At 45.1% G+C, this 115,343-nt stretch carries 82 protein-coding genes, 2 pseudogenes and 2 CRISPR repeat arrays; of the genes and pseudogenes, 23 read left to right on the top strand and 61 right to left on the bottom strand.

From position 1 onward, the window contains the following. Positions 1–557 precede the first annotated feature (557 nt). The 6 genes from cruF to QUA58_RS10565 all read right to left on the bottom strand — a co-directional run bounded on the left by cruF (position 558) and on the right by QUA58_RS10565 (position 14,103). Positions 558–1,499 carry a gamma-carotene 1'-hydroxylase CruF gene (gene cruF, locus QUA58_RS10540; RefSeq protein WP_333249876.1) on the bottom strand — a complete coding sequence of 314 codons (942 nt, stop codon included), beginning with the start codon at positions 1,497–1,499 and terminating at the stop codon, positions 558–560. A gap of 135 nt (positions 1,500–1,634) precedes the next feature. Then, complete coding sequence (locus QUA58_RS10545; RefSeq protein ID WP_333393971.1) at positions 1,635–4,250, bottom strand: CHAT domain-containing protein; 2,616 nt, start codon at positions 4,248–4,250, stop codon at positions 1,635–1,637. Between the two features lie 239 nt (positions 4,251–4,489). Further along, positions 4,490–7,399, bottom strand: coding sequence for an S-layer family protein (locus QUA58_RS10550; protein WP_333393972.1), 2,910 nt, complete (start codon positions 7,397–7,399; stop codon positions 4,490–4,492). Positions 7,400–7,464: 65 nt separating this feature from the next. Then, a complete protein-coding gene (locus QUA58_RS10555) occupies positions 7,465–10,356 on the bottom strand; it encodes a two-partner secretion domain-containing protein (RefSeq protein WP_333393974.1) in 2,892 nt (963 codons plus the stop codon). A 65-nt stretch (positions 10,357–10,421) separates the two neighbouring features. After that, entirely contained in the window at positions 10,422–13,379 is a 2,958-nt protein-coding gene (locus QUA58_RS10560) for an S-layer family protein (RefSeq protein ID WP_333393975.1), read from the bottom strand. Between the two features lie 106 nt (positions 13,380–13,485). After that, positions 13,486–14,103, bottom strand: coding sequence for a Uma2 family endonuclease (locus QUA58_RS10565; RefSeq protein WP_333393977.1), 618 nt, complete (start codon positions 14,101–14,103; stop codon positions 13,486–13,488). Positions 14,104–14,341: 238 nt separating this feature from the next. Here QUA58_RS10565 and QUA58_RS10570 point away from each other — a divergent pair, with 238 nt between their 5' ends. Then, positions 14,342–14,572: a DUF433 domain-containing protein gene (locus tag QUA58_RS10570; protein WP_333393978.1), complete on the top strand. Its 231-nt coding sequence runs from the start codon at positions 14,342–14,344 to the stop codon at positions 14,570–14,572. Positions 14,573–14,611: 39 nt separating this feature from the next. Beyond that, the gene (locus tag QUA58_RS10575; protein WP_333393979.1) at positions 14,612–14,827 is read left to right on the top strand and encodes a hypothetical protein; all 216 of its coding nucleotides are present in this window, start codon (positions 14,612–14,614) and stop codon (positions 14,825–14,827) included. A gap of 266 nt (positions 14,828–15,093) precedes the next feature. Here QUA58_RS10575 and QUA58_RS10580 read toward each other — a convergent pair whose 3' ends face one another. The 16 genes from QUA58_RS10580 to cas3 form a co-directional block, all read right to left on the bottom strand. After that, positions 15,094–15,228, bottom strand: a complete 135-nt coding sequence (locus QUA58_RS10580; RefSeq protein WP_333393981.1) for a hypothetical protein — start codon at positions 15,226–15,228, stop codon at positions 15,094–15,096. A 23-nt stretch (positions 15,229–15,251) separates the two neighbouring features. Then, positions 15,252–15,851 carry a class I SAM-dependent methyltransferase gene (locus tag QUA58_RS10585; RefSeq protein WP_333393984.1) on the bottom strand — a complete coding sequence of 200 codons (600 nt, stop codon included), beginning with the start codon at positions 15,849–15,851 and terminating at the stop codon, positions 15,252–15,254. Between the two features lie 147 nt (positions 15,852–15,998). Continuing rightward, positions 15,999–16,145 (bottom strand): hypothetical protein, encoded by a 147-nt coding sequence (locus QUA58_RS10590; protein WP_333393985.1) that lies wholly within the window; start codon positions 16,143–16,145, stop codon positions 15,999–16,001. A gap of 17 nt (positions 16,146–16,162) precedes the next feature. Beyond that, positions 16,163–18,247: a ShlB/FhaC/HecB family hemolysin secretion/activation protein gene (locus QUA58_RS10595; RefSeq protein WP_333393987.1), complete on the bottom strand. Its 2,085-nt coding sequence runs from the start codon at positions 18,245–18,247 to the stop codon at positions 16,163–16,165. A 589-nt stretch (positions 18,248–18,836) separates the two neighbouring features. Next, on the bottom strand, positions 18,837–19,844 hold the full coding sequence (locus QUA58_RS10600) for a protochlorophyllide reductase (RefSeq protein ID WP_333393989.1): 1,008 nt from the start codon (positions 19,842–19,844) through the stop codon (positions 18,837–18,839). A 521-nt stretch (positions 19,845–20,365) separates the two neighbouring features. Next, positions 20,366–21,484, bottom strand: a complete 1,119-nt coding sequence (locus QUA58_RS10605) for an alkene reductase (RefSeq protein ID WP_333393992.1) — start codon at positions 21,482–21,484, stop codon at positions 20,366–20,368. A 124-nt stretch (positions 21,485–21,608) separates the two neighbouring features. Next, positions 21,609–21,761, bottom strand: coding sequence for a transposase (locus tag QUA58_RS10610; protein WP_445301402.1), 153 nt, complete (start codon positions 21,759–21,761; stop codon positions 21,609–21,611). 117 nt (positions 21,762–21,878) lie between these two features. Then, a CRISPR array of direct repeats spans positions 21,879–30,744; the repeat unit is 37 nt; unit sequence GTTTCAATCCCTAATAGGGTTTTAGTTTGATTGCGGC. A 106-nt stretch (positions 30,745–30,850) separates the two neighbouring features. Next, positions 30,851–31,678: a CRISPR direct-repeat array (repeat unit 37 nt; unit sequence GTTTCAATCCCTAATAGGGTTTTAGTTTGATTGCGGC). 254 nt (positions 31,679–31,932) lie between these two features. Next, on the bottom strand, positions 31,933–32,205 hold the full coding sequence (cas2, locus tag QUA58_RS10615) for a CRISPR-associated endonuclease Cas2 (RefSeq protein WP_265239885.1): 273 nt from the start codon (positions 32,203–32,205) through the stop codon (positions 31,933–31,935). A gap of 15 nt (positions 32,206–32,220) precedes the next feature. Then, positions 32,221–33,225 (bottom strand): type I-D CRISPR-associated endonuclease Cas1d, encoded by a 1,005-nt coding sequence (gene cas1d, locus QUA58_RS10620; RefSeq protein ID WP_333393994.1) that lies wholly within the window; start codon positions 33,223–33,225, stop codon positions 32,221–32,223. 22 nt (positions 33,226–33,247) lie between these two features. After that, on the bottom strand, positions 33,248–33,841 hold the full coding sequence (cas4, locus tag QUA58_RS10625; RefSeq protein WP_333393995.1) for a CRISPR-associated protein Cas4: 594 nt from the start codon (positions 33,839–33,841) through the stop codon (positions 33,248–33,250). Positions 33,842–34,006: 165 nt separating this feature from the next. Beyond that, on the bottom strand, positions 34,007–34,840 hold the full coding sequence (gene cas6 / locus QUA58_RS10630; RefSeq protein ID WP_333393998.1) for a CRISPR-associated endoribonuclease Cas6: 834 nt from the start codon (positions 34,838–34,840) through the stop codon (positions 34,007–34,009). Between the two features lie 204 nt (positions 34,841–35,044). Further along, positions 35,045–35,749: a type I-D CRISPR-associated protein Cas5/Csc1 gene (cas5d, locus tag QUA58_RS10635; RefSeq protein ID WP_333394001.1), complete on the bottom strand. Its 705-nt coding sequence runs from the start codon at positions 35,747–35,749 to the stop codon at positions 35,045–35,047. A 5-nt stretch (positions 35,750–35,754) separates the two neighbouring features. Beyond that, entirely contained in the window at positions 35,755–36,768 is a 1,014-nt protein-coding gene (cas7d, locus tag QUA58_RS10640; protein ID WP_333394002.1) for a type I-D CRISPR-associated protein Cas7/Csc2, read from the bottom strand. A gap of 69 nt (positions 36,769–36,837) precedes the next feature. Next, positions 36,838–40,206 carry a type I-D CRISPR-associated protein Cas10d/Csc3 gene (cas10d, locus tag QUA58_RS10645; protein WP_333394005.1) on the bottom strand — a complete coding sequence of 1,123 codons (3,369 nt, stop codon included), beginning with the start codon at positions 40,204–40,206 and terminating at the stop codon, positions 36,838–36,840. A gap of 137 nt (positions 40,207–40,343) precedes the next feature. Then, the gene (locus tag QUA58_RS10650) at positions 40,344–40,595 is read right to left on the bottom strand and encodes a hypothetical protein (protein WP_333394007.1); all 252 of its coding nucleotides are present in this window, start codon (positions 40,593–40,595) and stop codon (positions 40,344–40,346) included. A gap of 404 nt (positions 40,596–40,999) precedes the next feature. Further along, entirely contained in the window at positions 41,000–43,180 is a 2,181-nt protein-coding gene (gene cas3 / locus QUA58_RS10655; protein WP_333394009.1) for a type I-D CRISPR-associated helicase Cas3', read from the bottom strand. Between the two features lie 97 nt (positions 43,181–43,277). Between cas3 and QUA58_RS10660 the strand changes: the two genes are divergently transcribed. After that, on the top strand, positions 43,278–44,144 hold the full coding sequence (locus QUA58_RS10660; RefSeq protein WP_333394010.1) for a WYL domain-containing protein: 867 nt from the start codon (positions 43,278–43,280) through the stop codon (positions 44,142–44,144). 255 nt (positions 44,145–44,399) lie between these two features. On the opposite strand, the gene QUA58_RS10665 is transcribed toward QUA58_RS10660, so the two are convergent. Continuing rightward, positions 44,400–44,615, bottom strand: coding sequence for a hypothetical protein (locus QUA58_RS10665; protein WP_194012571.1), 216 nt, complete (start codon positions 44,613–44,615; stop codon positions 44,400–44,402). Positions 44,616–44,875: 260 nt separating this feature from the next. Here QUA58_RS10665 and grxC point away from each other — a divergent pair, with 260 nt between their 5' ends. Continuing rightward, positions 44,876–45,190, top strand: coding sequence for a glutaredoxin 3 (gene grxC / locus QUA58_RS10670; protein WP_333394011.1), 315 nt, complete (start codon positions 44,876–44,878; stop codon positions 45,188–45,190). Between the two features lie 71 nt (positions 45,191–45,261). Here the strand turns inward: grxC and menD are convergent, their stop codons facing one another. Continuing rightward, positions 45,262–47,067: a 2-succinyl-5-enolpyruvyl-6-hydroxy-3-cyclohexene-1-carboxylic-acid synthase gene (gene menD, locus QUA58_RS10675; RefSeq protein WP_333394012.1), complete on the bottom strand. Its 1,806-nt coding sequence runs from the start codon at positions 47,065–47,067 to the stop codon at positions 45,262–45,264. Positions 47,068–47,140: 73 nt separating this feature from the next. Between menD and QUA58_RS10680 the strand changes: the two genes are divergently transcribed. Continuing rightward, complete coding sequence (locus QUA58_RS10680; protein ID WP_333249926.1) at positions 47,141–47,440, top strand: antibiotic biosynthesis monooxygenase; 300 nt, start codon at positions 47,141–47,143, stop codon at positions 47,438–47,440. A 52-nt stretch (positions 47,441–47,492) separates the two neighbouring features. On the opposite strand, the gene QUA58_RS10685 is transcribed toward QUA58_RS10680, so the two are convergent. Further along, positions 47,493–48,926, bottom strand: a complete 1,434-nt coding sequence (locus QUA58_RS10685; RefSeq protein ID WP_333249928.1) for an isochorismate synthase — start codon at positions 48,924–48,926, stop codon at positions 47,493–47,495. A 405-nt stretch (positions 48,927–49,331) separates the two neighbouring features. Between QUA58_RS10685 and menA the strand changes: the two genes are divergently transcribed. The 6 genes from menA to QUA58_RS10715 all read left to right on the top strand — a co-directional run bounded on the left by menA (position 49,332) and on the right by QUA58_RS10715 (position 54,684). Continuing rightward, complete coding sequence (menA, locus tag QUA58_RS10690; protein WP_333249930.1) at positions 49,332–50,228, top strand: 2-carboxy-1,4-naphthoquinone phytyltransferase; 897 nt, start codon at positions 49,332–49,334, stop codon at positions 50,226–50,228. Positions 50,229–50,445: 217 nt separating this feature from the next. Further along, on the top strand, positions 50,446–50,691 hold the full coding sequence (locus tag QUA58_RS10695; protein WP_333249931.1) for a hypothetical protein: 246 nt from the start codon (positions 50,446–50,448) through the stop codon (positions 50,689–50,691). A gap of 61 nt (positions 50,692–50,752) precedes the next feature. Further along, positions 50,753–51,103 carry a retropepsin-like aspartic protease gene (locus tag QUA58_RS10700; protein ID WP_333394014.1) on the top strand — a complete coding sequence of 117 codons (351 nt, stop codon included), beginning with the start codon at positions 50,753–50,755 and terminating at the stop codon, positions 51,101–51,103. Between the two features lie 2 nt (positions 51,104–51,105). Then, positions 51,106–51,906, top strand: a complete 801-nt coding sequence (gene menH, locus QUA58_RS10705; protein WP_333249935.1) for a 2-succinyl-6-hydroxy-2,4-cyclohexadiene-1-carboxylate synthase — start codon at positions 51,106–51,108, stop codon at positions 51,904–51,906. Between the two features lie 102 nt (positions 51,907–52,008). After that, a complete protein-coding gene (locus tag QUA58_RS10710) occupies positions 52,009–53,124 on the top strand; it encodes an o-succinylbenzoate synthase (RefSeq protein WP_333249937.1) in 1,116 nt (371 codons plus the stop codon). A 141-nt stretch (positions 53,125–53,265) separates the two neighbouring features. Continuing rightward, positions 53,266–54,684 carry a 2-succinylbenzoate--CoA ligase gene (locus QUA58_RS10715; RefSeq protein ID WP_333394015.1) on the top strand — a complete coding sequence of 473 codons (1,419 nt, stop codon included), beginning with the start codon at positions 53,266–53,268 and terminating at the stop codon, positions 54,682–54,684. Between the two features lie 115 nt (positions 54,685–54,799). Here QUA58_RS10715 and QUA58_RS10720 read toward each other — a convergent pair whose 3' ends face one another. The 4 genes from QUA58_RS10720 to QUA58_RS10735 all read right to left on the bottom strand — a co-directional run bounded on the left by QUA58_RS10720 (position 54,800) and on the right by QUA58_RS10735 (position 58,557). Next, positions 54,800–55,771: a putative 2-dehydropantoate 2-reductase gene (locus tag QUA58_RS10720; RefSeq protein ID WP_333249941.1), complete on the bottom strand. Its 972-nt coding sequence runs from the start codon at positions 55,769–55,771 to the stop codon at positions 54,800–54,802. Positions 55,772–55,848: 77 nt separating this feature from the next. After that, on the bottom strand, positions 55,849–56,274 hold the full coding sequence (locus QUA58_RS10725; protein ID WP_333249943.1) for a thioesterase family protein: 426 nt from the start codon (positions 56,272–56,274) through the stop codon (positions 55,849–55,851). 293 nt (positions 56,275–56,567) lie between these two features. After that, a complete protein-coding gene (locus QUA58_RS10730) occupies positions 56,568–57,014 on the bottom strand; it encodes a tellurite resistance TerB family protein (RefSeq protein ID WP_333249944.1) in 447 nt (148 codons plus the stop codon). A gap of 238 nt (positions 57,015–57,252) precedes the next feature. After that, positions 57,253–58,557 carry an ATP-binding protein gene (locus tag QUA58_RS10735; protein ID WP_333249946.1) on the bottom strand — a complete coding sequence of 435 codons (1,305 nt, stop codon included), beginning with the start codon at positions 58,555–58,557 and terminating at the stop codon, positions 57,253–57,255. A 126-nt stretch (positions 58,558–58,683) separates the two neighbouring features. Here QUA58_RS10735 and QUA58_RS10740 point away from each other — a divergent pair, with 126 nt between their 5' ends. Next, a complete protein-coding gene (locus QUA58_RS10740) occupies positions 58,684–59,007 on the top strand; it encodes a TMEM14 family protein (protein ID WP_190735279.1) in 324 nt (107 codons plus the stop codon). Between the two features lie 202 nt (positions 59,008–59,209). Here QUA58_RS10740 and QUA58_RS10745 read toward each other — a convergent pair whose 3' ends face one another. Next, positions 59,210–60,235 carry a hypothetical protein gene (locus QUA58_RS10745; protein WP_333249948.1) on the bottom strand — a complete coding sequence of 342 codons (1,026 nt, stop codon included), beginning with the start codon at positions 60,233–60,235 and terminating at the stop codon, positions 59,210–59,212. Between the two features lie 77 nt (positions 60,236–60,312). Between QUA58_RS10745 and QUA58_RS10750 the strand changes: the two genes are divergently transcribed. After that, a complete protein-coding gene (locus QUA58_RS10750; protein WP_333394017.1) occupies positions 60,313–61,725 on the top strand; it encodes a hypothetical protein in 1,413 nt (470 codons plus the stop codon). 395 nt (positions 61,726–62,120) lie between these two features. Here the strand turns inward: QUA58_RS10750 and QUA58_RS10755 are convergent, their stop codons facing one another. Together QUA58_RS10755 and QUA58_RS10760 are read right to left on the bottom strand one after the other, a co-directional pair. After that, a complete protein-coding gene (locus QUA58_RS10755) occupies positions 62,121–64,664 on the bottom strand; it encodes a protein kinase domain-containing protein (protein ID WP_333394018.1) in 2,544 nt (847 codons plus the stop codon). After that, on the bottom strand, positions 64,658–65,080 hold the full coding sequence (locus QUA58_RS10760) for a hypothetical protein (protein WP_333394019.1): 423 nt from the start codon (positions 65,078–65,080) through the stop codon (positions 64,658–64,660). Before QUA58_RS10760 ends, QUA58_RS10755 begins: the two co-directional genes overlap by 7 nt. A 331-nt stretch (positions 65,081–65,411) precedes the next feature. Between QUA58_RS10760 and QUA58_RS10765 the strand changes: the two genes are divergently transcribed. After that, positions 65,412–66,632, top strand: coding sequence for a glycosyltransferase family 2 protein (locus QUA58_RS10765; protein WP_333249955.1), 1,221 nt, complete (start codon positions 65,412–65,414; stop codon positions 66,630–66,632). Between the two features lie 91 nt (positions 66,633–66,723). On the opposite strand, the pseudogene QUA58_RS10770 reads toward QUA58_RS10765, so the two are convergent. From QUA58_RS10770 to QUA58_RS10820, 11 genes and pseudogenes are all read right to left on the bottom strand, one after another. Beyond that, positions 66,724–67,383 (bottom strand): annotated as a pseudogene (locus QUA58_RS10770) (Uma2 family endonuclease). Between the two features lie 234 nt (positions 67,384–67,617). Further along, on the bottom strand, positions 67,618–69,891 hold the full coding sequence (locus tag QUA58_RS10775) for an FdhF/YdeP family oxidoreductase (RefSeq protein WP_333394021.1): 2,274 nt from the start codon (positions 69,889–69,891) through the stop codon (positions 67,618–67,620). Between the two features lie 358 nt (positions 69,892–70,249). Next, positions 70,250–75,457: an nSTAND1 domain-containing NTPase gene (locus QUA58_RS10780; RefSeq protein ID WP_333249959.1), complete on the bottom strand. Its 5,208-nt coding sequence runs from the start codon at positions 75,455–75,457 to the stop codon at positions 70,250–70,252. A gap of 566 nt (positions 75,458–76,023) precedes the next feature. Further along, entirely contained in the window at positions 76,024–76,383 is a 360-nt protein-coding gene (locus tag QUA58_RS10785; RefSeq protein ID WP_333249961.1) for a hypothetical protein, read from the bottom strand. Between the two features lie 754 nt (positions 76,384–77,137). Further along, the gene (locus QUA58_RS10790; RefSeq protein WP_333249963.1) at positions 77,138–77,830 is read right to left on the bottom strand and encodes a response regulator transcription factor; all 693 of its coding nucleotides are present in this window, start codon (positions 77,828–77,830) and stop codon (positions 77,138–77,140) included. Between the two features lie 346 nt (positions 77,831–78,176). Beyond that, complete coding sequence (map, locus tag QUA58_RS10795) at positions 78,177–79,004, bottom strand: type I methionyl aminopeptidase (RefSeq protein WP_333250077.1); 828 nt, start codon at positions 79,002–79,004, stop codon at positions 78,177–78,179. A 139-nt stretch (positions 79,005–79,143) separates the two neighbouring features. Next, positions 79,144–81,213, bottom strand: a complete 2,070-nt coding sequence (locus QUA58_RS10800) for a response regulator (RefSeq protein ID WP_333394023.1) — start codon at positions 81,211–81,213, stop codon at positions 79,144–79,146. 7 nt (positions 81,214–81,220) lie between these two features. Continuing rightward, positions 81,221–81,946 (bottom strand): chemotaxis protein CheB, encoded by a 726-nt coding sequence (locus QUA58_RS10805; protein WP_333249967.1) that lies wholly within the window; start codon positions 81,944–81,946, stop codon positions 81,221–81,223. Beyond that, positions 81,900–82,727 (bottom strand): protein-glutamate O-methyltransferase CheR, encoded by an 828-nt coding sequence (locus QUA58_RS10810; protein WP_333249969.1) that lies wholly within the window; start codon positions 82,725–82,727, stop codon positions 81,900–81,902. Before QUA58_RS10810 ends, QUA58_RS10805 begins: the two co-directional genes overlap by 47 nt. 138 nt (positions 82,728–82,865) lie before the next feature. Continuing rightward, positions 82,866–88,682 carry a HAMP domain-containing protein gene (locus QUA58_RS10815; protein ID WP_333249971.1) on the bottom strand — a complete coding sequence of 1,939 codons (5,817 nt, stop codon included), beginning with the start codon at positions 88,680–88,682 and terminating at the stop codon, positions 82,866–82,868. A gap of 282 nt (positions 88,683–88,964) precedes the next feature. Next, positions 88,965–91,064 (bottom strand): FAD-dependent oxidoreductase, encoded by a 2,100-nt coding sequence (locus tag QUA58_RS10820; protein ID WP_445301871.1) that lies wholly within the window; start codon positions 91,062–91,064, stop codon positions 88,965–88,967. A 134-nt stretch (positions 91,065–91,198) separates the two neighbouring features. Between QUA58_RS10820 and QUA58_RS10825 the strand changes: the two genes are divergently transcribed. Further along, positions 91,199–91,711, top strand: coding sequence for a hypothetical protein (locus tag QUA58_RS10825; protein ID WP_333249974.1), 513 nt, complete (start codon positions 91,199–91,201; stop codon positions 91,709–91,711). A gap of 69 nt (positions 91,712–91,780) precedes the next feature. On the opposite strand, the gene QUA58_RS10830 is transcribed toward QUA58_RS10825, so the two are convergent. Beyond that, on the bottom strand, positions 91,781–91,906 hold the full coding sequence (locus tag QUA58_RS10830) for a hypothetical protein (RefSeq protein ID WP_333249975.1): 126 nt from the start codon (positions 91,904–91,906) through the stop codon (positions 91,781–91,783). Between the two features lie 79 nt (positions 91,907–91,985). On the opposite strand from QUA58_RS10830, the gene QUA58_RS10835 reads away from it, so the two are divergent. Both QUA58_RS10835 and QUA58_RS10840 read left to right on the top strand, forming a co-directional pair. After that, positions 91,986–92,747 carry an aldolase/citrate lyase family protein gene (locus QUA58_RS10835; RefSeq protein ID WP_333249977.1) on the top strand — a complete coding sequence of 254 codons (762 nt, stop codon included), beginning with the start codon at positions 91,986–91,988 and terminating at the stop codon, positions 92,745–92,747. 253 nt (positions 92,748–93,000) lie between these two features. Continuing rightward, positions 93,001–93,669 (top strand): 2OG-Fe dioxygenase family protein, encoded by a 669-nt coding sequence (locus QUA58_RS10840; protein ID WP_333249979.1) that lies wholly within the window; start codon positions 93,001–93,003, stop codon positions 93,667–93,669. 153 nt (positions 93,670–93,822) lie between these two features. Here QUA58_RS10840 and QUA58_RS10845 read toward each other — a convergent pair whose 3' ends face one another. The 12 genes and pseudogenes from QUA58_RS10845 to patD all read right to left on the bottom strand — a co-directional run bounded on the left by QUA58_RS10845 (position 93,823) and on the right by patD (position 104,411). Beyond that, positions 93,823–94,236 (bottom strand): nuclear transport factor 2 family protein, encoded by a 414-nt coding sequence (locus QUA58_RS10845; protein WP_332978470.1) that lies wholly within the window; start codon positions 94,234–94,236, stop codon positions 93,823–93,825. A 75-nt stretch (positions 94,237–94,311) separates the two neighbouring features. Then, a pseudogene (locus QUA58_RS10850) lies at positions 94,312–94,731 on the bottom strand (Uma2 family endonuclease); the annotation flags it as partial. Between the two features lie 2 nt (positions 94,732–94,733). Continuing rightward, positions 94,734–95,867, bottom strand: a complete 1,134-nt coding sequence (locus QUA58_RS10855) for a pentapeptide repeat-containing protein (protein ID WP_333394025.1) — start codon at positions 95,865–95,867, stop codon at positions 94,734–94,736. A gap of 71 nt (positions 95,868–95,938) precedes the next feature. Further along, positions 95,939–96,889 (bottom strand): hypothetical protein, encoded by a 951-nt coding sequence (locus QUA58_RS10860; RefSeq protein WP_333394026.1) that lies wholly within the window; start codon positions 96,887–96,889, stop codon positions 95,939–95,941. A 28-nt stretch (positions 96,890–96,917) separates the two neighbouring features. Then, positions 96,918–97,292 carry a DUF433 domain-containing protein gene (locus tag QUA58_RS10865; protein WP_333394028.1) on the bottom strand — a complete coding sequence of 125 codons (375 nt, stop codon included), beginning with the start codon at positions 97,290–97,292 and terminating at the stop codon, positions 96,918–96,920. 197 nt (positions 97,293–97,489) lie between these two features. Beyond that, positions 97,490–98,485 (bottom strand): AEC family transporter, encoded by a 996-nt coding sequence (locus tag QUA58_RS10870; RefSeq protein ID WP_333394029.1) that lies wholly within the window; start codon positions 98,483–98,485, stop codon positions 97,490–97,492. 242 nt (positions 98,486–98,727) lie between these two features. Further along, complete coding sequence (locus QUA58_RS10875) at positions 98,728–98,934, bottom strand: glycogen debranching protein (RefSeq protein WP_333249988.1); 207 nt, start codon at positions 98,932–98,934, stop codon at positions 98,728–98,730. Positions 98,935–99,134: 200 nt separating this feature from the next. After that, positions 99,135–99,620 carry a GNAT family N-acetyltransferase gene (locus tag QUA58_RS10880; RefSeq protein WP_333249990.1) on the bottom strand — a complete coding sequence of 162 codons (486 nt, stop codon included), beginning with the start codon at positions 99,618–99,620 and terminating at the stop codon, positions 99,135–99,137. A gap of 275 nt (positions 99,621–99,895) precedes the next feature. Then, a complete protein-coding gene (locus tag QUA58_RS10885; protein WP_333249992.1) occupies positions 99,896–100,969 on the bottom strand; it encodes an RNA polymerase sigma factor, RpoD/SigA family in 1,074 nt (357 codons plus the stop codon). Positions 100,970–101,095: 126 nt separating this feature from the next. Beyond that, a complete protein-coding gene (locus QUA58_RS10890; RefSeq protein WP_333394030.1) occupies positions 101,096–102,769 on the bottom strand; it encodes an ABC transporter ATP-binding protein in 1,674 nt (557 codons plus the stop codon). 613 nt (positions 102,770–103,382) lie between these two features. Beyond that, positions 103,383–103,967 (bottom strand): zf-TFIIB domain-containing protein, encoded by a 585-nt coding sequence (locus QUA58_RS10895; RefSeq protein ID WP_333097139.1) that lies wholly within the window; start codon positions 103,965–103,967, stop codon positions 103,383–103,385. A 45-nt stretch (positions 103,968–104,012) separates the two neighbouring features. Beyond that, complete coding sequence (patD, locus tag QUA58_RS10900) at positions 104,013–104,411, bottom strand: heterocyst frequency control protein PatD (RefSeq protein WP_333249996.1); 399 nt, start codon at positions 104,409–104,411, stop codon at positions 104,013–104,015. Between the two features lie 462 nt (positions 104,412–104,873). Here patD and QUA58_RS10905 point away from each other — a divergent pair, with 462 nt between their 5' ends. Both QUA58_RS10905 and QUA58_RS10910 read left to right on the top strand, forming a co-directional pair. Beyond that, entirely contained in the window at positions 104,874–107,147 is a 2,274-nt protein-coding gene (locus tag QUA58_RS10905; RefSeq protein WP_333394031.1) for a bifunctional (p)ppGpp synthetase/guanosine-3',5'-bis(diphosphate) 3'-pyrophosphohydrolase, read from the top strand. Between the two features lie 69 nt (positions 107,148–107,216). Beyond that, positions 107,217–107,444, top strand: coding sequence for a DUF4926 domain-containing protein (locus tag QUA58_RS10910; RefSeq protein WP_333249998.1), 228 nt, complete (start codon positions 107,217–107,219; stop codon positions 107,442–107,444). Positions 107,445–107,472: 28 nt separating this feature from the next. Here the strand turns inward: QUA58_RS10910 and QUA58_RS10915 are convergent, their stop codons facing one another. After that, the gene (locus QUA58_RS10915; RefSeq protein ID WP_333394033.1) at positions 107,473–108,393 is read right to left on the bottom strand and encodes a glycine betaine ABC transporter substrate-binding protein; all 921 of its coding nucleotides are present in this window, start codon (positions 108,391–108,393) and stop codon (positions 107,473–107,475) included. A 304-nt stretch (positions 108,394–108,697) separates the two neighbouring features. Here QUA58_RS10915 and QUA58_RS10920 point away from each other — a divergent pair, with 304 nt between their 5' ends. Next, positions 108,698–110,065, top strand: coding sequence for an aldehyde dehydrogenase (locus QUA58_RS10920; RefSeq protein WP_333250002.1), 1,368 nt, complete (start codon positions 108,698–108,700; stop codon positions 110,063–110,065). 267 nt (positions 110,066–110,332) lie between these two features. Then, the gene (locus QUA58_RS10925) at positions 110,333–110,683 is read left to right on the top strand and encodes a 4a-hydroxytetrahydrobiopterin dehydratase (protein WP_333250004.1); all 351 of its coding nucleotides are present in this window, start codon (positions 110,333–110,335) and stop codon (positions 110,681–110,683) included. 26 nt (positions 110,684–110,709) lie between these two features. Here the strand turns inward: QUA58_RS10925 and QUA58_RS10930 are convergent, their stop codons facing one another. Further along, positions 110,710–111,444, bottom strand: coding sequence for a response regulator transcription factor (locus tag QUA58_RS10930; RefSeq protein WP_333179760.1), 735 nt, complete (start codon positions 111,442–111,444; stop codon positions 110,710–110,712). Between the two features lie 595 nt (positions 111,445–112,039). Here QUA58_RS10930 and QUA58_RS10935 point away from each other — a divergent pair. Next, positions 112,040–112,294 (top strand): DUF6761 family protein, encoded by a 255-nt coding sequence (locus QUA58_RS10935; protein WP_333101986.1) that lies wholly within the window; start codon positions 112,040–112,042, stop codon positions 112,292–112,294. A gap of 293 nt (positions 112,295–112,587) precedes the next feature. On the opposite strand, the gene grxD is transcribed toward QUA58_RS10935, so the two are convergent. The 3 genes from grxD to QUA58_RS10950 form a co-directional block, all read right to left on the bottom strand. Then, complete coding sequence (grxD, locus tag QUA58_RS10940; RefSeq protein ID WP_172192602.1) at positions 112,588–112,911, bottom strand: Grx4 family monothiol glutaredoxin; 324 nt, start codon at positions 112,909–112,911, stop codon at positions 112,588–112,590. Positions 112,912–113,112: 201 nt separating this feature from the next. Further along, positions 113,113–113,373, bottom strand: a complete 261-nt coding sequence (locus QUA58_RS10945) for a BolA family protein (RefSeq protein ID WP_006634035.1) — start codon at positions 113,371–113,373, stop codon at positions 113,113–113,115. 42 nt (positions 113,374–113,415) lie between these two features. Then, positions 113,416–114,039, bottom strand: a complete 624-nt coding sequence (locus tag QUA58_RS10950; RefSeq protein ID WP_333250006.1) for a hypothetical protein — start codon at positions 114,037–114,039, stop codon at positions 113,416–113,418. 326 nt (positions 114,040–114,365) lie between these two features. Here QUA58_RS10950 and QUA58_RS10955 point away from each other — a divergent pair, with 326 nt between their 5' ends. After that, positions 114,366–114,764, top strand: a complete 399-nt coding sequence (locus QUA58_RS10955; RefSeq protein WP_333394034.1) for a transcriptional regulator — start codon at positions 114,366–114,368, stop codon at positions 114,762–114,764. Positions 114,765–115,343 lie beyond the last annotated feature (579 nt).

The raw sequence follows: 115,343 nt of genomic DNA on the forward strand, positions 1-115,343 counted from the left end.
GGATGGGATTTTCCATGATTTATTTTGTTTCTAACTTCTCAAACCCAGTCTAGCTGGACTTGTGTGTACACGGTAGCGGATGAGAAGGGGGACGCAAGAGTAAGTTCTTGTCCCCCCCTTAGTAGGCAGGGCTGTTTCATTATCCGTAGGGGCCGTGCCCCCGTGCCGGCCCTCTTGGTCTGACCTGCCGATCGAATCGTCTAGGTCGGGGGTAGGCACGGGGGCACTACCCCTACAAAATTCATGTTTTTGGTGAGAATGAAACAGCCCTGCCTTAGTAGGGGCGGTGCCCCCGTGCCCGCCCTTGGTTAGGGGGGATCGAGCTTAACCCAACCGTATTGGGATATGGGTTGGGAGCTTATTGACAGTTCATTTTTTTGGTAACTGATATCAATTTAAAAAATTCAATAAAATTTTGACCTCAAACATATTACAGGAATTGGGCCTGAAAAAATCGCCACTGAAAAACCCGGTTTCTTGTAGAAACCGGGTTTTTAAACTAGCTCAAAATTTAGTGTAAATTTTTGCTAAATCAGCCGGGGTTGCTCACTAGCAACTCACTTACGCAAAACGCCCACGGGCTGAGGTGGAATTTCAGCCGTGATCACAGATGTATCCAAAGACGGCATTGTTTCGGTTACGTCACCTGTTGCGGGTTTAGCGATCCAGCTTAACGCGATCGCCGGAACTACACCCAGAAGCACCGCTAGCGATGTCGGGAACCAGAACCGAGAATCCAACGAAGTTACAGTGATAATTGCTCCGAAAGCAAAGTTTACCAAATAAACAATTAAGGGCAAACCCAATTCCGATCGCTCTAATTTAATCGGTGTTTTTCTCCACAAGAAAGCTGCTACAGACATAAATAGCGCCCCCGTACCCATCCATCCAGCCAAATTGCGGTAAGGCATCCCAAAGAAAGCGCCAAGTTCCTCAAACTCCCAAAAAGGCACAGAAGTTTGACTCATCGCCGGATCTAGTACAAAATCCCAAGCTGTTAGCAGCAAAGCACCAAGGGCGATCGCCCCTATTTGGCGCACCCAGTTGAGTTCACCTTTACCAACCGCTACTCCAGCGCGAGCAATTACATAGGAAACCAGTCCCAGATAAAACCACGACAGAGGAATTGTAAACGGAACCAGCCCTGCAATTTTGTAGCCCAAACCGCTCAAATAATGGTAGTTGCCGAAAGGAAAACCCGTACTCGTTCCCAACAACTCGCTACTCAAGGACAAAAACACAGAAGGCACTAAAAAACCCAGAGTTGCACCCCAACCCAACGTCCGCAAGGCATAGAGAGCAACCGCTGCAGCACCAAAGATGATATAAACTACTCCACCCCCAGCCATCCCCCACTGGAATAGCGTTTGCCCTGCTGGTGGCAAACTCATCACCAATTCGGGACGGGGTAAAATCAGCAGCAACCCTGCCAATCCAAAAGCCATTGACAAGACGTGGGCAATTAGGCAAAAGCGCTCAGCAATCAAAAGTTGCTTCATGGGACTCCTCGAAAAAATATTAGATGCAGAAAGCACTCGTTAACAGTTTACAATCTTTAACAAAAAACCAACACGAATAGAGCATCAGTCTTTCCCAATCTAAAATCCACAATCTCAAATCCCAAATCGCCTGCCTTATTGCCAATTCCCCACTAGCACGAAAGGTGCCCAGAAATACGGATTCTGATACTCTGGGTTTTGCAACAGAGTTAATTGAGCGTTGCGGAGGGCTTCAGCTTTGCTGGTTTTAGAAGAAGCCAGTTGCTTGTAAAACTCAGTCATAAAGATAGCTGTAGATTCGTCGTTGACTTGCCAAAGGGTGGCGGCGGTGCTGCGGGCACCCGATCGAATTGCGGCCCCGGCCAAACCCAAAGCCGCCCGGTTATCGCCCGAAGCAGTTTCGCAAGCACTCAAAACCAAAAGTTCGATCGGCTGTTGTTTCTCCCCAGTGCGGGCTCGCAGCAGTCGATCGAACTCCTTAACATTCACCCGCTCGTCCCAAGTCACAATAAAAGTATCCGCCGCATTCGAGCTAAACTGACCGTGAGTTGCCAAATGGACGATCGGGTAAGACAAAGCTTTAATTCGATCGTGCAACCGCCCGCTGACAAAATCTTCATTCAGCAGCGAACTCGCCGGCATCTCGGCTGCAATTTGTTGAACTTCCTGCCTCACCCCCGGCAAAGCCGAGAAGCCTTGACGCGCTTCCGAGAGGGCAGCGGTGAGCACTTTTAACTTGACTTGGCTCAGCGGTTTCGGTGCCAGCAGTTGCAGTCCCGGCGCTAAAGCAATACTGTATTTTTCTACCAAAAACTTTTCACCGTCGTGCAGCACAGCCATCGGCAGATTTCGCAAATAACCGTCGAGCACAAATACCAGAGTTTTAATCCCGCTAGCCGTCAAATCCGCTTCCGCAGGGCGGATTAACCAGTCGTAAACCTGTTGAACCGGGGGCAACCTGTCGCGGGGAAAAGCAGAAGGCCTGATGACATTTTTGGCTTGTCTGAAGGCAGTTTCCAACTCAGCTTGAGACTTCTTCGTAGCGTAGCGGCGCAGGGGTTTGCCGGGAATTGACAAAATTACCTCCAAACGATCGCTCAAAATAATCGGATAAATCACCGCCGCTGTCGGATCAATTTCCTCGATCGACTTTGGTTTAGCATCAGCGCAAGCATCCCGAAAAAAGTTGTCCAATTCCGCCAACTGCAAAGATTCCACCGTTTGGCGCGCCAGTTTCAATTTAGCTTGACTGGGAGATTCGTCTTGCAAAAGCAGCCCGACTAATTCCCGATAAACCGGTTCGGCACTTTCCCGAAACGAAAACTGCACTTCGGGATTGACTGTCACCAAATCGCCCCGCAAAGAAGACAGTACATTCACAGCTTGAGTATATTGAGCGATCGCCCCTTCTGTATTCCCCTGAGCTTTCCGAATCCGTCCCAGTTGCCAAAATAATTGGTAAGCAATATCAGGAGATTGAAACGCTGGTGCTAAACTCAAAGCCTGAATTGTGATATTTTCCGCAGTCTGATACTGCTGTTGGATTTCCGATAGTTTGCCTTTAGCTGCCAGAATATAAGCTTGTATTCGTTTGTCGCCCAAACTGTTTGCTGGTTCGACAGAGCGATCGAGCATTGTGTCAATCTCGCTTAAACTCAAAGTTTTCGCAGGCGACTGAGCTAATTTCATCAAGCTTTGAGCTAGATTAATTTGAGCGTAAAGTCCAGCGCGGTTCGACCCAAATTGAGCGGTTTGAGGCTCGATAGAACGCCACAAAGCCTCTGCTTCAGACCAATCTTGGCGATCGACCAACAAACTCAATTGGTTTAACTTTGCTTGAATTTGTAGGAGCGATCGATCCGGGGTCGCCTGGATCGATCGACCATAATACTCTAGGGCAAAGCGTTCCCAATCAGCCCGCTGTTCTGGTGTCAAACCCGGTTTATTGCTTTTAGCCCGTACCGTATTGCCCAGATTGAGATAAATTGCAGCCTCCTCTGGCCGGGAACCTAATTTTTGGGCTGCTTCAAGTCCAGCCGAAAGCACATCCTGCGATCGTTCCAGTTGTCCCAAAACCCGCAATACCCGCCCTAAAGCATGAATTGCCCGGACTTGTTCGAGAGAAACAGGCTGATTTTTCAAAGTTTCCAAACCCGCTGCCGAAACTTCGCAAGTTGGGTTTTCCAACTTGAAAGAAGCTAAAAGAATTTTGCAAGCTCTGGGGTAAAGTCCGAGAATTTCCCAAGCCCGACTTTGATTAATTTGAACTTGAAAAAGTTGGTTTTTTCTATCAATTTGCTCGAATATTTTAGCAGCTTGCGTCCAAACCTCGATCGCATCTTGAGTCTGCCCCCGTTCGAGTTGCAACTGTCCTTGAATGTTGAGAGTTTCAGCCAAAATCCGCTGCTGTTCGGGAGTTTTTGCCTGTGTTCGCACAGCCGACAAACTTGAATTTACAGCTTTTTCTGCTTGTTCCCAAAGCCCCAACTGCCCATAGGTTGCAGCTAAATTGCTCAAAGCTGTGGCGCGATCGAGATTTTCGCCTTTTGCCTCAAACTGGGTCGCCGCTTGCTGCAACAAGGGTACGGCTTCCGAAAAACGTTCCTCTCGGTACAGAGTTCGAGCTTGTCGGACAAGCTGCACCGCTTGTGGTGGATTAATCTGAGCAACTCCCGGAGGAATCGCAACGGATAGCAGACAGGAAATCACAAATAACAGAATTACTTGCCGGAGCGATCGGGTAAACTTCATATTTAGAAAATAAAATTACAACCGCAGACACAGATACCAATTAACCCAAATACATCTTATTCTTTATCTGCGTTAATCCGCCTAAATCTGCGGTTAAACTGAGATGTTGCACCCTTCTCAATTACTTGCTTAGGAACAGGCAATATGCCTGTTCCACAAGAAAATTCATCTCTTGTGGAATGGGCATCTTGCCCGTTCTTGAGAATGGTGCAAGATGTGAGGTCAAAAAAAACCTAATTTCAACGCGGCACACAAACAGAACTCGGTCGAGGATTGCGAGAGTCAGCAGCATTACCCGGATTATATCCAACAAGCATAACTTCTCCTTTCGCATTCACCACCCAACCTTGCGCCGGAACAACTTCCCGATCGAGGATTGCCCCTTCTTCCTTCTTCCCTCGATCGGTTAAATCCTCTACATTGCTAGTTGCCGAACTTCCTGCCTCTTCCACCCACGGCAACGGCGATAGAGGGCTGCTGAGGGCATCATTAGGACTTGGAGGCACTCCTCCTTTCCCAGTAGCTGTAAACTCGCTCTCGGCCTCTTGCGTGCAGGGATTTGCCGCAATTAAAGCAGCCGAATCGACCACATTTTGTGGCAGTTCCACTAAACCTTGAGCCGGATTCACTCCAGAAGAGCTAAATGTTACAGTACCTTGCAACGCCGGGCCGCTACTTTGGGAAATCGCCGCAATATCGCTGGTAGGAATTAGAGAAGTAGGACTTACTTGCAACGCTGCAAATTGAGCATCAGTAAGTCCTAAACTACTTCTAGCTTGGTCGCGGTTAAGGCTTGTAAAGCCAAAGATATTTGGTACATTGACCGTAACTTGTCCGCCCCTAGCTGTGCGAGCATTAGCTGTAATATCACTATTCTCTCGGGGTAAAGCTACCAAAATATCGCTATTAATTCTGATATTACCGCCCTCAGAAATACCTGCATCCGTGGTGATTCTACTGCCGCGCCGTAACTGAATATCTTGCGCTTGCAGGTTAATATTTGCCCCTGTTCCCGAGACAGTCGTGCCATCAATTATGCTTTTATTATCCAGGGAAATTGAGTTAGCTACAACGTTAATATTGCCAGCCCTACCTGTTCCTGAAGATTGAACATTAACAACTGCACTATCCCGAAGAATCAATTGATTAGCATTCAAATTCAACGAGCCTGCATTTCCGCTAGCAGTGGGATTTACAGCATTAAACGCCCTACCAACCGAGGCCTCAATTCCACTCCTCAACCCACTGTTACTCCCAATACCTTGCACTTGTAAGCGATCGGCATTAATTGTAATATCTCCTGCATCTGCTATACCCAAAGAAGCCGCAGAAATAACCCCGCCATTCTGCACAGTTAGTTTAGGTGTTGAGAGGCGGATATCTCCACCCCTACCAGAACTTGCAGTTTGAGTAACAAAAGAACTTGCTACATAGCCCGCATTCCCCAAAAATCTTGACTCGCCGCTCACTTCTATAGACTCGGAGGCTCTCACACTTAAATTTCCTCCCGTCCCCCCACTTGTAGAAAACACGACTTCGCCAAAAATCGCACCAGTCGTTAAACTAATTGTGGCTCCATTAGAAACACTCAACCGCTTAGTGTCGATCGTAATATCCCCACCTTTTCCATTCCCATCAAAAGTATTCGTGCCGAGCCGAGTTTGCCCTAGACCTCCAGGAAGACTACCCGATAATTCCACCGATTCACTCGCTTTAATCGCGATATTCCCCGATGCTCCATCACTAAGGCTGAAGCTCGCAAACGCACCGCCATCGCGCAGCATTAACCGTTGCGCTTCAACAGAGATGTTTCCGCCTTGACCAGTGCTTTCGTTCGTTGTTCCGTTATAGAGCGTTGAACTCACGAGTTCGACGGTGTTGGCGCGGATAGTCAGATTTCCGCCATTCCCAGCACCAAAGGTGGGGGCACCGCCCACTACCCCATTGCTCATCAACAGCCGTCCGGCTTCAATGTTAATATCTCCGGCTGCTCCACTGCCAATAGCGCTAGTGAACAGAACGATTTGCGAAATAAAGGGGTTGCCTGTTCCAGATGTCTGAAAATTTTCTGTAAGCTGCTGATAGCCCTCAATTCCCAACCCGATCATTTCTACTGAGTCAGTAGCGCGGATGTTGATATCGCTTCCTCTCCCCTCTCCCAGTGTGGAGGCGAAAATTTGCGACCCCCCCTCTACTCGTAAGTTTTGGGAATTGATGTCAATGCCTCTACCATTTATATTTCCGAGTGTCAGTCCATAAATTCCTGAACCGTTAAGATTAATATTTCCACCTCGAATATCGACTTTTCCACCTCCTAATCCGCTGGTATTTATAAATGCACCGTTCATTTCAATATTTCCAAAGTTCTGAATATTGTCATAGTTTAAATTCAGACCTAAAGCTGTTGGTTCAAATTGCACTAAACCTGGACTGTTGACACTACCGAGAAGAATTTGTCCGGTATAAGCAGTTAGATTTCCTGCTTGCAGTTGAATGTCGCCACCAATTAATGCTAAAGTTTGACCTGGGTCTACTGCTAAACCGAGTTTTTCAAAAGCAGGAATTTCTATGGGTAGTGGGGGTAAGGCTGATGTAGGAGCCAGTGTTTGGGAAGAATTGACAATTGTACCGGGATTGTCTCTAAATTTTAAACCCACAGGAATATTGATCGCTAACAATGGCACTGAATTAGAATTAGCTGCACTAAATTCAAAGCCATTATCAAAAAGAATTCCGCTACCAGTTGAACCGATAAATGAGCCACGCAAATCTAACCGAGCATTGGGCCCGAAGACAATCCCTTTTGGGTTAATTAAAAATAAGTTACTGTTTCCCAAAACTCCCAGAGTTCCTAAAATATTAGAAGGGTTGCCACCAGTAACGCGGGTGAAGATGTTGGCAATTCCGCTGGGATTGGCAAAATATGCTCCCCGCCCTTCACGGATGTTAAATTCGCGTAAACTGTGAAATAGGTTAACGCCGCGAGTTGCACCGCCTTCTATTCTGTCCGAGGGTAAGTTATTAATCGTGTCGCCAACTGTGCGCGAACTTTCTGCGCCCAAGCTGCTGTCGGGGATGATTTGGGCGATCGCAGGGAAAGGCAACAGCAGTAAAAATGCAAAAAATAGGGCGGAAGATTGGCGGGGCATCTTTTAAGTCTGGTTAATTTAATATTAGGAAAATAACGATCGGGTAACTAAAACCTGAAGAGTACCTATTGAGGTACGCAAACACCCGTCGATTTCGGACTGCGAAGAGATGCACCACCATGTGAATTATACGCTACCAGCGTCACTTGTCCTCGATCGTCCATTACCCAACCTTGAGCGGGAATAATTTCTGTGGGTCGAATTTCGAGGGATGGTCTTTGGCCTTCTATTTGCTGACTTCCACCTACCGCTGGTTCAACCCAAGGCAACGGCGATAGAGGGCTGCTAAGAACATCATTAGGACTGAGTGGCACTCCTCCTTTCCCAGTAGCGGTAAACTCGCTCTCGGCTCCTTGGATGCAGGGATTTGCAGCAATTAACGCAGCCGGATTCACCACATTTTGTGGCAGTTCCACTAAACCTTGAGCGGGATTTACCCCAGAAGAACTAAATGTAACAGTACCTTGCAAAGCCGGGCCGCTACTTTGAGAAATCGCCGCGATGTCGCTGGTAGGAATTAAAGATGTAGGACTTACTTGCAACGCTGCAAATTCAGCATCTGTTAATCCCAAACTCGCTCGCACCTGTTCGCGAGTGACTGATGTAAACCCAAAAACATTGGGGACATTAATATTAACGCGACCACCTTGAGCCGATCGCGCATTAGCAGTAATATCGCTATTTTCTTGCGGCAGGGCGACCAGAATATCGCTTTTAATGTTGATATTGCCACCATCAGAAATACTTGCATCAGTTGTAATTCTGCTCCCTCGGCGCAACTGGACATCTCGTGCTTCGAGGTTAATATTTGCTCCGGGACCGGATGCCGTTCTACCGTCAATGCTGCTTTGGTTGTCAAGGGAAATTGAATCTGCTTTGACGTTAATGTTACCAGCCTGTCCCGAACCCAAAGCTTGCAGATTGAGTGTTCCCCCATTGCGAAGAATCAATTCCCCGACATTTAGATTCAACGAACCTCCGTTAGCCGTCGCATTAGGATCGATAAGCTCAGATGCAATCCCAACGGAAGTCTGAATTTGACTGTTAAATTCACCTTGACCCCCATTCCCAATAACTTCTACACGACCTGCATCGATCGTAATGCTTCCGGCATCTCCTTGGCCTAAAGATGCAGTGCTAATAACTCCTCCACCCCGGAGAGTCAGTACAGGTGTAGAAATGTTGATACTCCCTCCCCGATTAGCAGTATTGGCATCAGCGCAGATGAAACTGGGATTCCGACTCCCATTCGCCAAAACTCCAGAAAAACCCTCGACTGTTACTGACTCAGTGGCCCTAACTGTCAAATTACCTCCGGGCCCCCCAGTTGTATTCAACAGTTGGTTGCCCACAACTGTTCCGCTAGATAAACTAATTCCGCCTCCTTCAGAGATAATCAACCGCTTCGTGTCGATATTAATGTCCCCGGCTTGCCCATTCACACCGCTCGCAGTTGACCCAATTAAACTTGCTACGGGACTTCCAGTGGGAGTCCGCAGCACTTCTACTGATTCATTCGCTTTAATGTTGATATTCCCCGCTCCTCCTTCACCGCGGGCGAGGCTGATCAGAGCAGCACCATCGCTCACGCTTAAACGTTCTCCCTCAAAGGTGATATTTCCTCCCCTACCCGTACTCGCCAAAAGTGGACCACTGTGGATTGCAGAAGCGACCATATCTAAAACCCCGGCACGGATGGTAATATTTCCGGCGTTGCCAGCACCTAACGTGGTGGTAGTCAATGCGCTTCCATTGTCCATCAACAGTTTTCCCGTATCAATCGTGAGGTTTCCGGCGGCTCCCATGCTATTAGTGCCAGTTATCAGCACAAGTTGTGGGTCAAAAGGGTCGAAAGAGCCAGATAGCGTATACTGACCACCAAACACTCTATAGTTATCTAATCCAATTCCGAGCATTTCTACTGAGTCGGTAGCGCGAATGTCGATCGCGCCTCCGGCACCACTTCCTACTGTCATTGTGGAGATTTGCGTTCCACCTTGGGCTAGAAAATTTTGAGCGTTAATGCCGATCGCCCTGCCATCAATATTTCCCAAAGTCAGGGCATAAATTCGCCCATTATTGAGGTTGACATTTCCACCTCGAATCTCGACTTTGCCACCACCAAGTCCACTGGTATTGATCAGTGAGCCGTTGGTCATTTCAATATTACCAAAGTTGGCAATTTTGTCATAGTTTAAACTTAATCCAAATGGCGTTACCCCCAATCCAACCATCCCCGGACTAGCGACGCTACCCAGCAAAATTTGTCCGGTTGATGCAGTGAGTGTTCCCTGATTTAATTCAATATCTCCGCCCACTATGGCAAGAGTTTGTCCGGGAGCAACTGCTAAGCCCATGTTATTGAAAATCGGCGGGATTCCCGGAGGTAATTGTGGTAAATTCAAGGCTGGTGCTGCTGAATTGTTAATGATTTTACCAGAATTTTCTCGAAAATTTAAACCGATAGGTATATTGACATTTAACAGCGGTACTGATTGCGAATTGCTACTGCTAAATTGATAGCCATTATTGAAAAATACGCTATCAGCAGAACTTGCTAAAAAGGAACCACGCAAATCTAACCTCGCATTAGAACCAAAGACAATTCCTTTGGGATTAAGTAAAAATAAGTTGGCATTTCCTTGGACTCCTAACACACCTAAAATATTAGAAGGATTGCCCCCAGTAACGCGGGTAAAAATATTGGCAATCCCGTTAGGATTGGCAAAATATGCTCCTCTGCCTTCACCCACGTTAAATTCTCGTAAGCTGTGAAATAAATTTACTCCGCGAGTTGCACCGCCTTCTATTCTGTCCGATGGTAAGTTATTAATCGTATCGGGAACTGTGCGCGAACTTTCTGCACCCAAGCTATTATCGGGGATGATTTGGGCGATCGCACGGACAGGAAACAGCAGTAAGAATGCAAAAAAGAGGGCGGAAGATTGGCAGCGCATCTTTGAAGTTTTGTTAATTTAATATGAGAAAAATAGCGAGGGATTAGCTAAAACCTGAAGAGTACCTATTGAGGTACGCAAACACCGGTCGATTTCGGACTGCGAATAGATGCACCACCACCAGAATTATAGGCTAACAGCGTTACTTGTCCTCGATCGTCCATTACCCAACCTTGAGCGGGAATAATTTCTGTTGGCCGAAGTTCTATGGATGCTATGAGGCCTTCTACTTGCTGACTTGCACCTACCGCTGGTTCCACCCAATTAAACTGGCTAGAATTACTGGTGAGGGCATCGTGAGGACTCGGTGGCAATCCCCCCCGTCCAGTCACAGTAAACTCATTCTCAGCCCCTCGGATGCAGGGATTTGCAGCAATTAACGCAGCCGGATTGACCACATTTTGTGGCAGTTCCACTAAACCTTGAGCCGGATTCACTCCAACAGAACTAAATGTTACTGCCCCTTGCAAAGCCGGGCCGCCACTTTGGGAAATCGCGGCGATGTCGCTGCTGGGAAGCAGAGATGTAGGACTTACTTGCAACGCTGCAAATTCGCCGTCACTGAGCCCCAACCTGCTTCTGACTTGTTCGCGACTCGCTGCTGTAAAACCGAAGACATTGGGGACATCGATATTGACGCGGCCGCCGCCTGCTGTGCGGGCGTTGGCTGTGATGTCGCTGTTTTCTTGCGGGAGGGCGACAAGAATGTCGCTGTTGATGTTGATATTGCCGCCGTCCGAACTGCCTGCATCGGTTGTAATTTGGCTGTTGTGGCGTAATTGGATGTCTCGCGCTTGCAGGTTAATATTTGCTCCTGTACCGGATACAGTCGTACCGTCAATCCTCGCTTTGTTGTCAAGAGCGATCGAGTTTGCGACAATATTGATATTACCAGCGCGTCCTGTTCCCGTAGCCTGCACTGTCACTGTAGCTCCATCTCGGACAATTAGTCGATCGGCATTCAGATTCAACGAACCCGCATTTGCCGTCGCCTGGGGATTAGTACCAAATATTTTGCCCACCGAAGCATCAATTGTACTGACAAACAGACCGTTATTTCCGCTGCCGCTGACCTCAATGCGATCGGCATTAACAGTAATATTCCCCACATCTCCCACCCCCAAAGAACTCGTAGAAATTACCCCCCCATCCCGCACGGTTAGGCTTGGCGTATCAATGCGAATATCCCCGCCCGGACTAGAGCTCAAAGTTCCAGAACTCAGCGCACTAGCACTCTGAATTCCGCTGGTCAGAAGTTGAGAAATACCTGAAATTTCTACTGATTCAGTAGCCGTAACTGTTAAATTTCCAGCAGGCCCCCCATCCCTAGAAAACAAAAACCTGCCAATTAACACACCCGATCCTACTGTAAACGCAGAACCCCCAGAGAGAGTCAACCGCTTGGTATCGACGTTAATATTCCCCGCCCTTCCGTTTGAGCCGATACTCAGCGTGCTAATTCCGGTTGACACAACTGTTGTCGGGCCGCTGTTAGACAATTCTACTGATTCAGCAGCTTTAATGTTGATATTCCCTGACGGGCCGCTGCTGTAGCTCGTCGTACCGAGAATAGAACCATCGCGCATAATTAATCTCGCGACATCAACACTAATGCTTCCTCCCGCACCGGTACTTTCTTTAGCTGTCCCGTTGTTAATTCCAGAACCCACCATCTCAAAAGTATTGGCGCGAATGATTAAATTTCCGCCATTTCCACCGCCAAAAGCGATGCCGCTACCTACTACCCCATTGTTGAAGAGCAGGCGGCCGGTGTCGATCGTAATATCCCCCCCCGAACCAGCGCCTGCACTAGCATTAAACAGCACAAATAGTGGGTCAAACGGGTCTGTAGTTCCCGATACCAAATATTTAATTGAAAGCTGTTGATAGCCCTCAACTCCCAGCCCGATCATTTCTACTGAATCAGCAGCGCGGATGTTGATATTGCCTCCTGCACCATCTCCTAGAGTCAGGGTAGAAAATTGCGTTCCGTTTTCCACTCGCAACTTTTGGGCGCTGATCTCGATACCTCTACCATCAATATTTCCCAGTGTCAGCGCATAAATTCGCGCACCGCTGAGGGCGACATTTCCACCTTTTAACTCTACTCGGCCGCCACCAATTCCGCTGGTGTTGATGAGTGTGCCATCGGCTATTTGAATATTGCCGAAGTTCTGAATCTTGTCATAATTAACAGTTAAATTACCCTGCAAAGTAACAGCAGGATTCAGTGCGAAATTAACTAAACCGGGACTGGCTGCGCTACCGAGTAAAATTTGTCCGCTGCTGGCGGTTAAATTGCCGCCTGGGAGTTGGATATCGCCGCCAATTAAGGCTAAAGTTTGACCTGGATCTACGGCTAAACCAACTCGATCGCTAATCGGGATTGCCACAGCAGAGGCTGGCAGGTTTACCTTTCCTATAGCCGTCGATTGATTGACAATTGCACCGGGATTGTCTCTAAATCTTAAACCAACCGGAATATTAACGGTTAATAGCGGGGATGTTTGCGGGTTTGTGCTGCTAAATTCAACGCCGTTATTAAACACAATACTGTCAGCGGTTGAACCGATAAAGGAACCGCGCAAATCTAACCGCGCATTCGGCCCGAATATAATTCCTTTCGGATTAATTAAAAATAAGTTACCGTTGCCTAAAACTCCCAGAGTTCCTAAAATATTTGAAGGGTTTGGGCCCGTAACGCGGGTGAAAATATTAGCGACACCGCTGGGATTTTCAAAATAAGCTCCCCGCCCTTCTTTGATGTTGAATTCGCGCCAACTGTGAAAAAGGTTAACGCCGCGAGTTGCGCCGCCAGTGATTCTATCTGAGGGTAAGTTGTTGATAGTATCGGGAACAGTCCGCGAATTTTCCGGGCCTAGGGAATTATCGGGGATAATTTGGGCGATCGCGGAAGTGGGAAATAGCAACAGGAAAGCAAACAGTAGGGAGTAACTTATGGGCAGCCAAAATGCCCAACCCCTACTCCCCACAATAAAATCTACTCTTTGTGGAACAGGCATCTTGCCTGTTCTTGAGAAGGGTGCAAATAGTAACGAGTAATGGAAGGGAGGCATAAAAACACTCTTTCCAGGATAAAGTTTATTAGTGTAAGCTCATCTCGTTGCTCTAAAGGTTTTGAATTTGGCTGCTGAGTACAAGTTGCTCGACAGTGATTTCTAGTTCGGGAAAAGTTTTAGAGATAATGCGCTCATTACCTCTAAAACTTTGAACTAAATAACTGCCATTTTCCAAAGAGTAAACGAAAACTGTGGGAATTTTGGGATTTCCTAGATAAGCCCTAGAAGCGATCGCTAAATAGTCCACAATCCAATACTCACAAATGCCGAGCCTTTGATACTCATCTAGTTTATCCACATAGTCGTCTTCCCAGTTAGTTGAGGTAACTTCTACTGCTAATTGGATAGGTTCGGTAAGGGCTCCGTAGCCACGTACATTGCTGTTCCATACTGATGCCTTAACCACGCCAACATCAGGATTTCTGCCTTGTTCTTGTCCTGAAGCTGTTACAGTTCTCAAAACTATATCTTTGTCAACGATATAGTCAAGCCCCAAGCGATCGCTTTCTCTGTCGAAAGACTTAACAAGAAATCGTGCCACATTTTTATGAGCTCTGGTTGCTTCCACTTTGACAATCTCTCCATTTACAAGTTCGTAGATGCCCGATCCGTCGGGGTACTTTTCGAGAAAATCTGCAAATGTTAGTTTAGTTTTTGTCTGAACCATAAGACAAGCCCTCTTGTGTTAACTAGGTTAGGATTTATATCGTTTCCGGTTCCATCATAATTATATATTTGGATCGTATCAGTGCGAGCGTCCCCGCTCGCGACCGAAGTAGCGATCGAGACCGCCACTTAATAAAATTTGACCGTCAGCGCTAAAAATAACTGACAACCTTGCCAGATCCGCAGCCATAGGCTAAGATTTTGCAAAGGTCGAGAACACAATCTTACCAAGCTTTTTTATGAACTACCGCAACCACATCACGATCGAAGCAAATAAACGCGGTGGTAAGCCTTGTGTGCGCGGCTTGCGAATTACGGTTTATGAAGTGCTTGAGTACCTGGCTTCTGAGATGACCGAAGCAGAAATTCTCGATGATTTTCCCGATCTGACGCGAGAAGATTTAAAAGCCTGCATTGCTTATGCTGCTGACCGCGAGCGTCGGTTTATGACCGCGACCTTATCCCCATGAAATACTTTAGGATAGGAAGGATTAATTAGGGAAACTCAAATGGCAATTAACACTTCTTTAGAGGGACGGCTTGCAGCAGTGGAAGCAGCAATCGCCCAGTTCCAGAAGCAAATTGTGGCTTCTCAACCGACGAATTGGTTGGAACAAATTATAGGGTCTTTCAAAGATGAACCTGCCTTTGAGGAGCTACTTGCATTAGGACGAGCGATTCGCCAAGGGGATGAGTTTCTCCTCGAAACTGAAGATGAGCTATGAAATATTTACTGGATACAGATAGTATTAATCGTGCTCGTAACTCGGATGACGTAGTGAAAGGGTATACAATGATGGCGCGGCTCGTTAGTGACTTCAAAGTGTTGCCCCTTGTCTAATTTGATGCAGGTGCGGCTACAACATTTGATCGATTACAGTCACAACGGATTCAACTGGCAAAGATGGATGCTCGGATCGCGGCAATTGCAATGTTTTGCGGGTTGATTTTGTTAACCCGCAATCATAGAGATTTTGGTAAAGTAACAGGGTTATCGATCGAAGATTGGACAGTTTAAAGCGTCAGTAGAAATAGTCGTCAATCCCGTTGCCTCTCGAATATTGATGCCTTCATACATCGATCGCCCATCAATGTTTTGATACAGTGTCCTGTCGCGCTCTCCCACAGTTTTATTGTGCGAATGATAGATTAGGTCTTTTGGGCAATGATATAAACATGATTTTCAGGATACTGGTCATATTCTAGATGACGGCAGGTGCAATGATGCTCCGCCAGAATTCGCAGGAAAGTATCTACTCCCAAAGTGCTGTACTCAAAGTCCTGACCCTGAAATGCCCCCGAAATCTCGCTGCTTGTATGTCCGCCGCCACAGGTGAACAGGAGGATTCCATCGGGTTCAAGCGCATCGCATAGCTTTTTCATCATAGGCGCTTGCTTGTTAAGTGGCAGATGAAAAGTGCTGTCCCACGCTGCAATCAGGCTGTAAAGTTTCGGCGGCTGCCAATCACAAATGTCTGCCCGGTAAAACGTGATTTCTGGATGTAGGCGCTGGGCTAAATCGATCATTTCCCTAGAAATATCAAGTCCTTCAGGCTGAAATCCATGCTTGAATAAGCTGTTAATAAAACGCCCGCTACTTCCACACCCGACATCAAGTGCTGCGTGCTGCTTGGAACTAAATTCGATCGCCCGTTCTAATTGGGCAATCCCGTAGGTTGAATCTTGATGTTTAGCTTGCCACCATTGGGCTATTCGGTCGTATCGGGCAGATGTATCATTTGGCTCCATAAAGTGACCCCATAGGTGTCGATCGAAATTTTCAAGACCATTATAATTTTCCCCCACACCACACGCAAGCTACACCAACGATCCTAACGCTTTCAGTGTCGTTTTTTGAGCATTCGTCAATCCCGTTGCACCTTGAATATTCATGCCTTAATACAGCCGATCGCCCATCAACATCCTAATACAACATCCGGTTGCGAAATCCCACAGCTTAATCGTGCGATCGATACCGCCACTTAATAAAATTTGACCGTCAGCGCTAAAGATGAAAGTGTTGGGCGAAGCGTTCGATCGCACTCAACCCAACCTACAATTTAAAACGGAAAATAATTGATTCTAAAGTAGATGCCTTTTTCCTGTAAAGTTCGATCGCCCGATCGAGCATTAATCAAAGGAATACCGTAGTCGAGACGCACATTCAACCGATCGCCCATCTGCCAAACTAGGCCCAAACCCGCACCCAGCAGTTTATCCGACTCAGGATTCGCCTTTTCCTCCGACTGGTTCCACCCTAGCCCAAAATCGATAAACGGAGCGACTTGCAACAATCCTTGGACTTCCGGGACACGCCAAACCGGGATTCGCACTTCAGCCGATGCGATCGCACCGCTATCAGTTAACAGCAAATCTTGGCGGTATCCGCGCACACTTTGAACGCCGCCGATCCCGATTTGTTCGAGAGAAAGCAGGGGGCGATCGGCTAATTGAATGTCTGAACGCACTATCAGCAAGGTTTCCGGCGCTAACAGCCGCACGTACTGCGCTTGTCCGCGCCACGCCAGAAAGCGGCTGTCAGGGCCGCTATCGTTCGCAGTCGCGCCGAACAGATTAGTACCGACGGAGAATTGCGATCGCGCCGCAAACACTTGGCTGGAACTCCGCTGCACGTATTCTTGAAAAAACCGCACAGCCGAAACCCGCGTTTCGCCGCGATCGTTTGCTCCCGCCGAAAGCGCAAATCGTTCGCCTGACAGGAATGTATCGCTTTCTTGCCGCGAAAAACTCAGTCCCAAAGCCAAAGTGCGATCGGGCTTTTCGACAATCGGCTGGCGGTAAGTTAATTCGTAAGTCCGCGATTTCCCCTCAATTTCAGCAGCATCAAACGGTTCCTCAATGATATTGGTGCTAGCAGCACTCGCAGCGAACCCAATCGTGCCGTTGCGCGCGTTGACGGGGACTGTGTAGCTGCCGTTGAATTCGTTGCTGCCGTCGGTGTTAGCATAAGATACCTCTAATCCGTCGCCCAAACCGAGCAAATTTGCTTGATTTATGCGAACACCGCGCCGAAAACTGCCGACGCTGGGCGATCGATTGTTGTCTGCAAACACTTCAGCGCTAAAGTTGTCTGCTTCTTTGACGCGCACTTCTAAGCGGCTGTTTTCCGGGCGGCTTCCGGCTTGCAATTCGGCGGAAATATTAGCAATTAAGGGGTCTAGTTGCAGCAGTTGCAAGGCTTCCAGCAACCGATCTCGGTTGAGGGGGCGTCTGGTAGCGCGTTCTAGGCGCGATCGCACGTAATTTGAATTTAAGCGCCTGTTTCCAGTAATCACAATTTCATCTAATCCGCCTTCTACAATCCGAATTTTCACCACACCTCCTTCTCTCGGAAAGGTTTGGTTAGCGGGAATTACAGCCCCGGAATTGATGTATCCTGCTGCTACATATTTTTGAGTGACGGCTGCTTCGGCTGCGATCAGTTCGGCAAAGGTGATTTCGCGGCCGGCAAACTGTTGCGTAACTTCTGCGAGTTCGCGATCGCTAAAAGCCGTGTTGCCCTCAAATTCAAAGCCAGCGACCTTAATTGTACCCAGAATGCCTGGTCTAATTTCGCTTTCAACGGGTGTTGGTTGGGTGGGTTGGAGGGGAGACGGCGCAGGGAGTTCTGGTGGCTCAGGAGCTGGTGATTCGGGTTCTCGCGGCAAAATTGGGTTCGGCAGTTGGCTTAGTTGTAAAGGTCGATCGATACCCAAATCGGTTTTTTTTGGGTCAATTTTTTCTTCTAGTTTTTGATCTGAGTTAAAAATCTCGGTTTCTTGAGTTTTTGTGCTGAATGTGCGATCCTCTCCGAGGGCTTCGCTAACGGCTGAATTTGCCGCTTCCGACTCTAAGTCGGCAGTTTCTGCAGGTGCGGATAAGGGTAGAGTTGTCGCCAAAGCCGATCGTTCTGATTCAGCGGGTAACTGCGTTTCCTCGTCTTTTACAGGCAAGTCTTCGCGTTTGTCAAAAGTGGTATCGTTGGGGGCTAAAGCTCGATCGGCTCCGCTGCTGACTGCTGCCAAATCCTCAACATTTGAGGTCAAAATTTCAACGTTGCTCGCGGATGTTTTCGCTGGTTTTCCCAGCCAAACTAACCCAAAAATTCCTGCGAGTAAAAATAGTTTTTGCGATCGACAAGCCATAGGATATAATTATTATTTCGCTTATGTGGGGGAAAATATTTTCAGGAAGTGAGCACCCTCAAGTAAAAATCAATCTTAACAGCACAAAAGGGAACAGCCGTCGCAGCCCACTGTTTCGGCGACGCTACAAACCAAAAGGTCGATCGACGGCTGTTCATTTCCCAAGACTTACGCACCAACCGGGTTCTTATCCGAAAAAATATCGTGTAAGTCGATCGTAAACCGTAAAAAAAACCCGGTATTTTGGGTTGCAAAACCTACGCTTTCATGCTAGTGCCGCGACCAGAATAGCCCTGCACGCCAGGGTAAACCAGAAACCGGGTTGTGTCCGAAAAGACTCGCTACAACTGAGCTCTGGCACCATTCTCAATAATCTTTTTATGAACAGGCATCTTGCCTGTTCTTAATAGTGCAAGATGTGAGTTACAACCTGCAGAGCCACTCAAAAACCCGGTTTCTTTGATTTTGGTGCATCATACCAAATCCGACTTTAATACCCCCTTGATTATTGAGTCCGCGTCTACCCACATCCTGTGCGTAGACGCCATTTCAACCGCCAAGCCTGATCAAGGGGATTTGTAACTTTGAATTATGCAGAGCGGCCCGCACCAGCCGCAGCACCCATTTGAGCCCCGTCAGTCAATCCCACCAACTTAGCACTCAACTCCCACATTCGCTCGCCTTTTTCATCATCGCGGGCCTGGGGAGAAACCTTTTGCACAAAAGACTTACCATCTTTTTTCTGGCGGTTCCCCCAACTCCAATAAGCCCCAGATTGCTTGTATTCTGGATCAGCAACCACCATCGCCAGCCTTTCGCCCGACAACTCCTGCGAAACATAACCCCCGGTGATATTCTTCTGAAACAGCGGGAACAGCTTCTGAAACAAAGGATAGTGATTGCGGAAGAGCGGCGTATCCGCAACGCATCCCGGATACAGCGAAGTGAAAGTAATCCCCGTGGATTCGTGAAAGCGGCGGTGCAATTCCCGCATAGTCAACACGTTGCAAACTTTGCTATCTTTGTAAGCCTTGACCGGTTCAAACTTCTTGCCATCAACCATCGAAATCGGGTCTTTGAAACCCGCTTCAAAACCCTCAAACTTGCCCAAATCCGGGCGCGGCGGAATCTTCCCGCCCAACTCGTCTGGATTGTGAGTCACAGTTCCCAAAATCACGATTCTCGCATCGTTATAGTAGGAAGGCTTCATATTTTCCATCATCAGGTTGCACAGCAGGAAATGACCCAGGTGATTGGTAGTCATCGTCAACTCATAACCCTCCGGGCTCCGCAGCGGTTCCTTAATCAAAGGCATATAAATGGCCGCGTTGCACACCAAAGCGTCCAGAGGCCTGCCGCTGGCTTTAAATGCCCGAGCAAACCGGCGCACGCTCTCCAAATCGCCCAAGTCAATCTCCATGATGGAGAAACTGCCTTCAGGTATACCCAACTCTCGGGCGGCGTCTCCGGCTTTCCGCACGTCCCGACAGGCCATGACTACGTGCCATCCTTTGTCTGCGAGAGCTTTCGCGCCGTACAAACCGACGCCGGAGGAAGCGCCGGTAATGATAACCGTTGATTTGTGATTTTGTGCCATCTTGTTAAAAGCGCTTCCGCTATTGATTTTTTTCAGGCACTCAAACGCTGAGCTAGCAGCTTGGATGTTTTGAAGTACCCTATGGTTATTAGGATATGGGGAAACGTTCTCGATCTCAACCGGGATGCTCTCACTTTTGCGGCCAAGCTAGAAATTGGAGGCAGGAGACGGGAGGCAGGGGGCAGGAGGCAGGAGACGGGAGGCAGGAGCCAGAAGAAGTGTTTTTACAAATAATAAATACTCGTTTTCAACGGGCGATGAAAATTAAATATGAGTCCAACTTCGATTCTTATGTGGAGAAATTAACCATACATCTTTTAGGGGGCGGGTTGACAATTATCTATGATGCACATACTCGGTATTTATATCAAATCCGTTAGCATCGGAATAGTAAATTCGAGTTGACTGTTGACGGTTGACTGTTCACGGCGTCAACCGTCAACAGTCAACAGTCAACAGTCAACATCATTCCGGTGTTACCGGAAATGATATTATTGATCAACCCGCCCCAACCAACTCAACTAAGAAATAGCTGCCGGTTCCTGATAGGTAGGGAAATCGATATAACCTTCAGGGCCAAAAGAATACCAGACGCCCATTTCAGCAGGCGGATTGAGCGGCCAACCATTAGTAAAACGCTCTACCAAGTCAGGATTGCTGATAAAATTCCGACCAAAAGCAATTAAATCCGCAACTTTGCTGCTCAGGGCAGTTTCAGCCTGCTCTTGAGTATATCCGCAGTTGCCAACGAGCGGCCCTGTAAACACATCGCGAAACTCACCTATCATCATCGGCGTTCCCAATTCATGAAAGCCAAATGCTAGACCGTCCACCAAGTGAAGGTAAGCTAAATCATAGGCATTTAACTGCCGCGCGAAATACAGAAAATCTTCTCGATAAGTGGGAGAACCCATATCATTGTAAACACCATTGGGAGAAAGTCTAACTCCCACTCTGTTTGCCGGAAATACTGTGATAATCGCCTCGACAATTTCCTTAAGAAAACGGTAACGGTTTTCAACTGTGCCGCCATAGGAATCATTGCGGTGATTGGTTTTGGTTTGCAGGAATGTGTCAATGAGATAGCCGTTTGCCGCGTGAATTTCTACACCATCAAAACCTGCCATTTTTGCCCGTTGGGCCGCCTTGCGATAATCTTCTACAACCAGGGAGATTTCATCGGTTTCTAGAGCGCGGGGGGTTTCGTAGGGTTGTTTGCCTAGAGGGGTATGAATGCCTTCTCCGTTTATTTTGATAGCAGATGCTGCAACTGGCAATTGATTGTTTTGATGAAAACTGCTGTGGGAAGCTCGTCCGCAGTGCCAAAGCTGCATGAAAATCGGTGTTTCGTGGGCATGAACCGCAGTCACAATTTGTTTCCAAGCTTCGCCTTGTTCGTCTGAATAAATACCGGGGGTATTGAGCCAACCATTAGCTTGAGTAGAAACCACTGTGGCTTCTGTAATGATTAAACCAGCGGAGGCTCGCTGAGTGTAATACTCTGCCATCAAGGCGTTGGGCATCCGCGCTTCACCGGCTCTGGCTCTCGTCAGGGGTGCCATGACTACTCGGTTTTTTAAGGATAAATCTCCGATTTTGAAGGTGCCCAGTAGGAGTGGAGAAGTTGTTTGAGTGGTCATAATTTGGGTATTTTTTCAACTGAATAATCTGGGAAATCACATATAGCAACGGCCCGTGTTAGGATGCAAGGCGCCAGACATCCAAGGGTCGCCAAAATGTAAGCAATCAAACTCATCAAGCTGTTTACGAATTTGACTTTTTAGCCAAGACTCTTCTTTGTTCAATTTTGTTAAACTCTGGAGAGTATGGGGGTAAATATAATAGTCTACACCATGTTGTTTGAATCAATTCCTGAATCCGACCACTTTTATCAAATGTGAGATTATCCATCACCACTACCTGTGCTGTGACAAGTGTTGGAAGTAAACTTGTTTCCGGCGAAGAAGGAGTCAGGAGTCAGGAGAAGAATACGCTCTTTCCTCCTGTCTCCTCCTCTGGTGAATACTTCCGAAAGTTTCAATCCCTGATAGGGTTTTAGGTTGATTGCAATCGGGAAGATGATCGTCTTCTGACGTATAAACATCAGTTTCAATCCCTGATAGGGGTTTAGCTTTATTGCGGCTTGATACTGCTACGCCGATCGCACCCGCTCAGCCTGAGTTTCAATCCCTAATAGGGTTTTAGTTTGATTGCGGCTTGACGCCCTGGGCGATCGCTACTCCAAGCAGTTGTGCGTTTCAATCCCTAATAGGGTTTTAGTTTGATTGCGGCTCTAGAAAAGGAGTGCAAGCGCGTTATCTGCCAGAGTTTCAATCCCTAATAGGGTTTTAGTTTGATTGCGGCTTTCAGATCGGGCATGAAGAACCCATGAGAGCACAAGTTTCAATCCCTAATAGGGTTTTAGTTTGATTGCGGCGGGAATCTGCTGTGGGCAAAACAACAGGGCGAATTGTTTCAATCCCTAATAGGGTTTTAGTTTGATTGCGGCTTGTTCCTCCTGAAGTCCAAGCAGTCGTCACCAACACGTTTCAATCCCTAATAGGGTTTTAGTTTGATTGCGGCTTGGTTTTGTGCCAATGTCGCTTATCGGTAGCCAATTTGTTTCAATCCCTAATAGGGTTTTAGTTTGATTGCGGCACAAAAAGATTGCGGAGAATGCCAGCTACTTAAGTTTCAATCCCTAATAGGGTTTTAGTTTGATTGCGGCACAAGCAATCTGAAATCAATCGGCTCCGGTGTCGCTTGTTTCAATCCCTAATAGGGTTTTAGTTTGATTGCGGCAACCTTATAGAGTATGAGGTTGTGAAGAATTCTGGTTTCAATCCCTAATAGGGTTTTAGTTTGATTGCGGCGGAGTGCGTGTAATTTCTTAGCTAAGCCAGCATTTGTTTCAATCCCTAATAGGGTTTTAGTTTGATTGCGGCGATGCTGTGGAACAACAAAACCCGATTTTTTAAAGTTTCAATCCCTAATAGGGTTTTAGTTTGATTGCGGCCTTTTAAGCATTCTGCTGCTGCTGTAGCTACGTCGTAGTTGTTTCAATCCCTAATAGGGTTTTAGTTTGATTGCGGCGCGGATTTCAATTTTGTCGAAGCTCAGGACTTTGTTTCAATCCCTAATAGGGTTTTAGTTTGATTGCGGCTTTATTGCCTCTAGGTATTATCCTTAAGCATTTGTGTTTCAATCCCTAATAGGGTTTTAGTTTGATTGCGGCCGGGGTAATTACACCAGCCCCGGTCTGTGCCAAGTTTCAATCCCTAATAGGGTTTTAGTTTGATTGCGGCTCGCTTTTATCTCAGCTTGATGCTGATTGGACTTATGTTTCAATCCCTAATAGGGTTTTAGTTTGATTGCGGCTTGGCGGCATGAATCGCGATCGGGCCCCGGTAATTGGTAGTTTCAATCCCTAATAGGGTTTTAGTTTGATTGCGGCCCTTGCAGACCGAAAGGCCTTTTATGGTGGATGAGCTGCAGTTTCAATCCCTAATAGGGTTTTAGTTTGATTGCGGCAAAACAGCTAGCTAAAAACGAGGTGGAACCGGAACCGGGTTTCAATCCCTAATAGGGTTTTAGTTTGATTGCGGCTCTAGAGCCGACTCTGACTGTTCCAGCACTTCACACGGGTTTCAATCCCTAATAGGGTTTTAGTTTGATTGCGGCATTAGCAATTTGATTTAAGATTGATTCACTTGGGTTTCAATCCCTAATAGGGTTTTAGTTTGATTGCGGCTCTTGGGTTTTCAGGAAAACTAGCTTTTTCAACTATATTGTTTCAATCCCTAATAGGGTTTTAGTTTGATTGCGGCCTCATCCTGAATGGTTCCCTTCAGTACCAATCTTCCGTTTCAATCCCTAATAGGGTTTTAGTTTGATTGCGGCGCGACCTGTCAAGTGCTACTAATTGCTGTTGGTACGTTTCAATCCCTAATAGGGTTTTAGTTTGATTGCGGCATTGGCGACAAAGACTATGGCAGTAAATGTTCAATGTTTCAATCCCTAATAGGGTTTTAGTTTGATTGCGGCTCGACAATCTTGTATTGACAATCAAGCAATAATTGTTTCAATCCCTAATAGGGTTTTAGTTTGATTGCGGCTGGTGTGATGAATGCTTTGTTAATACGCCGCCGATAGGTTTCAATCCCTAATAGGGTTTTAGTTTGATTGCGGCGGTTGAAAGATAATAAACAACGAATGAGCGGCATTGCGTTTCAATCCCTAATAGGGTTTTAGTTTGATTGCGGCTAGCCTTGCAGAATTCGTCAATCTTCGCTTGATTCTGTTTCAATCCCTAATAGGGTTTTAGTTTGATTGCGGCTCGTAAGCTGAACATCGCGAAGACAATAATCAATGTTTCAATCCCTAATAGGGTTTTAGTTTGATTGCGGCTATCTAAATCTTATATATCAGCTAATTTATCGGCTAGTTTCAATCCCTAATAGGGTTTTAGTTTGATTGCGGCTCAGCCTTGAAATACTGACAGCAACTCAGACACTGGTTTCAATCCCTAATAGGGTTTTAGTTTGATTGCGGCATTACTAATCTCGCAACCTGACGGCCCGTGCTTTCAGTTTCAATCCCTAATAGGGTTTTAGTTTGATTGCGGCTCACGGTCGGGTCGTCAAGGCTTTCGGATCTGATGTTTCAATCCCTAATAGGGTTTTAGTTTGATTGCGGCGATCGGTGAATTGTCAGAACTACCACTCTATATTGACGTTTCAATCCCTAATAGGGTTTTAGTTTGATTGCGGCGCGGATTGTTAGAGCTGCCGCCTCCTAATTGTGGAGGATGTTTCAATCCCTAATAGGGTTTTAGTTTGATTGCGGCTGCGTCCACAAATTACGTGGAGGTATTGCCAAGGTTTCAATCCCTAATAGGGTTTTAGTTTGATTGCGGCGTTAGAGCGGTTTTCGATAAGACTAAGTGCCTCGTTTCAATCCCTAATAGGGTTTTAGTTTAATTGCGGCACTGCCCGGGGTGATGGTTGTCGAGTTCACAGTTTCAATCCCTAATAGGGTTTTAGTTTGATTGCGGCGCGACCCGTCAAAGTCGATCGCCATAATGCCACCAGTTTCAATCCCTAATAGGGTTTTAGTTTGATTGCGGCGATCGCGGGTTATGCCGGTAGCAAGTCTGAGATCTCGTTTCAATCCCTAATAGGGTTTTAGTTTGATTGCGGCGTGAGAAAGCTTGGCGCAACGATGCTAGTAAAAGTTTCAATCCCTAATAGGGTTTTAGTTTGATTGCGGCACTCGGCCGCCACGCTAATTTGTGGCGGTAAGCTTCGGCGATCGACTTGGCGTTTCAATCCCTAATAGGGTTTTAGTTTGATTGCGGCTTTTAGAAGAGTTGCGGAAAGGTGAAGTATTAAGCAAAGTTTCAATCCCTAATAGGGTTTTAGTTTGATTGCGGCTTTGTTGTCGTTCGTATCTACAGGTATTGAATCTCTGTTTCAATCCCTAATAGGGTTTTAGTTTGATTGCGGCATTGCAATGTGCTTATTAAATTTGGGAATTAAAGGCGTTTCAATCCCTAATAGGGTTTTAGTTTGATTGCGGCATTACCTACATCCGCTAATTAAATTTTTCTTCTTGTTTCAATCCCTAATAGGGTTTTAGTTTGATTGCGGCGCGGCTTTACTGGTGGCGGTGAAGTCAAGCGAAAAGGCAGTTTCAATCCCTAATAGGGTTTTAGTTTGATTGCGGCCTAGGCGAATCGGCGGCTATGTTCCCCGCCCTAAGTTTCAATCCCTAATAGGGTTTTAGTTTGATTGCGGCATGGGATTTGCACCCGAGATGAATGGGGCAAACCTTGTTTCAATCCCTAATAGGGTTTTAGTTTGATTGCGGCAAGAATGCTATCAACTGTGTCGCAAACTTTATCCGTTTCAATCCCTAATAGGGTTTTAGTTTGATTGCGGCTTGCGATCGCCTATCTCTGCCGCCAACAAAGATGTAGAAAAGTTTCAATCCCTAATAGGGTTTTAGTTTGATTGCGGCACATCCAACAGCCTTTGTATTGTCCCCAGTCTTCAGTTTCAATCCCTAATAGGGTTTTAGTTTGATTGCGGCGAGGTAGAATCGGGTAGCTAAAGTTTACGGCTTTCCAGTTTCAATCCCTAATAGGGTTTTATTTTGATTGCGGCGCAACTTGAAGATTACTTGACGCGCTTCTGCTTAGTTTCAATCCCTAATAGGGTTTTAGTTTGATTGCGGCTTAACTTCTATGAGAGTGGTTCAAATTATGTCAAGTTTCAATCCCTAATAGGGTTTTAGTTTGATTGCGGCGTCATTGACCAGTGTCAGCGCCAACAATATAGTATGTTTCAATCCCTAATAGGGTTTTAGTTTGATTGCGGCGGAATTGTGCGTCAGCTTGCGGCTGATGGGGCGATCGTTTCAATCCCTAATAGGGTTTTAGTTTGATTGCGGCATTGCTATGAAAAATGTAAAAAAATCTCATATTGAGCTTGTTTCAATCCCTAATAGGGTTTTAGTTTGATTGCGGCTGTGTTGCACCCTCGCTGCACTTTCACTTTAAAGTTTCAATCCCTAATAGGGTTTTAGTTTGATTGCGGCATGAACGTGGAATCTGGCTTGAGCCATTTATTTGCCAGTTTCAATCCCTAATAGGGTTTTAGTTTGATTGCGGCAAAAGTCTTTCAAGCCCTTGTAACTTCCGTATTTTGTTTCAATCCCTAATAGGGTTTTAGTTTGATTGCGGCTGTCACGTAGGTTTTTTATATTTATAATATTCCTACGTGTTTCAATCCCTAATAGGGTTTTAGTTTGATTGCGGCAAAACAATACTACGTCGCGGATGGCACTAGGAAAGTTTCAATCCCTAATAGGGTTTTAGTTTGATTGCGGCCTTAGCTAAGAATGCAATTTGTTCATCGCTAAAATTAGTTTCAATCCCTAATAGGGTTTTAGTTTGATTGCGGCGGCAGCAGCATCAACGCCGGCCGCACAACCGACAAAGTTTCAATCCCTAATAGGGTTTTAGTTTGATTGCGGCGAAGAGGCTGTGGCTGAACTGGTAGATTTGGCGATCGAGTTTCAATCCCTAATAGGGTTTTAGTTTGATTGCGGCTGATACCTTTCCACAAGAAGCCAGCGATTACAGTAGTTTCAATCCCTAATAGGGTTTTAGTTTGATTGCGGCAAATTTCTTCCGAAGTTCCGTCCAAGTAACCTGTTTCAATCCCTAATAGGGTTTTAGTTTGATTGCGGCTTTACTACCGTCTCCGATAGAGGCACTGTTTCCACCACTCGGTTTCAATCCCTAATAGGGTTTTAGTTTGATTGCGGCAGCGATTGGACCCGCTAGCCAAGTCACGACTTCCCCAGTTTCAATCCCTAATAGGGTTTTAGTTTGATTGCGGCGGTCGAGTCCCCTCTCTTTTGTGGGAGGGGGGATTCGTTTCAATCCCTAATAGGGTTTTAGTTTGATTGCGGCGCTTTCGATTCGTCTTTAGTTAAGTATAAGCCTGCCAAGTTTCAATCCCTAATAGGGTTTTAGTTTGATTGCGGCGCTCATAATATGCAAGCTCTTGAGGCAAGTCCAAGAGCGTGTTTCAATCCCTAATAGGGTTTTAGTTTGATTGCGGCGCGGTTGGTGCGGGATTACCATTAAATGAGGCTTTAGTTTCAATCCCTAATAGGGTTTTAGTTTGATTGCGGCAAGGGCGCGCTGCCAGTATCGGCATATTTTGGATCGTTTCAATCCCTAATAGGGTTTTAGTTTGATTGCGGCTCGGCAAACACAAAGACAAATATTTTGGAAAAGACGTTTCAATCCCTAATAGGGTTTTAGTTTGATTGCGGCTAGTGAAAAAAAATCATGACAATAACCATCGGCAGTTTCAATCCCTAATAGGGTTTTAGTTTGATTGCGGCTCCAAAAGCCGAAGGATGCGATATTTTTTCTGCCCTCGGTTTCAATCCCTAATAGGGTTTTAGTTTGATTGCGGCGGTGGAGTCGGGGTTGTAGTAATCGTCCCGGTAAAGTTTCAATCCCTAATAGGGTTTTAGTTTGATTGCGGCTTAGGTGATGGTAACGTAGGAATCAAAATAAAGAGTTTCAATCCCTAATAGGGTTTTAGTTTGATTGCGGCTGTAACCTCTCCGTGTTTCATTGATTCCAATTTGGCGGTTTCAATCCCTAATAGGGTTTTAGTTTGATTGCGGCATTCACGCCTCCCGGTAGTTATAAAGGTTCCCTGTTTCAATCCCTAATAGGGTTTTAGTTTGATTGCGGCATAGTTTGCATTTTTCTTTTCAGCTAACTTGTTGTTTCAATCCCTAATAGGGTTTTAGTTTGATTGCGGCTTTATCCAAGGCTTCAGAAAACTTCATAAATTGTGTTTCAATCCCTAATAGGGTTTTAGTTTGATTGCGGCCGTCAGCGGTTGAGGATGCGTTTGCAGGATTCTTTGTTTCAATCCCTAATAGGGTTTTAGTTTGATTGCGGCGTGCGGGCTTGCCCGAAGGCAGTTGCGAATTAGTTGTTTCAATCCCTAATAGGGTTTTAGTTTGATTGCGGCTCGTTTGTATCATAACTTGATACAAAAATATTTGGTGTTTCAATCCCTAATAGGGTTTTAGTTTGATTGCGGCGCGAGTTTCTTCTGAAATTACATTGGAGGGTATGTTTCAATCCCTAATAGGGTTTTAGTTTGATTGCGGCGGCCAAGTTCCACCAATCCAAAGCTCTTTCCATGGTTTCAATCCCTAATAGGGTTTTAGTTTGATTGCGGCAATGGGGCGATCGGATAGCCAACAATTTGAAGCTAACAGGTTTCAATCCCTAATAGGGTTTTAGTTTGATTGCGGCAGCAAACATGGCTGAAACTCAGTCGGTAGTTGACGTTTCAATCCCTAATAGGGTTTTAGTTTGATTGCGGCTATTTTTAAAGAGCCAAGAAGAAAATACTTAAGCTGGTTTCAATCCCTAATAGGGTTTTAGTTTGATTGCGGCTTCCGGCAGCCAATAGGGTACTTCGAGAAGTCCGTAATACCAGTTTCAATCCCTAATAGGGTTTTAGTTTGATTGCGGCTTTTTTGCTATCATTTAGATATAACTTCATAGAGTTTCAATCCCTAATAGGGTTTTAGTTTGATTGCGGCCCGCAGGCTGTAATTAATGCGTTGATTGAGTGGAGTTTCAATCCCTAATAGGGTTTTAGTTTGATTGCGGCCTTGCTTTCTTACAGGTATCTCTGAGTTTTTCAGCGTTTCAATCCCTAATAGGGTTTTAGTTTGATTGCGGCTCTACCAAAGATCGTAAAGCCGTCGCAGGTCATGATGTTTCAATCCCTAATAGGGTTTTAGTTTGATTGCGGCTTTCTAAGGAAGGGAGTCTGTCGCTGGTTAAGCGAAGTTTCAATCCCTAATAGGGTTTTAGTTTGATTGCGGCATAATCATTAGTTTTATGCGATCGGCGGAGCAATCTTGTTTCAATCCCTAATAGGGTTTTAGTTTGATTGCGGCTTTAAGAGGTGTTTTATGATTTCTGAGATTGAAATTAGGTTTCAATCCCTAATAGGGTTTTAGTTTGATTGCGGCCCCTGTACGCTTTGGTATATTTTCGGTTGGATAGCCAGGTTTCAATCCCTAATAGGGTTTTAGTTTGATTGCGGCTTCTCAGCCTTATCGATGCCAAGTCCGAGGCGGGCATGTTTCAATCCCTAATAGGGTTTTAGTTTGATTGCGGTCCAAAATTCGAGCAAGTCTTCATCATCGGAACCTTGTTTCAATCCCTAATAGGGTTTTAGTTTGATTGCGGCATTGAAAATCAGAGGAAGGCATTAGCTCAAGCTGGTTTCAATCCCTAATAGGGTTTTAGTTTGATTGCGGCTTTTTGTTTTGGATTAAGTAACTTTTAGTGCCACCCTGTTTCAATCCCTAATAGGGTTTTAGTTTGATTGCGGCCGGACGCAATGTTCGTAACCTGCCCATACCTGAAAGGGTTTCAATCCCTAATAGGGTTTTAGTTTGATTGCGGCTAGGAGTTATTTGCAATGTAGGCTTTTATACCGCGTTTCAATCCCTAATAGGGTTTTAGTTTGATTGCGGCGTTTCAATACGGGCATTTTTTAAAATTTGTTCAGTTTCAATCCCTAATAGGGTTTTAGTTTGATTGCGGCTAGGAGTTATTTGCAATGTAGGCTTTTATACCGCGTTTCAATCCCTAATAGGGTTTTAGTTTGATTGCGGCTCGTCAATGCCCCATGTGTCAATTTGCTCGTGCTTCTAGTTTCAATCCCTAATAGGGTTTTAGTTTGATTGCGGCATTTTAAGCGCTCTCTACCTCCCAAGGCATCCGTAGTTTCAATCCCTAATAGGGTTTTAGTTTGATTGCGGCTATCCACTGACCTCTGCAAGCCTCTACGCCAACTTTAAGTTTCAATCCCTAATAGGGTTTTAGTTTGATTGCGGCTTTTACAATGCTAAGAATTCCATCAAGATATTTGGGTTTCAATCCCTAATAGGGTTTTAGTTTGATTGCGGCATGTCGGCGGTAGCGAACCGCCTAAACGCTGCTGTTTCAATCCCTAATAGGGTTTTAGTTTGATTGCGGCTCATATGTTGAATACTACTACTGTTGGCTATGCTGGTGTTTCAATCCCTAATAGGGTTTTAGTTTGATTGCGGCGATTTGGAGGGTGCAGAGGTTGTTGTCATCGTTCCCGTTTCAATCCCTAATAGGGTTTTAGTTTGATTGCGGCTCCCTCCAGTGCCAAGCAAACTATTAGCTGGCGTTTCAATCCCTAATAGGGTTTTAGTTTGATTGCGGCGTTCTGTAAAAACGATTGAATCTTCGGCTGCTGAGCCGCAATCAAGTTTCAATCCCTAATAGGGTTTTAGTTTGATTGCGGCCTGGTGTACTTACTAATGCAACTGGATTACCTTTAGTTTCAATCTTGACCCAATTGCTTGACAAACACTGCAACGGATTGCTTACTAATGCAACTGGATTACCTTTAGTTTCAATCCCTAATAGGGTTTTAGTTTGATTGCGGCGTGGCGCGGGGGGATTGATTGCGTCATTATTTACGTTTCAATCCCTAATAGGGTTTTAGTTTGATTGCGGCTAGCTAGGGAGTTTCTCACTCATTTCCTGGGATGGGTTTCAATCCCTAATAGGGTTTTAGTTTGATTGCGGCTATAAACTTATTAATTCAGTGTATTTAGTCGCTAGTTTCAATCCCTAATAGGGTTTTAGTTTGATTGCGGCTAGCAGTATTTTGGAGCTCGCCGTTCTCGTAATACTTGTTTCAATCCCTAATAGGGTTTTAGTTTGATTGCGGCATTTCAGAAGAAACTCGCAATTTCAAATCACAAGGTTTCAATCCCTAATAGGGTTTTAGTTTGATTGCGGCTAGGATTTTAGCTTTCTGCGACATAGATTTGAAGTTTCAATCCCTAATAGGGTTTTAGTTTGATTGCGGCCCTTCATAGTTATAATCTCCCATTCCGAGTCTGATGTTTCAATCCCTAATAGGGTTTTAGTTTGATTGCGGCTCCCCGCAGTCCTTGCCGCCATCTACAAATTGCGTTTCAATCCCTAATAGGGTTTTAGTTTGATTGCGGCTCTTGTTTCTGGCGTTTGATGCGATGGGCATGAGTTTCAATCCCTAATAGGGTTTTAGTTTGATTGCGGCTTTCGATCGAAGCTATATCCCAAGCCATCGCCCTAAGTCCGTTTCAATCCCTAATAGGGTTTTAGTTTGATTGCGGCTTCAAAAAAAAGAATTCGATCGAGTCCGTTGACAAAGTTTCAATCCCTAATAGGGTTTTAGTTTGATTGCGGCCGCCGCTGTCTGGGAGGCTTGAAATATAAGGTTTTCAAGGTTCAGTTGCGTCTGAATGAAATCAATATACCATTTCACCGATCGCCCTGTCAAGGGGGCAAAATTCAAATAGACCTCAAACTCTCTCCCAGTAAAGTTTTCAGCATTTGCGTCTGATCCGCATGAGGTACAAACCACCGCAAACCCAGTCCTAGTAAAGCTCTCAGCCATTAAAATTCACCCCCTCCGTTCAACACCCATAGCCAGACGCAAAATCACACCATAAAGATCGTAGTATCCAGCGGTGCCCGGCCGCCAATCCGCTCAATCTTGCCCTGACAGCAAGCGCACAAAAAATGAAACAGAATACTATCCTCATCAGACTTAATCACCCGGCCCAGACGTTGGCGCATCCGGGCATACTGAGTATCCGTCACATCGCAATGAAACACCGAATACTGCTTCCATTCCCCATAAGACTTGAGAATCTTGTGAATCTTAGTGCGACGGTTGTCCTCAGATATATCGTAGCAAACCAGAACAAACATAACTTCATTGTCTCCCTATTTCAAAAACAAAGGTGGATATTTGTCAATTTCACCCATCAAATACTTAGCCATCAGCCGCCCTTGAATTTCAAAAGCTTCTTGATAGGTGCACAGCTTTCCCATAACTGGATGCTTGAACTTTGACTGTTTCTTTTGCTCGTAAAGCCGCAAAAAATTGTGCAACCCTTCTCTTGTCAAAGAAACCGCGCCACTCAAAGGTTCAGCCGTAAAATCACTAGGAGAAATTTTCTGCAAATTGATCGCTGCTAACACCACAGCATCAACTACCAAAGGTCTAAATTCTTCCATCAAGTCCAGCGCTAAAGAAGGACGCCCGTAGCGCTCAAAATGCAAATATCCCAAATACGGATCGAACCCGATAATATTCACCGCACTTTGAACATCGTGTCGCAACAGAGAATATCCCAAACTCAACAGAGAATTTACCGGATCGGTAGGGGGACGGCGGCGGCGAACTTCAAAGCTAAATTCCGGCACCCGAATCAGCCGATTAAAACAGCCAAAATAAGTCGCACTACCCGCCCCCTCTAATCCTCGCAGCGAATTAATATTTGAAGTTTTATCAACGGATGCAATTACTTCTTTCAATTGTGCGATCGGTTTTTCAAAATCTGGTTGAGAATATTTGCGTTGGCACTCTAACAACGTAGTCCGGTAATTCTTGAGCTTTCCCCGTACAAACCCCCTGACCAAATGCACCGCTTGTTCCGATTCACCGGCAGCTTTCCACTGAGCTTTTCGCACAAAAATATTTTTAGTCATTTCCGGTTCCAGCCTCCCTAAATAGCGTCCGTTTGCCGTCAGAAAGCTTAAAGGAATGTGACGTTCCAACAATTCCATAACAACAGCCGGAGAAACCGTAGCGCGTCCCAATACAACAACACCGTCAATTCTAATTAATGGCACGTCAATGAGAGTTTTTTTGTCAGCTTTAACGGTAAGGCGTTCGTCTAATTTGCCGATAAAAGCATCTTCTGGCGTGATGTAAACAGTTCCCATTGTGAATTCTCCTAATTGCAGGTTAACTTGCTTCTTGATAGCGGTTGACTTTGCTAGCAGCTTGGGGCAGGCATTGGGAAGAAAGACTACATCCCGAACACCGAGCGCTGTAAACTGGTAACGGGATATTTCCCGATCGCCAAAGAGCACCGACTTTTTCAATAGTTGCGATCGCCTCCTGTCTCAAACCCTCAGAAATCTCCACCTTTTGCCGCTGGTGCGACTGCGCGTAATACACATATCCAGTCGCAATACTTTTCCCCGTCATCTCCTCCAAACACAAAGCTTGAGCGCACACCTGCAACTCATCATTATCCCATTCCCCTTTCTTACCGCGCTTGTACTCAACCGGATACAACTCACCATTCTCCGATTCAATCAAATCCGACTTACCAATCAGTTTGTAGCGCTCCGACTTCAGCCAAATCGCGCGAACCTGCCAAGTTTCATCGCGGTTGATCTCGCCCATAGTGTGAACGCGATCGTGCAAAGTCGTCCCTTCTATGGTATACTGGTTGTCCGCAAATTCTCCCGCGCAAGACATTCGCCAGCAGCGGTGGGGACAGTAGGAGTATTGGTTCAGAAGTGCGATCGAAATGTAATCAAAATCGTTCATAATTTTGATGGTTTGTAGGAGATTAGTAATTGGAATTAGCAACAGGCAAGATGCCTGTTCCACAAGAGTTTATTGTTATTGTGGGGTGGGCATCTTGCCCGCCCTGGGATTCTGGCATCTTGCCCGCCCTGGAATTCCGGCATCTGGCCCGCCCTCAAAATCCGTTTAACTCTTATTAACAACAATTCGTCGAGTCATTCCCATTCCCATCGGAGTTTTCCTCCCCACTCCGCAGTAAACAGCAAAATCAGCCAAAGCGTTAATTTGCTTAATCACTAAAGGCTCCACATCTCCCAAAATCCGATAACTAACCTCCCCAACCATGCCTACAAAATCGCTTTGATAGTTAGTCAATTTTTCACTTCGGATATTGACAAATGTCGAATAAAGTGCATCGAATGACAGGTCGGGAATTGCGATCGGGCTGTACTTGTTCCACCGACTGAGGAGACTGTTAAAAACGCAGTCTCTAGTAGGAATCACTGAATCAAATTTTCCCTGTCGAAAGGTAGTAGGAGTCGCAAAACTGAAGGCAATTAAGCGATTAGTGTCAGAAGCTCGATCGTACAATTGAGAGTAATCGCAAGCATTAGCCCAAGGCTGATCTACTTGGGGCGTTCCCAAAATCTTAGTAATCATCAAATCCGCCGGGCCCAAATGCCACGGCTTCGAGGGATTGAGATTCAGCCAAAGATTAGTTAATTTGCCGAATAGAGTGTCATCCAGCAGACTAATTCGCCACCAACACAGCGTGTGTTCTGGAATCGGTTCTGTGTGTTCCCATTGCAGGAAATGGTGTTTTTTGAAAGGGCATTTTTTAGTTTGCAAAGGGCTGAGGGTGAAGGATTTTTGGGCGGTGGCATCGTGGAGGCGATCGCCGAGTTCTTTGTCAACGGAGCTCACGAGGGTGAGAAAGAGGGCGTGCAGGTGTCTTCCCGTTAGGTATCCGGGGGGAATCGGGGAGAGGGGGAGGAGGTTGAGGATGAGGCTGTGCGGCATAGTTTGCTAGCTCGTTTGTTGCTGTGGAAAGAATAAAATTCACAGGATTTATGCGCCAAGACCAAAGAAACCGGGTTTTTTACCTAATCTGCGGGTAACAACGAAGGATTTTCGTAAAAACCCGGTTTCTTCCCCCCTGCGTAAGTCCTAATTCAGTAAGTTTGTAGTGCAGGCTTCAGTCCTCACTGCGAACCTTTTTGAAATTTAACTAGCCCGAAAGCGATATTCCATACAAGCTGGAATTCTGAGGTTTTCAAACTGGTAATGTTGACCGCGAATTTTGATATTTTGAATCAAACTTACTGGCGGCATATTCACCACGTCGTAGCTGAGGACTTGATGGGAAAACATCACATCTAAGGGATTGAGCAAATAAGGGAAAATAAAGTCGCCATTTTTGCGATTATCGCCATTGCCCATTTCTTCAGTCGTTAACTCAGCTTTGCTCATCCACTTTCCCAGACGAATCCATTTCGCCAGTTTCAGAGACTTTTCTGAGACTATGAAAAACTCAAATTTGCTTTCCGGTGCAATTTCTTTAGTTCTGCCAAAACTGGGGATATTTTTCTGGGTTTTCTCCATCTCAACGTGATAGTTGTTGTTGGCGTATTTCCATGTATTGAGAGTGGATGCGTGAGAGATCGATCGCGCCGGAGTTACATAAATCCCCTGTTGGTTGAGCGCCGTTAAATGCTGCTCGTATTTAGGAATTTGTTCGGGACAAAAATAGCGATAGGAATCTTCTTCAGCCACGGTGGTAGAATAGATGGCGCTATCCACCAAACCGAGGGCGTAACAAAGCGCGTAATTGTGAATTACTGGCTCTGTTTCGTAAAGTCTCCCTATCTCGCGAGTTGCAAAATACAAACTATCGTGCAACTCGATTTGACAGCGGTAAATCCAAGTCATTGTTTTTACTCCGTTGCTGCTGTAGATCCTGCCTTACTTTTAATATGCTTCTTCGCGTAAGCTTTAGCTTCATCATCAGCTTTTTTCAACATCTTTTTGAGTTCATATTCATTGCCAATAATAGCTTTAACTTCTGTAATTAATGGCGTAAACTTATCCCCAATAAAGTCTTGATGCACGATGAATTCCTCAGACATTAATGTTTCGATAGCAGCGCTAGCAGCGGCAATTACATCATCTTCATTGAGAGGGTTGTTGGAATTAAGTTTATCTTCAACCTGCAATTTGTCGTAAATTGCTTGCGTCCAGCGGAGGTTACTGGTAATTTCGCCGTCGGCAAATACGACACCAATTAACTCATTTCTGACTCTACCTGTGCGGGTGGTTTGAGCGCCATAGTGCCGCGTTCTGAGGATGTTGTTGAAAACATACAAAAAACTAGCTTCCGTAGGGTCTTTTAGGGTGACAATGCTCGGAAAGAAAATCTGGGGTTTGATGTGGTCTTGCTGATTGATGCGACTGGTAACTTCCCCCGGCTTGGTACCTGCTTCGCCCTTAGATGCCATTGTGCCATTCTCAAAGGGAGCGTTGAGGGTAAAAGTCTCGTGAGATTCGTCAAAAGCTGTAATTGAAAATGCTGTGTCAACTACGACTTTTGATTTCTCTGAACCAGAGTCACCGATCGCAAATCCGTAGATAATGCAATCAGGGTTATTCATGGCAAACTTGACATTGTATTCGCAATCTTCAGCGGTCATAAAACCGTAGTTACGCAGCAACTCGCGACCGACTAAACGTTCTGGTGTAGATTGCTTGCGCTTAAACATGGTCAGGCGGCTGATTGGTTTTTGGTCTTGAATTCCTGACCTCACCCGCGCTTTATTCAGTTCTCCATCGGTCTGAAATAGGGGATAAGATTCTGTGACTCGCACAGTCAGAAAATGTACATATTTTCCCATTGGTTTGTAAGGGATGTTAGTGTGGAAAAATTTAGAGTCAACTGTTTTCAAGAAAGGCATGATTTGTGTCCTATGTAAAAATGTTAGTTTTGTTGTTTGCGTGTAGCCGATAGAACAATAACTTCAGCTTTAATCCTCACCTTCTTCCTGAGATACGTCAGGAGATTTGTCATCTCGCGCGCGATTTTCCTTGTCATTCTCTAAACGGTAAAGAAATTCGCAGGTATCTCGGATTAGGTTGATTTGGCGACCAGCTAAACGGGCCCGATCGCCTGCAAACGATTTCTCAAATACCTCCTCAACAAAATAGCGAGCAAACTCTAAAATTGCCTCTCGTTCTTCCTCCCGCTTGCTGAAAATCCAGCGTCCTTCAGCAGTAGAAGAGTGAACGCGATCCATGAGTTTTGAAACTTCAGCAGCAACAGCCAACACTAAAGATTCATTTTGAAAACAGCGATCGGCTTCCAGGATAGTTTTAGAGGTAATATCAATCGGTTTCAGTACAGCATTTGCCTTGGGATTGTATCGCTTATTTGCACGGTAGAATCTGCGATACAAATCCGTGAGTTTTTGGGGGTGGTTTAAGCTTGATGCGGTTGTCACAGTCAATCTATCCTCTTCATGATTATACTTGGCATAGGAGTCAAAACAAGGGTAAAAATGATAAGCATAAAGCTTAATCTTTTGAATTGATGCCGTTTCATTTTTCTGTTTCCGAACCCACTTATTTAGGTAGCTAAACACATAAAGCGGGCTGGTTTCAAAATCAGTGGCAAGTTCAGTTAATTTTCCCCAGTTGGAGTCATAACCGGACTTCCCTTGTTTTGCATTAACATCAAGATGAATAGCATAAGCAGCAGTTAAAACATTCAAAGGTGCAGGATAAGATTTGCCGTTTTCTTCCCAACCTTCTAGGATATAGTCGAGGCGAAAGCGATCTCGCTTCGTCAAAACCCGAAAAGCTTGGGGTACACTGTCAAGAAATACGCTTTCTTCAAATTCCGCACCGTCGTTAAAAGGCGGAATGGGCGACTCGGAAACCACAGTTTTGACATCCAGAATCATCGGGAAGGCAAAAGCTAACCAAGTTGGCATTACCCAGGATTCGGTATCAGTTGCATCTCTACCGGGAGGAAGCGCCATGAAGTAAAATGTTAGGGGTTGGTCTTCGGGATAGGAAAGTTTGAAGGTGCGGTCTTTTCCTGGTTCGATGTTTTCATCTATGAGGAAACTATCGATGCTTTGATAGCGTTCGCGTCCAAAATCGGCTTGCAAATCCTTGCTGATAAAATGATTGCGAATGCTGGTATCAAAGCGGGTTTGAAAAATGCTAGTGTAGGCTTTTTGCAGAAATTTATTTGTCTCTGGGGTGAAGTAATATGTGGGATAAAAATAGAGATAGCGATATTTGCCATCTTCAAATTTTTTGCCCACAGCTTGAGTTTGATTCATTAAAATTTGCCTCAGCATCATTTCCAAACCTGCAATACTAGAAATATTGCGTTTGGCGTTAGAACCTCCCAACATTTGTTTGTTTGTGTAAACTTGAGGGGTGAACAAAACGGCTGATTCCATTTGTTCTGTCACCGTGTAAGCTGAATGGGAAATCGAACAGATTAACTGTCTTCCTCTACCCTGTTTTTTAGCGAGTTGGTAGCGTTCCAATTCATCTAAAAATACGTCACTGGATGCTGTGTCCAATGGTGTATTTCCGGGTAACATGACAACCCGCGTTACCCACAGTCGCAAATCGTCCCAACCGTCGGGCAATTTGTAATGTGAAATAATGGGTTTAATCATTTGGGAAATGTGGGCGATCGCCTGTTCGCAAACTTGCCGCACATCCTCAATTCCTGGGTAATGTTCTAGGTACTTTGCTGCTAAATAGTACCATTCGTAAGGAACGCCGCCTGTATTACCTTTTAGTTTAAGTTCTTTGAGGCGTTCATTAATCCGTTGAATTTCTCTCAGGGCTGGCAGATATTCGGACAGGTTCCAAAACTTAGCAATTTCATCGACAATATCTAGATGAGGTAGGGCGGGTATTTTTTTGTCTTTCTTGCGTGCAGCTTCGATGGTATTAACCTGTTCTCCCCAAATTTTACGGCTCACTAAGTCGCCAAGTTCAGCAATTTGGTCAATCCTCAGATCGTCGTCAAAATTGAAGTTGTAATCGACCGACAAAACATCCTGCTTTTGAAATTTTATCAGATTATCGCTGCGACTTTTGGCAACAGAGTTTTTTCCGATTTTAAGAATGCGTAAAGTAGCCTTAATTGCAACTAACATTAACTCGGATGTATCAAAAAACAGGTTATAATACTCCGCATATTTCATGCCTTTACCATCTCTGCCAAAACCAGTTTGTCGCCGTTGCAGTTGTCCGGCGCAGAGTTGTTTAATCTTGCTAACTACTCGTTTGGGTAAATCTGCAATTGAAATAGCAGGAGCATCCGCTCGTGCTAGGTAAATTACACCTGTTGGTAGGTAAAGCAATGGTTCGTAGTAGGTGCGATCGTCGGTGTTCAGCGCCGTATGCACTTCCATTAAAGCGTTATTGACGACGTTGGTAAGTACGCCTCTGTTTTCAGCGATGCTGTGATAAGTGAATTTTAATTTCCCGTCGCTGAGGCTGTGGATTAACTCGTTTAGTCTCGTATTTTCTGCATCTTGGGGATGTTTGATAATAGATGCTAGGGAATCTGCTAAACAGGTTAAGTCTGAGAGACTGCGGAGTGTGCGATCGCGCAACACTGGATTTAACCCAAATTCGGAAAAATTCCAGTTAGTATCCCAACGTCGCTGAGCGTTGTAAGCAAGGCAGAGCAAATCGTCAATGTATTCTCGATAAGCATCTGGATCGTCGGGATTGATGAAACTATCTATTCCTAACTGTCGCACTTTTTCATCAATAATTTGACGGTGCTGTTCTAGCGGTAACTTGCGACAATCGTTGGGGACATCGGGAAATTTTTCAAAGTCGTGGAGAATAAATCCAGCAATTACTAATCGCCTTTCTTTTTCTCCCACCGATCGCCGCACGGTGGTGTCGAGTTTTTCTAACCGCTGTTCAATTAAATTAGCAGGAAATAATCCATTTAGCAGGTGAGTATTTAGGGACTGATCGCCTGCATTGTCTCGTCTAACGTTCTCTTTGCCTTTTTGCCGATCGAGTTCGTCAAAAAATTTGCCGCCTTTGGCTGTGACGCCAATGGCAACTCGCAGCAGATTTGGCAAGACATATTCTGCGAAGTCTGCCATGACGCGATCGCCTGGATTTTGACTCTGAATGGCTTCTCGTAAGAGCTTGAGGGTTAGTAAGTCGCGAGTTTGAGGTTCGATTGTGCGATCGGACGTTTGAAAGTTTGACCCTAATTCTTCATCTTGCAACCAGTCATCATCTGCATCATCCGATCGCTCTGAGATCAAATTAACTGGAATATCAAATAATGAGAGTTGTTGATACTCTTCATCTGGTTTTTGACGTTTTTTAGCCATTTTATGCCTCTAGGGAGTCTATGAAAGAATTCACTTATCTTTGATAGAGATTTTGGACAAAAAAGCTCTACAGGCTCTGATGTAGTTACACTAATCCTGTAGAGCCTAACTATTTAAAATTCGTAAAGTGCTACTATCTAGCGACTTTGGGATACCTTTTTAGATCCTCGGAGGATTACTAAAAATTGAGAGACTGCTGCTTTGACCTCTTCTGACTCAAACTCATTTCTGTCGAGTCCAATCTCCAATAGGCTCTGAGCTTTTTCCAGTAACTCAAAGGGTTGGCGATTTTTCCCCCGAACTTTCTTTTTGTTTTCCAAAAAAGGTTTCTGGCAATAGGGAATAAATAACAAAGGCTCTCCCTCACCAGAGCGTTTTGGCTTTGGCATTTTTAATGTCTCCTTTTGAGTTTTTACAGAGTGGAAAGACTCACGGCTGCTGGCTGCTAACAGCAGCAGCAGGGGGGCGTTATACCCCCACCCAAATAAAGTGACGCTAAAAACCGTTCTGTTTAAAGAACAAGAAGGGCTGCGATTACATATCTGTGTTCCTACTCGCGATCGTTGCTCACAGAGCCGCGAAGCTTTCCATTGTCTAAGTGTAAGCGATCTAAACATAGTTGTCATCCTTGCTATACTTGTGTACTATGGTGTGGACAGGTAGAAAAAGCTTATTAATTTTTATTGAGAGCTTAACACCCTATTAGGGATTGAAAAAATTCGCTGCGCTCCTAATGGCGTTCGTTCCTCTATCTTTCTACCTGACTTAACCCCCCCTATTAGGGCTTGAACTTCTACGCAATCCATATTTCATCCCCCTTGCTCTTGAGCCAGTGGGCCAGCGTGTCTACCAACAGCGCCGACTGCCCAAAGGCGATCGAATAAGGTGCAGTCGCATCGTGGATACTGTAGCGATCGCAAATCGGATAAATCTGAAAGTGTACCGGCAATTGCAGGCGCGATCGCACTTCAGCCACCGGATAGCGCAGCACATAACAAACCAATGCTTGCTTCTTCAAACGCTTGTTAATTTCCCCGATCCAATAATTCTCAGGTTGCAAAACCTCAATCCCCGTTAAAACCTGAACCTTCCAAGCAGCAGCATTTTCCTCTAAATTTCCCGAATAAGTAAATTTCCAATTCAGTCTTTCCTCCCGATAACTATGCAACTTCAAAAAAGCAAGACAATGTTTAAATCGACCTTTGGCAATTGGTTGCCCAAGACGTTCCGATGTCTCGTTCAACATTCGCATAAATGCAAATTCCGTCATCGGTTCAATTTCCAAGTTGCTCAAAATTCCTGGTAAATCGTAAGTTTTAAATTTGTCTGCCTCATGGGAATCGGTTAAATCGCAGATGCCGCATTGCAGGGGACTAGAACCTCGAAAACTGCTAGCATCTTCAACTATCGGATTTCCTGTCTTATTTCCCGATCGCTCTTGCCACTCTTTGCCCCAGTGTTTAATATTACCTGCCACTTTCCCCAAGCTAGTTTTAAATACTTTTTGAGCAGCTTCCTGAAAAGCTTTCTGACTTGATGCGTACTGCTGTTTAATTGTCCTGTGCCCTAATTCCCAACAAATTTGAACTGACTGCACCGCACCCCACCGCGAATAATATCCCTCAAAATTGTTGATTTGGCGGTACTTTTCGCGAATTAGTTGATAGAAAAAAGGACGATCGTAAATTCCGTTAGACTCTAGAGTGGCAGTCTCACCCGAAAACAAGCGTTCGACTAAGAAATTAGGGGTGAGTGCGATGGCTGTGAAATTTTTAAACTGAATAAACTCTCCATTGCGATCGCACCCATCGTGTCGCCCCAACCTTCCCAATCTTTGGATGAAGTTGCCGGCATCGGCAGATTCAAAAATCAGCAAATTGATTTTGAAGTCTACCCCCACATCAATTGTGCTAGTACCGAGAACTAAGTCTGACGAGAGAGATCGCTCTTTTTCCGTCTTTCCCGATAACCCGGTATTTTCGCCAACAACTAAACCGTGAGGCGCGAACAATTCCCGAAAAAATGGTGTCAGCCGCTTGACGGCAGCAATTGAATTCAGGATAATCGCTCCTTTACTGCCGGGATTGTGTTTAAAGTGAGTCAGGATGAGATTTGCGCTGTCCTTCAGCCAATTTTCAGAAGCTTTTGAAGTTGGTTCTAGGGAAACAAAAGTCAGCGTACTTTCCCTTAATATCTGCCGCCAGCAGTCTGTTTTCAACTGTTCGATTTCCGCAGGGCGATCGGGAAACTGATATTTGCCTGCTTTTAAAGGGTCGATAGTTTGACAGCGAAAACCTGCTGTTTCTAGTCTCTTAATTAATTGCTCGTCAGGAGTTGCTGACAGAAATACAAACTTTTTCCGGCGGTTTGTATTGCGAATTAATAACATGGTATTGATGACGCTGGCAATCTGGGGAGCCGCAAAAACATGAAATTCATCAAAAATGAATAGGTTAAAATCTTTGTCGATGCGACCCCACAGTTTATCGGGGCTATCTTCAGAGCTTAAATACGCTCCTCGGTGCAGATAGTGCAAGATATCAGGGTTAGTTAATAAAATCTCTGATTGACCTGTGCGAGATGCGATCGCGGCTGCTTTTCTCAATCCTTCATTTTCTGCATAGATTTCTAATTCCGAGCCGCTGAGTCGGACAACGCGGGGTTGATGAGCGGGTTGAAATTGTTCGATATAGCGCTGAATTTGAGTCTCCTGATCTCGCGCCAGTTCATTCGTCGGATATAGCGCCACTACACAACAATCTGTCTGCAATGTTTCTAAAAAAGCAGCTAAACTTTTGCCATCGCTAGTGATAGCAAAGTTGAAAATGACATCAATATTCGGATCGCGAATTGCCTTTAAAGTTTCGAGTTGATGCCAAGAAAGTGTCCAACCTTCCGGTAATTTGACTCCCTGGGGAATCTCCGCAGCGGGACAGGAATAAACGGATTTGAGGGTAATTTGGTAGTCGGACATATGCTGAAACTGTGTCCGTAGAAAGTGGATATTCCCCATATTGACACCGACAATAGAGATAATCAACCCTGTACCAAGATAAAGTGTCCGTACATTTATGAGTCGCAAAGGTCAATCGATCACCCTATCGGTTTCTGAACGAGATAAAACTGAGTTGGAAGCCTTGGCCCAAGAATTCGGGAAGACGTGGGGCGATCGCCCGAACATATCGAAACTGATAGAAGCGATCGCCCGCCGCCAACTGACGATCGCCCCGAACCACGACTGGCCGCAAACCCGCATCCAAGCCCTAGACATCGCCCGACAGCAATTGCTTGACTTGGGCAAAATTGATGAAGCGCTGGCAATTGCCGAATTGTTGAGTTCTCGCAGCGAACTAACTCTCCCTTTCCGGGCTGAAATCGATCAATTTTTGAGCAACCCCTTACCTGTTTGGCGGCAAAAAATCGACCATTTTATTCACAGACAGCAACCTTTTCGCCTGTCTTACCGGGATGCAAGCGATCGCCTTTGGCATTACACCATCTTGCACGCTCGGATTGTCCCCATTGAAAAGCGACAATATTTAATGTGTCGCTGCGAAGAATCTGAGGGAAATCAAGACGTACCCGGACTCGAACACAACTGGACGCTACTCCTGCATCGCATTGAAGATGCTGCGGTGATTTCGGTCGATCGACCTTGGCTGCCAGATTTAGCCAGGATTCCCGTAGAATTTCATCTATCCGGCAGACTTGCCTTTAATTACAGACGCAAGCAGGAAGATGAGGAAGTCGGCGAAGCAGAAGGCGATCCGCCTATCAGGCGAGTGATTCGGAATATCTCAAATACTTTCTGGTTTTTTCGCGAAATCTCTCCTTATTGGGAAGATTGCGTCATTGTCTCGCCGGATAACGTGCGCGATCGCTTCCAACAAAAACTGATCGCCCTCTGCCGCCAGTACGACATCAAAATCGGCGATTAGAGGACTTGGAAGTACCGAAAAACGCACAGGGACTTAAGAAACCGGGTTTTTTCCGAAAAACCCGGTTTCTGATAACCCGCCCACCTGTCCAAAAAAAAGCAGCCCGTTATAGGCTGCACATCGAAAAAACCGTTGTTTTGTTAGAGGAGAAAACTTTAAATCGAATTCAAGTCGCCGTTATATCAAGTCTCAGGGACTCCGGCGGGCGATCGGCTGCCAACCAATTTCGCCATCTTTATCTACCGCTGACTCACCTTACATTGCTGCTGAAAGTTCATTCACCATTCTTACCCTGCCTCTGAGCACTGCCCGCAGCAGGCGGTTGACACAGCCTCTATCTTCGTCATTGAGGGACTCGTCCAAGGTAGCGGCCATCAAACCGTAGCGATCGGCTAAAGTTAAAACGCCCGTGTCGCTGACAGAAGCGATGATTTCAGAGATAGCGCCGGGGAGGAGTTGTAAGCAGTTCATGGCAGTGCGGTTGAATTCGATATATTAATCATGCTCTGGTTTCCTCAAAAGATCAGTGATATTAATTAGGTTCCGAAGGTGATTATTTGGGGTGTACGTAAGTGATCCGAGTTTAGTCAATGTGTGACGCGAATCACAGCGCCAAAGATGCTGCGGGCAATTCCATAGCAGGCTAACCTTTGGTAGGACGCGGGACTGATGGCGTTTCGCTAAAATGATTTAATCTGTCAATCAGTTTAATTTTTACCCCAGTACCGAAAATGCTTGATTTTCTCAATCCCATTTTGGGCCGATCGCCCGATCGCATCAAAGCCAATGTAGAAATTTACACTTGGCAAACCTGTCCCTACTGCATCCGGGCAAAAACTTTGCTGTGGTGGAAAGGCGTAAATTACACCGAATACAAAATAGACGGCGACGAAGCAGCCAGAAATGCAATGGCCCAACGCGCTAACGGAAAGCGCAGCGTCCCCCAAATCTTTGTTAACAACCAACACCTCGGCGGCTGCGATGACATTCACAAACTTGATAGAGATGGAGAATTAGATCCGCTGCTAGCTCAACCAGCAGTTTAAATAGTGTTCATAATAGGTTCGTAGTGAGAACTTTAGTCCTTAAATGCTTAAATAAAGGACTAAAGTCCTCACTACGAACCTTTGCTAAATTTACCGAGATTGTCTTGCCGCCATTTAGCATCTGTACGCCTGTTTGTGAGCAATTCTAAGACCCGAATCCCGTTATTTGGCAGCGCCAACAATTTTTCTTTTAACTGCTCCCACTCGTCGATTATCTCGTGTTCCACGCCGTAAGTTGCACACAACTGAGCAAAATTGATATCCTGCGGCGTGGCAAAAAACTCTTCAAAGGGCGGGTCAAATTTGGCAACGGGCAACATTTCAAAAATTCCGCCGCCGTTGTTATTAATTAAAACAATTGTCAGATGACCGACAAATTTATTTTTAATTAAAAAACCGTTTGTATCGTGCAAAAGTGCTAAATCGCCTGTTAGCAATATACTGCTTTGATTGCGGTGGGCTACTCCTAAAGCTGTTGACAGTGTGCCGTCGATGCCGTTAGCGCCGCGATTGACAAAAGGTTTTATTTCTAAGTTGTTCGGCTTCCAGAAAAATTCGACATCTCGCACCGGCATACTGTTAGCAATAAATATCGGTGTTCCAAGCGGCAAAATTTGGGAAAGCAGCCAGGAAACTTTGGGTTCGATTATGTTGTTAATTTCTGATATTTTTTGGTCTATTGTTTGTCTGACTTGGATTTCGGTGTTGCGCCAAAGTTGGAGGTATTCGTTTGATGGCAAGGTTTGAACCCCCCCTAACCCCCCCTTGGTAAGGGGGGGGACTTGAGGAGGGATATTAGTTGCGAGATTTTCTACGGAGGTTCGCAGGTGAATTGTTTGGCCGTGTAGGGGATCGAAGTTGTGGTGGGCTGGGTCGATTATGTAGCGTTTGGGTTGGGTTTTGTCTAGCCAGTTTCGCAGTTCTTTACTTGTGGGTAAGTCTCCGATTTGAATGGCGATTTCTGGTCTTAATTTTTCTGCTAGTTCGCGGTTTCGCAGGATTGTATCGTAGGTGGAAATTAGATGAGGGTTGAGTTGGGCGCGGTTTCTTAAGGGCGATAATCCTTCTGCTAAAACTGGCCAGTTTAATAATTGGGAAATTCGGGCGATCGCACTACAATACTTTTCTGCATCTTGAGGCTGGGCTACCCCTGCAATAATTATCCCTTTCTCAGATTCCTGCCATTGTCTGAATGCACTTCTTTCTCCCCCCCTTAGCAAGGGGGGGCTGGGGGGGGTAGAAGTTTCTGCTACAACAATCGGTTCTAATCCTGCAAAGAAATCTTCTGAATTAAATTCGGTTTCTAAAGCTTCTACCGCCGGATCTGGAACGGGTACCAGCGGATCGCGCAGGGGGATGTTGAGGTGGACGGGGCCGGGAGTTGGAAATTGCGATCGCTCCCAAGCATACATTACCGTCTGGCGCAGATAGTCTAGCATTCCTCTGGACGCAGAAGGTATTGCTAATTCGGCTTGCCAGTTGGGATAATTGCCGTATATTTTTACTTGGTCGATCGCTTGTCCGGCGTGACAGTCCCGCAATTCTGGAGGTCGATCGGCGGTGAATATTAACAGCGGAATGCGACTTTCTCTGGCTTCTATTATCGCAGGATAAAAGTTTGCAGCGGCGGTTCCTGATGTGCAAATTAGTGCGGTTGGAAAATATGATTTTTTGGCAATTCCTAATGCAAAAAAACTGGCTGAACGTTCGTCAAGTATGGGAATAGTTTCTATTTTTTTGTTTTGAGCAAAGGCTATTGTTAGCGGTGCCGATCGCGAACCGGGACAAATCACGGCTGTAGTTAAGCCCAGTCGCTGCAATGTTTCTGCTAATACGGAAGCCCAGACGGTATTTGTGTTGCGAAAATCTATTGGCATTGCTAAATCTGAGTAGCTCAACTCTGTATTGTGCTACGATATTATACCCAAATAATTGTCAGGATACATTTTTATGATTCTTGAGGCAGTTGTGCTTAATGTCAAATCTGGCTGTGAGGGGGATTTTGAGATAGCTTTTAGAGAAGCCTCCAGTCTGATATCGTCTATAGATGGATATTTATCTCACGAACTTCATCGCTGCACAGAAGTTCAAGGAAAATATCTATTATTGGTGAGATGGGAAAATTTAGAATCTCATACAATTAGATTTAGGAATTCCGCTGAATATCAAGAGTGGAAAAGAATGCTTCACCATTTTTACGATCCTTTTCCCATAGTAGAACATTTTGAGGAGGTAAAAATTAAACATTAACACAGACTCAATCAATTAGCGAGACAACTCTACATTCTGCAAATTAGTTGAATTAAACTAAAGCATTTAAAAGTGCCTGCAATTTGAGCTGAATTTCTGCTAGTTCTTTTTCGGGTTCGGAACCCGCCACAATACCAGCACCAGCATAAAGTATAGCCCGATCGCCATCGATTAATGCCGATCTAATTCCCACGGCAAATTCGCCGTTGCCGGTGCGATCTATCCAGCCGAGGGGTGCTGCATACAGAGAGCGATCGCAGCTTTCGCAGCCGCGAATTTGCTGTAGGGCAATATCTCTCGGTACGCCCGCCACCGCTGGCGTTGGATGCAGTTGAGATAAAATATTTAATAAATGAATATCACGGGGAATTCTAGCCCTTATGGGTGTCCACAAATGCTGAATGTTTGACAGTTGCAGCAGCCTGGGAACCGGGGAAAAGTCGGGATTGATACCGAGACTCGACAGGCGATCGACAATAAAATCAATCACAACTTGATGTTCTCGAAGATCCTTTTCGCTGTTGAGCAAACCTTTGCCTAAATTCGCATCTTCTACTTCAGTTTTCCCCCTCGGTGCGGAACCTGCTAAAGCATCTGTTACTAACTGATTGTTGTGAATGCAGATTAAGCGTTCTGGACTGGCTCCGATAAAATTTTGACCTTTGCCGTTACTGGTCGAAAAGACGTAGCAGCCTGGATAAGTGAGGCGCAAGTTATTTAAGGAATCTATTAAACTAAAAGGGGTTTGGGAAATGACATTTATTGCTTGAGACAAAACAATTTTACTGAAATATTGAGACTCAATCAATTTTAAAGCAGACTTGACTGATGTTTTAAATTGAGCGGAATCATTCACCGGTATTTGTTTTAAAGATATCGAACTGTTGCTATTTGTCGTAATTTTTGGGTATTTTTGAGACTCAAATTTATCAAAGCTTTGCCAAATATTTTCGGTAAGAATTTTAACATTTATATCTTTGTTTATGATGGCATTAGCGACAATCGTACAGCTATCTTTCAGGCGAGTAATCTGCCATTTTGGTAAAAATACGGTGCCAGGGGGAAAGTAAGAATTGGTGGCGACATTCTCATCGAAAAAAGCAAAGCTACAAAAAAAGTGCGGCCCGCTGAAGGGCAAGCGTTCTGTACCGATGGTAATTGTTCGGGCCAGACAAGATTGAATAAAATTTTGAGCGAGGGTAAATCGATCGCTTCCGGCTACTGTTAGATGGATAGTCGAATCTAGGGCGGCGATGGCAAAACTATTGCCTGAAATCGGGTCTCTTTTTTCAAAGTAAAAGTGCCGCTGGCAAGGTTCGGAAATCTCTTGAAGTACAACTAGCGGATCGACTGGGGCAATCTCCTGAGAAATACTAACTATCTTTGTTTGATCTTTTTCGGTTAAAGACTGCTGGCAATCTAACAGAAACTGATGCAGTTGATTGCGGTCTTGTAAAAGATTAGCGCGGTGCGGTATTACTGTCATGAAAGCGAGAATAGCAGATTTGTCAGAAAGAGTGCGGTTTTGTCCCGCTAGAACCCCTATTTCGATCTAAGCACGGGAGGGCGATCGCAAAACATGACCTTTCGAGTTTCCCGGAAAGTTTGGGCTCGCTTGGGGCAAAAAACAGACGATCCTCTTGGCGGGCTTCGCCAACGCGCGATCAATCGAAACATTTAGACATAAAACTTTAAGATTGAGCGACTCAATCTCGACTCTCATGCTCACGACCCCGCAGAGGTTTGCAGATGGGCTACTTCAAGCCTTTGAGCACCTTCACAGCCTCTCAACGGATGCCCCGCACGCACTCAACCTTATACAGAGTAAACATTATTCACCAATAACATTGTAAAATCACTAAGCTGCTATCAATTGCATCAAGTTTGTGTAATGACAACAAAGTTAATTGAACGTCCAAATAGTAAATTGTGGCTGGCGGCAATCAAGCCGCCCATGTACAGCGTTGCGGTGATTCCTATTTCAGTAGGAACTGCCGTTGCTTTTGCCGAAACTCAAACGATTAATTCGTCAATTTTTTCGACATTTTTAATGTCAGCCATTCTGATTATAGCATGGCTGAATCTCAGCAATGATGTATTTGACTCTGAAACAGGCATCGATAAAAACAAAGCGCATTCTCTAGTTAACTTAACCGGAAATAAAACTTTGATTTTCGGGCTAGCCAATCTGTTTTTAGCAGTTGGAGTGTCGGGAATTTGCGCCATAAGCTGGTGGCAAAAAGACCCAACAGTAATTTTGCTAGTAGTTTTATGCTGTGCTCTCGGCTACACTTATCAAGGGCCTCCGTTTCGTCTTGGCTATCAGGGTTTGGGAGAAATTATTTGCTTTTTCACCTTCGGGCCGCTAGCCTTTGCCGCTGCTTATTACAGTCAGACTCAAACTTGGTCGGCAACTAATTTTGCGGCTTCGACACTCGTGGGAATTACTACGAGTATCATCTTATTTTGTTCTCACTTTCACCAAGTTGAGGACGATGTGGCGGCCTGCAAAAAATCGCCTATTGTTCGACTCGGTACGAAAAAAGGTGCTCAGTTATTGCAGTGGTTGTGCGGCAGCGTTTATGCTTTGACTGTGCTATTTGTGGCTTTGGGAATGTTCCCAATTTGGACGCTGTTGATTTTTGGGAGTTTGCCATTTGCGATCGACCTTTGCCGCCATGTCACAGACTATCACGACCAACCGGGAAAGGTTAGCAACTCTAAGTTTATCGCAGTTACGCTGCATTTTTCGAGCGGATTGCTGCTGGCGTTGGGCTTTGCTTTGTAGATCGGGCGATCGAGAATAATAGATATCTCCAATAATTAATGTGGAACAGGCCGGAGAGCCTGTTTAAGAATAGCTTGTTTGGAGATGTATAATGGTAAAATAAAGGTACGGTTCGTAGTGAGGACTTTAGTCCTGTTTCTAATATTTTAGTCAATCAGGACTAAAGTCCTTACTACAAAAAGTTTGATCTTGAATCACCAACATGGAGAAGCAAATCATGAGCACGCCAGTAGAAATTAGCCCAACCCTGACTCTAGAAGAAATTTTTAGTCTGTATCCTGATGAGTGGGTACTCATCGTCAATCCTGAATTAGATGAAGAATTAAGTGTGATTCGAGGTGAAGTTTTAGCCCATGCAACAGAACGCGATGAAATTTATAGTAAGCTTTCATTAAGGAATGGAAAATCTGTAGCCATAGAATATACTGGACTGATACCAGACAACCTAGCAGTGATGTTATGACGAAAATGCCAAATTATCAGAAAGCCTACCGTTTGTTGCGTTATGGGCAAATTTGCTTGCCGTGCAAGCAACTATTGGCAGTATAGAAGGGGGCAATTTTCTGCGGGTGCGTTTATTGGTAGATACGGGATCTAGCTTCACAATATTGCCAGTTCAAGTGTTACAAAATTTGGGTTACGATACTGGCAATCCTTTACGCAGACAAGAATTAGTTACAGGTCAAGGAATAATTTATGCTCCTGTGATTAATGTATCTTGGTTTAATTGTGTGGGTCAACTAATAGAAGATTTTGAGATAGTTGCCCATAATCTACCACCAAATATTCGTATAAATGGTCTTATTGGTATGGATTTTCTCACTCGTTTTCAAGCAGTCATATCTGTTGGCGATGCGGAAATTAAATTTCAGTAAATATGGAAAAATCTAAAAATTATCAATTTCACTATACTTTAACTGACAACAAAAATCAGCCACTAATTTTATTACTCCACGGATTTACGGGCAACAATCAAGATTTTAGCAGCGTCATTTCCTTACTATCTAAAAGTTATTGCTGTCTAGCAGTTGACCTTCCCGGTCATGGAGAAACCAGAGTAATCGGCGACGAAAGTTGCTACAATATGCCAAATACAGCCCAAGCATTGATCCAGTTATTAAATGATTTACAAATAGACAAATGTTTGTTGTTGGGCTATTCAATGGGCGGGCGATTGGCACTTTACATGACATTACATTTTCCAGAAAGATTCGAGAAAGTAGTGTTAGAGTCAGCTTCGCCAGGATTGAAGACAGAAAAAGAGCGATCGCACAGACTGCAATCCGATTTACAACTAGCACAAAAGCTGGAAAATAGCAACATTAAAGATTTTATATTAAACTGGTACGAGCGCCCTTTATTCAAATCTTTAAAAAACTCTCCCAACTTCGACAAGCTTATAGAATCCCGCTTAACAAACAATCCCTTAGAATTAGCCAAATCACTCCGCAACATGGGAACAGGCAACCAGCCCTCTCTCTGGGAAAAACTCGCACAAAATCAAATTCCCATCCTCTTGCTAGCGGGAGAATATGATGATAAATTTACAACTATAAATACCGAAATTGCCAGCTTGTGTCCAGCCGCCCGTCTGGAAATTGTACCAAAAGCTGGCCACAATATCCATTTTGAAAATTTTGATAAGTTTGGATCAGTTGTGAGACAATTTTATGATTAACGGGTAGCAAGAAACCGGGTTTTTTACGATTATCCTTCGTCATAACCGACAAATTAAGTAAAAACCCGGTTTCTTAGGTTTGAGTGATTAACTAAAAAACAAATGCTGTATCAATTCGAGTTTCGCACTTATCAGCGAAAATTTAAGCTTCCACTGCAAACAAGTCACGGCATTTGGGATATTCGCGAAGGAATTATCCTGCGACTTATTGGCGCAAATAATCAAATTGGCTGGGGAGAAATTGCCCCTTTGAGTTGGTTTGCTTCGGAAAGTTTTGAGCAAGCTTTAGATTTTTGTCACCAGTTGCCAGGTAATATTTCATCGGAGACGATTTACTCTATTTCCGCTGAATTGCCTGCTTGTCAATTTGGCTTTGAGTCAGCACTATCAAACTCTAGATCCCCCCTAACCCCCCTTAATAAGGGGGGGACAAGAAATATTCTCAAAGGCCCCCTTATTAAGGGGGATTTAGGGGGATCTAGACTTCGCCTAAAATCGACATTGATTGCGGGTTCAGTCTTAAGCAGTCACCAATGGAGAGAGGTTGGGAATGAGGAAGAAAAAAATCGGTTCAGCGGTTTATTGCCAGCAGGTGAAACAGCTTTGCAGGCTTTGCAAGTGCTTTGGTTAGAGGGATATCGCACGTTTAAATGGAAAATTGGTGTTGCTGCAATTGAGGAAGAATTAAAGATTTTTCAGCAGCTAATTAAGGCAATGCACAATTTGTGCGATCGCGAAAAAGCATTTTTGCGCTTAGATGCCAACGGGGGACTCAGTTACTCGCAGGCTAAAACATGGCTGGAAGCTTGCGACGAGGTAAAAGCAACGCCCGATTTTTCCGCAGACATTGAATTTTTGGAACAGCCGCTGCCCGTAACACAGTTTCAGGAAATGGTAGAATTGAATGCTATTTATGCAACTCCGATCGCCCTTGATGAATCTGCCGCCAACCTCGATCGCATCCAAGAGTGCTACAGCCAAGGCTGGCGGGGCATTTTCGTCATTAAACCTGCGATATGCGGTTCTCCATCCCAACTGCGAAAATTTTGTCAAACTCACAATATAGATGCTGTTTTCTCATCAGTATTTGAAACCCAAATCGGCAGACAAGCAGCCTTAAATTTAGCAACACAATTGTCTTTAAATAAGAGAGCACTCGGCTTTGGCACCGATTGCTGGTTCGATGACAATCATTCGATTTTAGATTTTAGATTTTAGATTACTCCTGGGGGCTCAGAAACCGGGTTTTTTACGAAAAGACGCGTTGCAGCCGACAAATTCGGTAAAAAACCCGGTTTCTTTGTCGGAGTGCGTAACTCCTGTAATTGTTTTGAATAGAGAAACTTGGTGAAAGCATCTATGGCAACAAATCTCACAGTAAATATCCTGGATATCGCCTCTGGCTTGCCCGATAATTGGCTTATCGGTTGTGACAGTCGCGAATTTGCCCGAATTGTCGATCGGCTATTTCAAGAAATCACCCAAAATCCCGCACAAAAAACACCCCAAAAAATTTGCCTCGCAGAACCAGAACCCGTGCAATTTCTGGCCAGTTTCATCGCCGCCCGCGCCGCCAAATGCCCGATTTTTCTCTGCAATCCCAACTGGGTAAAACAAGAATGGCAGCAAGTCTTTGATTTAATCGAACCAGACATATTTTTAGGACAATACCCGCTTCCCAAAAATCCCCATATCCCAGTCCGCGAAGGCGGACTTTATTTGTCTAGCCGCGAATTGCATTCGCCGACTAAAAGCGGTTTTGATACGATTATGATTCCCACCGGCGGTTCTTCAGGAAAAATCCGTTTTGCCATCCACACTTGGGAAACACTAACTGCATCAGTACAAGGTTTTCAACAATATTTTCAAGTTGACAAAATCAACTCGTTATGCGTTTTGCCATTATACCACGTCAGCGGTTTAATGCAATTCATGCGTTCCTTTACTACCGGAGGAAAACTGGCTATTCAGCAATTTAAAGAATTAGAAAATGGTAAAAAATGCGACATCCAACCCGAAGAATTTTTCATTTCTTTAGTTCCAACTCAACTGCAACGGCTGCTGCAAAACCAAGATACAGCTAATTGGCTGGGACGGTTTCGTGCTGTACTTTTGGGCGGTGCTCCCGCTTGGCCGGAACTTTTAGAAACAGCTAGAAACTATCAAATCAAATTAGCACCCAGTTACGGCATGACAGAAACCGCCTCGCAAATTGCTACATTAAAACCCCAAGATTTTCTCGCGGGCAATAACAGTTCCGGTCAAACTTTACCGCACGCTAAAATAACTATTCGCAGTGCTAATGGCGAGATTTTGTGCAATAATCAAATCGGAAATATTGCGGTAAATGCTAAATCTTTGGCGTTGGGTTATTATCCTGAAAATTTTGGAGATCGCGAATATTTACACTTAGACGATGTGGGATTTTTTGATGAAAATAACTGCTTAAATATCGTCGGTCGCAGCAGCGACAAAATTATCACAGGCGGAGAAAATGTATTTCCGGCGGAAGTCGAAGCTGTTGTGCGATCGACTAATTTAGTTGCGGATGTTGCTGTAATTGGCTTGCCAGACAAAGATTGGGGTCAAGTCGTTACGGCTATCTATGTTCCCGCTAATTCCGAAGTTACTGTCAAAAATCTGCAAGTGGCAATAGAAGATAAGTTGAGCAAGTTTAAGCGGCCGAAATATTGGGTAATCGTCGAAAAATTGCCGCGCAATTCTCAAGGCAAAGTTAATCGAGAACAATTGCAAAAAATTGCGATCGAATATCAATAATTATTAGACGATCGCAATCAACGCAGAAGGCAGAATTTCTCATGCTTATTTCCGACTCCTGACAACTGTCAACTGTCAACAGTTAACTGTTCACTGTTGACAGTCAACTGACTAATTACTGCAAACCTAACAGCCTTCTCATCCTCTCTGCTTCTTGCCTTTGAACGTCCATAAACTTCAACATTCGGTAAAGTACCTCTATTTGGGGCAACTTAATACCTGCTTGCTGCGCCACCCGTATCGGATTACCAAAAATCGCCTCAACTTCCAGGGGTCGCGATTCATCATAATCGATTTTCATGCTGGTGCGGTAAGGCTTCATTTTCTGAGTGTATTCGAGCATCTGTGGGATAAAGTCATCGGGAATAATGCGATCGCAACTTTTGGCTCCCGCTACCACTTCCCCCATGATTTCCTCCACTAAAATCAGAGTATCAGGATTAGCCATCAGTTCGTCAGTTCTCGCATCCAACACTACAGACAGCCCGTTATAAGGAATATTCCAAACCAGCTTTTTCCACCTTGACAATAGCAAATCATCGCTCATTTTTATGGGAATATGAGCACGTTTAAAGTCCGCAGCAATTTGGTGCAATCTATTAGTAATACCGATTGCTTTGTAGTCTTGGGAATATTCTGCCAGCGTGATAGTGCCGTAATCTAGGTGGCAGATATGACCGGGCCCAACTTTATAAGAACAGAGAAAACACAGCCCGCCAACCACTCGTTCTGCACCGACAATTTTAGCGACTTCCGGTTCCGTATTTAATCCGTTTTGCAATACTAAAACCGCGCCGTTATCCTTTAATAAAGGAGGCAAAATTTTGGGCAACAAGTGATTTTGAGTTGTTTTCAGCGCTAGAATTACTACGTCGCACTGAGGCATTTTGTGTGCGTCATGGTAGGCGCGGACGTGGGGGAGGGTGAAGTCGCCTTCGGGAGACTCGACAATCAAACCGTGTTTTTTGACCTGATGGTAATCGCTGCGTAGCAAAAAATTGACTTCTAAACCTGCTTGTTGCAGTCTAGCACCGTAGAATCCGCCTAAAGCTCCCGTGCCGACAATGGCATAATTGCGATTTGACATACTATCAAAAATTCCGAAAAAATTCTCAACCTAAAAGAAATTTGACTGTCATACCCTGCTATTATTTAAAAATAGAACTAATCTGAAATCTCAATTTCAAATTTCCTCATCCACTGCATCAAGTCTTCAGATAGCTGTTTTCTAGTTCGGCTAAGTGCATCGATGCAGACGTGCTTAGTAAGACCTTTTGCTGCGCTTCTTCCTGCAACTTCGCCAGAAAATACTTGATAGACAATTTCAAATTCATCGCCACCAACTTGTTTGGGCGTCAATTGAATCGTCAGCCGATCGCCCGCAAACATTGGGCGATAAAAATCTACACTAGCATGAATTATGGGAAAAGCAACCTCGGGATTGCTGAAAAATGCTTTGAGATTGATTCCCGATGCGGCTAGAGATGCCTCGTAAGCTTCGTGGCACATCGCCAAAACGTTAGCAAAGTAAACGACTCCAGCAGCATCGGTATCTTGAAAGTGAACAGTGCGGGTGTAAGTGAAAGGCATTTGAGGTAGTAACGGGCGATCGCAAATTCGATCGCAATTTCACTAACCATCATATCGGTAAATCCGCACTTTGGGAGAAGTTATCAGCTAAGTAAGTAGGCGCTAATTTTTTTTATTTAGGACTAAGGCAAACTCTCACAAATAGGGGTTGAATTTTAGCTATGTAGTTGCGATAGACTAGCTCTTAGCTTAGGAAAGAGCGCCCAAGTGCAACTACATACCTTTGTTTAATGTACCAGTTGCCTAAGTCCTAATATTGTAAAAATGGCCTTCCTCACTGCTTCCCCTTCTTCTTAACCTTTGTTCTTAATCAACATCACGTCTATAATCTTGAGGGCAATATCTTCGGAAAGCCCCAATGCACTGTAAAGATCGTTCAAAAGTTGTTCTTCTTCTTCTGAAACCTCGCCATCGGCTAAAGCGATATCAGTTGTCACAGCAAAAACAGTTTCTTTAAGTTCGTCGGGAAGCATTGCCAAAGCTGCATTAAACAGTACCTCAACTCCTTGCCGTTGCAGAATCATCAGCAGACGATCAAGCATTTTTCTCATCACGTCATCAGGATAACTGCGGAACAGTTGCATCCGAGATAGCGTCATGCTAATCGCTTTACTTTCGCTGTCATTGATGTAACCGTCGGCTGCTACGGCAATTAGCGCGATCGCCGCAAATGATTCGGCAGGTCCTAATGTTACGTCCGTTTCTTGGCGAGTCTGCGATACTTTATCAAATAAACCCATGATATTTTCCTCATTATTTAGTGGTAGATCTATGGAGTCAGGATGGGTTCTGGCTCTGGAGGTTTCTTTGGGGATTTTGATAATTATATCAAATGTTGTTAGTTATTTATTATCAATAAAATTAGGAAAAACTTAAGAATTTTTATTTCGCCCTTCGGCGCTGCAATGGCGGGTTTATTTAGATCCTGAATTGTCTTCTGATATCTGGGGTAAAACCCGCCCTCCCAGCGCAGACTATCTACTTGCCAAAAAGGGCTAAATCTGCTTTCAGGAAATCAACAAACTGCCGCGCAGTCCGGCCCGATCGCCCATTGCGACGAGTTGCCCATTCTTTAGCGCGGTGTTCCAAATCATCGGGAGCGAGTTTGATTCCAGCAAGTTCTGCCAGATGTCGGACAATTGTTAAATAAGTGTTTTGATCGGCAGGTTCAAAAGTTAAAGTCAAGCCAAACCGATCGCTAAATGAAAGTTTTTCCTGCACGGTATCCCAAGCGTGAACTTCATCTCCGTCGCGGGGGCGAGGCCTGTCGTCAAAAAACTCTCGAATTAAATGCCTGCGGTTAGATGTAGCGTAAACTGCCACATTTTGAGATCGAGCAGTTACATTCCCCTCCAAGACAACTTTCAGAGCTTTAAAAGCATCGTCATCTTCCTCAAAGGAAAGGTCATCCACAAAAATAATAAACTTTTGAGGAACTCCCCGCAACTTTTCGACAATTAGCGGCAAATCTTGCAAGTCAGATTTAGATACTTCAATCAAGCGCAAATTGCGAGATCCAAATTCATTTAACAGCGACTTCACCAAAGACGACTTACCCGAACCGCGGCTGCCATACAGCAAGACGTGCAAAGCCGGATAACCCGCCAGCAAAAACTCCGTATTTTTCACCAGAGCATCCCGCTGCCAATCGCAGCAAACCAACTCTTTTAAAGTTATGCCATCGGGATGCGAAATATTTGCCAACTCCCCTCCCCGCCACCTAAAAGCGCGATATTCGGCAAACAAACCCGTGCCAAACTGTCGGTAATAAACCGCCAAAGATTCCGCCGCACTCGACCATTTTTCCAGTTTTTCGTGCAGCGGCAAATCTCCCTGTTTTGCTACAGTTTCTGAATGCCAAATCGGAGGCACTGCGTCAAGTTGACCCGCTACCCGTACCCACTTGCTCAACTGTTCGCTGCTGCATTCGTAAATATTTTGCAGCACTTCTAAATCATGTTGCGCTGCTTCCACCAACGCGGGGGGCAAACTTGCAAAATCTGTTTGCTGTGCTCGGCGAGAAAAGGGGTTTTCGTCTTTGAGAATTTCGGCAATCAGAGAATCTTTCCAGCTTAAATTTTTAGCAGCCTGAACTTTGAACCAGTTCCCGTAAGCTACTTGACATTCCAAACCGCTGACTTCGCTGTGGTGGAGGGCTTGCAGCAAATCGAGAAAAGCTTGACCTGCGGGGCTTTTGAGAACTGATTGATACAGCAGCAGGGATGCTGCGAGGCGCTGGAGGTAACGGATTTGGGCGATCGCACCAGAAGTTAGGGCTGACATAATGGCAATTGTATAACAGTTAGATATCCTGACTGGGTTTAATAAATTTTCTAACAATTTGTGACACTAATTGCAGCCCGCGCTGTATAAATTTAGATGCAAAGAGTGAAATCGGGAGGATTAAAAATGAATTTAGGTACAGCAGCGGCGATCGGCTACGGCATTTTAACACTGGTTGGCGGCATCATGGGTTATATCAAGGCCAAAAGCCAAGCCTCGCTCATTTCGGGCTTGATTAGCGGTTCGCTGCTAATTTTTGCCGGCACCGCCCAGCTTATGGGACAAAGTTGGGGTTTAACATTAGCAGCAGCCATCTCCGCTGTTTTAGTAATAGTCTTTATTGTGCGCCTTGTTAAAACTCAAAAATTCATGCCGGCCGGAATGCTAATTTTAGCTAGCTTAGCGTCTTTGGGCGCGATCGTTTACGAAATCAGCGGTCAATATCAATAATCTGTTGACTGTTGACTGTTGACTGTTGACTGTTGACTGTTTTTAGTGGTCAGTGGTTATTTGTTAATTGTTAGTTGTTCGTTCTAATAACCAATAACCAATAACTACTAACCAATAACCAATAACCAGTGACCACTAAGTAATGACAAATAAGTAATGACTAATGACTAATGACTAATAACTAATAACTAATAACTAACCACTAATGATTGATGACTGCATCAATATACTGCTGAACTTCCCTAAGTTGCTGCCGCTGGCATTCGATCCACTCTTTTTCCGCCGATCGCTGTTCCGGCGTCTCTTTCTGATACCGCGCCTGCTTTTCTAAAAAATTATTGTAGAATTTAATCGCTTTTTCAACTGTTTTAATGGCCAGTTTCATGCGCTCCTCAAAAACTGCTACGATCGCATTATCTAGGATTAATCCAATCACTTTACAGGATTCTTCAAAATCGACCAAAGTGACTCCCAGATTGCTTTTATGAACTAGAGTTTCTACAGGTTCTTTCAACGTTTCTTTAAAACTTTTTATATAAGAATCAGGCAAATATTTCAGGGGCTCCGTAAACTTCGATACAATCTCTCCGCCTATTGATTGTAGCCGCTCTCTAAAATTAGATTGACTGTTTAGGTCGAAGCATTCAATACAAACTTCAATTTTTTCTATATCAATAGATTGTAATTCTTTAAAAATTAAACTCAGTTCATTCTCCATAATTAAACTCACTCGCTCTGCCTGGGAATCAACTTCATTTCGCAACTCTTTGTGCAAATTATCTTTTTCAAAAAAACCAATAGTATCTCTTTGAAAGACTTGAGGGTTTTTATCCCACAAAAACCACTGATTTTTTAACTTGGTCGCCTTGTCGCTCCAAGATTTGCGAACTTTAGCAACAGCATCATATTTGCCCTGTTTTCCTAAACTGCGAATTCTCACATCGCATCCGCTTAGTTCGCCAATTTGCTCCCAGACATCAACAGGAGATGCTCCAGCAATTCTCGGCTTGCTATTCCAGACATCCTCAGCCTGAGATACATCTTTGAAACATACCTGAAGTAACCCCTTGAGTCTGATGGCAGATTGCTTAATTTCGTCAATACAAGGTTCCACATCTAAGCTGAGTTGGGTAGCTGACTGTTTAATCTCCACGGATTGATATTCGTCTGCCAACAATCGATCGCTAAACTGGGTAATAGCCTGGAATGCCTTGAGATACTCATTCATTTCCTTTCATCCCTCGTTTCCCTAAACAGCATACAATACAGAACATCTGCCTTTTTGAATGGAAACTGAGTCACAACATGGATTATATATTCACCCCTGCAACTCAGGCGCGACTCAATAGTGGCAAACTGGTACAGCCTGCTGTCAAAACAGGAAAATTGCTCCCGGCAGCTAGAGAGCCGGTGACAGGGGAGTTTGTGGAGCTTGCAAAAATCTTTTATCAATCAAGAAGTGAAACTCTATCCTCGCGCGGAGTTATAGGATTGCTCGCACAGTTAGCCGGAGGTGGCCCCATACAGCCGCTGGTAGCTCCCGTGTACGTGACACTGGCGCCGTTGCAGGTTGCTCAAACTCATCAGGGGTTTCAAAAAATATACAGAATGCTTAACTGTCTGAAAATTAATTTGGCAGTGATGCAAGCGACTGCTGCTGTCATTGGTATTGGCACTGTATCGAGCACAGTTTTGTCAGCAGTAAACCTGAACCAAGTATTAAAAATCCGAGAAGAGGCAAAGCACCAGAAGCTAAAAATTAAAGACGGATTTATTGATCTCAGACACATCCTCAAAGATAGGGGAGTAGAGGTGATCCAGCAGATTTTCAAGGTGGCTCACGACTCTAGTTTTGAAATGCACCGCCAGAAACTGTTTAACGGTTACGAGATTTTTTCTAAAGCTATCAAACGCTGTCAGTCAGCCCTGACAGTGCCCGATCTTAAACTTCGGAATTCCGAAATTAATACCGGGCGGGATATGCTGTTTGAGGCTTTAAAAATTTATGATAATCCCAGTTTGCTAGAGGGGCTGTGTTCTGCCGGACAGCTCAGGCAAATGGAATGTGTTTGGGCGATCGAGCAGGCGATCGGCATCACGTTTCACTTGCAGCGGGCCTACGATATGGTGAGCGATCGCCTGCTGGAACTCCAATCAAAAATTCGTCAAAATATTCTAACTGTTGTTAAAGGATGTCAATCGGAAGCCGAACTAGATTTTTTATTTCCTGAAGTTACTAGGATTCTCGGTCATGATTTAAGTGTAATAGAATTTTGGCAAAATGAGGTTGATTGGATGCAAACTTTGTCTCCAAAAGAGCAGCACCAGTTAGCGAGTTTAGATAAACTCACCGGCGAGAGTTTAAAAAGCAGCGTGTACACTACCTTCGCGGTATTAGCTGCGGAACCTTCACTTTATGAAAGTTTAAAGCAAAAGTCTCACTTTCTATCCTTGCGCGACCAGCTAACCTTCGCTGTGTCGCCGGAAATCCGCCGGAGATACGAATTTTATGTCAGCCAGCAGGCGATCGCGACTGGCTATCAAGCTTTAGCTGCCTCGAATTGGCAAGAAATATCCGATTTAACTGTGGCTAACCTCTACTACTTTTTTAAAATCCGAGAGGACTCAACTGAAAGTTCTCCAACTGAGGACGAGTTAGAAACACCTTATTGGTACTTTCCCCAAACCTTAAAAAACGAGCTGAATTATAGCAATTAAATGACCAATGACTAATTATATCATGTTCGATCGAGCGATTAAAAGATTAAAAGGGCGGGTTTTTGAGATTGTCAATTATTGGCAGATATTTTTCGTGAACCCGCCCCTACCGTATTAGGGATAATCGACTGGACATGATATTACACCAGTTCATCAAAAGGATGCAACTCTAGGGAAGTTCCCAACCATTATGCAGTAAGTCATTCGATTTTAGATTTTAGATTTTAGATTTTGGATTGACCCCACGGATAAATTCGGGGGCTTGAGGATTTTAGATTTTAGATTTTGGATTGATTCCACGGATAAATCCGGGGGCTTGTACCATCAAGAAATTCTTGGTCATTCCCATCTAAGATCTAAAATCTAAAATCTAAAATCTAAAATCTAAAATGGTATTACCTTAACCACAACTTAATAGTATTGTCTTTAGAACCGCTAGCAATAGTTTTGCCATCGGGACTAAAAGTAACCACATAAACCTCATCCATATGTCCTGTCAAAGTATTCAGCAATTCTCCGGTAGCAAAATCCCAAATTTTAATAGTTTTATCCTTGCTCCCGCTCGCAATAAACTTCCCGTCCGGGCTGATAGCAACCGAGACAATATCGTCAGAATGTCCCTTGATCGAGCGAATTAAATCTCCGGTTTCGATATTCCAGATTTTAATACTTTCATCGTAGGAACCGCTAACAATTGTTTGGCCGTCCGGGCTAACAGCAACCGACCTCACCGCGTCGCCGTGTCCCTCAAGAGTTTTGAGCAACGCCCCTGTTGCTACATCAACAACTGTAATTTTTTTATCCTTAGAAGCGCTAACCAAACTTTTTCCATCGGGAGTGAAAGCAACAGAATAAACAAAATCTGTATGGTCTGGAAAACTCTGAATCAAACGACCAGTTGCTGCATCCGAAATCTTTGTGGTTTTGTCTCCGCTGCCACTAGCCACAAGCTGTCCGTCGGGGCTAAGAGCGACAGACCAAACAGAAGCAGTGTGGTCGAGACTGCGAATCACTTGCCCTGTTTTCAAATCCCACAGCATGACTCGCCAAAAACCGGTTCCAGTCGCCAGTTTCGTACCGTTTGAGTCAAAAGCAACCGACCAAATAGTGGAGGAATCTCCTGGAAAAGTGCGGATCGACTTGCCTGTAGCTAAATCCCAAATTTGGATGGTTTTGTCTTTTGAACCGCTGGCTAACATTAAGCCGTCTGGACTGAAAGCAACAGACCCAACCGCATCTGAATGCTGAGCGAAATTTTTGACTTTGGCGTTCTTCCACAGCAAGCCTGCTTGGCACTGTTCCTGCAAGTCCTGAGCGGACGCATAGCTGCTGTTCGTGTTGGCAATTGTTGGGATTTGGCTGATGCAGTCTTCATAATTGCTGGCTTTATAAAGAGCTTCAATTTGATTGAGCTGTTGGGATTCTTGCTGGGCTCGCTGCTGCCATTCTTGCCACTTGAGATATCCGTAAATTCCGCCGATCGCAGCTAAGAGAGCCGCAATCGTTGCCCCGGCTAGATAAGGATTGAATTTGCGAGTTTCTTTGGGGACAAGTGCTGCTGGGCTGGCGATCCTCTCCGTTGGCGTAGCCCCCGTAGGGGCGGGCTGCGCTAACGACAAATCGGTTTTTCCGTTCTGATTTACCTGCGGGGATACCATCGGACTTGCCTGCAATTCGAGCTGAGGGGCGCTGCTCGCTGGTGGCGGATTGGGGTTGCGGTGTCCCTCCAAAACTGTGGAGATCGCCTTGTACAATTTAGCGAATAAAGATTTAGGAATGACTAATTCTTCGATTTTCGCGGCATCTTCGTCGGTAAGCCCTAAAACTTGCTGCAAGCGTTTTAATTCGTCGCGAGTTTCCAGAGAAAAGGGATATTCTTGCTGCATTGCTTCTTGCAGTGATTGTTCGTAGCGTTCGCCTTTTTCCCTGTATTTCCGGTAAGGGTTCAATACCTCATCTTCGATCGCCTCTGCTTCTTCTGGCAGCAATTCCAAACTGACGCGCAGTTCATCTAATATTCTACGACCGACGACTGTAATATCACCGCGGCTGCTGCTGCGCCGATCGACTTCTTCGCGATATATTGTTAGCTTGGGAATCCGCGCCCGCGAGCGATCGCCAATTTTCCTCAAATCGGCTAAAGCTTCCGCCGCCGACTGGTACCTCTCCCGAAAATCGTAGCGCACCATATTGTCCAAAACATCGGCCAGCGCTTGGGAACACGCAGCTAAATGCCGCCAAACAATTTCGCCTTTATTAGAATTTTTCAAATCCCGCAGTTTCGGCAAATCGTAAGCGGGCAAACCCGTCATTGCTTGGATGCCAATCATTCCCAAAGCGTAGATATCGCTGTTGAGTTGCGGGTTGTATTGAAATTGTTCGATCGGCATATATTCCAGCGTGCCAATCCGCACAGTTACCGGCGCTTGTCTTTGAGCGATGTGAATTTCTTTCACCGAGCCAAAGTCGATTAAAACTAACTTGTTGTCTGAATAGCGGCGGATTAAATTCCCTGGTTTAATATCTCGGTGAATTACTCCCTGTCCGTGTACAAACACTAAAATTTCTAACAGTTCCTTCAGCAAAGCAATCATTTTTTCTTCTGTTAGAGGCTTGCCCGGTACAATCTCGGTTGATAGCGAGTGACCGGCAACAAAGGATTCAACTAAGAAAAATTCTTCATTTTCTTCAAAATAAGCGAATAACTGAGGAATTTGGTCGTGTTGACCGAGCTTTTCTAGAACTTCTGCTTCTTTTTGAAAAAGACGGCGCGTAGTATTAATTAATTTCGGTTCGGTGGTACCAGGACGCAGGTGCTTGACAAAGCACTGCGGTTCTCCCGGACGGCGAATATCTTTGGCAAGATATGTTTGTCCAAATTCTCCTGTTTCTATGACTTCAATGATTTGATAGCGTCCATCTAAAAGTTGGCTCACCATGATAATAACGCAGCCTTTTTTTGGTTGATTTTCGCAAGAAACAGTTGCACTGTTGAGTCAGTTGTATAGCCTTTTTCAGGTAAATTAAGTGTTCCTGGGCATTGGCCAAACAGGGCATTGGGCATTGGCCAAACAGGGCATTGGGTATTCGGAATAGTTGTTTCTTTCCTGCTTCTTTCTTTCCTGCTTCTTTCTTTCCTTCTTCCGACTTCCATCGGACGACTTCCCTCTTCCTTTTTTCCTTCTGACTTCTTTCCTTCTGACTTCTGACTTCTGACTTCTGACATCGATATTGCACCATTCTCAATTACTTGTTTAGGAACAGGCAAGATGCCTGTTCCACAAGAAAACTCATTCTTTGTGGAACGGGCATCTTGCCCGTTCTTGACAATGGTGCAACATCTCAGTTCTGGCATACTTTATTTTTTCAACATCTGCAAAGCTTGATATCCCAAAAAGAAAAAACCCAAAGCGCCGAGTACCGCTATCGTGTTCGCAAACACATCGACTGTAAAAAATTCGCCCATTGCAATCTCCTCTGACAACTGATATCTATCCTCGGCTTTTCGGTCGCTGTCTGGGTGAGGGGTCTTGCCCCTCGCTGCGGGCGAGCCGAAAGATGCTCACAAATTATAGCAAAGGAGGCGGCCGAAATAACTTTTCGGGCGATCGACTAGCTTTTTGTTTTAATATTTTTTAATATTTAGGGAGACAAATCGTGTACCGAAATTTTGAGGTCAGTTGGCTTTGATATTGTTAACCCTGCTAATTTTTTCTCTCATTGTAAGTACAGCCTACACTAAGAATTTGCGCCGATCTGTCAAAAATGCGCCTCGCACCGACAGCAGTAGGGATCAGCAGTTATTTCCATCGGCGGGGGACTTCCCCAAAGTTTCGGTAATCGTACCAGCATACAACGAAGCTGAGAATATTCGGGATTGCGCGATCGCCATTTTGGAGAGTACACCGCTGTCTGTGGACAACCTAGAGGTTTTGATTGTAGACGATCGATCGACAGACGACACCAAGGCGATCGGGCAAACCCTGCAACAGCATCTCAACGACCCCCGACTTAAAATATTAGCAGGTCAGCCGCGACCAACCAACCAATATTGGGCGGGCAAAAACTGGGCCTGCGCCCAAGCTGTTCAAATAGCAACCGGAGACTTCTTATTATTTATAGATGCCGACGTGCGACTCAAACCAGGGGCGATCGAAACCGCTATCGCCACAGCCCAAACCGAGAAAATAGACTTGTTAACCTGTATGCCAGCGCTGGTTTGTGAGTGTTTTGCCGAGTGGTTAGTGCAGCCGATAATGTTCAATCACCTAGCAGTTTGCTACGACTTTACCGCCGTCAACGATCCGACAACAGACAGTGCTTTTGCGGGCGGGCCGTTCATGTTATTTAGGCGATCGGCTTACGAAAAAATCGGCGGACACGAAGCAGTTGCCGGCGAAATTGTTGAAGATGTGGAATTAGCTAGACGCATCAAACGTGCAGGTTTAAAGCTCGCACTTTATTCGGGTTCAAATTTGGCATCCGTGCGGATGTATCGGTCTTGGAGCGCATTGTGGGAAGGCTGGACAAAGAATCTGTATCTCGGCGCTAAGCGCAGTTGGGGAATGATGATTTACATGGCCGCAATTATGTTATTTATTTATCCGATGCCGTGGTTGGCATTAGCTATTTTGCTGGCAAACGGGGACTTCGCAGAAATTCTGACAATCACCAATTACCAATTACCAATTACCTGGTTAACTATTTGTTTATCCCTAATCGTAATTTGGCAGCATTACAATTGGCGCCGTTTGGGTGCCGAAATTTCCGACTGTCCGACGAAATACTGGTGGTTGGGAGGTTTGGGAGGCACGTTAATTGCCGCAATTGCGATCGGTTCTGCGATTAAAACTGAAACAGGTTGGGGATGGACTTGGCGCGGGAGAGCTTTGCAAATTAACAATTAATCCCCGATTTTGTATTCACACAAATTAGTCGTAGGGTGCACAGTACGCACCTTGCCCATATCGAAGCGTGCCAAAAATGATAATTCTACACTCAACCTTCGGATGATAGCTGTTCGACAAAAGCTTGATGTTCCGCTGTATCCAAACCTTGCTGCAAAACAGCTAAAACCTCAGCTAAATTTCCTGCTAACAAAGCTGATACAGACAACTGCAATCCCGGAAAAAATTCACTGCAAATTACACCATCAGCATTAGGTTATAATGCAATATATTCGCCTTCCCTCAACCTCAGCCAATCAAATCTTTGCTGGTAAGTTCTCCATACCAAATATTCTTGCACTCGATGACGGCGGTAAATTCTTAACTTGTCGTGCAAATCGTAGGAAGCGCTGCTTGCAGCAATTTCTACCACCAACTCCGGTGCCCCTTCCAGATAATCGTCATCGCTAACAGTAGATTGTCCGCCGACATCGATTCGCAGCAGCGCATCCGGTTGCGGTTCGCTATCTTCATCGAGACGCACTGTAGCAGCATCTGACAAGTCTACTCCCCGCGTTGCAGCGTAGTAAACCCCCAACCAACCCATAATCAAACTGTGAGGTTTGCCATGCTTTCTATGTCGCAGCGCTGATGCAATATAAACCACTCCTTCAATCAATTCTGCTTTTTTCCCGTGTGGCATCATCTCATAGCGACGCTCAAATTCATGCCGCGTCAATCTGTCACCACTTTCTAACGGAATTAGATCGATCGCACTTTTGCCATTTTCCCGTTTTTATGAATTGGCGATCGCAATTTTTAGATCTGATTTCATCACTTTCTCCTTGACAAAATTAGTCGTCTGGTGCGCTGTGTAACCCTACATTAGTCGTCCGTCTGGTGCTTATTTTTATTGAAACTCTTGTCGGCCGTTGCTCTGAGCAGCGCCCCAAAGATACAAGTATAAACTAAATGCACCAAACGGATAAATATTTCGCAGCAAACCTCATGCTTCTGCGTATACAAAAGCAGGTACGCGCTTGTAAGCAGGCGTACCCGATCGCTTTTCAATTTCCGGGTGAAAAATCACATTAACTTCAGGATAAAACATCAAAGCAGCCCCCTCACGAACCGCCCCGTAAATCACCTCGACATTTTCCATTTTCCCCACATTTCCCTGCACCGTAACCCGCTGATGTTCCTGCACACCCACACTTTCGGCATCCGCGCGGTTCATCAAAATGCAGTTGCGGTGAGGCATTCCCCGGTACTTGTCATCAATTTTGTAAACCACAGTATTGTGCTGAGAATAGCTGCGTCCCGTCATCAATGCCACAACTAAACCTCGCACTGATTCTGATGCTCCAAACTCTTGGGCTGCGGGTAGTTTCAGGACTGGCAAAGGTGTAACAAACATCTTTGCTTTGCCGGAATCAGTAGGAAATTTAGGTTCTGTAAAAATGCGACCTGCGATCGTAAATTCCTCTTTTGTTCTATCAATTGTCCCTAATTTTTCATAGCCCGGAATAGTTTGAGCAATCAATTGGCGCACGTATTTTGTGTCTTGAAGTAGGCGCCAATGAACCGGAAACTCGCCGTGAATTCTGCTAGCTAATTCCGTCAAGAATTCTACCTCTGAAATCAGATCGGCATTTTTGAGATGAGTTTCGCCCTCATCATTTAAACGCACAAAATTATTCCCAGATTCCACCGTTGTTTTGTGGGGATTTTCAAAGCGATTCAGCACAGGAATCACAATTGTATTGTGCTTTGCCAATCCGTGAAAATGCCCTAAATTCGGTTTGGTTGCGAGGTATATAACGGTTTCAACATTGCTTAAAGCGCGTTTTGCCTGAGTTGAATCTGGATTCGCCCCATACAAATTACCGCCCAGACAGATCAGCGTATCGACTTTGCCTGCATCTGCTGCTTCAATGAGCGATCGAGTGTCGTAGCCCTTAACAGGACTGAGGGGACGATTTAATAACTTTTCTAAAGCTTGTTGAATTTCTTTTTTCAGATTCACAGTGACGCCCATAGAGCCGAATCCTTGGACGTTTGAGTGTCCTCTGACGGGCATTAATCCAGCACCTTCTTTGCCAACATTTCCTGTCATTAAGGCAGTATTGGCAATGCTGAAAACATTATCTACACCGTTATCGTGTTGGGTAATTCCCATCGCCCAACCAAAGACAACTCGCTGTGAAGTGCCGATAATTTTGGCTGCCTCCTCAATTTCGGCTTGGGAAACTCCGCAGGTTTTAGTAATAGTTTCCCAATCGGTTTCGCTGGCGTGCTGGACTACTGATTCCCAGCCTTCTGTATAGGCTTGTAAGTATTTTTTGTCCAGCAATCCTTGTTCAATTATAGACTTTTGAATGCCGACAAATAGCGCCGTATCGCTGCCCGGAATTGGTTGCAAGTATAAGGAGGAAATATCGGAACCGGGGATGAGCGACTTGACGGGAAATGCGGGAGAACCAAACTTGACTAACCCGATTTCCATCACCGGATTGATTACAATTATTTTACCGCCTTTGTCGCGAATTTTAATTAACTCGTTCATCAAGCGGGGATGGTTGTAGGCAGAATTTGCGCCCGCGAGTACGACGCAATCTGCTTGCTTCAAGTTTTCTAAACTCACTACCGAGGTGCGTGTGGCAAACATTTCGCTTAAGCCAGTTGTCGAGGGAGCGTGGCAGAGATCCGAACAATCTGCTAAGTTATTGGAACCCATCGCCCGCATCATCAATTGCAGCAGAAAAGCCGCTTCGTTTGAAGAGCGACCGGAACTGTAAGATGCCACTCTTTCGGGGGTTTTACGAAAAGCAGCTTCGGCAATTTGATAAACTTCTTCCCAAGAAATGCGATCGTAATGAGATGAACCCGCCCGCAAAATCATCGGAAAACTCAGCCTTCCCAACCTATCGGCTTCCATTGAAGTTAATTGCTGAAGTTCTGCAATACTCTTCTTTTCAAAAAATTGAGTTGAGATAGCCGGCTTGATTTCAGCGGAAATTGCTTCAACGCTTTTCATGCACCGCTGCAGTTTTTCGCCCTCTTCATTTGTAAAACCTCCTTTCTGCCCGCCAGTGCCCCAAGAACATGACAAACAAGCACTTTTGTGCAGCAAAGTTTTCCAAAGTTTCGCGCCTTCCGGGGACAATGTATGTTCTGCCCAATATTCTATTACGGGCAAACCGCCACCTATCTCTGGTGTTTCCTCGTTTGTCTCGTTGAATCGCGGAACGGGTTGGATATTTTGGGAGTTGATTTCCATGCGGCTTACCTTTTGTTTGAATTGCGAATTGATGGGCAGTTAAGTTTATTAATCTAATTTACCGCAAATTTACAGCACAAAAAATGAGTCAATAGATAGATGTTTTAAGAAGACCCGGCGGTTCCAACCGCCATCTTATTTTACCAGAAAGAATTGGTTTAAAGCCTCTCCCTTGTAGGGAGAGATTAAAATCAGACTATTCATTACTCCAATCCTCTTCCTTCTTTTGTCAAGTGCTGTCAACCCTTCTCTAAGCAACCTGTCAACTGTCAACCTGTTTGCTGTCAACCCTTCGACAAGCTCAGGGCAAGCTGTCAACTGTCAACTGTCAACTGTCAACTGTCAACTGAATGAAGGTTTACTTCTTCTTATTTAAAGCCTGCTTCCCAAACCCAAGACACAGCAGTCGATCGCCCTCAGCAACATTCGGGTCATTCTGCAAATAATCTCCCAACCACTCGCAACTGCGAGCAATGATATTATTCAGTTCCAAATTCTCCACAGGCCACAAAATTACACTTCTATCCCTGCTAGCAAAAGCCAGAATTTTGCTATCCGAACTAAAAGTAACGCTCAACACCCGATCGCTCGACTCCAAAGTCTTCGATAGCAGCGCCTTCTTGCCATCAAAATCCCACAGCTTAACAGTATTTCCCCCACTCGCCGCCGCAATCAACTTGCCGTCTGGACTAAAACTCACGCTTTCTACAGTATCGCTGTGGTCGAGTTTTTCAGTTAAATTTGCTACCTTGCCATCAAACCCCCACAAGTAAACTTTTTTGTCAGCGCAAGCAGCAGCAATAGTCTTGCCTTCGGGACTGAAACTAACATTTTTAACACTGTCTTGGTGGTCGAGAGTTTTCAGAATTTTCGCCGACGCACCGTTAAATTGCCAGAGGTAAACTCTCTTTTCTCCGGTAATTTCAAAAGCATTTTTCTTCCCGCTTGCCTTGTCCTCAGCAGCGGTAGCAGTAGCAATTGTTTTGCCGTCAGGACTGAAGCTAACGCTAATTACTGGATTGCTGTGATCGAGTTTTGCAAGCAAAGTTGCTTTAGAACCGTTCCAGCGCCAGAGATACAATTTGCGATCGGCATTGGCGGCGGCAATTATCTTTCCGTCTGGACTAAAACTCACGCTTCTAACAACGCCGCTGTGGCTCAGAGTATCTAACAGTTTCCCGTCTAAACTCCAAACTTTCACCGTTTTGTCATTGCTGGCAGAAACAACATTTTTATTGTCCGGCGAAATGCTCACCCAGGTAACAGAATCCTTGTGATCTGCTAAGGTTTTGAATAAACTGCCGTCAGGGCGCCAAAGTCTCACGGTTTTGTCGCCGCTAGCAGAAGCAATTGTTTTGCCGTCCGCACTAAAACTGACTTGGTAAACCCAGTCTCCGTGTCCCGATAAAATCTTATTCAACGGAGTGCTGTCAGGTTTCCAAAGTTTCACCATTTTGTCCTTACTTGCCGAAGCAATAGTGCCGTCCCCGCTGAAACTTACGGCCCTTACGTCGTCTTGATGTCCTCGAAAAGTGTTGAGCAAAGTGCCGCTGCGACTCCAAACTTTTACCGTATCGTCTGCACTGCCGGTGACAATTTTTTCGCCGTCGCGACTGAAACTTGCGCTGACAACTTCATCGTTGTGTCCTTTGAGAGTTCTGATTTCCTCACCGTTTCGGTTCCAAACTTTGGCTGTGGTGTCGGCACTTGCTGAGACGAGTTCTCGACTGTTTGGACTGAACTTAATGCTGTACACAATGTCAGAATGTTTGGTTAATGTTTTGGGATTAATTGTAAATTTCTGGGTTTTACTTTCTCGGTTCCAAAGTTTGACAGTTTTGTCAACACTTGCTGAGGCTATTGTTTGGCCGTCGGGGCTGAAACTGACGCCGAGCACCCAGTCTTTGTGTCCGGTTAAGGTTTGCAGCAATTTTTTGTTCGCAAGGTTCCAGATTTTGACGGTGTTGTCGTGACTGGCGGAAGCTAGGGTTTTGCCGTCGGGACTGAAACTGACGCTGGTGACGATATCGCGGTGGCCGGATAAAATGCCGTGAAGCGGAGCTATCCCGTAGGGAATCGCACTTTTGTCGTTATCTACTTGCCAAATTCTAATTGTACGATCGGCACAACCAGTAGCGATCGTTTTCCCATCCGGGCTAAAACTAACACTCGTCACGCTATCTGGGTGATTGAAAGTTTTTAATAACTTACCTTCTTTGCTCCACAATTTAACAGTTTTGTCAGCACTTGCCGAAGCAACTGAATTGCCATCGGGACTGACACTCACATCCAAAACAAACTTGCTATGCTGCTCGAAACGGTTGCGTTCTTGCACCCCGGAAACTGATTGTCTGAGTCTCTCAGCAATTTGATTTTTAGTATCCACAGGCAGCGCTGTACTTTTCAGAGAATCTCTGGCGATTTTGATACTATTTCCCAACACTCCTAATTGATTTTTTTCATTAGAAAGCACCAAAGCTTCCGACGCCGAATTTAGGGCATCAGTCCGACTTTTTTCTGCTTCTTGCCGTGCGCTTTCCGCTAATTTTGCTTGCTCGAATGCCATCCCCGAAACACCTGCGAGTACAAGCACTCCTAGAACCGCCGCCCGCAATTGCCATCTCCGAGTGTGGTAAAGTTGAGCTTCCGCTTGGTACTGTTTGTCTCTAGCTTCCGACAGCAAAGCATCTTGCTCTCTGTCTTTGCGAATTTGTTCAATTTCATCTCGGTTAATTTGGTTTTGCTTTCGCAGTTCCTCAACTTCTGCCTTTTTATCTAATTCTTGCTGCTGGCGAATGAAGCTAACTAAATAATCGTGAACGAGCTGATAAAGCTCTGCCGGTAGTTCCGTCCATCGAAAAACTAAACCAGAGTTTACTAACAGTTCTAAGACTAAATCTAACTTGTCAGATTCAGCAAATGTCGCTAAATTTGAAGCTAATTCGGCGCGGGTTTTTAGGGGACGTATCTCCTCTTCATCGGTTAGCAAATATAATACTCGGCGCGCCGCTACTTCATTTTCCGGGCCGCAATCTTTGATGACTTCTTCGAGAAACCTTTCGACTAACTTTTGTTGCGGATTGTTGCCAAGTTCCTGATATTGAGTTAAAGTTCTAATGTTCTCTTGTTGCAGTTGAGCGCCGACAAGTTGTAGTTCGATCGGGCGGACTTCTCCCAATTCTCCAGCTAAATCTTTGACTAATTCTTCGATCAGCTCTGGTTCTAAGTAAAACTGCGCTCGCTCAGTTAAAGTGCGAATTACCGATCGCGCATCGACTAGCGAAAAATTTCCCAAATAAAACAGAATGTTTTTGCTGAGAATGTCCTCCAAAATATCATTGTTAACGAATCCTGTCTGGTTTTTGGGTCGGGAAAATTCCAGCAAATAGTGCAGGTAATCTTCCCGCAAACACAGGACGACTTTTAAATACTTGATTTTCAAGCATTCCCGCAAAAAATCAAAAAATCTCTGTCTTTCCGCTGGCTCTTTCCAGACGAAAAAAAATTCTTCAAATTGGTCAAATATCAGAACAGTCACTAAATGTTCGGAATTTCTTTGCAGATCCTTGATAATGTTTTCGTATTCGATCGCCTGTTGTTGTATGATTAATTCTACTGGCTGTGACTGCTCCCTTTGATCCTCATTATTCCCAGTCGAGCCACCGTGAAATCCCGAAATAAGATTTCCCTTGACTCCACCTGCTTCTACGGTCAAATCTACCGGAGAAATTTCAGGTACTGCTTCGGCAATTTCCGGATCGAATATTTCAGCTTTTCCAGCAGATAACTGTCTGGTAAATTCCCGCGGCCAGTTGTTGTAAACTTGCAGCACTACGGGCAAAACAGTCCGCATTTCTATTTTTTTTTGTTTGAGAGCTGGTACTAATCCTCCCGTGACTATTGAACTTTTGCCAACTCCAGACTGACCGTAAATTACTGTCAGTTTGTCGGGGGTATTGTTCATCCTATATATCAAGCGGTTGAGGTCTTGCTCTCTACCGGAAGCTGTAATTTCGTCAGCAATAGTAGCAGCGTCGGCAAGAGTTTCGGCGACGGAATTAACCGCTTCTCTGTGCGGCTGCAACTTTCCGGCTCCAATAAAAGCTCGGAACCGATACGTGTGTTCCACCGCTCGATAATCTTGCTTAATTTGAAATGCTTCGAGATATTCTCCCCGCTGAAAATAGAGCGATCGCAGCATTTCTAAAACCCGCAAATACAGTTGCGGGTTGTAGCAAGGTTCGGTTTCCAAGCGAGCAAGCTCTAAATGGGCGATCGCCTCCTGCACCTCACCCAACTGACTCTGGGCCTCTGCTAAAATTAACAGATATAAGCCTAGATGCTGCGACTTTACAGGGGTTCCATGTCCCATCGCTTCTAAATTTGAGTTGAGAACGTCTAGAGCCACTAAAGCCCATTCTTTCGCCCCTTGCCAGTTCTTTTGCTCTAAGGCTACTCTAGCCAAAAAGCCGTAATCTTGAGCCAAATTAACTGCTGTATTTTCCATATTTTCATGTAACCTCCGAGCTTTGATCGCTAAATTCCAGAGTGCATCCCAATCTTCTAAATGCTGCAATACTTCGCCAAGTTGATTGATGAATATACCAACGGCATCCGGCCGTCCCGCCCGTTCTAAAACATCAATACATTCCTGAAAATAATTCTTAGCTTCCGTCCAGTAAGGACGGTTGCCGCTGCGGTGTTGTTCTGCTTGGAAGCGGTAGCAAAGACCGATGTGGAATAGCAGAATTCCCTCTAACACCGGTGCTGGGTGAACGGTAAATAACAAATCACTAAATTCTGTTTTTGCTCCAATAAATGCTACTTGATACTTCCAAAAACTCAGACTTTTTTGATACAATTCAATAGCCGCAGGGATGCGCTGACAAGCATATTCGTGCCTACCGCGAATAAATTGCAAACTCGCTTCAATAGCTGGTTCTAACCTGATGTTGCAAGTTTGCAAGTCTTGGCTAGCCGACTCTAGTTCACTCAAAGAATTGGCCCCGAGAATGGCAGAATTAGTTAAACGCCAATTGCCACTTTCTAAAATGTTGGAAAAAATGCGATCGGCACTTTTGCCCAGGAAATCCACCAAGTCGTCGGGGCCAATCACAAATTCAACGCTTGTCGTCCAAGTTTCGATATCTGTTACTAACCGAATCAGTTTTTTTAAGATTTTGTCTGTCACCCACAGCACCACCGGGAAGGGAAAATTATTCCGAAATTCTTCCCTCACGTAGTTGGTAGAAGTCAGCACTCGATCGATCGCACTTACCGATTCCAATCCAAACACCATTAAAGCTGGCGGATGGCTGCAGGAAAGTTTGGTTTCTATCGTCGTGTAAAGAGTTTTAACAGATGCGGGAAGGACAATTTCTCGAATCTCGATACCAGACTCCTCCCGCAATTGCCGTACAGTTTCCTCTCTCATAGCGCTGTAATTGCACCGCACCAAAATCAGCGAAAATTGCCCCTGAGACATCGAGAGAGTCCGGGTGAGAGTTTGCAGCGAACTTTTGTTTTGCTGTGCTGCGGTGTCTTGCTGGCAGTGCGAATTAATCATAATTAATATTTGAAAAATTTCTCAGGATAGGTGCTGTAAACTGTCGAAAAAAGGAAGTTCGGCAACGGATTATTTAACGGATGTAAAGGATGGAAGTTCGGCAACGGATTATTTAACGGATGTAAAGGATGTAACGGATGTAACGGATGGAAGGAATCGACGGATTATTTAACGGATGTAACGGATGGAAGCAATCGACTGCAGGGGAAGTGCAATTAAGAACTTCCTAACCGTTTTGGCGGTTGCTCTAAGTTTACTTTTACCCGTTTTTACGTTGGCAAATCACTGCGAAGAATCATCTGATTAATTTTATTTCTGCCCTTGTGGGCGATTTCCAATCACGGGGAACTATCAATTAGTTAAGTTTATTTCAGCCTGCCTACTTATTGTTTTAGCCGATCGCATTAAAGCATACCCAAAAAATACATACTCTGTTATTCGCATATTCCCAGCAAAATCAACCGGATTTTACTGAAATCTTGATGATTGCTCAAATTCTACCCAGCAAAAGAGTTTTTGTTTGCGGGGCTCCCAGCCATCGCCCAAATCGCGCAAATCCGATTCAGTTATTCGCAGATCCCAGAAATCCGGCATTCCCGGGTTGACTGACCCCTTGCATCACTGAGATAAACTACCGGCGGCGGCTCATCAATTACAGCTTGAAGATTTTTTGTCATAAATTTACTAATCTCGATATCTAAAGTAGCTGCAAAATCAGGTTCATCCCAATCCTCGCTTTCTTCAATGCTGATGGTTGTTGGTGGCCCAATATCAAAATCTAGCTCATCGCCAAAATCCGAAACTTTCTTAATTGGATCTATTTTCTGACCGGTATCAGCGGCAAAAGCTTGAGTTGTATTGGCTATTAGTAGGAGTGGCAGTGCTACTATGGCACGTATAGTTTGTCGCGCCGTGATTTTCCTCATGCTATCCTCCTAGTATAAACTAAACTTTGGTGCTGCTATAAATTCAACATCCGCCGCTACTTTAGAGCGCTGTGAGTCGATTTTAGATTTTAGCTTTACTCCACAGATGAATCTGAGAGCTGGAACTAGGGCATAAAATTGTGGGCTACTTACCTCTCCGGCAGTTCACAAGTATCCGTTTTTGAGCAGAGTCATTAATTAATAGTGGCTTGCTTTTCCATAGGATATAACCTGATCTGTGACTCTTCGCGGCAAGTTTGCTTAACGGAGCATATCCGGTCAAGTGTTTGCCTTTCTATTTACTACGTGAAAACTCTTAAACATTCAGGTTTTCCCGTTAAGTAATTCCCCAGCTTTTGCGAGTGTTCATCTCAGACTCAAAGCCGTGAGAAGTTCGTGAAGCGTAGCTATCCCGTAGGGAATCGCACACCAGTTTTCGCACACCAGTTTTCGCACTCCCGCGCTGCCACCAGCAAGCTGATGTGAAATACCACAGCTACCGGATATCTGTCAATACTTATATCTTAACATTTCTAATTTTTTGCATAATTCTCGTTACCAGAAAGAATTTGTTTAAAGCCCCAAGCCTTGTAGGGAGAAATTAAAACAAGACTATTCATTACTCCAATCCTCTTCCTTCCAGGTAGAGGTCGCTATCAACTATCAACTGTCAACTGTCAACTGTCAACTGAACAGGCTCTTCCTGGTAACGCAGATAAGCAAGGAAGAGCCTCCAGCCAACCCGAGAGGGCTCCTATTTCGTCAAGCCGTGTTCGAGAGCGAAGCGAACCAACTCAGTACGGCTGTTAGTACCCGTCTTGCTAAACAAACGGCTGACGTACTTTTCCACATTACGCACGCTAGTTTCCAAGCGGCGGGCAATTTCCTTATTCATCAAACCTTGAGCAACCAAATCCAAAACACTTTGTTCTCGCGGAGTCAAATCAATTTTAATCGGCGAAGGACTTTGGGCGATCGAACTCCGCCCACTCAGCAAAGACTCAATTCTCGCCATTTGGCTTGTCAAAGCAGCAATATCTGGACTTTCAGCATTTTCGCTCTTCTCCTTAGCGGCCGCGCGACGGGCCAGCAAATTGGTTACTATTGCTACTAATTCGTCGGGATCGAAGGGCTTAGAAAGATAAGCATCGCAGCCTGCTTGATAGCCTTGAATACGATCGCTCGTCATCCCCTTAGCCGTCAAAAACACCACCGGCAAAGCCTTATAGCGAGGATCTTCCCGCACTTGCTTCAGAAATTGATAACCGTCCACCTGGGGCATCATAATGTCTGAAATCACCAAATCGGGATTGTACTGCTGCAAGAGTTCCCACCCATCCCGAGCATTACTGGCAACCTCAACCGCAAAATCGCTATCTTCCAAATAAGCTTGTACCGCTTCCCGCAAGCCCGGTTCATCATCTACCAATAATAATCGTGCTAACATATCCGTTACCCTTACGTTTTATCACTATTATCTTTGAAATTAGCCGAATTCAACTATTTTTTTACTCCATCTATAGAAGCAATTCAAAAAATTGTGGTAAAACTCTTGAGTTTTGAGTTTTGTTTTGCTGCAACAGACAAGATTACCAAAATAGTTAGGAGTAGTTATAATATCATAGGATCGAAAACTTAATAACTTAAGCATCTCCTACAGTCCTCTCTCGTGTAAGTTGCGAGATAAAAGGAGGCAGAGCCTCCGGATCTGCATTACCAGGCAGAGCCTGGTAACGAGCAAAATCTGATTAAACCGACTTTTACAATCTTGTCTATTCTTGAACTATTCCGACTTAAACTTTTGAACGATCGGTCAAAATTTCATAGCCAGTTTCCGTCACCAACACAGTATGCTCAAACTGAGCAGACATAGCATTGTCAACCGTTACAGCAGTCCACTTGTCAGAAAGCGTCCGAGTGTACTTAGAACCGGCATTCAGAATTGGTTCGATCGCCAATGTCATGCCCGATCGCAATTTCACGTTTGGCATTTCGCGGGTGCGGAAATTGAAAACCGACGGTTCCTCGTGCAAATTTCGCCCGACACCGTGGCCCGTAAACTCCTCAACGATGCTAAAACCGTTGCTTTTGACATGATCTTCGATCGCACCAGCCAGATCGAGCAAATAGGCTCCAGCCTTCACTTGTTCGATGCCTTTGTAGAGAGCTTCTTCTGCGACTCGGATTAATTTTGCAGATTCGGGAGTCACTTCCACAACTGCGATCGTAATGCAAGAATCGCCGTGAAAACCTTGGTAATATGCCCCCGTATCTACTTTAAGAACATCTCCGGCCCGAATTACCTTTTTGGCGCTGGGGATGCCGTGAACAACTTCGTTATTAATGCTAGAGCAAATCGAGCCTGTGAAACCGTGATAGCCTTTAAAACTCGGAGTTGCACCCATAGAACGGATGCGTTTTTCCGCATAAGCATCCAAATCAGCAGTAGTCATTCCCGGTTTCACCATTTGGGAAATTTCTTTGAGTACCGTTGCAACGATTTTCGCTGCCTGCCGCATAATTTCGATTTCGCGTTCCGACTTAATTTCAATGCCTCGACGCTGTTTTTTGACTTGGGGTGCTTGAGTTGGGCCAGAAAGCAGACTGCTAAAAATATTCATGTATTGATTGGCGGGTAATTTTGTACTTTGACGGCAGGTTGAAGCAAAAAAACGGCAAATATCCAGTTTTTTGTGGAAAAACGAGTGTCTTGTTCCCAACTGTCGATCGCTTGTCCTTTTAGCTAGCTTAATATTTTTCTCAGTAATCGGCACGGGATTGGGGGGTCAATAAAGCGGTTTCAACCGCCGAGTCTGTCGGTTCAGGATTTCCGAGCATTCCTGTGAGGTTAGCAATTGCGGCAATTAACTTAGTGATGTCAACTGGTTTAGATAAGTGCATCTGGAAACCAGCTTCCAGCGCTTGCTTGCGCTCTTCCTCTCTCGCGTAGGCTGTCAGGGCGATCGCAGGCATCTTTCCACCCCTGAGCCTTTCCATTTCTCTCACCCGCGCCATCAACTCGTAGCCGTCTGCTTCCGGCATTCCAATGTCGCTCAGCAGCAGATCCGGCCAATAACTATCCAGTGTATCTAGAGCCCCGGCCACCGATGCCGCCGATCGCACCAGAGCTCCTTCATCCTCGAGTAAAGCAATCAAAAACTCCCGCGTGTCATCGTCATCATCCACCACCAGCAACTGCAAATTAACCAGAGTTGGGAGGGTTCCGGCCTGGTCATTGAGCTCGGACCAATCATCGTCATCCGCGAGGGCGTTCCTCTGTGCAAGAGGTAGAGCCACCGTAAATTTCGCACCCTCGCCCGGATTATTTTCTGCATATACCTTACCGCCGTGCTGTTCCACCAAGTGACGGACGATCGCCAATCCCAGTCCCAAACCCCCGTAAGACCTAGTTGTGCTGCTATCAGCTTGGCGGAAGCGATCGAAAACATAAGGCAAAAAATCAGGAGCGATACCAATGCCGCTATCAATTATCTGAATTTGAGCCTCATCGCCAACTGACTCCAACCGCACCTCTACTTTACCCTCTTGCGGACTAAACTTAATCGCATTTGACAGCAAATTCCATACAATTTGCTGCAAGCGATCGAAATCGCCGATAACTTCACCTACATTTGGACTGCACGTTAATTCTATGACTATTGATTTTTCCTCAGTCAGCGGCTGCAAAGAATCTATTGCCAGCTTGATCGCAGATTCCAACCGAATCGGATGCATATTAAAATTTAGTTTCCCCCGGAGAATCCGCGAAACATCTAAAATATCTTCGATGAGTTGAGCTTGAGATTTAGCATTGCGCTCAATTGTTTCTAGGGCTTTTTCAATAGTGTTTTGGTCAAATGTTTTGCTACGAAGCAGCCTAGACCAGCCGAGAATTGCATTTAAAGGAGTGCGGAGTTCGTGAGAAAGAATCGCGAGAAATTCATCCTTCATCTGGTTAGCTCTCTCAGCTTCCTGCCGCGCCACTTGTTCGCGGATTAGTCGGCCGCGTTCTTCCTCTGCTTGCTTGCGGTCTGTGACATCTCTAACCGTACCCACGTGACCGATCAGTTTTCCCAAATCCGAAAACATTGGCGACGACTGTACGTTAATCCAACGCACAGTTTCGCTCCCAGCTAATCGAAACTCATTAGAATATTCGTGGCCTTCTTTAATCCAAGCTAACCAATGTGCTACTACGCGATCGCGATCTTCTTCATGAACTTCCCGCTGCCAAATCTCTGCTAAACTTTCCTCCAAAGTTAACCCGCAAATCGCTTGACAACGGGGATTGATGTATGTACAGCGGCCTTCAACGTCAGCTAAGTAAATTCCCAGCGGGGAACAAGCACACAAAGTGCGAAACCGCTCTTCACTTTTACTTAGTTCACTATTAACAGCAGCTAACTGTGTTGCTTGCTGCTTCACCTCGACTGTTTTTTGGAACAATTCCACAAATACCTGCACCTTCGATGTCAATATTTCCGGTTCCAAGGGTTTGAAGAGGTAATCCACCGCACCCAGAGAATAACCTTTAAACACGTGGGTGTCATTACTGCTGAATGCTGTGATAAAAATAATCGGAGTCGATCGCGATCGATCTCTAGAGCGAATCAATGTTGCTGTCTCAAATCCATCCATTCCCGGCATCTGCACATCAAGCAAAATTACCGCAAAATCTTGATTAAGCAGACATCTCAGAGCCTCAGCGCCCGAATTAGCTTGTACTAGATGATAAGAGGGGCTGTTGAGGATAGCTTCTAGAGCTACCAAATTTTCTGGGCGATCGTCAACTAAAAGGACATTTACTCGATCGGGGCGCTGCAGATTCATAATTTTTTTAATCTTTAATTCTTAGCAAATTGACTAAACAGGGAGCGATTTTAGAGAGGGGTAAAATCCAGTCTACTTCAACATTTGCGATCGCGGAGGCCGGCATTGTCCGGCATTGAGCCGAAGCCGGTTCCTCCACAAATGTCAATCCTCCCTCAGCTTTAATTTTTGCCAGCCCTTCACTCCCATCAGAACTAGCTCCCGTTAAAATTATGCCGATAACTTTCTCCCCAAAGGCATCAGCAGCAGACTCAAACAGCACATCGATTGAGGGCCGCGCGTAGCACACAGGAGCCTCAGTTGATAGTGCAAATTTAGGAGTTCCGCGATTGGGGATTAGGGATTTTGAATTATGGATTGACTCCACTGCCACGCTCCCCCATTCTGTAAAGTCGTTTTCATACAGGCTCAACTCCTCGTCAGACGGCGATTCTATTAGCAAGTGATAGTCAGCAGGAGCCAAGTAAACCCGTCCAGGTACGATCTCCTCTTTGTCTTGGGCCTCTGTGATTTGGAGAGAGCTTTGCTGTTGTAAAACATCAGTAAGCCTATCCTGAGAACTCTTATGGCGGTGTTGGACAATAACTACAGGCAAAGGAAAGCTTTGTGGCAAATCTGCCAGCAGCACAGTCAGAGCCTCTAGCCCTCCCAAAGACGTGCCAACAACCACTATTTCAAAATTGTTTTTATTTAACTCGGCGGTAGAGTTTATCGCTACTTTCAATTGCTTCATAGTATTTTTCATAAGGTGTAAAAATCAGAGACTCCTGATGTCCCAGCCCTAAAACTCCAAACATTCCCATGCTCTCATAAAAAAGCTTGTGTACCCGCTCTTGGAGGTGTGAATTGAAATAAATCATCACATTCCGGCACAAGATCACATTAAATTCATTAAAAGAAGTATCCGTTGCTAAGTTGTGATGAGCAAAGACAATATTATCTTTAAGTGAAGAGCGAAAAATAGCATTTTCATAGGCAGCAGTGTAATACTCAGAAAACGCTTTCTTGCCACCCGCTTGGTGGTATAGTTGCGTATATTCTTGCATTTGTTTCAGCGGGAATATCCCCATTTTGGCTGTTTTTAAAACTAATTCATTCATGTCCGTAGCGTAAATCCGACAACGGTCATACAGTCCTTCTTCTTGCAGCAAGATTGCCATAGAATATACTTCTTCTCCCGTTGAACATCCAGCGTGCCAAATCCGAATAAAAGGATAAGTACGCAGCAGCGGCACCACTTTATTTCTGAAACTAATGTAAAAGCTGGGATCGCGAAACATCGCCGTTACATTGACAGAAATGTCTAGCAGTAAACGATCTAGGTAAGCAGGATTGTGAAGTACCTTTTCCTGAAGTGCAGAGACAGTGGTGAGCTGTTCCGAGCGAATAGTGTTCCAAATACGGCGCTTGAGAGAGGCAAGAGCATAATTACGAAAATCAAATCCGTAATAGCGAAACATTCCTTCTAGTAGGAGTTGAATTTCGATTGTTTCCAGTTCATGGCTTTCGGGCATTTCTAATTACTAATTGGTTATTGGGCATTTTTGACTGTTGACTGTTGACTGTTGACTGTTGACTGCTGACTGTTGACTGTTGACTGCTCACTGCTCACTAATGACAACTAACAACAGTCAACGGACAACTTACTTCTATTATCGATAAAGCCAGACACGCAGCAGCGATAGTAACTGTTCCGTATCCACAGGTTTGGTAATGTAGTCAGACGCACCAGCTTCGATACATTTTTCCCGATCGCCCTTCATAGCTTTCGCAGTAAGAGCAATCATTGGCAGCGCAGCGAATTGAGGCATATTACGAATTGCTTGCATTGTTTCATAACCGTCCATCTCTGGCATCATCACGTCCATCAACACAATATTTATGTCAGGTGTATTTTGCAATGTAGCAATGCCCTGTCTGCCGTTTTCAGCAAACACAATTTGCATTTGATGGCGCTCTAGCATACTCGTCAGGGCGAAAATATTCCGCATATCGTCGTCAACAATCAAGACTTTTTTGCCCGCGAGGGTCGAATCTGTTTGATACAATTGCTCTAGCATTTGGCGCTTGGGTTCCGGCAAATTTGCTTGGACTCGGTGCAAAAACAAAGCTGTTTCATCTAACAAACGTTCCGGCGATCGCACATCTTTAACAATGATTGTTTCCGCCATCCGCTTCAGTTGAGTTTCTTCGGCTCTCGTCAACTCTTTGCCCGTATAAACAATAATCGGCAGACTTTTTAAAGCTGCATCTTGCTTGATCTGCTCGATCAGTTCAAAACCCGTCATATCTGGCAGTCCCAAATCGAGGACAATGCAGTCAAAATGCCCCAATTTCAAAGTTGCTAGCGCCTCTGCACCACTCCCCACAGCCGTTGTAGAAACATCGTGATTGCCGATTAAATCCACAATGCTCAGACGCTGCGTTTCGTCGTCTTCCACCACTAGCAGATTCTTGACTCGCCGATCGACAAAACCCTTAATATCAGTCAAAGCTTTGCTCAAAGCTTCGCTGCTAACAGGTTTTTGCAAATAGGCGATCGCCCCTAACTGCAAACTGCGCTGCCGCCCTTCTTCAACTGATACAATGTGAACCGGAATGTGGCGCGTATTCGTATCATGCTTCAAGCGATCCAGCACTGTCCAGCCATCCATCACAGGCAAATTTAGATCCAGCATAATCGCAGTTGGCTTGAACTCTCGCGCCATCGCCAAACCGATATCGCTCCGTAAAGCCACTAAACCTTTAAAACCCTGATCCCGCGCCATATCCAAAAGAATGCGAGCGAAGTTCACGTCATCTTCAATAATCAACAGTACGCGATCGCCGGACTCGACACTTTCCCGGTCATCCGCGATAATAGGTGATGGATAAGGGGCGATCGGCAAGTTGAAATTCGGCGAAGGAACTGCAGAAGAAATAGCAGCCGGCAATTGAGCCATTTGCTTGCCCATTCCCGATTCCTGATCATTCATTATTCGCGATTCTTGGTAAGTTTGCGGCAGATAAAGCGTGAACCTACTACCCTCACCAGGGCGACTTGTCAATTTAATTTCTCCGCCTAACAAATTAGCGATTTCTCTACTAATTGACAAACCCAAACCCGTGCCCCCGTATTTGCGGCTAGTGCTACCATCAGCTTGTTGGAAAGCCTCAAAAATAACCCTGTGTTTTTCAGCAGAAATCCCAATCCCCGTATCGCTAACGGCGAAAGCCAAAACAGTAGGGGAACTCGTTAAACTTTCTATCTCTAAACTCCACCCTTCCCGCGCTACTTCGACACACAATTTCACCTCACCTCGCTCTGTAAACTTAAACGCATTCGAGAGGAGATTCTTCAAAACTTGTTGCAGCCGTTTAGCATCAGTATAGAGACCTTTTGGCAACCCACCCTCAAGCTCGATTTGAAAACTCAACTTCTTATCCAGGGCGATTTGGCGGAAAGTTCGATCCAAATGATCTCGCAATTCCGCAAACAACACTTGCTCAATTTCCACTGACATCGTGCCTGATTCAATCTTAGCGAGATCCAAGATGTCATTAATCAGCCCTAACAAATCGGTTCCAGCCGAGTAAATAGTGCGCGTGTATTCAACTTGCTTCAGAGTCAAATTGCCTTCAGTATTGTCAGAAAGCAATCGAGCGAGAATCAACAGCGAATTCAGCGGAGTTCGCAACTCGTGAGACATATTTGCCAGAAACTCCGACTTATACTTAGAAGTTAGAGCCAACTGTTCGGCTCTTTCTTCCAGCAACCCCCTCGCCTGTTCGATATCTCGGTTTTTCCGCTCAACTTCCTTATTTTGCAGCGCTAGCAATTCAGCTTGTTCTTCTAGTTCTTCATTCGTTTGTTGCAACTCTTCCTGCTGATTCTTCAACAGTTCCTCAGATGCGCGGAGCGACTGCGCTTGTTGTTCGAGACGCTTGTTAGTTTCCGTTAGTTCCTTTTGCTGAGTTTGCAACTCTTCTGCCAAAGACTGTGACTGTTTCAGCAACTCTTCCGTCCGCATACTCGCCGCAATTGTATTTAAAACAATGGCGATACTTTCTGTAAGTTGGTCGAGAAATGTCAAGTGTATTTCGCTGAAGCGGCGGAACGAAGCTAACTCAATTACTGCCGTCACTTGTCCCTCAAATAGTACGGGTAAAACAACGACATTCAACGGCGTAGATTCTCCCAGTCCCGATCCAATTTTAACGTAGTTTTCCGGCACCTCAGTCAACAGTATTCGTTCCTTTTCCAGGGCGCACTGTCCTACCAAACCTTCGCCTAAATGGAATCTATTTCCTAACTGTTTGCGTTCGCGGTATGCGTAGGTACTTAACAGTTTGAGAAACGGATCATGCTCCACAGATTCCATCATAAAGAATACGCCATGCTGAGCAGAAACCAGCGGCGTCAATTCTGAGAGAATTAGTTTAGAAACTGTTTCTAAATCCCGCTGACCTTGTAGCATTCGAGTGAACTTAGCGAGGTTTGTTTTCAGCCAATCTTGCTCAGTATTCTTCTGCGTCGTCTCCCGGAGATTGGCGATCATCTGGTTAATGTTGTCCTTAACAATGGCAACTTCTCCCTCAGTGGCTACGGAAATTGACCTCGTTAAATCCCCTCTCGTAACAGCAATTGCCACTTCGGCGATCGCCCGCAGTTGAGTAGTCAAATTCGCCGCCAACTCATTCACATTATCCGTCAAATCTCGCCAGGTCCCCGCCGCGCCCGGAACCTTCGCCTGGCCGCCCAATTTCCCTTCAATTCCCACCTCCCGCGCCACAGTAGTAACTTGATCCGCAAACGTCGCCAGCGTATCAATCATCTCGTTAATCGTATCTGCCAGAGTCGCAATTTCTCCCTTAGCTTCCAGCATTAATTTGCGCTTCAAATCGCCATTCGCCACCGCCGTCACAACCTTAGCAATACCCCGCACCTGCGCTGTCAAATTCCCCGCCATCGAGTTTACATTGTCGGTTAAATCTTTCCAAGTTCCCGCAACTCCTTTCACCTCAGCTTGACCGCCCAATTTACCCTCAGTTCCCACCTCCCGCGCCACCCGCGTCACCTCAGAAGCGAAGGAATTAAGCTGATCCACCATCACGTTAATAGTGTCTTTCAGTTCAAGAATTTCGCCTTTGACATCGACGGTAATTTTCTTAGACAAATCCCCATTTGCCACCGCTTTCGTCACTTCCGCAATATTCCGCACCTGCGCCGTCAAATTCCCCGCCATCAAGTTAACATTATCGGTTAAATCTTTCCAAGTTCCCCCTACACCCCGCACGTAAGCTTGCACGCCTAATTTACCTTCCGTTCCCACTTCCCTAGCAACTCTGGTTACTTCAGATGCGAAGGAACTCAACTGATCCACCATGATGTTAATCGTGTTTTTCAGTTCGAGAATTTCACCTTTAACATCTACGGTAATTTTCTTCGACAAATCGCCATTTGCCACCGCCGTTGTCACTTCCGCAATGTTCCGCACTTGGGCTGTTAAATTACCCGCCATCGAGTTAACTGAATCCGTTAAATCTTTCCAGGTTCCTGCAACTCCTTTAACTTCAGCTTGCACGCCTAATTTCCCTTCCGTTCCCACTTCCCTAGCCACCCTAGTTACTTCCGAAGCGAAGGAATTTAACTGATCCACCATCGTGTTGACGGTGTTTTTTAACTCCAGAATTTCACCTTTAACATCTACTGTAATTTTCTTCGACAAGTCGCCATTTGCCACCGCAGTAGTAACAGCCGCAATATTCCGTACTTGCTCCGTCAAACTACCCGCCATAAAATTAACTGAATCAGTTAAATCCTTCCAAGTTCCTGCTACGCCTCGAACATCCGCTTGACCGCCGAGTTTACCTTCGGAACCTACTTCCCTAGCAACCCTGGTTACTTCAGATGCAAAGGAATTAAGCTGATCCACCATCACGTTAATGGTGTTTTTTAGTTCTAAAATTTCGCCTTTAACCTGTACCGTAATTTTCTTAGATAAGTCACCGTTAGCAACAGCCGTCGTCACCTCAGCAATGTTGCGGACTTGTGCTGTTAAATTTCCTGCCATTGAGTTAACTGAATCAGTTAAATCTTTCCAGGTTCCTGCAACTTCCTGCACTTCTGCTTGTACGCCTAATTTCCCTTCTGTCCCCACTTCCCTAGCAACCCTGGTTACTTCAGATGCGAAGGAATTTAACTGATCAACCATCGTGTTGACAGTGTTTTTTAACTCCAGAATTTCACCTTTAACATCTACTGTAATTTTCTTAGATAAATCGCCCTTTGCCACAGCGGTAGTCACTTCAGCGATGTTCCGCACTTGTGCTGTCAAACTGCCTGCCATGAAGTTAACGCTATCAGTTAAATCCTTCCAAGTTCCGGCAACTCCTTTAACTTCTGCTTGACCGCCGAGTTTGCCTTCGGAACCTACTTCTCTCGCCACCCGCGTTACTTCAGATGCGAAGGAATTTAACTGATCCACCATGATGTTAATCGTGTTTTTTAACTCCAGAATTTCACCTTTAACATCTACTGTAATTTTTTTAGATAAGTCACCATTTGCCACAGCGGTTGTCACTTCCGCAATGTTCCGTACTTGTGCGGTAAGATTGCCGGCCATCGAGTTAACTGAATCCGTTAAATCTTTCCAGGTTCCTGCAACTCCTTTAACTTCTGCTTGCACCCCTAATTTGCCTTCCGTTCCTACTTCTCTCGCCACCCGCGTTACTTCAGATGCGAAGGAACTCAACTGATCCACCATGATGTTAATCGTATTTTTCAGTTCGAGAATTTCGCCTTTAACATCTACTGTAATTTTTTTGGATAAATCGCCATTTGCCACAGCGGTTGTCACGTCAGCAATGTTGCGGACTTGGGCTGTTAAATTCCCCGCCATCGAGTTAACTGAATCCGTTAAATCTTTCCAGGTTCCTGCAACTCCTCTGACTTCAGCTTGCACGCCTAATTTGCCTTCGGTTCCTACTTCCCTAGCAACCCGCGTTACTTCTGATGCGAAGGAACTCAATTGGTCTACCATTGTGTTGACAATTTGGGCTGTTTGGAGGAATTCTCCTTTGAGGGGTCTGTCTTCTATCTCTAAGGCGATGGTTTGCGATAAATCTCCTTTTGCTACGGCCCGAATTACTCTGGCGGTTTCAGAGGTTGGTTGCACTAAATCTGTAATTAGGGTATTGACAGAATTTACGCTAGCTGCCCATGACCCCTCGGCGCTGCCGATGGTGGCACGCTGGGCGATTTTGCCTTCTTTACCGACAACTGTGCCGATGCGATCGAGTTCGGCCGCCATTCTCTGATTGAGCTCGATTATGTCGTTAAGTTCGTCTGCAATTTTCCCGGCTAGACCGGTCTGGTCTATGGGCATCCGAACTGAAAAGTCCCCTTTTTTGACAGCTACTAAGGTTCTGAGTAGCTGTTTGGCATAACCATTATTGGAATTGGGGCTTGTTATCTGTGCAGTTGACATGACCGTTACCTTTGGGGAGTTTGAAGGGGAAGGGGGGAATATTTTGGAGATTATTGATATTATCCGACTAAAGCAGTGTCTGATTGCTTCTATCGAAAGATAGATGACAAATTGCTGTTGGTCAACTATTCACTTATTGGTTATTTTATACTGGTTAGCAGGCTCTTCTTGGTAACGAGTTAATTGTGGGGTGTCACGAACAGGCCCGAAAGCCTGTTCCCCAAAGAGTGAATTTTATTGTGCGGCGGGCAGGATGTCCGCCCTACAGATTACCAACTGCGATTATTTCCAATTTTGCCACGAACTATTGAAAATAGAAGTACCCGGAAAGGCGATCGGATTGGCATTTTGTTGCAAGCGCAATTGCAACACTTCCAAGTTCGGCTCGCGGGATGGCAATTCGTCCACTAATTCATAAGGTAAAATCCCTTTTTCCAAGGAAAAAGCAGCCGCAACTCCCGCCGCCGCACCAGCAGACCATTCAAAAGAATGCACTCGATAAGCAGCGGCCGCTGTGTGGCTAACAGCTATACTTTTACCTGCCACTAACATATTGTCAATTTTCTGGGGAATCATTGCCCGCAGCGGGATTTGGAAGGGATAAGCTTGCCCTTGACCTTTGCGAGTGCCTTCGCGTTCGGTATTTCCCGGTGCTTCCGGCGGGCTGTTGGTCATGCAGGGGTGAAAGTCGATCGCATAATGACCGATACCCACAGAATCAGGATAAATCGTAGCGCGCGATCGCGATTTTGTATCCTCAACAGATTGACTTCCGACAGCCAAAGCCGGCGCATTCAAACCACCCACAGCCAACCACAAATTGCGATACTCTTCCTCCGACAAATTCTGGCGATAAAAATCAGCCGTAAAGTCAGTGCGAGACATATCAACTTCCCACACCGTAAAACCTTGAGGCTGATTAAAACTCGGCCGCCCAATAATACGTCGGCCCTCCCGCATATAAGGATATTTAGAAAGTCCGTGCACCGTCCCCATCGGCGAATCCAACCCGCTCAAAAAACGATTGTTTGGATGAGGCTTTTTCACTCCATCTCCTAGCTGCGAGTCAGTAGTTCCTGTTACCAGCCAGTAGAAAAATCCTTGAGCATTTTCTTCGCCGCGGCGCAAAGTTTCCGTTCGCAAACCGCCCATCCATCCCCCCGGTTGCAGTTGACCGGCTTCTTCCAACTGATCGCGAGAATAAATTAAATTATCCTGGGCAGAACCTGGACGATAGTCATTGCCCCAAGTCCAGTTTTGCATCGAAATATCCCCCGGATAAATCGGGAACTGCTTCGGGTCTGAAGGTCGTTTTTGATCCGGTCTCATGCTCCTGATTTGGCGGTAGGTGAAAACTAAGGGAAAGCTCGCCAATCTCTGCAATTCGTAGCTGTAGTAAGGAGCATATTGTTGATAAAAAGACGGCACTTGATGCTGCTGCGGTTCCTTCGTTGCCTGCATCGCAAAGGTGTAGGTAAAACCTTGAGTGCAGTAAGCGTCGCCGGTAGGGCTGGCGGAGGAAGGTTCGAGAGGGGAACGTGGGTCAATTCCGAGGCGGTAGGGAACATCGGCAAGTCCGATTAATTCGCCTGTTTCAGTCGCATCTACAACGTACCAATCAGCACCTCTAGGTTTGGAATTTGACTGGTTGGGTGGTTTGGGAATAAACTGAATAATAGTTTTGTTAAATCGCGCCGAATTTTCGTAGCGATAGGCATCTTCGATGGTTTTAGACAGGGTTTCGGTGTTGAGTGGTGGCGTGTTGGTGGCGGGTTTGTGTTGAATGGCGATCGCACTTTTAATTTGTTGGCCGCCAACCGTATTCCCCGCCACAGCAGGAGTAATTTCTAATTCTTTAATAACCGTATTGGGAAACCATTTCAGGGTGCCTTTGCCTTTTCTAGCGGCATCCTGCAAGATGTTAAATAGAATTTTGTGACCGTCGTAGGGCATGAAACAGGAATAGCTAACCCAACAGCCTCCGGGATTTAGCCGGCCGTAATGTTCCTTGAGCCTCCCCCGCAATTCGAGGTAGCCGCGGGGGTAATATAAGAGCGATCGCTGAGTTTCTCTTTCGTCTAGTGCCGAAGTTCCCTGGGAGGAAATTTGACCGCCTACCCAGTCAGTAATTTCAGTAAGGCAAACTGTGCGCCCCGCCAGCAAACCTTCGTAAGCGGTAGCAGCGCCTGCGAGCCCGCCGCCTGCTACTAGAATGTCGCAAGTTTCCTGTTTGTCGGGATTGCGCACAGGTGCGGCAAACGCTGGGGTAATAGCTGAGATCGAGGTAATTAGGCTGAGGGTGAAGGTGACGATCGATCGACCTTTGAGCGAAAATAGATACCGTCGCAGTTTCATGGGAGATTGTGGAATTAATTTAGACATCAGCGAAAAACACTCATCGCATTTAAATGTTTATTTTGCAGTATACTGGTATTTCGCGGTGAGGTCAGGGCAAAGTTTTTTTATATAAGAGGCTTTAATACCAGCAACAACTATTGAACAGCCGGATGAACCTTATGCTCAAGATCGTCAAATTTTTTAGATCGTTGATTCCTTTTGATAGTTTAACAATTACGACCAGTTTAACTTTTTCGGAAGTTTTGCGCAGGTTGGACGAAGTTGTCACTCCTCCCAAAGTTTTTAGAATAATTATACCCTTTGGCCCGCCACCTGCAAAACCTTATGAAGGAACAATTTCTGGCAATACCTTCAAAATCAATCGCATCATCATCGGCCGCAATTCCTTTTTTCCAATTATCCAAGGAGATATCCATTCTCAACCTTTTGGTTGTTCCATCAAAATTAGGATGAGTTTACATAAAATAGTCATAGGATTGATGATTCTTTGGCTGTGGACAACGGGCAGTATTGGAATGTTTGCTTTATTTGCTTGGTTCGTAGAACCCTCTGTGGGACCAATATTTTTACCGATATTAGGAATGTTTATTTTTGCCTGGGTTTTGTGCTTGATTCCCTTTAAAATAGAAGCAAAATCAGCTACAAAATTTTTATCAATTCTTTTAACATAAAGATCGGACGGCGGTTGAAACCGCGTCTATACAAACAAAACCTGCCTCCGCAGGTTGAAGAATATAAAATTAAAAACAATCTGGGTTCATCGGCATTAATTCGCGGTAAAAAAACATCAAATTTCCGGCATTACCAGAAAGAATTGGGTTAAAGCCGGAACCCTTGTAGGGAGAAATTAAAAGCAGACTATTCATTACTCCAATCCTCTTCCTTCCAGGTAGAGGTCGCCCTCAACTGTCAACTGTCAACTGTCAACTGTCAACTGAATGAACCATGCGTCAAAACCAACTCAAACAAAAAATCAAACAAGGCGAAACAGTCCTCGGTTTATTTATGAACTGCGCTTATCCCGCATTCATGGAAATATGCGGTCATGCTGGATTTGATTTTGCCGTCATAGACATGGAACACGGCCCCCTGCACCCCCTTGCTGCTGAAGATTTGTGCCGCGCCGCCGACTGTACCGGAATTGCACCGATTGTTCGTGTCCGCAAAAACGACGGGCCGCAAATTCAACGAGCTCTCGACATTGGCAGTGCAGGCGTTCAAGTACCTCAAATTGAAAGCAAAATCGATGCCGAAACCGCTGTCAAAAGTGCTAAATACAGTCCTCTGGGCACGCGAGGCCTTTCCTTCGCTACGCGGGCAGGACTTTACACCGCTGCAGGTACAAATATCACTGACAAACTCAACGAAGAATCCTTAGTTGTGATTCATGTCGAAGGCAAAGCTGGCATCGACAACCTGGCAGAAATTGTTACTGTGCCGGAGGTTGACGTGATTTTTCTGGGGCCTTACGATCTGTCACAGTCGATCGGCATTCCCGGCCAAGTCCGCGATCCCCGAGTCATCGACATGATGCAGGAAGCAGTGCAAACCATCCGCAAAGCAGGCAAAGCCGCAGGTACTTTTGCCGAAAACCCCGAAATCGCCCAGCAGTGGATTGATGCTGGCGTTCAGTACGTCGCACTTGGGGTCGATGTTGCCGTTTTCCTGCGGGCCTGTCAGTCGCTAGTGAAAGCGGTGCGGAGTTAAGCTGCTAAGTAAATCCACCTAATTAAACGTCAAATATCGATCGCTAAAAAGCTTGCTGTGTATGTCTTCTTTCCTCTTCCTTCTTCCCTCTTCCTTCTTCCTTCTTCCTTCCTCATTCTTCCTTCTTTACGATATCTTTGCAATTTTTGTAGTGTCTTTTACGACACATACAAAAAACCTGCGCTAGAGTAGAAGCATACACCTCCTCCAGGCAAAATTAGGGAGGGGAGCAAGGCTTCAGGGAGTAAAATCTATGAAAACCGTATTAGAATCCATTCATTTGGATTATGCCTTTATGTTTACTTTCAAAAAAGTAAACTCGATTAAGCTAGAAGGTTTCAAGGAATTTTTTGACGATATGCCTGTCGATCCGTATGTGAAAGGTAAGTATCGTTCGAGAAGATTGTCGCGGTTTACAGTCAATGGGAATGAGTTAGTTAAGTTACCTCACGGCTATTTCTTGCAAAGCAAAACATACAATCCGCTAGCGGGCGATCTGAGGCGGGAATTTGCCGAATTGGACGATCGGCTAATCGCCCTCGATAATTTCAAACAGATGATTTTTGCTTTTTTCGATTCTTGCAAAATTCACCCGGAAGCTGAAATCGGCATCCATCAAATCAGGATCACTTGTTCGCCGCACAATTTCGGCAACCCCGCACCGGAAGGCATTCACCAAGACGGTACTGATTTTATCGGGATTTTCTCGGTTGACAGAACTAATATTGTCGGCGGGGAAACACATTTGTACTTGGCTAAAAAAGAGAAGCCTGTTTTTAATAAAGTTCTGCATCCGGGAGAATTGCTGTTAGTTGACGACCACCAGTTTTTCCACTTTACTACACCGATTAAACCGGAATCGGAAGCGGTGGGAACTAGGGATGTCTTTGTGTTGACTTCTCCGAGTTTGCTTTGCGATTGAGCAAACAGGCCAGCGCGCACTTTTGCTGTCTAAACTCACTCATTTCTGGACACAAAACCTATGAAAAAACCGGGTTTTTTACAAAAATTATTGGTTCTAGCCCTTGATCCAGGCTAAAAAACCCGGTTTCTCTCGTCGGAGTCCAGAAATGTTCTATCGAAACTTCCGTTCAGACTCTTGAATGGGAACATCATTAATGCTAGCTTCACGTCTTCGCATTAACCCATTTTCGGCAAATTCCCACTGTTCATTACCATAAGCCCGATACCAGTAGCCAGAATCATCGTGCCACTCATACTCGAAGCGAACAGAAATCCGATTGTCTGTAAAACTCCACAGTTCTTTCTTTAAACGGTAATCTAATTCCTTTGCCCATTTTCGTCTTAAAAAAGCCTTGATTTGTTCCCGTCCGCTGAAAAATTCGGCACGGTTTCGCCACTGAGAATCTTCCGTATAAGCTAAGGCTACTCGTTCTGGATCGCGGGTATTCCAGGCATCTTCAGCAGCTTGAACTTTGGCTTTAGCCGTTTCCAACGTAAAGGGCGGTAGAGGTGGTTTAGTTTCCATAAGCTTGGTTTTGTATGATATAAAAGGTAAGGTGCGGGATGCTCGCGCTACAGAGAGAGTTTTGGGACTTTGATATCAATCCTCTGCATCGGGATCGATTCCCATTGCTCGCAATCGCTCCGCTAACTGGGTGACTTTTCGCTCTGCTTGTTCGGCTCTTTCCCGTTCTTGTCCGGCTCTTTCCCGTTCAATTTCAACTTGTTCCGAGCCAGTTAACAGCAAATTCCCCTGGGAATCCCACCACCGCAGCCAAAGAAGTTCTTGATTTTGATAGCTTCCCTGCCACAGTCCCAATTCTACCTCTAGTACAGGAATGGGATAGTGACCGCGTTCGTTTGGCTCCATCCTTCGATACACAAAATCTATCAGGTGATAGACTTCTAAATTGCCAGTTCTCATTTCATAAATACCGTAGTAAGGAATGCGGATAATTCTCTCGTACACCCAAAACTTACCGGGTTTAGTTGTTGTACCGTCAGGGGCCACAGAAAGCGGAGCTAGATACAATTGCTCAAAGCTATAAGATCAATAATATTCGGCTTTATTTCTTGCTGGATCTTTATTTTCTGCTTGATAATATTTTCCCAACACCTCTCTATATCTTCTATATTAATACCTTCACAACTTTTGTGCAATTCAAGATATTGAAATATTGGTCGAGATAATTGGGATTGTAATTTTTTTTTTCGTTTTTCAGGAATTACGATATACATTGGGAAGGTTGGGTCTATAAAGGTTAAGGGATTTAATTTAACATTAGCCACAAAATCACCCATACGTAATAGTCCAGAGTGAATTGTAGTAGTGCATTCAATTTCAAATAATGCTACTACTTTAAACTGATCATTTTCATTTAGCCATATTACATCAATTAATTTACTAATTTTTTCAACTTGTTTTTCTAATCCACCAATAGAGAATCCTTCCATTGTTAATTCTTTAAGTTTACCGAACCTAGAGTCCTCGAAACTATCGTCCCCGAATCTATACTCTCCGAATCTATAGTCCTTTGAGTGATCGTTTCGAGCAATCCATACTCTATAGCCTAATTCTTGTCCTATCTCGGCCAGAATGCCCTGCATTTTAGTATGTCTTGAAATCTTTGGTAATAAAGCTGGTGGATATTTTTTCTGGAAACTATCTTGATACTTTGGTTCACATTTTAATGTTCTGTTAAGGGGTTTAATTGGGTATTCTGCAAATAAATTTAACTGAACCATATCGCTTTTTTCAATTTCTTCAATCAGTTTTTCTACTCCTATAGCATCGGTTATATCAGCCCTTTCGATATTTTTTACTGTTTGGTAATTAGCATTGGTAAGCTTAGCGCTTCTAAGATTAGCCCACTCTAGATCTGCTCCTTGAAGATTGGCATCTCTCAAGTCTGCATAAATAATGTCTGACCATTTCAGATTAGCCCCTATAAGAGATGCCCCTCTTAATTGAGCGCTGATTAAATTAGTATAGCTTAGATTGCTATAGTTTAAGTTTGCATTGCTCAAATTTGCACCACTTAGATTAGCAAAGCTCAGATCAATTTCTGTCAAATCAGTATCCCTTAAGTCACAACCATGAAAATCTCTTCTGCCTTCTGCATAAAGTTCTTGCAGTTCGTTTTCATCTATATTCATAAACTCCTCTCAACTATCTTATTAAGGTACATTACTCTAAGTGACTGTAGAGCATATTATCTGTGTTCGCCCTACCTTCTCACTGGCTGAAATCCCTGCACAAAACTTATCCAACGTGGTACTTTATCACCTGTAATATTTAGGATAGGAATGTTGAAACTTCTGACATCGGGGCGATCGATTTCACCAGCAGAAAAAGTAATATTCGTAGGTTCCGATTTACCTAAACCATAGGCACTAACTATTTGATTAGCAAGTCGGCAGGTTATTTCAAAACTTCCCATATTAATCGTGCCACCTCCAGCCTCGTAATTCCATGTAATACCGGGTGTTAAAGTCCCCTCCTGACACATAAAGTGAGTGACTTCAAACATTTTAGCAATGTGAACATCATATCGCCTTAAGCGTCCTCCATAGGCCGATGCTCTGGTATCACTTTCTGGTACTACAATCGATCCAAATCCTTCGTCAAAACCAAGCTTCATCGGTAGTGCCGTGGAACTTGTGAGCGGTTGACTCGCTTGAGGTTCTACGGGAGTCGGTGACATCTGTATTGGTTTGACCAATTGACTATTAGCGCGAATAAAACAACCTTGCGCCGCACCAGCAGTGTAGTTTTTTCCTACAAAAAGCCAAGGTAAACCCCTGGTATCAAGGAAAGTAACACCAGCATTACCAGGAAAGCTTTCAAAACGCTGCCCCTGTTTTAAAACACCAACTACAGACCAATTAAAAACATCAAATGGAGTGCGGTTGTCAACACGCATAAATTCTTCAAAAGAAGAATTTATACGACAATTTAACCCCTTTGGGTCTGGGTCTACTACTTCCCAATAAGTATGATAATATCTTCCCGTATAATCCCCTTGATTATTAGGACTTGGTAGAGGTGCAGTAGAACCCAGTTTAGCTGTTCCTAATACCAGCAGAGTTGCAAGAGTAATGGTTTTTAATTCTTTTAACATGGATATCACTTTTAAAACACTATATTGATCATAGTATTTAAGGATTTGCTGATACATTAACTCTATCATACTTTAGTATGAAAAACTATAGCTCAGACTTGAACTTGGCCTTAGCTGCTCGCAGTTTTTCCCAAGCAGCTTCCGTTCCCGATCTTGGTGGTTGGGCGGCAATTCTGGCAATGAGATCGCGATTTTTTTCTTCATAATACAGCCGCAGTTCTTCAGCTTCCTTAAGAACCATTTGATACTCGGCTTCAACGGTGGCGCGATTGGCCTCAATATAAGCTAAAGCCGCGTTAATTTGTTCCTCTGTAAGGTCAAACAATCCCCTGATAAACTTAGGCGGATATTGAGCCGTCACATAGTCCATGATGTCGTAGATAGTGATGCGCGTACCTGCGATGGACAGTCCTCTTTCTGTACGGATGATAGCTGTTTGTTCGTCGGATATGCTTGTCATGCCTCTAACCTCCTAGAAGTTATTTCTATATTAGACCAACTCTCAAAAGTCTTGCAAGAATCATTAGTGTTGGGTTTATTTCCTGTTTTAGTAACGCGATCCAAATCCCAGAAACCGGGTTTCTGCGATAATTTACGCATCCTTACCGAGATTTTGACAAGAAACCCGGTTTCTAACTCCCACGCTATCGTCCAACTTCAACTAAACCCAGCTAACCAAAGTGGAAGCATCAGCAGTAAACCGACGGAAGTGATGGCGATGCTGCTAGCTAACAAATCGCGATCGAGCTCGTAGACTTCTGCTAAAATCAGCACGGAAAGAGCTGTGGGCGTTCCCGACATCAACACCAACACGAACCTCGGATCGCCGCTCAACCCGAAATAACTAGCACCCAATCCGATCAGCACCGGCACAATTACCACTTTTAACAGGGACGGAATTAACGCCAGTTCAAAACTTTCCCATTTCTTTATAGACCTCAGCCGGATGCCAACCAGCAGCAAAGCACTGGCAATTACCACCCAAACAGCAGTCTGCAATCCCGATTCCACTGTCTCGGGCAGGGGGATGTTTCTAGTATAAAAACCAATTAAAAATGCCCACAGGGCGGGAACTGTCAGCACGTCCCGGAGCTGAGTCCACCAGTGTTTTTTTTGCTCGGAGTTTCCGAAATAGCTAGCAATAAATACACCGAAACAATAAGTTCCAATAACATTGTTAGTGACGCTGTACAAGACAGCCCAGTTGTTGTTATCGCTGCTGACGATAGCGGGCGTGATTGCTAATCCGACAAAGCCGGTATTTCCTAACATCGCAGCTAGGAGAAAACTCCCTTGGCTCGATCGCTTCAGGGAATTAAAATTTAATAAAAATAAGTTAACCAGAGAATTTTTGCCCTGAAAATAGGGCTTTTTGATGTGGGCCGCACTCAGCCTACGCAATAATACCCAAGTCAGCCAAGCAAAACTCGTACTGAGAAATAACACGAATATGGCGATCGCCGGCGTGAATCCCACAGCACCCGAAAAATCGCTCTGACGGGCTAAAACTAGAATTTGCAGCGGTATCCCAATCCAGAAAAGAAAGTGGCTCAGCAGCTTGGGAAAATCAACTGGGATGTACCGAAACAGCAGCAGTCCCAAGCCCGTCCAGATAACTAGAGGCGTATAAGCGTGAAATAAGGTTTCAATCATAAAAATTTAACTTGACAATTTGAAATGCCTCTATCTATTAATAGTAATGCTAAAACCCGTTTGAGAAATGCGATTTGTCGTTAGCGGAGCTTGCAGCTATTGGATCGCACTTGCCCGCTTTTTCGCCCTTGCGCGTCCGCAGCACTGCGGGCCCTAAAATTTCCGAACAGACGCGCAACGTTTTCCTGCCGTTTCCTTCGCACCGAAATACGGCGAGACTAAATCTGCTCGACTTGCACCGATCAATTCAATTTCAAAGCATTAACGGGCACATCATCCCAAGAACTAACAGTTCGCAAGGTAGCAACCCAGCCCTGTTGTTTTTGCTCTGGGGTCAAATTCTGCTCAAAAGATTGGTGGCATTCCTGCGCTTGAGTCTCATCGCAACAAGCAATGCAGGAATAAAGAATGCCCGACGGATCGATTTGCTCGTTTACCCAAATAATCACGATCTATTCTCTCAATCAAAATCTACTGTTAGTTAAATTTTCCTATATTTTTGCCAATTATTTACTAGGATTTACGCAACAAAAAATTGACGCACGGGTGCCCAGAAACCGGGTTTTTCCGAAAAGACGCGTTGCCAACCGCAGATCCCGCAAAAAACCCGGTTTCTGAGACGGGCGAGTGCGATCGCGAACTGATAAAATTACTTCGAGGCCAAAGTCACCAAAGACTCGCCCGCAACCCGGCAAATCCGCCAGTCGGGCATCACATCAGCACCGATACCCTTGTAAAATCCGATCGCCAATTCATTCCAATCCAAAACACTCCATTCCAAACGCCCGCAGCCCCTTTCAACCGTCAACTGCGCTAAATAAACTATCAAAGACTTGCCAATTCCCCGCCCTCGAAACTCAGGGATCACAAACAAATCTTCCAAATAAATTCCCGGCTGAGTCAAAAAAGTAGAATAATTGTAAAAAAACAGCGCCCAGCCCACAACTCGATTTTCGCACTCCGCTAAAATCGCTTCAGCAAAAGGTCTCACGCCAAACAAATGATTTTCCAAATCAACCGCATTACCAGTAACGGCATGAGATAATTTTTCGTACTCAGCTAAAGCTTTAATCAAATCAAACAGCACGGGCACGTCGGCGCGGGTAGCTGGACGCAAAATTACCTCAGAAGACATAAATAAGTAAGTAGTACGCGACAATCAACAATTAAAAATACCACATCAAGACATTTTTAATTTGTAATTTTTAATTAAGTTTTTCCACATTGAATCAGCATATATAGCAATCCTAAATCATTGGTGAATTTCTTACTCCCTCCCCTTGATAAGGGGAGGGTTGGGGTAGGGTAAAAAGTTTACGACTCCTGCAAAAATTGTTATATACGGCGGGGTCGGAGTGTCCCCCACAATAATTTTAAGATTTTTCAAAATGCCAACTCAATGTTTTTAGCTTATTTCAACCAGCCCTTCAATCGTTCCGTCACTTGAGGGCGGCGCAGCTTTCGCATTGCCTTATTTTGAATTTGACGGACTCGTTCGCGGGACAAATTGAACAAACTGCTCACCTCTTCTAAAGTGTAAGGTTCGCCGGTCAGCAAACCATAACGCATAGCAACAATCTCTTTTTCCCGCTCAGTCAAAATACTGTCCAACACCTCCAAAATATCTTGGCGCATCATCATCTCATTCATCTGAGCTTCGGGAGATTGCGTCGCGTTATCTTCGAGAACATCCAAAAGTTCCGAACTTTCTTCTGAGCCGATGCGGTGGTTGAGAGACAAAGATTGCCGACGTACTTGCTGGAGGTAGCGAAGCTGTTCGCAAGTAACTTGCATTTCTCTAGCAAGTTCAGTTTCAGTTGGATTTCGTTGAAGAGAACGCCTCAAATCCCGATAAACTCTTTTGAGTTTATTTAACTGTTCGACAATGTGAACCGGCAAGCGAATTGTCCGCCCTTGATTGGCAATTGTCCGGGTAATTCCTTGGCGAATCCACCAATAGGCATAGGTAGAAAATTTGTAACCCTTCTCCGGATCAAACTTTTCGGCAGCTCGATTCAAACCTAAAGCTCCTTCTTGAATTAAATCCAGAAAAGGCACGCCCCGGTTGAGATAGCGTTTGGCAATCGAAACCACCAAGCGCAAATTCGAGCTGATCATTTTCCGTTTCGCCGACTGACACTGGTGGCGAAGTTGTTGCAGTTGAGTTTCGCTCACCCCCAAAGCCGCGGCGAGTTCAGCTTTTGTTGGCACTCTGTCCAATTCCTGCTTTAAACGCTCTTCTACTTCCAGAAGGGCTACCAATTCTTGAATGCGACGCGCCAACTCCACCTCTTCGGTGGCAGTCAGTAGAGGATAGCGAGCCATTTCTTTGAACAAAGCTCCCACGGGATCGTCGGCAGACCAGTTGTTGTATGCTGACGATCGAGTTACCGTCGGACGATCGATCTCAGTGTCTTCATCCTCTGCGATTGCGAGTGAGGCTTCGGAGGCCACCGCAAAACTGCCTAGGTCAGATTCTGCCATATAATGCTTGGTGTCCGTGGGATGATTTGAAAAGTATCCCTTAACTTTAACCAATTTAACCGGAAATTTCCGAAATCCATCTAGAAGCCCGTGACAGAAATTAGATTGCCCCAATTTTAGACCTTTTTATTGAGTTCGAGCCAGTAAAGGAGCTGCCTGCAATAATTGCTGAGTGTAAGGGTGCTGCGGATTAGTAAAAATATCCCTAGTCTTACCGATTTCAACAATTTTTCCAGCATTCATTACCGCAATACGATCGCAAAAAAATCTCGCCACCCACAAATCGTGCGTAATAAACAGATAAGTCAAATTAAATTCCTGCTTCAACTCCAACATCAGCTCTAAAACTTGAGTCTGCACGCTGGCATCCAGCATACTCACCGGTTCGTCGCAAATTATCAGTTGCGGCCGAGTAATCAAAGCGCGGGCGATCGAAACTCGCTGCTGTTGTCCGCCTGACAATTCCCCCGGATAGCGGCCAAAGAAATCCTCCCCTGGAGTCAAACCCACCCGCTCTAACATTTGCATTACTTGTTTTTTAGCTTCCGGGGCATTAGCTAATTTGTGAATAAACAAAGGGTCAGCAATACTTTGCCCGACAGTCATCATCGGATTCAGGCAAGCGTGGGGGTCTTGAAAGATCATTTGCATTTCGCGGCGGTGTTTCCTCACAGCATCGCGGTTCAGGGCAGTTATATCTATTCCTTGAAATTCCACTTTGCCGCCAGTCGCGGTAATTAGCTGCAAAATCGTGCGTGACAAGGTACTTTTGCCGCAGCCGGACTCCCCCACCAGCCCTAGGATTTCTCCCCGTTGTAGCTCTAAACTAACGCCGTCTACTGCTTTAATTACCTGGCGATTCCTGGAAAACAACTGATCTAATAAATTGCTTTCTAAACTGTAGTGTTGCTGCAAATTCGTTACGGTCAAAAGAGGCGAATTTGTTAAGTTTGCAGTAACGACTTCAGTCCTGATTTCCTCGAATGCTAACCCTTTGTCAGAATCGGCTTGAATGTGCAAAGCTGCTTTGAGGAGCGATCGAGTATATTCGTGTTGCGGGCGTTCAAAAACATCCAGCACCGGCCCTGTTTCCACGACTTTGCCGCCGTACATCACCGCAATGCGATCGCAATACTCAGCCACCATCGCCAAATCGTGAGAAATTAGCAAAATAGCCGTTCCCCGTTCCTCACAAAGTCTGGTTAATTCCTGCATAATCTGGGCGGCGACAGTTACGTCCAAACTTGTAGTCGGTTCGTCCGCCACAATTAACTTCGGATCGAGCAAAAGAGCCAAAGCAATTGCTACTCTTTGTCGCATTCCGCCGCTAAATTCGTGGGGAAATTGCGACCAGCGAGAGGCGGGAATTTTCACAGCTTCCAAAATCTCGATCGCCCGTTTCTTAGCTTGCTTGCGATCCAAATTCGGTCTGTGAGCTTGCAAAGTCTCGATGCAGTGTTCCCCCACAGTCATCAAAGGATCGAGACGAGTCATCGGATCTTGAAAAATCAATGCTACAGCTTCGCCCCGAAACCGTCTCAGCCGCGAAGCATTCATGTCAAACACCGACTCTCCAGCAAAACCAACTCGCCCCTCAATCAGCGTCGAATCCGGCAGCAACCGCATCGCCGCCCTTCCCAAAGTTGACTTACCGCACCCAGACTCCCCAACTAATCCGAGCTTTTCCCCCGGTTTCAGCGTCAGGGAAACCCCGTCAACAGCCCAACCGGATTGGCCCCGCCGCTGAGGATAAGCTACTCGCAGATTGTCAACTGAAAATAGAGAAGAGTCATTAGTCATTAGTCATTAGTCCTTAGTCTGTTAACTGTTGTCTGTTGTCTGTTGTCTGTTAACTGTTGTCTGTTGTCTGTTGTTATTTATCAATATACTGGCCGTTAGTTGCTAGTTATTAGTATTCTTCACGACTTATTAGTTATTGGCAAGAGACCGATATGCTGTTTGTAAATAGCAATAGAAATTGCTACAAACAAAGATTTTATCACTACATCATTAACCGACCCACCGCTTACTAACAACCGTCAACAGTCAACCGTTAACAGTTAACCCTCAAAAGATTTTATCACTACATCATTAACCGACCCACCGCTTACTAACAACCGTCAACAGTCAACCGTTAACAGTTAACCCTCAAAAGATTTTATCACTACATCATTAACCGACCCACCGCTTACTAACAACAGTCAACAGTCAACCGTTAACAGTTAACCCTCAAAAGATTTTATCACTACATCATTAACCGACCCACCGCTTACTAACAACAGTCAACAGTCAACCGTTAACAGTCAACCGTCAAAAGATTTTATCACTACATCATTAACCGACCCACCGCTTACTAACAACAGTCAACAGTCAACCGTTAACAGTCAACCGTCAACTGTCAACTAATAACTGACTAAATTTCCCTGCGCTTCAACTCAGCTCTCCGCAGTATGTAAGTAGCGGCACAATCTGCGTGAGGATGGTCTGCTAAAACTTCCGCGAGTTCCAACACATATCCGGCGATATCCGGCCCCAGCTTCTCAGTCAGCACTTGACGTTCCCGAGAGGCGAGTTCTTGCACGCGGGCCTTAGCTTGCCAATTCGGAGAAAACATCTTGTCAATTTCGGTGTGGAATCCCAGACTTTCGAGAATGTCCCACTCGCCGTTATCGCACCAAATGCCCCCGCACAACATACAGCGCTCTATGTAAAAGGGCACTCTGCTGAAAGGAACTTTCGCCCGCGACAGATAGTGACCGTCTTCGGGACACAGCGCTGCTTTGCTGTCGTAGACAGACGGGGTGAATTCTATGCCGAGAGTCCCTGTCGCATCAGGCTTCTCGGATTTGTTGTACCACTGGCTCTGCTCTTTTTGCCAAGCTTCGTATTCTCTGCCTGGAATCCAGATACCGTAACAGTTGGGACACCACTGCACCGACATACGGCCAGCTAAGGTACCGCCTTCTAAATTGGGATGTTTACATTTTGGACATTCCACCGCTTTATTTCTCCTTGCCTTATTAATTCCCTGTTAATTCAATTATTAATTCTGTATCTGGGCGGGCCCTGAAGAACCAGAATTTTTTTGCAGCAGCGCGCCACAGTAGCCAATTAGCGTGTTAAGCCGCGCGATCGCCGCAGTTTGCCTCGCCTTTGCTGTCGCTGGCTGGCGCGACGCTTGCAAAAACGTGACATCTGTCCCCAATAACCGCAGTTGCTTGTGAATTTCCGTCAAATAGGACTGCTCTGGGGGTGTTTCTGAGGCGTCTAACTCATCGCTTTCGGCTCTCATAATTTGGTTTCCGAAAAATTGTTGCACTTTTGTGTATTCGATCGCCAGCGCGGCCCGATCCAGATTATCCTGTGCAGCAGTTCTTTGTAGTTGTTCTAGTGCTTGCTGTAATTCTTGGTAGCACTGGCGACGGTCTTCGGACAATATCATGATTTTGTAAACAAATTTGTATTTATAATCAAAGTAGATACTTACTTAAGTTTGCTCATATGGAGGGAAGCCGTGCGTTTTTGGAGCAATTCCCTGTTTTGTGAGAGCTTTTTTTGATTTGCTGCCCTGACTCTACCCTTCTGGCTGCTGCTTTTAGTTTAGCGTTGCCGGTAAATGCCGATCCCCCGCAACCTCAACTGCTACCGCCAAAATATGCTTATTTTACCCGATTTTCCCCGATCGACAGACTGCGGCGGCGGCAGTGGTGTCACTATATTTTCCTACCTACGAGGGGGGGCGACTCGGGATTACATAGGTATAGTTTGAGAAAAATCGACTATTTTTTTGAATTGCAAATTGTGGCATTCAATTAGTTTAGTATAGCTAAACACATAATTTCGGCAATTCAACCGAAAACCGGCTTTTAACCATTTGTATTTCTAAGTTTTAAAGGTGTACCCCATGAACGCGAACACTCTGACTCCCTCTCCTTCGATCGATCCTGCCGTAGTTCCCGATTGGCTGCAAGAATGCCTGAATACTCGATCGCAGCCTGATGCGGGTTCTAACCCGAATTGTTCGGCTGACGACAGCTTAATTTGTCGGGCCTTTGAATTGGCCCGCGACTTGCACGAAGGACAGTACCGCAAATCAGGAGAACCTTACATTTGCCATCCGGTAGCAGTCGCTGGAATACTCCGGTATATGGGCGGCAACAACGTCATGATTGCCGCCGGCTTCCTCCACGACATTGTTGAAGATACAGATATTACTCTCGAAGAAATAGAACAGCGGTTCGGCGCTGAAGTGCGACAGTTGGTTGAAGGTGTCACCAAGCTTTCTAAGTTTAATTTTTCCAGCAAAACAGAGCGCCTTGCGGAAAATTTCCGCCGAATGTTCCTAGCAATGGCTAAAGATATTCGCGTCATTGTCGTCAAACTGGCAGACCGGCTACACAACATGAGGACTTTGGAGCATTTGCCCGAAGAAAAGCAGCGCAGTATTGCCCTAGAAACCCGAGATATTTTTGCTCCCCTGGCGAACCGTTTGGGTATCGGGCGCTTTAAGTGGGAATTGGAAGATTTAGCGTTTAAATACCTGGAACCGGAAGCTTACCGCGAAATTCAGGAATTGGTAGCCGAGAAGCGAGGCGATCGAGAAACTCAACTCGCAGAAGTCACAGATAGTTTGCGAGAAAGGCTTGACAATTTAGGCATTAAATGCTATGAAGTTAGCGGCCGTCCCAAACATTTGTACGGGATTTATGGGAAGATGCAGCGTCGCCAAAAAGGATTTAAGCAAGTGTACGATATTGCTGCGGTACGGATCATAGTAGAAACTAATGATGACTGTTATCGGGCTTTGGCGATCGTCCACGATTCTTTCCGCCCGATTCCTGGCCGCTTTAAAGATTATATCGGTTTACCAAAAGCCAACCGCTATCAATCTTTGCACACCGGAGTAATCGGAACCAGCGGTCGCCCCATCGAAGTGCAAATTCGCACCGTAGCAATGCACCACATTGCAGAATACGGCATTGCCGCGCACTGGAAATACAAAGAAACTGGCGGTTCTAACACAACAGTCACCGGCGACGACGAAAAATTTACTTGGCTGCGGCAACTCCTAGAATGGCAAAGCGACCTCAAAGACGATCGCGAATATTTACAAAGCATTAAGGACAACTTATTCGACGAAGATATTTACGTTTTTACTCCTAACGGAGACGTGATTGCTCTCAATAGCGGGTCAACTCCCGTAGATTTTGCTTACCGCATTCACACAGAAATTGGCAATCGCTGCACCGGTGCGAGAGTCAACGGGCGAATGGTAACACTAGACAAGGTTTTAAAGAACGGCGATATTGTAGAAATCTTGACCCAAAAAAATGGTCATCCGAGTTCCGACTGGCTGAATTTTGTCAAGACAAACGGAGCAAAAAACCGAATTCGTCAGTGGTTGAAGCGATCGCACCGAGATGAAAATCTTGCTCGCGGGCGGGAATTGCTGGAAAAAGAATTAGGTAAAAACGGATTAGAATCTTTGCTGAAATCTGAACCCATGCAGTCTGTGGCTCAGCGCTGCAACTACCACAGCGTCGAAGATTTAATCGCCGGTTTGGGCTACGGCGAAGTTACCTTAAATCTCGTAGTCAATCGACTGCGAGATTTAGTAAAAGTGCAGCAAAAAATTGAAGCTGCTCCCGCAGGAACCCACGAAGTACCCCAGCTAATACCTGCATCGACGACACCGAAACCACTACCGAGTTCATCTCCGAGCAAATCGCCGATCGCAGGTGTAGAGGGATTGCTTTACCATTTAGCCGGCTGTTGCTGTCCGATTCCTGGGGAATCAATTATTGGAGTTGTGACTCGCACTCGCGGAATTTCGATTCATCGGCAAGGGTGTTCCAATGTTGAGAGCGTACCGGGCGATCGGTTAGTTCCCGTAAGTTGGAATTCGAGCGATCGCAATGCTAGCCGCCCGAATACTTATGCTGTCAACATTCAAATTGAGGCTCTCGATCGAGTAGGAGTTCTCAACGATGTATTGTCGCATTTAAAGGACAACAAAGTCAACGTCCGCAGCGCTCAAGTAAAAACCTATCCCGGTTTGCCCGCATTAATTGATTTGTGCATGGATATTGAGGATAAGGAACAGTTCGAGCGGACTTGTATGCAAATTAAAAAGATGAGCGATATTTTGAATTTGCGGAGGCTGAGTGAAGGGACTTAAGAGGAAATTCTAACTGTATTGTAGGTGCGCTCGGCGCACCTTACCATGCGCTAATACAAGGTTCATCCCATGAAATTTGAAATTTTTTCAGAGATAGCATTGCGAGAAGACATCCCCAAATATAATCTAAAAAAAGGTGCTACAGCAACTATCGTTGAACACTACCAGATGCTTGAATGTGAAGAAGATGGTTATAGCTTAGAGGGTTTTAATGTCGAAGCAATTACAGTTGAAGTTGCCGAGTTCCAGATTGAAGCAATAAAAGCTCCTGTTTTGCAACTTGCAAAAGTAGGCTGACGCGGGAATCTACTAAAATTTAAACCCTTTATTTCCCCGGAGTTACTGGCTTTGGCTCGCCCAACTTTTGCAGCAAAAACTCCTGGGCGACTTCTCCAGCTTCCTGCTGTTTCTTATCAACTTGATAATTGAGTCGTCGCATATCTTCCTCGGAGATTTTGCCGCCCAATTCTGCGAGGACTTGACGCAATTCTGGGTATTTTTCCAAAATTTGCGATCGCACAACCGGAACAGCTTCGTAGGGCGGGAAATAGTTCTTGTCATCTTTAAGAACTACTAAACCTAAACTTTGAATCAAACCGTCCGTCGTATTACCAGCAATCACATCTACTTCTTTTTGTTGCAGGGCTTGATAAAGCAATCCTAACAGCAACTCCTTCGGTTGTTCTCGAAATTTAATCCCGTAAGTTTTAGCCAATCCGGGAAATCCATCTTCTCTCTCGTTAAATTCTGGGCCGAAACCAGCCCGGAGGTTAGGTGCAGCTTTCCCAAGTTGCGAGAGAGTTTGTAAATTGAGTTTTTTGGCATCGTCTCCCCGCACAATAATCGCAAAACTGTTATTAAATCCCAGCGGTTCCGTCCATTCTGCTTTAAACTGTTTGGGATATTCTTGTTTGAGGTAATCGAAGACTTTTTTGGGGTCGGAAATCGGTTTCTGTTTCAGGAGGTTGGCGTAAGCAGTCCCCGTGTATTCGACGTACAAATCGATTTTACCTGCTGTTAGGGATTGATGGCAAAGCGAACCTCCGAGATTCAGTTCTCGTTCTACTTTGAGATCTGTTTTAGCTTCGATATGGCGTGCTAAAATTTCTGCGAGGATGACTTGTTCGGTAAAGTCTTTCGAGCAGATGACAACTTGCTTTTCGGGCTTAGAGGTACATCCTGCTACTGCAAGCAAGCAAAGCAGCCAGCAGGAATAGAAAAAAAAATCGTTCTTAGATATTTTCATGACTTAACTCAAATTAAAAATCTACAATTAATACCTTATAAGTTATAGCATAAAGCCCAGATCGCAGACTTTTTCAACAAGTCTGCGCTTTAACACCGATCGCACTTTACCAGAAAGAATTGGTTTAAAGCCTCTCCCTTATAGGGAGAAATTAAAAGAAGACTATTCATTACTCCAATCCTCGGACTTCCAGGTAGAGGTCGCTATCTTGCGGTCAACTGTCAACTGTCAACTGTCAACTGTCAACTGAACCAAGTTCCGTTTTCCTGTTGTAACATTTATTTATAGACATGGAGGACAAAAAATGGTAATCAGCGTCAGCGATATTATCCAGCAGCAGCGGCAATTTTTTGCGACTGGGAAAACTAAAGATGTGGATTTTCGGATCGAACAACTCAAGAAGCTCAAAAGTGCGATCGTTTCCAATCAATCACGGATTGTGGATGCTGTCAAGGCTGATTTGAACAGGCCGGAGTACGAGGCTTATTTTGAAATTGCTGCGATCGCAGAAGTTAATTATGCCATCAAAAACGTTAAATCGTGGGCCAAGCCGAAAAAAGTGCCTACTTCGATCGATCAATTCCCAGCATCGGCCCGCATTTACCCAGAACCTTTGGGCGTAGTTTTAATCATCGGGCCTTGGAATTACCCATTTCAGCTAATGATATCACCTTTAGTCGGGGCGATCGCCGCCGGCAACTGCGCCATCCTCAAACCTTCAGAAATCGCCTCACACACGTCGGCAGTTGTCGCCGACATGATTACCAAAACCTTCGATCCCGCCTACGTAGCCGCCGTCGAAGGAGGAGTCGAAATCAGCCAACAATTATTAGCCGAAAAATTCGACCACATCTTCTTTACAGGCGGCACAAAAATCGGTAGAATAGTCATGGAAGCCGCCGCCAAACACCTAACACCCGTCACATTAGAATTAGGCGGCAAAACTCCTTGCATTGTAGACTCAGATATTCAAGTTGAATACACTGCTAAACGCATTGCGTGGGGCAAATTCATCAATGCCGGTCAAACTTGTATCGCTCCCGATTACCTGTTAGTTGATAAAAAAGTTAAACCCGATTTGATGCAGGCAATTAAAACAGCAATTCACGGATTTTACGGCGACGATCCGCAGAAAAGTCCCGACTATTCCCGAATTATCAATCAGCATCATTTAGGACGTTTGGCAGAATTTATCAAAGACGGAGAAGTTGTCGTCGGCGGTCAAACAAACCCCGAAGATAAATATATTGCACCCACGGTTCTCGACAAGGTTTCCTGGGATGCGCCTGTGATGCAGGATGAGATTTTCGGCCCGATTTTGCCAGTTTTGGAGTATGATGATTTCGGGGAGGCGATCGCCCAAATCAACGCGCGTCCCAAACCCCTAGCTTTGTATTTGTTCTCGAAGGATAAAGAAAAACAAGAGCGAGTCTTGCGCGAAACTTCTTCCGGCGGAGTTTGCATAAACGACACGGTTATGCAAGTCGGAGTAACAAGTTTACCTTTTGGCGGAGTTGGCGACAGCGGCATCGGCACCTATCACGGAAAAGCAAGTTTTGACACTTTTTCTCATCAAAAAAGCGTCCTGCAAAAGTCATTTTTACTTGACTTAAAATGGCGGTACGCTCCCTATCTAGGTAAGTTGGATTTGATTAAGAAAGTTATAGGTTGATCGATCGCACTTGCAGGGGCGGGTTCACCAACGTTTACAATATCAGCGAGATAGCCAAATCAACCCGCCCCTTCCTGATATTATCGGTCAAGCGATTCCACGGTGAAGGAAAATTTCCTTAAATTTTAAAGGATTGCTGATCTGTTTTATGAACGATTTCGATCACAATGTCTACGCCACTCTTAAAGGACAGTTGCCCCGTCCCAAATAATCCACATTAAAAATGTCTATAATATCTTTTAGCATCCGATCGCTAAAAAGGAATTTATGGAACCTTTATCAAAAAAACGCTGTGCCGCCTGCCGCCCCAACTCTCCCCGCGTCACAGCTTACGAAATTGTCCAACTAAAACCTCAAATTCCCGAGTGGAATTTCATCGAAAAAAATGGCATTCCCCAGTTAGAACGCACTTACAAATTCCACGATTTCAAAAGTGCGATCGCCTTTACAAACAGCGTCGGCGAAGCAGCAGAAACCGAAGGACATCACCCCGCACTGTTAACCGAGTGGGGAAAAGTTACCGTTACTTGGTGGACTCACGCGATTTCTGGACTGCATCGCAATGATTTTATTATGGCGGCGAAAACAGATGCGATCGCCAATCAATTCCCCAAATAAAATCCGACTTATAGCCCGATCGTAGTTTAAGAAAGCACCGCCCTAGGCACTGGGGAATGCGGTTGATTGGCATTATTCAACAACTCCAGATTGAGTCGGTAGCCGACATTCCGTACAGTTTGAATCAGGCTCGGCTGTCGCGGGTCGATTTCGATTTTTTTACGCAGAGAGAGTACGTGAGTGTCGATCGTCCGGGGGTTATCAATAGCATCGGGCCAGGCCCGACGCAGCAAATCCGAGCGCGACAGCGGCACTCCTCCAGCTTGAGCGAGCACGTACAGAAGGCTAAATTCCTGGGGAGTCAACTCAATATGTTCCTCGTACAACCTCACTCGGCGCTGCACCAAATCAATTTTCAGCAGCCCGCACTCCAGCGTCGCCGGCGGTACCATCGTGCGGTTGCGGCGCATCAGAGCTTCCACCCTGGCCATAAACTCTTGCATCCCAAAGGGTTTAGTCAGGTAATCGTCTGCCCCCGCCTTCAAACCTTCAACAATATCCGATTCCGAATTCCGCGCCGACAGCATCAAAATCAGTGACTGCTGCTGCTGTTGCAGCCAGTTGCAAAATTCCAAACCGTCCCCATCGGGCAATTGGGCATCCAGAATGACTAGGGTTGGCTGGCGGCTGAAAAATATTTCCCTAGCGTGACTGATATCCGCTGACTGGTGCACCCAGTGACCGACTTGCTGTAGATGCCAGCCCAAGAGCGATCGCAGGTGCGGATTCCCTTCAACAATTGAAATACTTGCAGATTCCACAGAGGCGAGCTTCCCATATCACTAATTGCTACAAGGTTAACAGAGCTTTTGTCAAGCTTTTGTAACCATCGCTACTCAAGCATGAGCTGCATTTAAAGCAGCGGACATACCTAGGGCAGGAATTTTAAAGATTGGGTTAATTTAGCAGGGTCAGCCTGCAGAATGGTTAAATCATTCTGGCGATGAGCTTACAATGAAAATAAGACAGTGTAAAGCCGATCGACCCCATGCCCCAACCGCCAGCTAAAAGCGATCCCCCTGACCCAGTCCCCACTCCCAGGAGGTTGACAAATCGCGCAAGTGAAACTAGAATTCCTCCAACCGTTCGCTCGGTAGCCGGAACACTCACCCACTTTGACCGCAAAATTCAGCAACATCCCGACTTTATTAAACGCACAGCGAATTATCTAGGTGCGCGCCAAAAGTCGAGCAACTGCATTGCAACGAGTGAAATTTTTTATGGAGGGTAGCCTGTTGAGCAGGGTAAAAACTTTTATTTAGAAATAGCCTCAAGCTGAGCCACTCAGCATCAATCGAGGTCATTCCTAAATCCCGCCGTCATTATACAAACCACAAAGGATTTCAAACTCACACTATGCTACAAGACACCCAAACAATCCGGCACTACCAAAAACTCACCGACGCCCTCGTCGAAATGTGGAATAGAGGTTATCGCTTCGATGACCTGCGGCTTTACTTAGACGGCTATTTAGCAGCCCTGCGGCATTCCAACAGTTTGGAGCCCTATCTGATTCACAGACTAGAGGAAGAAGCAGCGCGTTACATTCACGACCCATCCAATTTTGCAATGCCACAGACACAGACACAGGCTGAATCAGACTACTATTAAATAGCAAATTCGGTTTGATAAACCCTTGATGATTTGGGAATTGGGAATTGGGAATTGGGAATTGGGAATTGGGAATTTTAACGGGTTCCCTGGCTCTGCCTGGGAACCCATGTCCAGAGGCTCGACCTCGCTTTCGGAGCCTAAAAATTGGAGGTCGAGCCGACCGCATTGCGTTACCAGGCAAAGCCTGGGAACGAATAATTAAGTAAATCAACTTAATTCAAAGTAAAACGCGATTGCTGTTATTTCCCCAACTTCTTTAAGAAGTCGGGGAAATGTTTTTTCTGTCTAATTTAAGAAGCCAAAGCCACTTCTACAACTTCTTGCAATTCGCCCTTTTGATACATCTCGATCATAATATCCGAGCCACCAATAAACTCACCGTTGATATAGACTTGGGGAATTGTCGGCCATTGGGAATACTCTTTAACGCCTTGACGAATTTCCTGGTCTGCCAAAACATCAACAGTTTCGTAAGGCACTCCCAAAGTATTGAGAATTTGCACCACAGTATTAGAGAAACCGCACTGGGGCATTAACTTATTGCCCTTCATAAATACCATGATTTTGTTTTGCTTAACCAACTCGTCAATTCTTTCATGTGCTGCTGTAGTCATGGTAGCTCCTAATATTGTTTGAAAATTTTTAAACGTTGACTGACGCAGAAACCGGGTTTTTTAGGACAATCTTTCGTTACAGCCATAGATTCCGGTTAAAAAACCGGATTTTTTGGGTTTTTGTGCGTAAGTGGAGCAGTTCTATTTCAAGCAACTCTTGACACCAGCACAAACTTGTGATACCCACTTGCAAGTCAACAATTAAGCAACTTGATTCTTCGCTTCCCATTCTGCAGGAGTTAACGTTTCCAAGCCCAAAGCGTGGATGGCTTCACTAGCCATTGCCTGTTTGAGAGCGCCGTAGACCAGTTGGTGCTGCTGTACTCGGCTTTTTCCTTCAAAGGCTGCAGAGACGACTCTCGCCTGGTAGTGGTCACCGCCGCCGGTCAAATCGTCAACTTGTATTTTAGCGTCGGGCAACCCTGCCTTAATCATTTCTGCTACTTGAGACGGTGTAACCATTGGTTTCTGTGATAAACGGCTGTAATTTAGATTTTAGTGGAACTATTTTGTCGATGAGCTCGGTTGACTGCTGGCAGGCCGGGGATAGGGCGCATCCACAAAACCCAATTCCAGTAACTGCTGGTAAGCTTTCTTGCCCAAGTCGCGAGTTGGCTGCTGCGATCGAATAATCTGAATCAGCAGGGGCACAGCCAGTTCCGGTTTATTTTGCGCCCGGTGTACCAACGCCAGTCGGTAGGTAGCTTCGTCGCGCATTTGGGCTGTTTCTACAGCTTTGGTGCGGTGGCTTTCGGCCAAGCGGATGTCAATTCCGGCAAAACTGCTACCCAGTTGTTGATAGAAGTTGGACAGTTGATTGAAAATTTGGCGGGATTCTTGGAGTTTTTGAGTAGCCAGTGCGTAATTCTGATTGGAAATAGCACTGCTGGCTTCTGTCATCAAACGCTGGCCTCCTGGGACGCTCAGCAAGCTGCTGTCTTGCGTCAGAGGGCGAAGATTGTTGGGGTCTGTGGGGTCGTCGGCAGGTTCGACTTGCAGTTGGTTCTCTGGCGCAGAAGGTTGTTGTGCTTGGACTTGGAGCGGTTGCAACAGGGTAAAAGCTGCGATCGCCCCGATCGTAATCCGGGCAGTGGAGCGAAGCCAACAAACAGTTCCAGAGTATACCATGAAATTACTTTGCGCCTGTGCGCTTTAAAAAAATATTTAGCTTGAGCCGATCTTACCATTGGCGATCGCAACCGGCTAAGTGTAAACCAATTTTGTGCAAATGTCAAAGGGTGCGATCGATTTTGGATTTTAGATTTTGGATTTTAGATTTTGGATTGAACCAGGAAATCGCGGGGGATTAGACAGATCCCGGCAATCTAGTCCTGGACGCAGAAACCGGGTTTTTTTACCTAAATACTGGCTTTGAGGCTTTAAAAATGGTGGAAAACCCGGTTTATTTGGTTTTGATGGGTAAGTCCCGATCTAATTCAACAGTAGAACGAACCATGAATATCGCAATTGAAAGAACAGCTTACGGTCAACTGCTGGCGAAATCGCAGCCTAAGCCCATCCTGAACGAAGAAGATTACGATCTCGCCCTCGCAGAAGTCGAACCCCTAATGTCCCAGGAAGAATTAACAGTAGAAGAAGAAACTTTACTGAGTCTCTGGGGGCTGTTGATCGAAGAATACGAATCAAAATATTACCCAATTCCAGAAGTGACTCCCCGGGATGTTCTATTGCATTTCATGGAAGTTCGCGAACTCAAACAAGCCGATTTAGTGGGCGTGATTGGTTCCAAAGGAGTAGTCTCTGAGGTGGTTAATGGAAAACGGGCGATTAGCAAGGCGCAAGCTAAGGCGCTGGGAGAATTTTTTAATATTAATCCTAGCGTGTTTATTTGACTGAGATGTTGCACCATTCTCGCTTAACAGGCAAGATGCCTGTTCCACAAGAAAATTTATCTTTTGTGGAACAGGCCGGAAAGCCTGTTCAGAAAAGGCTTATTGACAATGGTGCAAGATGTGAGTTTGAGGGATTTGCTGAATCATTGTTAATAAACCTTTTACGGGCGGGCTAGAAGCCCAACCCCTACTCCCCACAAGAAGAAAATTCAGTTTTTGTGGAACAGGCATCCTGCCTGTTCTTGAGAATATATTGACACTCCCTGACCTGAAGGTGCAGGGATTCTTGGTTCTGCGACAGACCTTAAAATCATCTATCCTTTCGGCAATACTTAAACCAGATATCCGCTCAAAAGAGCCAAGTATCGAGCCTAACTTAGATAACCTCAGAGGGTTTGTCTCCCCAAGCTTTCGAGAATTTTTTCTCTTGTTTCTGTGTGTCCCACAGTACGTTTTATCTCGAAAAAGTTTAGTCTCTGATCTTAGCTTACGTTAGTTAGCCTAGCTATGTTTATTCGTGGTTTTCGCCACCCACTAGCCATTATTATTTTCCGACCAGTCGTTTGAGCGTGGTGTCTC

The organism is Microcoleus sp. N9_A1, from assembly GCF_036701795.1.
Taxonomy (GTDB): domain Bacteria; phylum Cyanobacteriota; class Cyanobacteriia; order Cyanobacteriales; family Microcoleaceae; genus Microcoleus.

What these genes read in the sequence shown, in the direction of transcription:
- cruF (WP_333249876.1), bottom strand. Translation starts at nt 1,499, where the DNA reads ATGAAGCAACTTTTGATTGCTGAGCGCTTTTGCCTAATTGCCCACGTC.
- QUA58_RS10545 (WP_333393971.1), bottom strand. Translation starts at nt 4,250, where the DNA reads ATGAAGTTTACCCGATCGCTCCGGCAAGTAATTCTGTTATTTGTGATT.
- QUA58_RS10550 (WP_333393972.1), bottom strand. Translation starts at nt 7,399, where the DNA reads ATGCCCCGCCAATCTTCCGCCCTATTTTTTGCATTTTTACTGCTGTTG.
- QUA58_RS10555 (WP_333393974.1), bottom strand. Translation starts at nt 10,356, where the DNA reads ATGCGCTGCCAATCTTCCGCCCTCTTTTTTGCATTCTTACTGCTGTTT.
- QUA58_RS10560 (WP_333393975.1), bottom strand. Translation starts at nt 13,379, where the DNA reads ATGCCTGTTCCACAAAGAGTAGATTTTATTGTGGGGAGTAGGGGTTGG.
- QUA58_RS10565 (WP_333393977.1), bottom strand. Translation starts at nt 14,103, where the DNA reads ATGGTTCAGACAAAAACTAAACTAACATTTGCAGATTTTCTCGAAAAG.
- QUA58_RS10570 (WP_333393978.1), top strand. Translation starts at nt 14,342, where the DNA reads ATGAACTACCGCAACCACATCACGATCGAAGCAAATAAACGCGGTGGT.
- QUA58_RS10575 (WP_333393979.1), top strand. Translation starts at nt 14,612, where the DNA reads ATGGCAATTAACACTTCTTTAGAGGGACGGCTTGCAGCAGTGGAAGCA.
- QUA58_RS10585 (WP_333393984.1), bottom strand. Translation starts at nt 15,851, where the DNA reads ATGGAGCCAAATGATACATCTGCCCGATACGACCGAATAGCCCAATGG.
- QUA58_RS10595 (WP_333393987.1), bottom strand. Translation starts at nt 18,247, where the DNA reads ATGGCTTGTCGATCGCAAAAACTATTTTTACTCGCAGGAATTTTTGGG.
- QUA58_RS10600 (WP_333393989.1), bottom strand. Translation starts at nt 19,844, where the DNA reads ATGGCACAAAATCACAAATCAACGGTTATCATTACCGGCGCTTCCTCC.
- QUA58_RS10605 (WP_333393992.1), bottom strand. Translation starts at nt 21,484, where the DNA reads ATGACCACTCAAACAACTTCTCCACTCCTACTGGGCACCTTCAAAATC.
- cas2 (WP_265239885.1), bottom strand. Translation starts at nt 32,205, where the DNA reads ATGTTTGTTCTGGTTTGCTACGATATATCTGAGGACAACCGTCGCACT.
- cas1d (WP_333393994.1), bottom strand. Translation starts at nt 33,225, where the DNA reads ATGGGAACTGTTTACATCACGCCAGAAGATGCTTTTATCGGCAAATTA.
- cas4 (WP_333393995.1), bottom strand. Translation starts at nt 33,841, where the DNA reads ATGAACGATTTTGATTACATTTCGATCGCACTTCTGAACCAATACTCC.
- cas6 (WP_333393998.1), bottom strand. Translation starts at nt 34,840, where the DNA reads ATGCCGCACAGCCTCATCCTCAACCTCCTCCCCCTCTCCCCGATTCCC.
- cas5d (WP_333394001.1), bottom strand. Translation starts at nt 35,749, where the DNA reads ATGACTTGGATTTACCGCTGTCAAATCGAGTTGCACGATAGTTTGTAT.
- cas7d (WP_333394002.1), bottom strand. Translation starts at nt 36,768, where the DNA reads ATGCCTTTCTTGAAAACAGTTGACTCTAAATTTTTCCACACTAACATC.
- cas10d (WP_333394005.1), bottom strand. Translation starts at nt 40,206, where the DNA reads ATGGCTAAAAAACGTCAAAAACCAGATGAAGAGTATCAACAACTCTCA.
- QUA58_RS10650 (WP_333394007.1), bottom strand. Translation starts at nt 40,595, where the DNA reads ATGCCAAAGCCAAAACGCTCTGGTGAGGGAGAGCCTTTGTTATTTATT.
- cas3 (WP_333394009.1), bottom strand. Translation starts at nt 43,180, where the DNA reads ATGTCCGACTACCAAATTACCCTCAAATCCGTTTATTCCTGTCCCGCT.
- QUA58_RS10660 (WP_333394010.1), top strand. Translation starts at nt 43,278, where the DNA reads ATGAGTCGCAAAGGTCAATCGATCACCCTATCGGTTTCTGAACGAGAT.
- QUA58_RS10665 (WP_194012571.1), bottom strand. Translation starts at nt 44,615, where the DNA reads ATGAACTGCTTACAACTCCTCCCCGGCGCTATCTCTGAAATCATCGCT.
- grxC (WP_333394011.1), top strand. Translation starts at nt 44,876, where the DNA reads ATGCTTGATTTTCTCAATCCCATTTTGGGCCGATCGCCCGATCGCATC.
- menD (WP_333394012.1), bottom strand. Translation starts at nt 47,067, where the DNA reads ATGCCAATAGATTTTCGCAACACAAATACCGTCTGGGCTTCCGTATTA.
- QUA58_RS10680 (WP_333249926.1), top strand. Translation starts at nt 47,141, where the DNA reads ATGATTCTTGAGGCAGTTGTGCTTAATGTCAAATCTGGCTGTGAGGGG.
- QUA58_RS10685 (WP_333249928.1), bottom strand. Translation starts at nt 48,926, where the DNA reads ATGACAGTAATACCGCACCGCGCTAATCTTTTACAAGACCGCAATCAA.
- menA (WP_333249930.1), top strand. Translation starts at nt 49,332, where the DNA reads ATGACAACAAAGTTAATTGAACGTCCAAATAGTAAATTGTGGCTGGCG.
- QUA58_RS10695 (WP_333249931.1), top strand. Translation starts at nt 50,446, where the DNA reads ATGAGCACGCCAGTAGAAATTAGCCCAACCCTGACTCTAGAAGAAATT.
- menH (WP_333249935.1), top strand. Translation starts at nt 51,106, where the DNA reads ATGGAAAAATCTAAAAATTATCAATTTCACTATACTTTAACTGACAAC.
- QUA58_RS10710 (WP_333249937.1), top strand. Translation starts at nt 52,009, where the DNA reads ATGCTGTATCAATTCGAGTTTCGCACTTATCAGCGAAAATTTAAGCTT.
- QUA58_RS10715 (WP_333394015.1), top strand. Translation starts at nt 53,266, where the DNA reads ATGGCAACAAATCTCACAGTAAATATCCTGGATATCGCCTCTGGCTTG.
- QUA58_RS10720 (WP_333249941.1), bottom strand. Translation starts at nt 55,771, where the DNA reads ATGTCAAATCGCAATTATGCCATTGTCGGCACGGGAGCTTTAGGCGGA.
- QUA58_RS10725 (WP_333249943.1), bottom strand. Translation starts at nt 56,274, where the DNA reads ATGCCTTTCACTTACACCCGCACTGTTCACTTTCAAGATACCGATGCT.
- QUA58_RS10730 (WP_333249944.1), bottom strand. Translation starts at nt 57,014, where the DNA reads ATGGGTTTATTTGATAAAGTATCGCAGACTCGCCAAGAAACGGACGTA.
- QUA58_RS10735 (WP_333249946.1), bottom strand. Translation starts at nt 58,557, where the DNA reads ATGTCAGCCCTAACTTCTGGTGCGATCGCCCAAATCCGTTACCTCCAG.
- QUA58_RS10740 (WP_190735279.1), top strand. Translation starts at nt 58,684, where the DNA reads ATGAATTTAGGTACAGCAGCGGCGATCGGCTACGGCATTTTAACACTG.
- QUA58_RS10745 (WP_333249948.1), bottom strand. Translation starts at nt 60,235, where the DNA reads ATGAATGAGTATCTCAAGGCATTCCAGGCTATTACCCAGTTTAGCGAT.
- QUA58_RS10750 (WP_333394017.1), top strand. Translation starts at nt 60,313, where the DNA reads ATGGATTATATATTCACCCCTGCAACTCAGGCGCGACTCAATAGTGGC.
- QUA58_RS10755 (WP_333394018.1), bottom strand. Translation starts at nt 64,664, where the DNA reads ATGGTGAGCCAACTTTTAGATGGACGCTATCAAATCATTGAAGTCATA.
- QUA58_RS10760 (WP_333394019.1), bottom strand. Translation starts at nt 65,080, where the DNA reads ATGCCAGAACTGAGATGTTGCACCATTGTCAAGAACGGGCAAGATGCC.
- QUA58_RS10775 (WP_333394021.1), bottom strand. Translation starts at nt 69,891, where the DNA reads ATGGAAATCAACTCCCAAAATATCCAACCCGTTCCGCGATTCAACGAG.
- QUA58_RS10780 (WP_333249959.1), bottom strand. Translation starts at nt 75,457, where the DNA reads ATGATTAATTCGCACTGCCAGCAAGACACCGCAGCACAGCAAAACAAA.
- QUA58_RS10785 (WP_333249961.1), bottom strand. Translation starts at nt 76,383, where the DNA reads ATGAGGAAAATCACGGCGCGACAAACTATACGTGCCATAGTAGCACTG.
- QUA58_RS10790 (WP_333249963.1), bottom strand. Translation starts at nt 77,830, where the DNA reads ATGTTAGCACGATTATTATTGGTAGATGATGAACCGGGCTTGCGGGAA.
- map (WP_333250077.1), bottom strand. Translation starts at nt 79,004, where the DNA reads ATGAATATTTTTAGCAGTCTGCTTTCTGGCCCAACTCAAGCACCCCAA.
- QUA58_RS10800 (WP_333394023.1), bottom strand. Translation starts at nt 81,213, where the DNA reads ATGAATCTGCAGCGCCCCGATCGAGTAAATGTCCTTTTAGTTGACGAT.
- QUA58_RS10805 (WP_333249967.1), bottom strand. Translation starts at nt 81,946, where the DNA reads ATGAAGCAATTGAAAGTAGCGATAAACTCTACCGCCGAGTTAAATAAA.
- QUA58_RS10810 (WP_333249969.1), bottom strand. Translation starts at nt 82,727, where the DNA reads ATGCCCGAAAGCCATGAACTGGAAACAATCGAAATTCAACTCCTACTA.
- QUA58_RS10815 (WP_333249971.1), bottom strand. Translation starts at nt 88,682, where the DNA reads ATGTCAACTGCACAGATAACAAGCCCCAATTCCAATAATGGTTATGCC.
- QUA58_RS10820 (WP_445301871.1), bottom strand. Translation starts at nt 91,064, where the DNA reads ATGTCTAAATTAATTCCACAATCTCCCATGAAACTGCGACGGTATCTA.
- QUA58_RS10825 (WP_333249974.1), top strand. Translation starts at nt 91,199, where the DNA reads ATGCTCAAGATCGTCAAATTTTTTAGATCGTTGATTCCTTTTGATAGT.
- QUA58_RS10830 (WP_333249975.1), bottom strand. Translation starts at nt 91,906, where the DNA reads ATGAATAGTCTGCTTTTAATTTCTCCCTACAAGGGTTCCGGCTTTAAC.
- QUA58_RS10835 (WP_333249977.1), top strand. Translation starts at nt 91,986, where the DNA reads ATGCGTCAAAACCAACTCAAACAAAAAATCAAACAAGGCGAAACAGTC.
- QUA58_RS10840 (WP_333249979.1), top strand. Translation starts at nt 93,001, where the DNA reads ATGAAAACCGTATTAGAATCCATTCATTTGGATTATGCCTTTATGTTT.
- QUA58_RS10845 (WP_332978470.1), bottom strand. Translation starts at nt 94,236, where the DNA reads ATGGAAACTAAACCACCTCTACCGCCCTTTACGTTGGAAACGGCTAAA.
- QUA58_RS10855 (WP_333394025.1), bottom strand. Translation starts at nt 95,867, where the DNA reads ATGAATATAGATGAAAACGAACTGCAAGAACTTTATGCAGAAGGCAGA.
- QUA58_RS10860 (WP_333394026.1), bottom strand. Translation starts at nt 96,889, where the DNA reads ATGTATCAGCAAATCCTTAAATACTATGATCAATATAGTGTTTTAAAA.
- QUA58_RS10865 (WP_333394028.1), bottom strand. Translation starts at nt 97,292, where the DNA reads ATGACAAGCATATCCGACGAACAAACAGCTATCATCCGTACAGAAAGA.
- QUA58_RS10870 (WP_333394029.1), bottom strand. Translation starts at nt 98,485, where the DNA reads ATGATTGAAACCTTATTTCACGCTTATACGCCTCTAGTTATCTGGACG.
- QUA58_RS10880 (WP_333249990.1), bottom strand. Translation starts at nt 99,620, where the DNA reads ATGTCTTCTGAGGTAATTTTGCGTCCAGCTACCCGCGCCGACGTGCCC.
- QUA58_RS10885 (WP_333249992.1), bottom strand. Translation starts at nt 100,969, where the DNA reads ATGGCAGAATCTGACCTAGGCAGTTTTGCGGTGGCCTCCGAAGCCTCA.
- QUA58_RS10890 (WP_333394030.1), bottom strand. Translation starts at nt 102,769, where the DNA reads ATGACTAATGACTCTTCTCTATTTTCAGTTGACAATCTGCGAGTAGCT.
- patD (WP_333249996.1), bottom strand. Translation starts at nt 104,411, where the DNA reads ATGATATTGTCCGAAGACCGTCGCCAGTGCTACCAAGAATTACAGCAA.
- QUA58_RS10905 (WP_333394031.1), top strand. Translation starts at nt 104,874, where the DNA reads ATGAACGCGAACACTCTGACTCCCTCTCCTTCGATCGATCCTGCCGTA.
- QUA58_RS10910 (WP_333249998.1), top strand. Translation starts at nt 107,217, where the DNA reads ATGAAATTTGAAATTTTTTCAGAGATAGCATTGCGAGAAGACATCCCC.
- QUA58_RS10915 (WP_333394033.1), bottom strand. Translation starts at nt 108,393, where the DNA reads ATGAAAATATCTAAGAACGATTTTTTTTTCTATTCCTGCTGGCTGCTT.
- QUA58_RS10920 (WP_333250002.1), top strand. Translation starts at nt 108,698, where the DNA reads ATGGTAATCAGCGTCAGCGATATTATCCAGCAGCAGCGGCAATTTTTT.
- QUA58_RS10925 (WP_333250004.1), top strand. Translation starts at nt 110,333, where the DNA reads ATGGAACCTTTATCAAAAAAACGCTGTGCCGCCTGCCGCCCCAACTCT.
- QUA58_RS10935 (WP_333101986.1), top strand. Translation starts at nt 112,040, where the DNA reads ATGCTACAAGACACCCAAACAATCCGGCACTACCAAAAACTCACCGAC.
- grxD (WP_172192602.1), bottom strand. Translation starts at nt 112,911, where the DNA reads ATGACTACAGCAGCACATGAAAGAATTGACGAGTTGGTTAAGCAAAAC.
- QUA58_RS10945 (WP_006634035.1), bottom strand. Translation starts at nt 113,373, where the DNA reads ATGGTTACACCGTCTCAAGTAGCAGAAATGATTAAGGCAGGGTTGCCC.
- QUA58_RS10950 (WP_333250006.1), bottom strand. Translation starts at nt 114,039, where the DNA reads ATGGTATACTCTGGAACTGTTTGTTGGCTTCGCTCCACTGCCCGGATT.
- QUA58_RS10955 (WP_333394034.1), top strand. Translation starts at nt 114,366, where the DNA reads ATGAATATCGCAATTGAAAGAACAGCTTACGGTCAACTGCTGGCGAAA.